This is a genomic window from Stenotrophomonas sp., from assembly GCF_059505245.1.
Genome location: NZ_JCACKF010000002.1, coordinates 70,013 through 173,278, shown reverse-complemented (window position 1 = coordinate 173,278; position 103,266 = coordinate 70,013). Strand labels below are relative to the sequence as shown.

Annotated in this window: 103 protein-coding genes, 2 tRNA genes and 1 pseudogene; 61 read left to right on the top strand and 45 right to left on the bottom strand. The window is 66.1% G+C overall.

Annotated features, from left to right (window positions below; all coding sequences use genetic code 11):
* Positions 1-307: 307 nt before the first annotated feature.
* The 4 genes from AC5JLE_RS01815 to AC5JLE_RS01800 are packed head-to-tail and all read right to left on the bottom strand — an operon-like array spanning position 308 to position 4,180.
* Positions 308-1,822, bottom strand: a complete 1,515-nt coding sequence (locus tag AC5JLE_RS01815) for an aminotransferase-like domain-containing protein (protein ID WP_496064960.1) — start codon at positions 1,820-1,822, stop codon at positions 308-310.
* Positions 1,823-1,831: 9 nt separating this feature from the next.
* Entirely contained in the window at positions 1,832-2,431 is a 600-nt protein-coding gene (locus tag AC5JLE_RS01810) for a DUF6436 domain-containing protein (protein WP_401729773.1), read from the bottom strand.
* Complete coding sequence (locus tag AC5JLE_RS01805) at positions 2,431-2,709, bottom strand: hypothetical protein (RefSeq protein ID WP_169411283.1); 279 nt, start codon at positions 2,707-2,709, stop codon at positions 2,431-2,433. The genes AC5JLE_RS01810 and AC5JLE_RS01805 overlap by 1 nt, the downstream gene beginning before the upstream one ends.
* A 55-nt stretch (positions 2,710-2,764) precedes the next feature.
* Positions 2,765-4,180, bottom strand: coding sequence for an aminotransferase-like domain-containing protein (locus tag AC5JLE_RS01800; RefSeq protein WP_241884477.1), 1,416 nt, complete (start codon positions 4,178-4,180; stop codon positions 2,765-2,767).
* A gap of 182 nt (positions 4,181-4,362) precedes the next feature.
* Here AC5JLE_RS01800 and cyoA point away from each other — a divergent pair, with 182 nt between their 5' ends.
* Genes cyoA through AC5JLE_RS01775 form a run of 5 tightly spaced genes read left to right on the top strand, consistent with a single transcriptional unit; the run spans position 4,363 to position 8,908 of the window.
* Entirely contained in the window at positions 4,363-5,268 is a 906-nt protein-coding gene (gene cyoA / locus AC5JLE_RS01795; RefSeq protein ID WP_014648731.1) for a ubiquinol oxidase subunit II, read from the top strand.
* A 5-nt stretch (positions 5,269-5,273) separates the two neighbouring features.
* On the top strand, positions 5,274-7,250 hold the full coding sequence (gene cyoB / locus AC5JLE_RS01790; RefSeq protein WP_032958781.1) for a cytochrome o ubiquinol oxidase subunit I: 1,977 nt from the start codon (positions 5,274-5,276) through the stop codon (positions 7,248-7,250).
* Positions 7,247-7,882, top strand: coding sequence for a cytochrome o ubiquinol oxidase subunit III (gene cyoC, locus AC5JLE_RS01785; protein WP_080281857.1), 636 nt, complete (start codon positions 7,247-7,249; stop codon positions 7,880-7,882). Before cyoB ends, cyoC begins: the two co-directional genes overlap by 4 nt.
* 1 nt (position 7,883) lies before the next feature.
* Positions 7,884-8,216 (top strand): cytochrome o ubiquinol oxidase subunit IV, encoded by a 333-nt coding sequence (gene cyoD, locus AC5JLE_RS01780; RefSeq protein WP_006399830.1) that lies wholly within the window; start codon positions 7,884-7,886, stop codon positions 8,214-8,216.
* An 11-nt stretch (positions 8,217-8,227) separates the two neighbouring features.
* Positions 8,228-8,908, top strand: a complete 681-nt coding sequence (locus AC5JLE_RS01775) for an SCO family protein (protein ID WP_496064959.1) — start codon at positions 8,228-8,230, stop codon at positions 8,906-8,908.
* Between the two features lie 259 nt (positions 8,909-9,167).
* Here AC5JLE_RS01775 and AC5JLE_RS01770 read toward each other — a convergent pair whose 3' ends face one another.
* Together AC5JLE_RS01770 and AC5JLE_RS01765 are read right to left on the bottom strand one after the other, a co-directional pair.
* The gene (locus AC5JLE_RS01770; RefSeq protein WP_329846290.1) at positions 9,168-9,746 is read right to left on the bottom strand and encodes a DNA breaking-rejoining protein; all 579 of its coding nucleotides are present in this window, start codon (positions 9,744-9,746) and stop codon (positions 9,168-9,170) included.
* Positions 9,746-11,512 carry a S8 family serine peptidase gene (locus AC5JLE_RS01765; RefSeq protein ID WP_053495290.1) on the bottom strand — a complete coding sequence of 589 codons (1,767 nt, stop codon included), beginning with the start codon at positions 11,510-11,512 and terminating at the stop codon, positions 9,746-9,748. The genes AC5JLE_RS01770 and AC5JLE_RS01765 overlap by 1 nt, the downstream gene beginning before the upstream one ends.
* Positions 11,513-11,761: 249 nt before the next feature.
* On the opposite strand from AC5JLE_RS01765, the gene AC5JLE_RS01760 reads away from it, so the two are divergent.
* From AC5JLE_RS01760 to AC5JLE_RS01750, 3 genes are all read left to right on the top strand, one after another.
* The gene (locus AC5JLE_RS01760; protein WP_224481904.1) at positions 11,762-12,172 is read left to right on the top strand and encodes a hypothetical protein; all 411 of its coding nucleotides are present in this window, start codon (positions 11,762-11,764) and stop codon (positions 12,170-12,172) included.
* Between the two features lie 108 nt (positions 12,173-12,280).
* Positions 12,281-12,721, top strand: a complete 441-nt coding sequence (locus AC5JLE_RS01755) for a DUF2231 domain-containing protein (protein ID WP_005411469.1) — start codon at positions 12,281-12,283, stop codon at positions 12,719-12,721.
* Positions 12,714-14,024, top strand: a complete 1,311-nt coding sequence (locus AC5JLE_RS01750; protein WP_496064958.1) for a PQQ-dependent sugar dehydrogenase — start codon at positions 12,714-12,716, stop codon at positions 14,022-14,024. Before AC5JLE_RS01755 ends, AC5JLE_RS01750 begins: the two co-directional genes overlap by 8 nt.
* Positions 14,025-14,193: 169 nt before the next feature.
* Here AC5JLE_RS01750 and AC5JLE_RS01745 read toward each other — a convergent pair whose 3' ends face one another.
* Positions 14,194-14,844, bottom strand: a complete 651-nt coding sequence (locus AC5JLE_RS01745; RefSeq protein ID WP_496064957.1) for an exopolysaccharide biosynthesis protein — start codon at positions 14,842-14,844, stop codon at positions 14,194-14,196.
* 149 nt (positions 14,845-14,993) lie between these two features.
* Here AC5JLE_RS01745 and yidA point away from each other — a divergent pair, with 149 nt between their 5' ends.
* The 4 genes from yidA to AC5JLE_RS01725 all read left to right on the top strand — a co-directional run bounded on the left by yidA (position 14,994) and on the right by AC5JLE_RS01725 (position 19,900).
* The gene (yidA, locus tag AC5JLE_RS01740; RefSeq protein WP_496064956.1) at positions 14,994-15,827 is read left to right on the top strand and encodes a sugar-phosphatase; all 834 of its coding nucleotides are present in this window, start codon (positions 14,994-14,996) and stop codon (positions 15,825-15,827) included.
* A 659-nt stretch (positions 15,828-16,486) separates the two neighbouring features.
* Complete coding sequence (locus AC5JLE_RS01735) at positions 16,487-18,805, top strand: TonB-dependent receptor (RefSeq protein WP_496064955.1); 2,319 nt, start codon at positions 16,487-16,489, stop codon at positions 18,803-18,805.
* Between the two features lie 177 nt (positions 18,806-18,982).
* Complete coding sequence (locus AC5JLE_RS01730) at positions 18,983-19,372, top strand: hypothetical protein (protein ID WP_049408008.1); 390 nt, start codon at positions 18,983-18,985, stop codon at positions 19,370-19,372.
* 93 nt (positions 19,373-19,465) lie between these two features.
* Positions 19,466-19,900, top strand: coding sequence for an NUDIX hydrolase (locus tag AC5JLE_RS01725; RefSeq protein WP_032958800.1), 435 nt, complete (start codon positions 19,466-19,468; stop codon positions 19,898-19,900).
* Between the two features lie 25 nt (positions 19,901-19,925).
* Here AC5JLE_RS01725 and AC5JLE_RS01720 read toward each other — a convergent pair whose 3' ends face one another.
* Entirely contained in the window at positions 19,926-21,431 is a 1,506-nt protein-coding gene (locus AC5JLE_RS01720) for a YifB family Mg chelatase-like AAA ATPase (protein ID WP_014648717.1), read from the bottom strand.
* Between the two features lie 754 nt (positions 21,432-22,185).
* Between AC5JLE_RS01720 and AC5JLE_RS01715 the strand changes: the two genes are divergently transcribed.
* The 5 genes from AC5JLE_RS01715 to AC5JLE_RS01695 all read left to right on the top strand — a co-directional run bounded on the left by AC5JLE_RS01715 (position 22,186) and on the right by AC5JLE_RS01695 (position 24,592).
* The gene (locus tag AC5JLE_RS01715) at positions 22,186-22,584 is read left to right on the top strand and encodes an Imm10 family immunity protein (RefSeq protein WP_496064954.1); all 399 of its coding nucleotides are present in this window, start codon (positions 22,186-22,188) and stop codon (positions 22,582-22,584) included.
* 110 nt (positions 22,585-22,694) lie between these two features.
* Positions 22,695-23,033, top strand: a complete 339-nt coding sequence (locus AC5JLE_RS01710) for a hypothetical protein (protein ID WP_496064953.1) — start codon at positions 22,695-22,697, stop codon at positions 23,031-23,033.
* A 42-nt stretch (positions 23,034-23,075) separates the two neighbouring features.
* Complete coding sequence (locus AC5JLE_RS01705; RefSeq protein ID WP_049441965.1) at positions 23,076-23,516, top strand: Imm44 family immunity protein; 441 nt, start codon at positions 23,076-23,078, stop codon at positions 23,514-23,516.
* Between the two features lie 26 nt (positions 23,517-23,542).
* Complete coding sequence (locus AC5JLE_RS01700; RefSeq protein WP_496064952.1) at positions 23,543-23,950, top strand: hypothetical protein; 408 nt, start codon at positions 23,543-23,545, stop codon at positions 23,948-23,950.
* Between the two features lie 69 nt (positions 23,951-24,019).
* Positions 24,020-24,592: a hypothetical protein gene (locus AC5JLE_RS01695; RefSeq protein ID WP_496064951.1), complete on the top strand. Its 573-nt coding sequence runs from the start codon at positions 24,020-24,022 to the stop codon at positions 24,590-24,592.
* A gap of 52 nt (positions 24,593-24,644) precedes the next feature.
* On the opposite strand, the gene AC5JLE_RS01690 is transcribed toward AC5JLE_RS01695, so the two are convergent.
* Together AC5JLE_RS01690 and AC5JLE_RS01685 are read right to left on the bottom strand one after the other, a co-directional pair.
* Entirely contained in the window at positions 24,645-25,175 is a 531-nt protein-coding gene (locus AC5JLE_RS01690) for a cold-shock protein (protein ID WP_496064950.1), read from the bottom strand.
* Positions 25,176-25,220: 45 nt separating this feature from the next.
* Positions 25,221-25,577 carry a hypothetical protein gene (locus tag AC5JLE_RS01685; protein WP_496064949.1) on the bottom strand — a complete coding sequence of 119 codons (357 nt, stop codon included), beginning with the start codon at positions 25,575-25,577 and terminating at the stop codon, positions 25,221-25,223.
* A gap of 868 nt (positions 25,578-26,445) precedes the next feature.
* Here AC5JLE_RS01685 and AC5JLE_RS01680 point away from each other — a divergent pair.
* The 3 genes from AC5JLE_RS01680 (at position 26,446) to AC5JLE_RS01670 (ending at position 30,915) form a co-directional block, all read left to right on the top strand.
* A complete protein-coding gene (locus tag AC5JLE_RS01680; RefSeq protein WP_496064948.1) occupies positions 26,446-27,069 on the top strand; it encodes a hypothetical protein in 624 nt (207 codons plus the stop codon).
* A gap of 220 nt (positions 27,070-27,289) precedes the next feature.
* Positions 27,290-29,155 carry an ATP-dependent nuclease gene (locus tag AC5JLE_RS01675; protein WP_496064947.1) on the top strand — a complete coding sequence of 622 codons (1,866 nt, stop codon included), beginning with the start codon at positions 27,290-27,292 and terminating at the stop codon, positions 29,153-29,155.
* Complete coding sequence (locus tag AC5JLE_RS01670) at positions 29,152-30,915, top strand: UvrD-helicase domain-containing protein (RefSeq protein WP_496064946.1); 1,764 nt, start codon at positions 29,152-29,154, stop codon at positions 30,913-30,915. The genes AC5JLE_RS01675 and AC5JLE_RS01670 overlap by 4 nt, the downstream gene beginning before the upstream one ends.
* A gap of 316 nt (positions 30,916-31,231) precedes the next feature.
* On the opposite strand, the gene arr is transcribed toward AC5JLE_RS01670, so the two are convergent.
* Both arr and ubiK read right to left on the bottom strand, forming a co-directional pair.
* Positions 31,232-31,666: an NAD(+)--rifampin ADP-ribosyltransferase gene (arr, locus tag AC5JLE_RS01665; protein WP_496064945.1), complete on the bottom strand. Its 435-nt coding sequence runs from the start codon at positions 31,664-31,666 to the stop codon at positions 31,232-31,234.
* A 126-nt stretch (positions 31,667-31,792) separates the two neighbouring features.
* Positions 31,793-32,044: a ubiquinone biosynthesis accessory factor UbiK gene (ubiK, locus tag AC5JLE_RS01660; RefSeq protein ID WP_005419983.1), complete on the bottom strand. Its 252-nt coding sequence runs from the start codon at positions 32,042-32,044 to the stop codon at positions 31,793-31,795.
* 155 nt (positions 32,045-32,199) lie between these two features.
* Here ubiK and AC5JLE_RS01655 point away from each other — a divergent pair, with 155 nt between their 5' ends.
* Complete coding sequence (locus AC5JLE_RS01655; RefSeq protein WP_005411374.1) at positions 32,200-32,538, top strand: P-II family nitrogen regulator; 339 nt, start codon at positions 32,200-32,202, stop codon at positions 32,536-32,538.
* 125 nt (positions 32,539-32,663) lie between these two features.
* Here AC5JLE_RS01655 and AC5JLE_RS01650 read toward each other — a convergent pair whose 3' ends face one another.
* Positions 32,664-33,323, bottom strand: a complete 660-nt coding sequence (locus tag AC5JLE_RS01650; protein WP_049406658.1) for an RIO1 family regulatory kinase/ATPase domain-containing protein — start codon at positions 33,321-33,323, stop codon at positions 32,664-32,666.
* Positions 33,324-33,759: 436 nt separating this feature from the next.
* On the opposite strand from AC5JLE_RS01650, the gene AC5JLE_RS01645 reads away from it, so the two are divergent.
* A complete protein-coding gene (locus AC5JLE_RS01645; RefSeq protein WP_032954620.1) occupies positions 33,760-34,665 on the top strand; it encodes an aspartyl/asparaginyl beta-hydroxylase domain-containing protein in 906 nt (301 codons plus the stop codon).
* Between the two features lie 124 nt (positions 34,666-34,789).
* Here the strand turns inward: AC5JLE_RS01645 and speE are convergent, their stop codons facing one another.
* Entirely contained in the window at positions 34,790-35,644 is an 855-nt protein-coding gene (speE, locus tag AC5JLE_RS01640) for a polyamine aminopropyltransferase (protein ID WP_008268330.1), read from the bottom strand.
* A 191-nt stretch (positions 35,645-35,835) separates the two neighbouring features.
* Here speE and speA point away from each other — a divergent pair, with 191 nt between their 5' ends.
* Complete coding sequence (gene speA / locus AC5JLE_RS01635) at positions 35,836-37,725, top strand: arginine decarboxylase (protein WP_169411305.1); 1,890 nt, start codon at positions 35,836-35,838, stop codon at positions 37,723-37,725.
* A 37-nt stretch (positions 37,726-37,762) separates the two neighbouring features.
* Positions 37,763-38,083 carry a DUF6122 family protein gene (locus tag AC5JLE_RS01630; protein ID WP_005411369.1) on the top strand — a complete coding sequence of 107 codons (321 nt, stop codon included), beginning with the start codon at positions 37,763-37,765 and terminating at the stop codon, positions 38,081-38,083.
* Positions 38,084-38,268: 185 nt separating this feature from the next.
* Here the strand turns inward: AC5JLE_RS01630 and AC5JLE_RS01625 are convergent, their stop codons facing one another.
* From AC5JLE_RS01625 to AC5JLE_RS01615, 3 genes are read right to left on the bottom strand one after another with little or no spacing between them, the layout of a single operon-like run.
* Complete coding sequence (locus AC5JLE_RS01625; RefSeq protein ID WP_496064944.1) at positions 38,269-39,588, bottom strand: sensor histidine kinase; 1,320 nt, start codon at positions 39,586-39,588, stop codon at positions 38,269-38,271.
* A complete protein-coding gene (locus AC5JLE_RS01620) occupies positions 39,585-40,244 on the bottom strand; it encodes a response regulator transcription factor (RefSeq protein WP_046432919.1) in 660 nt (219 codons plus the stop codon). The genes AC5JLE_RS01625 and AC5JLE_RS01620 overlap by 4 nt, the downstream gene beginning before the upstream one ends.
* A complete protein-coding gene (locus AC5JLE_RS01615; protein WP_049403791.1) occupies positions 40,244-40,534 on the bottom strand; it encodes a PepSY domain-containing protein in 291 nt (96 codons plus the stop codon). Before AC5JLE_RS01615 ends, AC5JLE_RS01620 begins: the two co-directional genes overlap by 1 nt.
* A gap of 145 nt (positions 40,535-40,679) precedes the next feature.
* On the opposite strand from AC5JLE_RS01615, the gene AC5JLE_RS01610 reads away from it, so the two are divergent.
* On the top strand, positions 40,680-41,114 hold the full coding sequence (locus AC5JLE_RS01610) for a PepSY domain-containing protein (RefSeq protein WP_065178854.1): 435 nt from the start codon (positions 40,680-40,682) through the stop codon (positions 41,112-41,114).
* 152 nt (positions 41,115-41,266) lie between these two features.
* Here AC5JLE_RS01610 and AC5JLE_RS01605 read toward each other — a convergent pair whose 3' ends face one another.
* The 3 genes from AC5JLE_RS01605 to AC5JLE_RS01595 form a co-directional block, all read right to left on the bottom strand.
* Positions 41,267-41,746, bottom strand: coding sequence for a hypothetical protein (locus AC5JLE_RS01605; protein ID WP_014038776.1), 480 nt, complete (start codon positions 41,744-41,746; stop codon positions 41,267-41,269).
* 126 nt (positions 41,747-41,872) lie between these two features.
* Entirely contained in the window at positions 41,873-43,081 is a 1,209-nt protein-coding gene (locus tag AC5JLE_RS01600) for an NAD(P)/FAD-dependent oxidoreductase (protein ID WP_049441947.1), read from the bottom strand.
* 13 nt (positions 43,082-43,094) lie between these two features.
* Positions 43,095-43,589, bottom strand: a complete 495-nt coding sequence (locus AC5JLE_RS01595; protein WP_032958822.1) for a lipocalin family protein — start codon at positions 43,587-43,589, stop codon at positions 43,095-43,097.
* A 182-nt stretch (positions 43,590-43,771) separates the two neighbouring features.
* Between AC5JLE_RS01595 and AC5JLE_RS01590 the strand changes: the two genes are divergently transcribed.
* Positions 43,772-44,020 (top strand): hypothetical protein, encoded by a 249-nt coding sequence (locus tag AC5JLE_RS01590; protein ID WP_014648700.1) that lies wholly within the window; start codon positions 43,772-43,774, stop codon positions 44,018-44,020.
* 95 nt (positions 44,021-44,115) lie between these two features.
* Positions 44,116-46,536 carry a DUF3772 domain-containing protein gene (locus AC5JLE_RS01585; protein ID WP_496064943.1) on the top strand — a complete coding sequence of 807 codons (2,421 nt, stop codon included), beginning with the start codon at positions 44,116-44,118 and terminating at the stop codon, positions 46,534-46,536.
* Positions 46,537-47,029: 493 nt separating this feature from the next.
* Here the strand turns inward: AC5JLE_RS01585 and AC5JLE_RS01580 are convergent, their stop codons facing one another.
* Both AC5JLE_RS01580 and AC5JLE_RS01575 read right to left on the bottom strand, forming a co-directional pair.
* Positions 47,030-49,135: a phosphoglycerol transferase I gene (locus AC5JLE_RS01580; protein ID WP_053496302.1), complete on the bottom strand. Its 2,106-nt coding sequence runs from the start codon at positions 49,133-49,135 to the stop codon at positions 47,030-47,032.
* A gap of 244 nt (positions 49,136-49,379) precedes the next feature.
* A pseudogene (locus AC5JLE_RS01575) lies at positions 49,380-51,026 on the bottom strand (ABC1 kinase family protein); the annotation flags it as partial.
* Positions 51,027-51,234: 208 nt separating this feature from the next.
* Between AC5JLE_RS01575 and AC5JLE_RS01570 the strand changes: the two are divergent.
* Positions 51,235-52,161 carry a DUF808 domain-containing protein gene (locus tag AC5JLE_RS01570; RefSeq protein ID WP_014648696.1) on the top strand — a complete coding sequence of 309 codons (927 nt, stop codon included), beginning with the start codon at positions 51,235-51,237 and terminating at the stop codon, positions 52,159-52,161.
* Between the two features lie 427 nt (positions 52,162-52,588).
* Here the strand turns inward: AC5JLE_RS01570 and AC5JLE_RS01565 are convergent, their stop codons facing one another.
* Positions 52,589-54,127 (bottom strand): GGDEF domain-containing protein, encoded by a 1,539-nt coding sequence (locus tag AC5JLE_RS01565; protein WP_496064942.1) that lies wholly within the window; start codon positions 54,125-54,127, stop codon positions 52,589-52,591.
* Positions 54,128-54,233: 106 nt separating this feature from the next.
* Between AC5JLE_RS01565 and AC5JLE_RS01560 the strand changes: the two genes are divergently transcribed.
* The 3 genes from AC5JLE_RS01560 (at position 54,234) to AC5JLE_RS01550 (ending at position 56,247) form a co-directional block, all read left to right on the top strand.
* Positions 54,234-54,869, top strand: coding sequence for a Rossmann-fold NAD(P)-binding domain-containing protein (locus AC5JLE_RS01560; RefSeq protein WP_496064941.1), 636 nt, complete (start codon positions 54,234-54,236; stop codon positions 54,867-54,869).
* The gene (locus AC5JLE_RS01555) at positions 54,869-55,576 is read left to right on the top strand and encodes a helix-turn-helix transcriptional regulator (RefSeq protein ID WP_014648693.1); all 708 of its coding nucleotides are present in this window, start codon (positions 54,869-54,871) and stop codon (positions 55,574-55,576) included. Before AC5JLE_RS01560 ends, AC5JLE_RS01555 begins: the two co-directional genes overlap by 1 nt.
* Positions 55,577-55,860: 284 nt before the next feature.
* On the top strand, positions 55,861-56,247 hold the full coding sequence (locus AC5JLE_RS01550; protein WP_032958827.1) for a VOC family protein: 387 nt from the start codon (positions 55,861-55,863) through the stop codon (positions 56,245-56,247).
* Positions 56,248-56,370: 123 nt separating this feature from the next.
* Here AC5JLE_RS01550 and AC5JLE_RS01545 read toward each other — a convergent pair whose 3' ends face one another.
* The 4 genes from AC5JLE_RS01545 to pdhA are packed head-to-tail and all read right to left on the bottom strand — an operon-like array spanning position 56,371 to position 60,253.
* Complete coding sequence (locus tag AC5JLE_RS01545; protein WP_134967261.1) at positions 56,371-57,759, bottom strand: dihydrolipoamide acetyltransferase family protein; 1,389 nt, start codon at positions 57,757-57,759, stop codon at positions 56,371-56,373.
* On the bottom strand, positions 57,756-58,109 hold the full coding sequence (locus tag AC5JLE_RS01540) for an SH3 domain-containing protein (RefSeq protein WP_012512332.1): 354 nt from the start codon (positions 58,107-58,109) through the stop codon (positions 57,756-57,758). The genes AC5JLE_RS01545 and AC5JLE_RS01540 overlap by 4 nt, the downstream gene beginning before the upstream one ends.
* A 1-nt stretch (position 58,110) precedes the next feature.
* Positions 58,111-59,178, bottom strand: a complete 1,068-nt coding sequence (locus AC5JLE_RS01535) for an alpha-ketoacid dehydrogenase subunit beta (protein ID WP_005414714.1) — start codon at positions 59,176-59,178, stop codon at positions 58,111-58,113.
* Entirely contained in the window at positions 59,171-60,253 is a 1,083-nt protein-coding gene (gene pdhA / locus AC5JLE_RS01530) for a pyruvate dehydrogenase (acetyl-transferring) E1 component subunit alpha (protein WP_496064940.1), read from the bottom strand. The genes AC5JLE_RS01535 and pdhA overlap by 8 nt, the downstream gene beginning before the upstream one ends.
* Positions 60,254-60,588: 335 nt before the next feature.
* Here pdhA and AC5JLE_RS01525 point away from each other — a divergent pair, with 335 nt between their 5' ends.
* From AC5JLE_RS01525 to AC5JLE_RS01510, 4 genes are all read left to right on the top strand, one after another.
* Positions 60,589-61,464 (top strand): tryptophan 2,3-dioxygenase, encoded by an 876-nt coding sequence (locus AC5JLE_RS01525; RefSeq protein WP_496064939.1) that lies wholly within the window; start codon positions 60,589-60,591, stop codon positions 61,462-61,464.
* Positions 61,465-61,645: 181 nt separating this feature from the next.
* On the top strand, positions 61,646-63,145 hold the full coding sequence (locus AC5JLE_RS01520; RefSeq protein WP_014648688.1) for a peptide MFS transporter: 1,500 nt from the start codon (positions 61,646-61,648) through the stop codon (positions 63,143-63,145).
* Between the two features lie 19 nt (positions 63,146-63,164).
* On the top strand, positions 63,165-63,770 hold the full coding sequence (locus AC5JLE_RS01515; RefSeq protein ID WP_014648687.1) for a thioredoxin family protein: 606 nt from the start codon (positions 63,165-63,167) through the stop codon (positions 63,768-63,770).
* 227 nt (positions 63,771-63,997) lie between these two features.
* Positions 63,998-65,137, top strand: a complete 1,140-nt coding sequence (locus AC5JLE_RS01510) for a hypothetical protein (RefSeq protein WP_014648686.1) — start codon at positions 63,998-64,000, stop codon at positions 65,135-65,137.
* Positions 65,138-65,217: 80 nt separating this feature from the next.
* Here the strand turns inward: AC5JLE_RS01510 and AC5JLE_RS01505 are convergent, their stop codons facing one another.
* The gene (locus tag AC5JLE_RS01505; protein ID WP_014648685.1) at positions 65,218-65,712 is read right to left on the bottom strand and encodes a MarR family winged helix-turn-helix transcriptional regulator; all 495 of its coding nucleotides are present in this window, start codon (positions 65,710-65,712) and stop codon (positions 65,218-65,220) included.
* Between the two features lie 129 nt (positions 65,713-65,841).
* On the opposite strand from AC5JLE_RS01505, the gene hppD reads away from it, so the two are divergent.
* Entirely contained in the window at positions 65,842-66,954 is a 1,113-nt protein-coding gene (gene hppD / locus AC5JLE_RS01500) for a 4-hydroxyphenylpyruvate dioxygenase (RefSeq protein WP_014648684.1), read from the top strand.
* Positions 66,955-67,039: 85 nt separating this feature from the next.
* Complete coding sequence (gene hmgA / locus AC5JLE_RS01495) at positions 67,040-68,338, top strand: homogentisate 1,2-dioxygenase (RefSeq protein WP_014648683.1); 1,299 nt, start codon at positions 67,040-67,042, stop codon at positions 68,336-68,338.
* Positions 68,339-68,422: 84 nt separating this feature from the next.
* On the opposite strand, the gene AC5JLE_RS01490 is transcribed toward hmgA, so the two are convergent.
* On the bottom strand, positions 68,423-68,971 hold the full coding sequence (locus AC5JLE_RS01490) for a hypothetical protein (RefSeq protein WP_496064938.1): 549 nt from the start codon (positions 68,969-68,971) through the stop codon (positions 68,423-68,425).
* 125 nt (positions 68,972-69,096) lie between these two features.
* Here AC5JLE_RS01490 and AC5JLE_RS01485 point away from each other — a divergent pair, with 125 nt between their 5' ends.
* Positions 69,097-69,753, top strand: a complete 657-nt coding sequence (locus AC5JLE_RS01485; protein WP_197621469.1) for a hypothetical protein — start codon at positions 69,097-69,099, stop codon at positions 69,751-69,753.
* A 72-nt stretch (positions 69,754-69,825) separates the two neighbouring features.
* Positions 69,826-70,785 carry a sodium:calcium antiporter gene (locus tag AC5JLE_RS01480; protein ID WP_478441913.1) on the top strand — a complete coding sequence of 320 codons (960 nt, stop codon included), beginning with the start codon at positions 69,826-69,828 and terminating at the stop codon, positions 70,783-70,785.
* 74 nt (positions 70,786-70,859) lie between these two features.
* On the opposite strand, the gene AC5JLE_RS01475 is transcribed toward AC5JLE_RS01480, so the two are convergent.
* The 8 genes from AC5JLE_RS01475 to AC5JLE_RS01440 all read right to left on the bottom strand — a co-directional run bounded on the left by AC5JLE_RS01475 (position 70,860) and on the right by AC5JLE_RS01440 (position 78,674).
* Positions 70,860-71,249, bottom strand: a complete 390-nt coding sequence (locus tag AC5JLE_RS01475; RefSeq protein ID WP_014648679.1) for a Na+/H+ antiporter subunit G — start codon at positions 71,247-71,249, stop codon at positions 70,860-70,862.
* On the bottom strand, positions 71,246-71,530 hold the full coding sequence (locus AC5JLE_RS01470; RefSeq protein ID WP_006399171.1) for a K+/H+ antiporter subunit F: 285 nt from the start codon (positions 71,528-71,530) through the stop codon (positions 71,246-71,248). The genes AC5JLE_RS01475 and AC5JLE_RS01470 overlap by 4 nt, the downstream gene beginning before the upstream one ends.
* Positions 71,527-72,033, bottom strand: a complete 507-nt coding sequence (locus AC5JLE_RS01465) for a Na+/H+ antiporter subunit E (RefSeq protein WP_032957141.1) — start codon at positions 72,031-72,033, stop codon at positions 71,527-71,529. The genes AC5JLE_RS01470 and AC5JLE_RS01465 overlap by 4 nt, the downstream gene beginning before the upstream one ends.
* Positions 72,030-73,565: a monovalent cation/H+ antiporter subunit D gene (locus AC5JLE_RS01460; protein ID WP_049404530.1), complete on the bottom strand. Its 1,536-nt coding sequence runs from the start codon at positions 73,563-73,565 to the stop codon at positions 72,030-72,032. Before AC5JLE_RS01460 ends, AC5JLE_RS01465 begins: the two co-directional genes overlap by 4 nt.
* Positions 73,562-73,954 (bottom strand): Na+/H+ antiporter subunit C, encoded by a 393-nt coding sequence (locus AC5JLE_RS01455; RefSeq protein ID WP_069117726.1) that lies wholly within the window; start codon positions 73,952-73,954, stop codon positions 73,562-73,564. The genes AC5JLE_RS01460 and AC5JLE_RS01455 overlap by 4 nt, the downstream gene beginning before the upstream one ends.
* Positions 73,954-76,782 (bottom strand): monovalent cation/H+ antiporter subunit A, encoded by a 2,829-nt coding sequence (locus AC5JLE_RS01450; protein ID WP_049440037.1) that lies wholly within the window; start codon positions 76,780-76,782, stop codon positions 73,954-73,956. The genes AC5JLE_RS01455 and AC5JLE_RS01450 overlap by 1 nt, the downstream gene beginning before the upstream one ends.
* A gap of 333 nt (positions 76,783-77,115) precedes the next feature.
* Positions 77,116-77,601 carry an Mpo1 family 2-hydroxy fatty acid dioxygenase gene (locus AC5JLE_RS01445; protein ID WP_014648674.1) on the bottom strand — a complete coding sequence of 162 codons (486 nt, stop codon included), beginning with the start codon at positions 77,599-77,601 and terminating at the stop codon, positions 77,116-77,118.
* Between the two features lie 146 nt (positions 77,602-77,747).
* Positions 77,748-78,674 (bottom strand): phosphoribosylaminoimidazolesuccinocarboxamide synthase, encoded by a 927-nt coding sequence (locus tag AC5JLE_RS01440; protein ID WP_014648673.1) that lies wholly within the window; start codon positions 78,672-78,674, stop codon positions 77,748-77,750.
* Between the two features lie 144 nt (positions 78,675-78,818).
* Between AC5JLE_RS01440 and AC5JLE_RS01435 the strand changes: the two genes are divergently transcribed.
* From AC5JLE_RS01435 to AC5JLE_RS01390, 10 genes are all read left to right on the top strand, one after another.
* Positions 78,819-79,148, top strand: a complete 330-nt coding sequence (locus AC5JLE_RS01435; protein ID WP_005411327.1) for a J domain-containing protein — start codon at positions 78,819-78,821, stop codon at positions 79,146-79,148.
* Positions 79,149-79,205: 57 nt separating this feature from the next.
* The gene (gene rpe / locus AC5JLE_RS01430) at positions 79,206-79,883 is read left to right on the top strand and encodes a ribulose-phosphate 3-epimerase (RefSeq protein WP_100450708.1); all 678 of its coding nucleotides are present in this window, start codon (positions 79,206-79,208) and stop codon (positions 79,881-79,883) included.
* A gap of 12 nt (positions 79,884-79,895) precedes the next feature.
* A complete protein-coding gene (locus AC5JLE_RS01425; RefSeq protein WP_065178874.1) occupies positions 79,896-80,378 on the top strand; it encodes a GNAT family N-acetyltransferase in 483 nt (160 codons plus the stop codon).
* Positions 80,379-80,602: 224 nt separating this feature from the next.
* The gene (gene yegS, locus AC5JLE_RS01420; protein ID WP_069117732.1) at positions 80,603-81,532 is read left to right on the top strand and encodes a lipid kinase YegS; all 930 of its coding nucleotides are present in this window, start codon (positions 80,603-80,605) and stop codon (positions 81,530-81,532) included.
* Positions 81,533-81,830: 298 nt separating this feature from the next.
* Positions 81,831-83,306: an anthranilate synthase component I gene (trpE, locus tag AC5JLE_RS01415; RefSeq protein ID WP_100450706.1), complete on the top strand. Its 1,476-nt coding sequence runs from the start codon at positions 81,831-81,833 to the stop codon at positions 83,304-83,306.
* Between the two features lie 67 nt (positions 83,307-83,373).
* Complete coding sequence (locus AC5JLE_RS01410) at positions 83,374-84,153, top strand: SIMPL domain-containing protein (RefSeq protein WP_014648669.1); 780 nt, start codon at positions 83,374-83,376, stop codon at positions 84,151-84,153.
* 2 nt (positions 84,154-84,155) lie between these two features.
* Positions 84,156-84,743, top strand: coding sequence for an anthranilate synthase component II (locus AC5JLE_RS01405; protein WP_014038739.1), 588 nt, complete (start codon positions 84,156-84,158; stop codon positions 84,741-84,743).
* Positions 84,744-84,759: 16 nt separating this feature from the next.
* Entirely contained in the window at positions 84,760-85,791 is a 1,032-nt protein-coding gene (trpD, locus tag AC5JLE_RS01400) for an anthranilate phosphoribosyltransferase (RefSeq protein WP_049440043.1), read from the top strand.
* Positions 85,792-85,865: 74 nt separating this feature from the next.
* A complete protein-coding gene (trpC, locus tag AC5JLE_RS01395) occupies positions 85,866-86,660 on the top strand; it encodes an indole-3-glycerol phosphate synthase TrpC (protein ID WP_032960709.1) in 795 nt (264 codons plus the stop codon).
* A complete protein-coding gene (locus AC5JLE_RS01390; RefSeq protein WP_005419826.1) occupies positions 86,657-87,373 on the top strand; it encodes a haloacid dehalogenase-like hydrolase in 717 nt (238 codons plus the stop codon). The genes trpC and AC5JLE_RS01390 overlap by 4 nt, the downstream gene beginning before the upstream one ends.
* A 112-nt stretch (positions 87,374-87,485) precedes the next feature.
* Here the strand turns inward: AC5JLE_RS01390 and AC5JLE_RS01385 are convergent, their stop codons facing one another.
* Positions 87,486-88,247 (bottom strand): sulfite exporter TauE/SafE family protein, encoded by a 762-nt coding sequence (locus AC5JLE_RS01385; protein ID WP_010482650.1) that lies wholly within the window; start codon positions 88,245-88,247, stop codon positions 87,486-87,488.
* A 62-nt stretch (positions 88,248-88,309) separates the two neighbouring features.
* Complete coding sequence (gene crp / locus AC5JLE_RS01380) at positions 88,310-88,999, bottom strand: cAMP-activated global transcriptional regulator CRP (protein WP_010482649.1); 690 nt, start codon at positions 88,997-88,999, stop codon at positions 88,310-88,312.
* A 149-nt stretch (positions 89,000-89,148) separates the two neighbouring features.
* On the opposite strand from crp, the gene speD reads away from it, so the two are divergent.
* Positions 89,149-89,943, top strand: coding sequence for an adenosylmethionine decarboxylase (speD, locus tag AC5JLE_RS01375; protein ID WP_014648662.1), 795 nt, complete (start codon positions 89,149-89,151; stop codon positions 89,941-89,943).
* Positions 89,944-90,110: 167 nt separating this feature from the next.
* Positions 90,111-90,431, top strand: a complete 321-nt coding sequence (locus AC5JLE_RS01370) for a DMT family transporter (RefSeq protein ID WP_005419816.1) — start codon at positions 90,111-90,113, stop codon at positions 90,429-90,431.
* 82 nt (positions 90,432-90,513) lie between these two features.
* On the opposite strand, the gene coq7 is transcribed toward AC5JLE_RS01370, so the two are convergent.
* On the bottom strand, positions 90,514-91,158 hold the full coding sequence (coq7, locus tag AC5JLE_RS01365; protein ID WP_014648661.1) for a 2-polyprenyl-3-methyl-6-methoxy-1,4-benzoquinone monooxygenase: 645 nt from the start codon (positions 91,156-91,158) through the stop codon (positions 90,514-90,516).
* 196 nt (positions 91,159-91,354) lie between these two features.
* On the opposite strand from coq7, the gene rplM reads away from it, so the two are divergent.
* Positions 91,355-91,783 carry a 50S ribosomal protein L13 gene (gene rplM / locus AC5JLE_RS01360; protein WP_005414692.1) on the top strand — a complete coding sequence of 143 codons (429 nt, stop codon included), beginning with the start codon at positions 91,355-91,357 and terminating at the stop codon, positions 91,781-91,783.
* 2 nt (positions 91,784-91,785) lie between these two features.
* Positions 91,786-92,178 carry a 30S ribosomal protein S9 gene (gene rpsI / locus AC5JLE_RS01355; protein ID WP_005411311.1) on the top strand — a complete coding sequence of 131 codons (393 nt, stop codon included), beginning with the start codon at positions 91,786-91,788 and terminating at the stop codon, positions 92,176-92,178.
* A gap of 323 nt (positions 92,179-92,501) precedes the next feature.
* Here rpsI and AC5JLE_RS01350 read toward each other — a convergent pair.
* Together AC5JLE_RS01350 and AC5JLE_RS01345 are read right to left on the bottom strand one after the other, a co-directional pair.
* Positions 92,502-92,576 (bottom strand) — tRNA-Gln (locus AC5JLE_RS01350).
* A gap of 55 nt (positions 92,577-92,631) precedes the next feature.
* Positions 92,632-92,708 (bottom strand) — tRNA-Met (locus tag AC5JLE_RS01345).
* 121 nt (positions 92,709-92,829) lie between these two features.
* On the opposite strand from AC5JLE_RS01345, the gene AC5JLE_RS01340 reads away from it, so the two are divergent.
* From AC5JLE_RS01340 to bfr, 3 genes are all read left to right on the top strand, one after another.
* Positions 92,830-93,450 (top strand): RNA pyrophosphohydrolase, encoded by a 621-nt coding sequence (locus AC5JLE_RS01340; protein WP_014648660.1) that lies wholly within the window; start codon positions 92,830-92,832, stop codon positions 93,448-93,450.
* 108 nt (positions 93,451-93,558) lie between these two features.
* On the top strand, positions 93,559-93,768 hold the full coding sequence (locus AC5JLE_RS01335; RefSeq protein WP_005411309.1) for a (2Fe-2S)-binding protein: 210 nt from the start codon (positions 93,559-93,561) through the stop codon (positions 93,766-93,768).
* A gap of 142 nt (positions 93,769-93,910) precedes the next feature.
* Positions 93,911-94,381, top strand: a complete 471-nt coding sequence (gene bfr / locus AC5JLE_RS01330; protein ID WP_005419804.1) for a bacterioferritin — start codon at positions 93,911-93,913, stop codon at positions 94,379-94,381.
* A gap of 1 nt (position 94,382) precedes the next feature.
* On the opposite strand, the gene AC5JLE_RS01325 is transcribed toward bfr, so the two are convergent.
* From AC5JLE_RS01325 to AC5JLE_RS01315, 3 genes are read right to left on the bottom strand one after another with little or no spacing between them, the layout of a single operon-like run.
* On the bottom strand, positions 94,383-96,623 hold the full coding sequence (locus AC5JLE_RS01325) for an ATP-binding protein (protein ID WP_495233482.1): 2,241 nt from the start codon (positions 96,621-96,623) through the stop codon (positions 94,383-94,385).
* Position 96,624: 1 nt separating this feature from the next.
* Positions 96,625-98,514, bottom strand: a complete 1,890-nt coding sequence (locus tag AC5JLE_RS01320) for an EAL domain-containing protein (protein ID WP_134967083.1) — start codon at positions 98,512-98,514, stop codon at positions 96,625-96,627.
* A 44-nt stretch (positions 98,515-98,558) separates the two neighbouring features.
* A complete protein-coding gene (locus tag AC5JLE_RS01315; RefSeq protein ID WP_049407839.1) occupies positions 98,559-99,176 on the bottom strand; it encodes a DUF4126 domain-containing protein in 618 nt (205 codons plus the stop codon).
* Between the two features lie 179 nt (positions 99,177-99,355).
* Between AC5JLE_RS01315 and AC5JLE_RS01310 the strand changes: the two genes are divergently transcribed.
* From AC5JLE_RS01310 to ampE, 5 genes are all read left to right on the top strand, one after another.
* Positions 99,356-100,099 carry a DUF6776 family protein gene (locus AC5JLE_RS01310; RefSeq protein WP_032956752.1) on the top strand — a complete coding sequence of 248 codons (744 nt, stop codon included), beginning with the start codon at positions 99,356-99,358 and terminating at the stop codon, positions 100,097-100,099.
* Positions 100,100-100,103: 4 nt separating this feature from the next.
* On the top strand, positions 100,104-100,568 hold the full coding sequence (locus tag AC5JLE_RS01305) for a bactofilin family protein (protein ID WP_032956754.1): 465 nt from the start codon (positions 100,104-100,106) through the stop codon (positions 100,566-100,568).
* Between the two features lie 31 nt (positions 100,569-100,599).
* The gene (gene erpA / locus AC5JLE_RS01300) at positions 100,600-100,992 is read left to right on the top strand and encodes an iron-sulfur cluster insertion protein ErpA (protein ID WP_046432858.1); all 393 of its coding nucleotides are present in this window, start codon (positions 100,600-100,602) and stop codon (positions 100,990-100,992) included.
* Between the two features lie 153 nt (positions 100,993-101,145).
* Positions 101,146-102,051 (top strand): NAD(+) diphosphatase, encoded by a 906-nt coding sequence (gene nudC, locus AC5JLE_RS01295; RefSeq protein WP_014648655.1) that lies wholly within the window; start codon positions 101,146-101,148, stop codon positions 102,049-102,051.
* Positions 102,052-102,185: 134 nt separating this feature from the next.
* A complete protein-coding gene (gene ampE / locus AC5JLE_RS01290) occupies positions 102,186-103,073 on the top strand; it encodes a regulatory signaling modulator protein AmpE (protein WP_014648654.1) in 888 nt (295 codons plus the stop codon).
* Positions 103,074-103,266 lie beyond the last annotated feature (193 nt).

Genomic DNA, 103,266 nt, shown 5'->3' with positions numbered 1-103,266 from the left:
ATTCCAACCGTGCCGGGGAATCTTCCGCCGGCCAGCGGCCGGCACTACCGGTCGGCTGGATGCCAACTGTTGGTCGGCACATCCCATTCCACGATCTACCTCCGATCTGGTGGGTGCCAACCTTGGTTGGCACATTCCAACCGTGCCGGGGAATCTTCCGCCGGCCAGCGGCCGGCACTACCGGTCGGGTGGGTGCCAACTGTTGGTTGGCACATTCCAACCGTGCTGAGGAATCTTCCGCCGGCCAGCGGCCGGCACTATCGGTCGGGTGGGTGCCGACCGTTGGTCGGCACATCCCATTCCAGGGCTACCGCTCGATCGCCGGCAACGCGTCCGACAACAACAACCGGTCAATCCGTCGCAGCGCACTTTCCAGCTGCCGGCGATCGGCCGCCAGCCCCAGCGACAGCCGCACGCCGTTCTGATGCTGCACCCCCGGCGGGCAGAACGCCGAAGATGGCGCAATCGCCAGCCCCTGCAGCTGTGCGGTACGCACCAGCGTGGCGTCGGTCCACGGCGCTGGTACCCGGCACCAGGCATGCAGGCCTTCCGCGCGCTGCAGCAGCGATGGCGCCAGCAGGTAGCGCGCCATGCGCATGCGCTCGTGCGCTTCGCTGCGCACCTGCGCCAGCAGCGACTGCGCCGAACCATCCAGCAGCAGCTGGCTGGCCAACGCCGAGACCAGCGGATGACCCATCAACCGCGTCGCCCGCAATGCAGCCGTCATCGACTCGGCGTGCGCAGCGCTTGGGCACTGCACGAACGCAGTGCGCAGGCCGGGGCTGATCACCTTCGACAGCGTCGCCACGTAGAACACATGGCGCGGTGCCAGCGCCGCCAGCGGTGTCGGTGCATCCTCGGCGAGGTGCCAGTAAGGATCGTCTTCGATCGCCAGCAGGCCTTCCCTCTCCAGAACACGCGCCAGCGCTTCGCGCCGCTGCAGCGGCAGGCTCAGCGCGGTCGGGTTCTGGCAGGTGGGGTTGAGATAGACCAACCGCGCGCCGCTTTCGCGTGCCAGCCGGGCCAGCGCATCGGGGCACATGCCGTGTTCGTCGCTGTCCACCGGCAGCAGCCGCCGGCCCAGTGCGGCGGCGGCCTGCAGCAGGCCCGGATAGACCAGCGCATCGCAGAGGATCGCATCATCGTCGCGGCCCTGGCTGACCAGGATCGCGGCAAGCGCCACCTGCGCGCCTTCGGTCAGCAACAGGCTGGCATCCTCCACCGCGCCCAGCATCGGTTGCAGCCAGCGCGCTGCCGCGTGGCGGTCGGTGGGATTGCCGCCGCCCAGGTGGTAGGTCATCAGGTTCGGCGCGTTGCTGCGCGCAAGCACGGCGGCGGCACCGCGGCGCAGGGTCTCGGCCAGCGCATCGGCATCGGGCACCGGCGGCACGTTCATGCTCAGGTCCACCACCTGGTCGAAGCCGGCCTTGGGTGGTGCGATGAAACTGCCTTGTGGCCCGCGTGCCTCGATCAGGCCGCGCTTGCGCGCTTCGTCGAACGCCCGCGTTACCGTGGTCAGGTCGACGCCGAGCTGCTGCGCCAACGCACGCTGCGAGGGCAGGCGTTGTCCTGGTGCAAGCCCACCGCGACGCACCGTGCGCTCCAGCGAATTGACGATGCGCAGGTAGATCGGCCCGTTGTGCGCGAGCACGTCCTGCACCCATTCGCGGGCTGCGACATCCGGTCGCGGCATGTACGGAGCATGTCGGGGCGTATCGTTGCTTCCAACGGCGGGAGCCTGTCCATAACCATCGGTCGGTTCGGACAGGTGACCGCCGTTGTTGCTTGTGGCGGCCACAGCGGCCAGCGTCAGTGGTGTCATTGCGCGTCCTCAGCGCTTGGCCTGCCAGGGGCAGTAGCAGCCCACGGCAAGCAGTCCTTTCGGGCGCACGGTTTCGCCGCGCACCAGTCTGTCCAGCAGTGGTTCGACGAAGCTGTTGGCCGAGTTGCAGACCATGCCGATGCTGTACGGGCCGGCATAGGCGAGGTGGCCCTGCCGGTCCCAGATCGCCACGGCAGGGCTGGCTGGAATGTGCTCGATGCCGTCGATGGTCGGCAGGTTGATCACCTTGTTGCGCAGCGGCTCGGGCAGTTCGCCGTGGGTACCGGGGCGGCGGATCGCATAGAAGTCGATGGCGGCGCGGCGGTACATGCTGATCAGGTAGCTCAGGTGTGCGCCGGTTTCGCGGTTGCAGACGGCACACGCCGGGTCCCAGAAGTGCACCACGCGGATGCGGCCGGTGTCACCGGCCAGATCGGACGGCAGGCGCAGCTGCGAGTCGTCGAAGACGATGGCCTGTTCGGTGAACGTCGACTGCGCGCTGTAGCCGAAGTACTGCCACAGCGCAGCCGCCACGCCGGCCATGAACAGGCAGGCGAGGGCGATCATCGTCGGCAGCAGCCAGCGGCGGCGCGGCGCGGCTGCGCCCATCAGGACGCGTCCCCGCCGAACTTGTGCACGTACTGCTTGCGCATCTCGCGGCAGGAGTCGGCCTGCGCGCGACGCTGGATCTCGCTACGCGACGGATCCTCGCTGCGCTGCACGCATTGCTCGATGGCGTGGCGCTCGGCGGCCTGCACATCCACGGTCTGCGGCTGCAGGCAGACCCAGGCCAGCGCAGCCAGCATCAACACCACAAAGCCACCACAGCCGGCCATTACCAGGTGGAACTTCAGTCTCTCGGCGCGCATCGACGCACGTCCCTTCATCCATACATTGCATACAAAATATCATCTTGTATGGATGCGGCGCCATGCGCCCGGTTCAGACGATGGCGTTGTGCCGGGCCCCGGGGGCCTCAGACAGGATCTCGTTCAGTTTGGCCAGCGCCCCGGCCAGCGCATCCTGGTCAACTGCGCCGCCCAGCGACAGGCGGATGGCGTTGCCCGGTGGCGGTTCCTCCACGCTGAAGGCGTCCGAACTGGCGATGCCCAGCCCCTGTTCCTGTGCGGCCTGGATCAGCCGGTACTGGTCCAGCCGCGGCGGTAGCGGCAGCCATACGTGCAGGCCGGCCGGGTGCGCCCGCGCGCGGGACGGCAGGTACTGCGCGGCAATCGCCTGGCGCTCGCGCAGCTCCTGCTGGAAGCGCTGCACCATGTCCTGGGCCTGGCCGCTGCGGATCCACTGCGACGCCACCGCCACCATTGACTGGGTCGGCATCAGCGCGATCGCACGCAGGGCGTCCAACACCGGTTCCATCGGTTCGCCGCCCGGCACCACCAGGTAGGCGGTGCGCAGGCCCGGTGCCAGGCACTTGGACAGGGTGGAGATGTAATACACCGGGCAGCCAGCGTCGCGGTGGGCGGCCAGCGGCGGTGCGGCGTCCCCGGCCAGCAACCAGTAGGGATCGTCTTCGATCACGGTCAGATCGTGGCGCTTGGCAACCGCCAGCAGGGCCTGCCGGCGTTGTGCCGACATCGTCGCCGTGGTCGGGTTCTGGATGGTCGGTACCAGGTACAGCAGGCGCGGGCGGCGTAGCTGGCAGGCCTCTTCCAGCGCGTCGGGCAGCATGCCTTCGGCGTCCATCGCCACTGGCACCACACCCCGCTGCAGCACGCGCGTGGCGGCCAGCAGGCCCGGGTAGGTCAGCTGCTCGGCGGCGATCAGCTCGCCCGGCTGGGTGCGGGCCAGGATCAGTGCGCACAGTGCGGTCTGCGCGCCGGGGCAGATCACCACCTGGTCGGCACCCACCGTGCCCAGCACCGGTGACAGCCACTGCACGGCGGCGGCGCGGTCCTCGCGGGTGCCGGCGCCGACGTGGTAGCTCATCAGTTCGCCCTGGCCCAGCTGCTGGCCCACGTGCTGGAAACCGGCCTCCATGCCCTGTGCGAACGGCGCGCTGCCCAGCAGCGGCGGGATGTTCATGCTGAGGTCCACCGAGGTGCTGCGGTTGCCGGCCGACAGCGCGATGAAGGTGCCGCCGGCGCCCTGCGCATCCAGCAGGCCAGCCTGGCGCAGCTCGGCAAAGGCCCGGGTGACCGTGGTCAGGTCCACGCCCACCTGCTGGGCCAGGTCGCGCTGCGGCGGCAGCCGGTCGCCCGGACGCAGCACGCCGTCATCCACTGCCTCGCGCACCTGCTGGGCGATCTGCAGGTACAGCGGGCCAGCGCCCTCGCGGAAGGGGCGAACCCAGGTGCGATTGGGGTGTTTCAGGCGGCGGCCGGCGGCAGGTGGCGTCATCGGTCAGTTTTTCCATACGTGCAGATGCACAAGTCCATACAATGATGTATCTTGTATGGGCTTGATTGGGGTGGATCGCTCTCTTGTAGGCGACCTCGTACCCACAGTGTAGCCGCTCCACGCCCGGGCGCTGCGCGCAGGCGAGCCGGTCAAGCGCGCTTCTTCAACAGGGTTGACCTCCAATGAATATCTGCTGGAACCGCATCCGCCTGGCGCTGGTCGCCCTGGCCTGCGTCGGCCTGTCGGGCTGTGACTGGGTGCTGCTGGATTCGAAGGGCATGGTCGGGCTCGCCCAGCGCGACCTGATCCTGATCTGCATCGGCCTGATGCTGATCGTGGTGATACCGGCCATCGTGCTGACCTTCGTATTCGCCTGGCGCTTCCGCGCCGGCAACACCAAGGCGAAATACACGCCGGACTGGTCGCATTCCACCAAGGTGGAGATCGTGGTCTGGGGCGTGCCGCTGCTGATCATTGCCGGCCTGGCCGTGATCGTGTGGAAGTCGACCCACGAACTGGACCCGTACAAGCCGCTGGACGTGGCCGGTGAGCCGCTGCACGTGGACGTGATCGCCACCGACTGGAAATGGGTGTTCGTATACCCGGACCTGGGCATCGCCACGGTCAACCAGCTCAACTTCCCGGCCAACCGCCCGCTGGCGTTCAACATCACCTCCAACTCGACGATGAATACCTTCTTCATCCCGCAGCTGGGTGGGCAGATCTACGCGATGGCCGGCATGCGCACGCAGCTGCACCTGATCGCCAACGAGCCCGGCCAGTTCCGTGGCATGTCCGGCAACTACAGCGGGCATGGCTTCTCGAACATGAAGTTCATTGCCACCGCCAGCAGCAACGAGGAGTTCGAGCGCTGGGTGGCCGAGGTACGCAGCGCACCACAGGCGCTGGACTTCAACCAGTTCAAGGCGCTGGCCGCACCGTCGAAGAACGCGCCGGTGCAGCACTTCTCCAGCGTCGAACCGCTGCTGTTCAAGAAGGTCATCGACCAGTTCATCGGCGTCGGTGAGAACACCGCTGCTGCGTCCCCGGCGGGTGCTGCCGGTGGTGCCCAGGTTTCCCAGGAGTAACGAACATGTTGGGTAAATTGACGTGGGAGGCCGTGCCGCTGCACGAGCCGATCGTCGTGGTCACGCTGGCGGCCATGGTGCTGGGTGGCCTCGCGCTGCTTGGCGCGGTGACGTACTTCAAGCTATGGGGCGTGCTCTGGCGCGACTGGTTCACCACCGTGGACCACAAGAAGATCGGCATCATGTACGTGGTAGTGGCGCTGGTCATGCTGGTGCGTGGCTTCGCCGACGCGCTGATGATGCGCGCGCAGTTGGCCGCGGCCGGGCCAGGCAGTGATGGCTTCCTGCCACCGGAGCACTACGACCAGATCTTCACCGCGCATGGCGTGATCATGATCTTCTTCGTGGCCACCCCGTTCGTGGTCGGCCTGATGAACATCATCGTGCCGCTGCAGATCGGCGCACGCGACATGGCGTTCCCGTTCCTCAACGCCTTCAGCTTCTGGATCTTCGTGGTTGGCGCTGCGCTGATGATGATCTCGCTGGGCGTTGGCGAGTTCGCCATGACCGGCTGGGTGGCCTATCCGCCGCTGTCGGGCATCGAGTTCAGTCCGGGCGTAGGCGTGGACTACTACATCTGGGCGTTGCAGGCCTCGGGCATCGGCACCTTGCTGACCGGCGTCAACCTGTTCATCACCATCCTGCGCATGCGTGCGCCGGGCATGACCCTGATGAAGATGCCGGTGTTCACCTGGACCGTGCTGGTCACCAGCGTGATCATCATCGCCGCCTTCCCGATCCTGACCGTGGCGCTGGGTGCGCTCACCCTGGACCGCTACCTGGACTTCAACTTCTACACCAACACGTTGGGTGGCAACCCGATGATGTACGTGAACCTGGTGTGGGCCTGGGGCCACCCGGAGGTGTACATCCTGGTGCTGCCGGCGTTCGGCATCTTCTCTGAAGTCACCGCCACGTTCGCGCGCAAGAAGCTGTTCGGCTACAAGTCGATGGTGGGCGCCACGCTGGCGATCGGCATCCTGTCGTTCATCGTCTGGCTGCACCACTTCTTCACCATGGGCTCGGGTGCCAGCGTCAATGCCTTCTTCGGCATCATGACGATGATCATCGCCATCCCCACCGGCGTGAAGATCTTTACCTGGCTGTTCACCATGTACGGCGGCCGCGTCGAGTTCAGCGTACCGATGCTGTGGACCATCGCCTTCCTGGTCACCTTCACCATCGGTGGCATGACCGGCGTGCTGCTGGCCATCCCGGGCGCGGACTTCCTGCTGCACAACAGCCTGTTCCTGGTCGCCCACTTCCATAACACCATCATCGGCGGCGCGCTGTTCGGCTACCTGGCCGGCTTCGCCTACTGGTTCCCGAAGGTGTTCGGCTTCACCCTCAACGAGCGCCTGGGCAAGTGGTCGTTCGCCTGCTGGGTGATCGGCTTCTACCTGGCCTTCATGCCGCTGTACATGCTGGGCTTCATGGGCATGACCCGCCGCATGAACCAGTACGACAACCCGGCGTGGACGCCGTACCTGATCGCCGCCTTCATCGGTGCACTGTTCGTGTTCGCGGGCATCATCCTGATGCTGGTGCAGATCTACGTGAGCGTGCGCGACCGCAAGCGCAACCTCGACCTGACCGGCGACCCGTGGAACGCACGCACGCTGGAATGGGCCACGCCGTCGCCGCCGCCGTTCTACAACTTCGCCGTGGTGCCCAAGGCCGATGAGCTGGATGCCTTCCACGAAGCGAAGAAGCGCGGCCTGCCGCCGCCGCCGAAGACGTACGCCCCGATCCACATGCCGAAGAACACCGGCGTGCCGCTGATCCTCAACATCTGGATCCTGGTGCTGTGCTTCGCCCTGGTCTGGCACATCTGGTGGATGGCCGCAGCCAGCTTCATCGCGATGATCGTGACCCTGATCGTGCGGTCCTACGATGAGGACGTGGATTACTACGTCAGTTCCGAAGAGGTGGCGCGCACCGAAGCGGCCAACCTTGCCAAGCTGAAGGAGGTACGCGCATGAACCTGTTGACCCGCCCGGAGCTGGCCAGCGACACGCAGGCGCACGAGGACCACCACGAGCACGACCATGGCCACGAACAGGGCGGCATGAAGGTGTTCGGCATGTGGGTGTACCTCATGTCCGACCTGGTGCTGTTCGGTTCCCTGTTCGCCTCGTACGCGGTGCTCAGCACCGCCTACGCCGGCGGCCCCACCGGCAAGGACCTGTTCTCGTTGCCGTTCGTGATGGCCGAGACCTTCCTGCTGCTGGTCTCCAGCATCACCTACGGCCAGGCCGTGCTGGCCATGCATCGCCACGACACCTCGGCGGTGTTGCGCTGGCTGGGCGTGACTTTCGTGCTCGGTGCCTCGTTCATCGGCATGGAGATCTACGAGTTCTCGCACCTGATCCACGAAGGCGCGGGCCCGAGCACCAGTGCCTACCTGTCGGCGTTCTTCGCGCTGGTCGCCACCCACGGCCTGCACGTGGCCAGCGGCCTGATCTGGATGGCGGTGGTCATGCACCAGGTCTACCGCCGTGGCCTGACCCCGACCAACATCACCCGCGTGTCGTGCCTGAGCCTGTTCTGGCACTTCCTGGACCTGGTGTGGATCTGCGTCTTCACCTTCGTCTACCTGATCGGAGCCTTCTGACATGGCCCACGTCGAAACCTCGCGCGCCGGCAATGCGCACGGCTCCACCAAGTCCTACCTGATCGGTTTCGTGCTGTGCGCGCTGCTGACCGTGGTGCCGTTCGCACTGGTGATGAATCCGGTGCTGTCGCGGCCGCTCACGCTGTTCCTGCTGGTCGGCTTCGCAGTGGCGCAGATCCTGGTGCAGCTGGTCTATTTCCTGCACATGGACCGCAAGTCCGAAGGTGGCTGGAACCTGGCCAGCTTCGTGTTCACCCTGGTGATCCTGTTCATCGTCGTCGCGTTGTCGGTCTGGATCATCTGGAGCATGCACTACCACATGATGATCAACTGAGCCTGCGAACCGTGAAAGGCATTGCGTTCCCCCATCGTGGCCTGCGCCTGGCCGCAGGCCTGCTGCTCGGCCTGCTGGCCGGCTGCAGCGCGCAGTCGCGCATGGACTTCTATGCGAAGGACATCGCCTGCGAAGAACTTGGCCAGCAGTGGTCGATGCCCGACAGCCACGGCACCGTGCGTGGCCCCAACGACCTGCAGGGGCAGGTGACCTATCTGTTCTTCGGCTTCACCAGCTGCCCGGACGTGTGCCCGACCACGATGGTCGAGCTGAGCCAGGTCAAGCACCTGATGGGCAAGGATGCCGATCAGCTGCAGGTGGTGTTCGTCAGCGTCGACCCGGCCCGCGACACGCCCGAGGTCGCGCGCACCTATGTGGAAGCGTTCGATCCCAAGGCAATCGCGCTGGTTGGCAACGATGCGCAGCTGGCCGCGATGGCCAGCGACTTCAAGGCGTTCTACCAGAAAGAGCCCGGCCAGGTACCGGATACCTACACCATGAGCCACATTGCCGGTGGCTACGTGTTCGACCGCCAGGGCCGCCTGCGCCTGTTCGCGCCGTACGGCATGCCGGTGGAAAAGCTGTTCTCGGACGTGCAGCGCCTGCTGCTCGAGCCCGGCCACCCGGCCGCCGGCAACGACGCGCTGGCCAGCTGCCACCTCAAGCACAGCGGCACACTGGCCGCGCGGTAACGCCGGTGGGTGCCAACCTTGGTTGGCACGTCCGAATCTGCTCCTGGTAGATGCCAGCCTTGGTTGGCACAGCTGTAGAGCCGAGCCCATGCTCGGCGCCGCGCGCACCGCGCCTGCGGCACCCCGTAGACAGCAGCCGAGCATCGGCTCGGCTCTACACGCGCACGGCCCCGGCAGGTGTCGACCGTTGGTCGGCACACCCCCACACCAATCCCCGGCCGGCCAGGAGAGCCAGCCGGCCGGGGCACCGCTCAACGCCTTACTTGGTCTCTTCCCACTGCACCACGTCCGGCTCGGTGGCGCGGATACCGGCGGTGGACAGCAGCCTGGTGGTCGCATCCAGTGCCGCGTTCACCGACGGGTACTCCACGATGGCCTGGCCCGAAGCCTTCGATACCTTCACCACGGTGCCACCGGTGGCCGTAGCCGCGCGCTGGGCCGATGCTGCATCGGTGAAGAACACCTTGACCCGCGAGGTCGCCACCACCGGCGCTCCGTCACGGGAGACCGCCGCCGCGAACTTGCCGGCACCGGCATCAGCAGGCGCCGCCGCGGCGCCATCCAGCGAACGCTTGGTACGCGAGCTGGTGGTCGCCGCCGCCTGCGGGGTGATCGTGAACTGGCCGCCGCTGGCCTGCTTTACCGTTGCCGAGGGCGACAGCTGGAAACGCGTGCCGCCCACATCGAACGAGCGGCCGGTAGCGGACGCCTTCAGTTCCTGCGCATCCACGGTCGACAGGGTCCTGGCCGGAGGGGTCTGTCCCGAGCTCTGTGCCCAGGCAGGGGAGGTCATCGCCGCGAAGGCGAGCGTGCTCAACAGAATGGTGGTCTTCATCATCAGTGCCCCAGAACGCGGATCTTGAAGAATTCGAGGTTGCCACGCGATGCAGCGGTCGCGGCCTGCCCCATGTCGGTCACTTCCAGCGTCCAGGTGCCCGTGGCGTTCTCATCCAGGAAGGCATTGCTGGACAGCAGGTCCCAGCTGGTGAAGTTGCTCTGCGCGCCACCCGTGCCCGAACCGATCGCGGTGAACGCCGGTTGCACCACGCTGCGGGTACCGCTGGGTGACACCAGCACGAACTGCAGCTGGCGCGTGTTGCGGTGGTTGACCCGGAAGCCCAGCTGCACGCTTTCGATGTTGCGCGCGCCGTTGGCCAACTGGAAGGTCAGGCGTGCAGCGGCGGCCGAGGTGTTGCCGATGGCCACGGTACGCGTGGTGTTGCGCCAGCCGCTGTCGACCAGCGCACCGAGCGACTGGAAGTTCTCGGCCACCTGCACCGCGCGTGCAGCGTTGACCACGCCGAAGCCATACCAGTTGCTGTAGGCACGGCCGGCAGCATTCACCGTCCAGCCCGGCACCAGCGTGCGCCCGTCGGCCAGCGTCACCGCCGGCTGGTTCGGGTGGTTGCGGGTGGCGGTGGTGGCCAGGATGTACTTCACATCGCGATAGGACAGGTTCGGATTGGCTTCCAGCACCAGTGCCGCCACGCCCGAGACCATCGGCGCTGACGCCGAGGTGCCGTTCATCTTGGCGGTGTAGTTGCAGGTGCTGTCGATGGCCGACAGGTTGCTGTCCAGCGTGTTCTGGCGGTTGGTGTTCTTGTTGCTGCCCTGCGCGCATCCGGTCACGTCGGTGGTGACGATGGCCGGGTCGTACGCGCGTGCCACCAGGCCGGGGGCGTACTGGGCCTGCAGGCCGTATTCGCCGCCGAAGGCCGACACCCACAGCGCCGAGCCGGTGGAGGAATACGACGAGCGCACGCCATCGGCACGCACCGCGCCTACCGTGATCACGTTGAACAGGTTGTTGCGCGGATCACGGCCAGCCGGCACGCAGCCGGTGTTGCGGTTCTTGGTGTCGGTGGTGCAGACATCCTGGGTCTGGCTGATCGAGGCATTGTTGAAGTTGTTGCCCGCCGACTTCACGTAGATGCCGCCGCGGCCACCGCGCGTACCCGACAGTGCCTGCTCATACGAACGAATCGTGTTTTCGCTGTACGCCAGCGGCAGGTTCGGATTGCCCGGGCCGGCGCCCCAGCTGTTGTTGAACACCTGCACGTCGGCCGACTCCGCGCCGTCCCACCAGGCGTACTCGATGTTGCTCTGCTGGTTGCCCAGGGCTGAGCGCGAAATCGGGTTGAAGCCCTTCAGCGTCGCCGCCGGCGCCACACCGCGTACGCCCAGGTTGTTGGCGCCCACCGCGCCAGCAATGCCGCCGACCATGGTGCCGTGGTTGTCGACATCCGGGTTGGTCGGGGTGGGGTTGTTCGAGCCGTTGGTGAAGTTCTTGCCGGCCACCGCCGCCACGTTGGCCGCCAGGTCCGGATGCGCGATCTGCAGGCCATCATCGACGATGGCGATGGTGACACCCTGGCCACGGATGCCGTTGCGGAACAGGCCATCCACGTTCAGGTCGTTGCCGGCCACCGGCAGGGTGTCGGCCGGGACGGTCTGCCCGGTGTTGAGCAGGTGCCACTGGATACCCGCCAGCGGATCGGCCTGTTGGGCCTGCGCGGTGGCGGCCAGGCTGCCCAGCATCAGGGCAGTGGCAAGGGCCAGGCGCGCAGAGCGCGGTGGCGCGGAGCGTTGCGTGTGTCGCTTCATACACGAATCCTTCTGTTGTGAATCGGCATGGCAGGACGGCGGGGCGGAACTGCCCCATCGCAACGAGCCAAACGCGACACAACGGAGAACCCCCTACCTCTTCACATCCGCAATGTGCGAATGTGCCAATTGCGTCACAAACGCTTAGTACGTCAGGTTATGACAGGGCATTCGAATGCCTTCACGCCATCTTCGCGCGTCTGCTTCGAGGGCCGGAAACGTGGTAATCACATGCAGATGAAGACACGCATGAAGAATGGACGCCAGCGTGCACGTGCGCGCGCAGACCAGACCCCGCTCTCGGTTGCCGCCATCCGCAAGGTGGTGCTGTCCGTGCATACGCGCAGCCACGACTATGGCGACGATGCCGATATCGCCGAGTTGCTGCCCGAGCTGGCCGCATTCGGCATCACCACGGTGAAACCGCTGCGGCTGTTGATGAAGAGGCACCGGCGCGCGCTGCTGCAGGAGGAACGGATCGTCATGCGCCGCGCAGAGACGCTGCATCTGCGCACCGAGTGGCGGCTCGGTGGCATAGACGTGCATGCCAACACCAGCCGCTACGCCATCGGCGGCCTGGTCCGCACCAGCATGGAACACGAATTCGGCTTCGAGACGATGCTGCCCTTCCACGAGGTGCGCGAGGACGAATCCGCGTAGCGGGGTGCCTGCGCGGTGGGTGTGGCAGCCCCGCCGGGTATCATCGCGCGCCCTCACATCGCGCTGTGCTACTACAGCCCGTGCACCCTTCCGCATCGGAGCACGATGATGGTCAACCCTCTGGCCCAGGCCCATCGCGGCCTCGGCACCACGCTGTTCAGCCTGTTGAACCCGATACCCTTCGGCTTCTTCGTCGGTGCACTGATCTTCGACGCTATCTACCTCAACAGCGCCGAGGTGATGTGGGGAAAGGCCGCCGCTTGGCTGATCACCTTCGGCCTGCTGATCGCCATCCTTCCGCGCCTGATCAACCTGTTCGCGGTCTGGCGCCGCAACGGCACGGCTACCCGTATCGACCGCATCGACTTCTTCCTCAACCTGGTCGCGGTGGTGCTGGCCATCTGGAACGCCTTCGTGCACAGCCGCGATGCGTATGCCGTTGCAGTGCCAGGCACGATCCTGTCGGCGCTGACCGTGGCCCTGATCGCCTTGGGCCTGATCCTGCTGTCACTGCAGCCGCCGGTGCTGCAGGGAGGTCGTCATGGCTAAGCACATCCTGCCCACCGTCGCCGCCTTGGCATTGGCCGCCGCCCTGTCGGCCTGCGCCGGCAAGGCCGAGTACCATCCGGCCGACCAGTCGGGCCCGCAGCCGCCGCTGCCCAAGCCGGCCAACTTCCTGATGCCGCCGATGCAGGTACCCAAGGGTGTGGGCTGGGCCGACGGCCAGGCCCCCACGGTGGCCGAAGGCCTGAAGATCGAGCGCATCGCCGCCAACCTGCAGCACCCGCGCCGGCTGCTGACCCTGCCCAACGGCGATGTACTGGTGGTGGAAGGCAATGGCCCCGGCGAAGAGCCGGTCACCACACCCAAGCAGTGGATCGCCGGCAAGGTGAAGGCGCGCTCGGGCAAGGCCGGCAAGGGCGGCAACCGCGTCACGCTGCTGCGCCGCTCGCCAGGCACGAACACCTGGACCCAGCACGTCTACATCGAAGGCCTGCACTCGCCGTTCGGCATCCAGCTGATCGGTGACACGCTGTATGTGGCCAACACCGGCAACATCATGCAGTACCACTACGTGCCCGGCGAAACCCGCATGTCCGACAAGGGCCGCGAGTTCACCGACCTGCCCAGCACCATCAACCACCACTGGACCAAGGAACTGCTGGCCAGCCGCGATGGCAGCAAGCTGTACGTGGGCGTCGGCTCCAACAGCAACATTACTGAAAATGGCCTGGCCGTCGAATACCGCCGCGCGGTCGTGCTGGAGGTGGACGTAGCTACCCGTGGCAGCCGCATCTTTGCGTCGGGCATCCGCAACCCGACCGGGCTGGACTGGGAGCCGAGCACTGGCCAGCTGTGGGCCGTGGCCAACGAGCGTGATGAGATCGGTGCCGACCTGGTGCCGGATTACCTCACCTCGGTGAAGGAAGATGGCTTCTACGGCTGGCCCTACAGCTACTACGGCCAGCACGTGGACGAGCGCGTGCAGCCGCAGCGGCCGGACCTGGTGGCCAAGGCGATCGTGCCGGACTATGCCATCGGCTCGCACGTGGCACCGCTGGGCCTGTTGTTCTACACCGGCCAGGCACTGCCGGCGCAGTACCACGGCGGCGCCTTCATCGGCGAGCACGGCAGCTGGGACCGCTCGCCACTGAGTGGCTACGAAGTGGTCTACGTACCGTTCAAGGACGGCAAGCCGACCGGGCGGCCGCAGACCGTGGTCAGCGGCTTCACTTCGAAGGACGAGAAGACCCTGATGGGCGCACCGGTCGGCATGGCCATGGATGCCGAGGGCGCGCTGCTGGTGGCCGACGACGTGGGCGACGTGGTGTGGCGGGTCTCAGCCAAGTAGCTGTGTAGCGTTGAGCCATGGCCGAAGGACATCCGGTAGAGTCGACTGTCAGTCGACTCGCGCGCGCAGCGCGTGCTTTTCCTGTGAGCAGCGAAGAGCAGTCGACTAACAGTCGACTAACAGTCGACTCTACCCTGTCGACTCCACCCCGTCGGCTCAACCACCGGGTTCAGCGTGCCCGGAACCCGCTGAACACCGACTCGGCGGCAAATCCCACGCCGCCCAGCAGCACGCCGAAATACACCACCGTGGCCACCACGAAGCCGTAGCCGGCTGCCACCGCCGCACCATCGCGCTGGATGAAGCCAATCGCAAACGACATCAGCGCCAACGCCGGCAGCGTGTTGCTGAAGGGAATCGGCCCAGCCGGCGCCATCAACAGCAGGGTCGCAAACACCAGCACCAGGTTGTTGAGGCGCATCATCTTCTTCGAGCGCACCATCACCGCCAGCCGCATCGGCCGCGACAGCCGCTCCATGCGGTGCACCCACTTCAGTGCACGGCCCAGGTTGGCCTTCAGCTTGTCGGTGGCGATCTCGCGGCGCGCCAGCTTCTGCGGCACCCACAGCGGGCGGTTGCGCACCCGGCTCAGGCCGATCAGCAGGATCGAGGCGCCAAACACCGTGCTCAGCCCGGGAATCGACACCGGAATGATGAAGATGGCCGAGAGCAGGATCACGACCAGCAGCAGGCCCTCATCGCCCAGCGCGCTGAGCAGGGTGCCGACGCTCACCTGGTCGCCGGGCAGCTCGTCGATCATCTGCTCGATCTGCTGGGCCAGGGGCGCGCTGTCGTTGGTTTCGGGGGCACGGTAGGTCATGCGTCGCAAGGTTCTCCAGGGAAGGGCGGTCAGCGGGCCGTCCTGCGGTGGGGGACGCACAGGCTCCTGCAGTATCCCGGCCAACGTGGGCAAAGAGGTGAACCGGGCATGAGGGGGTAAACTGGCGTGCCCCGCACGAGTTGAACGCAATGGACATGGGCCGCAGGCAATCGACCATCGAACTGGTCGCCATCGACATGGATGGCACGCTGCTGGACCCGTCGCACCAGCTCACCCCCCGCGCCAGGAAGGCCATCGCGCAGGCGCGCGCACTAGGCGTGCACATCGTGCTGACCAGTGGCCGCCCGGTTCCCGGCCTGGCGCCGTACCTGCACGATCTGGGCATCACCGGCAACGACGACTACTGCATCGCCTGCAATGGCGGCCTGGTGCAGCGCATCGGCACGCGCGAAACCGTGGTCGAGTATCCGCTCAGCTTCGACGACTTCCTGTTCTGCGAGCAGGTCGCCCGCGACCTGGGCGTGCACTTCCAGGCGCTGGACAGCCAGCGCATGTACACGCCCAACCAGGACATCAGCTACTACACCGTGGCCGACTCGCATCTTTCGCGGATGCCGCTGTCGTATCGCCGCGTGGAAGACATGGACCCATCGATGTCCTTCATCAAGCTGATGATGATCGACGAACCCGAGGTGCTGGACGCTGCCATCGCGCGCCTGCCCAGCGCGATGACCGAGCGCTTCGCGGTATTGAAGAGCGCGCCGTTCTTCCTGGAAGTGTTCGACCACCGCGCGGGCAAGGGGCCGAGCCTTCAGAAGCTGGCCGAGCACCTGGGCATTGAGCGGGCCAACGTGATGGCCATCGGCGACCAGGAGAACGACCTGACCATGCTGCAGTATGCCGGCACCAGCGTGGCCATGGGCAATGCCATCGACGCGGTGAAGGCGGTGGCGCGGTTTGAGACCAGCAGCAATGCCGATGAAGGCGTGGCGCGCGCGATCGAGCGTTTCGTCCTGCAGTAACCGCGCGTCCCTATGCTCTGGTAGCTGCCAACCTTGGTTGGCACACACAATCGGCAAGCGCCGACCAAGGTCGGCCTCTACCAGGCCCCATTCGCCCCGGCAGGTGCCAACCTTGGTTGGCACACGCAGGCGGCCAGCGCCGACCAGGCTCGGCCTCTACCAGGCCCCATTCGCCCCGGCAGGTGCCAACCTTGGTTGGCACACGCAGGCGGCCAGCGCCGACCAGGGTTGGCCTCTACCAAGCCCCATTCGCCCCGGTAGCTGCCAACCTTGGTTGGCACGCGCAGACGGCAAGCGCCGACCAAGGTCGGCCTCTACCAGGCCCCATTCGCCCCGGTAGGTGCCAACCTTGGTTGGCACACGCAGGCGGCCAGCGCCGACCTGGGTCTATACCCACGTATAGCCCACCCATCCCCACCGCCATCGGCGCTGTACCACCGCGCAATGGCGTATGCGGCAGCGCGATGCAAGAATTTCGCACGTCGAAATCACGCCATCGAATCCTGCGGCAGATGATCGTCTTCCTCTGCTGACCGGCGCGCACCGCGCCGTCGCTCTCTCAACCCAATCGCACCGCCAGCCAGGGCGCCGACACCGGCGCTGCAACGCGCTGGGCGTGCGCCTGCGCGGCTCTCTCCCTGCACCCTGGATCTACTGCCATGAACACCCCACCCACGACGCGCCTCGCCCTGGCCATCATCGCGGCCACCACTGCACCTGCCTACGCCGCAGACACGCACGACGCCGCGCTCGACACACCCACCACGCTCAACGCCCTGCAGGTCATCGCCACGCCGCGCGGCGCGGCCGTGGCACCGACCCAGGTGGTCGGTCCCAACCGCTACATCATCAAGGCCGAAGACCTCGACGCGATGGTCACCGGCAACAACGGCCTGGCCATGCTGAAGCAGGTGCCGGGCGCGAGCTATACCGCCACCGATGGGCTGGGCCTGGATATCTCCGCCACCAGCCTGTTCGTGCGCGGCTTCCGCATGAACGAAATGGGCATCACCTTCGAAGGCGTGCCGCTGAACGACAACGGCTTCCTTTCGCTCACCGGCACCAGCGTGGTGAACGTGGGCGTGCCCGATGGCATCGGCGCGATCACGGTCAGCCCCGGTGGCGCACCGGTCAGCGTGTTCTCCAGCAGCGTCAACGGCGGCAGCCTGGAATACCGCCTGCGCGACCTGCAGGACACGCCCAGCCTGCGCGTGAAGCAGGGCGTGGGCAGCAACAGCACGCTGGTCACCACCGTATCCGGGCAGACCGGCCAGCTCGGTGAGCATGGCCCGAAAGTGCTGGTCGACCTGCAGCGCGTGTCCGCCGACAAGTACCAGGGCGAGGGCACGCAGAACTTCCTGCGCGGCGACCTGAAGCTGCAGCAGGACGTCGCCTGGGGCGATGTCACCGTGTTCCTGTCCGACAGCAAGGCCAAGGTCTGGGGTTACAACAACATTTCCTTCGACATGATCAGCAAGCTGGGCTGGAAGGCCGACATCTTCTACCCGGACTACGCCTGGGCGTACTACGTGGCCTCGCCGGAGAACGCAGACAAATCCTGCGGCGCCTATACCTGTGGTGAACTGTCCGGGCTTATTCCCTACGACACCGGCCAGAGCACGCGTGACCGCGTGTCCTCGATCAACCACCGCTTCCAGATCAGTCCGGCGCTGAGCGGCAACGTGCAGCTGTACAACGCCAACAGCCACACCCAGGCCACGCTGACCGACCCGAACGTGCCGTCGCCCAACGGCGCGCCGTTCTCCGAACAGGTGCAGACCCCGCGCCTCAACCGGCTGGGCGGCATGCTCAATCTGCAGTTCGAGACCGGCGCGCACACCTTCACCGCCGGTTTCTGGCAGGAGAAGAGCAAGGCCGCGGCCAAGACCGAGTGGTACCAGCAGCCGCTGCTGGGCGAGGGCCCGCCGCTGAAGGCCACCGGTCCGTTCGATGTGTACGGCCCCGCGTTCAAGACCGACAACGCATCGAGTTGGGTGACCCGCTCGCGCCAGTTCTACCTGCAGGACGACATCGTGTTGAACGACACGCTGAAGCTGGGCGTTGGTTTCAAGGCCGTGGACTTCCGCACCAGCGGTGGCGGCCTCGGTGATGCCAAGGACCGGCCGGTGAACGGCACGCTGCGCGCGAAGAGCAACTTCCTGCCGCATGTCTCGCTGTTCTGGAGCCCGACCGAATCCACCGATGCCTTCATCGACCTGGCCAATACCATGAACGGCTACCGCGTGGCCCAGCGCGGCAACATCGGCTACACCGCCTCGGCGTGGACCATCACCGACCAGGAGGAGTTCGACCGCGTGGCCGGCACGCTGCGGCCGGAGAAGAACTGGAACCTCACCGTGGGCGCATCGCATCGCTTCGACCGGCTGACGATCACCGGCGATGTGTTCTACAACGACATCCGCAACCGCCTGCTGTCGGCCGCCATCGGTACCCAGTTCGCGCAGATCAACACCGTGCGGCTGATGCCGAAGATGCACATGATCGGCGCTGACCTTGGCATCACCGCCGACCTGAGCGACCACCTGCAGTTCTACCAGGGCGTGGCCGTGGCCCGTTCCTACTACGACAGTGACTTCGTGGTGGGCGACACGGTGTACCCGATCAAGGGCAACGCGCAGCCGGGCTACCCGCAGATCTCGCTGGTCAGCGACCTGTCGGCGCACTTCGGTGACTGGCGTTTGGGGGCCACCAGTACCTCGTACCTGCGCCAGCCCTTCACCTACGAGAACGACATCCGCGTGCCGACGTTCTGGCAGGTCAACACCTATGCCGCCTACCGCTTCGGTGCCGACAGCGCCGTGCCCGGCCTGGAGCTGCGGCTGGACGTGAGCAACCTGTTCAACCGCCACAACATCGGCACCGCCACTATCGCCGGCTCGTCGTTCTCGGGGGATTACCAGACCCTGCAGCGCAGCGCGCCACGGCAGCTGATGTTCAGTACCTCGATGGCGTTCTGAGACGATGAGGGTGGGGTCAGAGCCCTTTGCTGCGCAAAGGGATCCGACCCCGCAGCCACCCCGTGATCGGGGTCAGATCCCTTTGCGCAGCAAAGGGCTCTGACCCCCAAAACCCGCCCGGAAGCCCGCCTTGCGCAAACAACAGGGGTTTTCTGGCAGCGACGCAAGGTTCCCACAATGTTGCTGGGTCATCCTGTTGGCATGGCACAGCACAACCCGCGAACCCCGTTGTTCGGCATCCGGGGCCCAGGACGGCCCCGGCAGGCTCTGTCCGTGGCGCCGGCGATCGATCTGCAGGGCGAGTACCAGTTCTGGCAGGTCTACGAACGCGTGGTCCGCCCGCTGCCCGGCGGTGGGCTGCGCCGGGCCTGGCTGGTGTGCCAGAAGGTGTACCGGGACCGCCTGCGGTTCCCGCATGACACCCGTGAAGCCGCGCTGGCGCGTGTGCTTTTCGGCAGCAACAGCACGCCCGAGCGCGCAGCCGAACTGCAGGACCTCTTCGGCCTTGTCAGCCGCCGCATGGCGTCCGTTGCCGTCCGGCGACAGGCGCCCATCCCGGGAAAGTGAATCACTGGCCAGGAATCGACACGCGTTGATGGCTTTCTCTTGGTCCGCCTGCTTTTGGCCTATTCTGGGGTGGGCTGGTAAAGACGGGAAACGATGGAAATCAGACGATCTGCACGCCTTGTGATCGTTGCTGAGGATGCGGTGCTGCTGTTCCGATATCACGATGAACACCACGCTCCCTTCTGGGCTACACCGGGTGGGGAGCTTCTGCCCGGGGAGGGATATGCGGACGCCGCACGGCGTGAGCTCAGGGAGGAGACCGGATTGGATCTGCCGATAGGCGTGCGGCTGGAAAAGCGCGATGCCGTCTACGCGGTCGCCCGATCAACGCCCGCGCGATGGCTGGAAGAGTATTTTCTGGTCCGCAGCCCCAACCAGCCCGACATCCAGCGTGACGGGTGGACGGAGGAGGAAAATGCCACGATCAGGGCGTGGAAATGGTGGCGCGTAGAAGAGATGAGAGAACAGCCTGCTTCCCTGTTCAAGCCGGAATGGCTGCCGGATCTTTTTGAACGTGTGCCCGCATGACGCGGCCTGATTCTGCCCGCTGCGATTACGTGCTCGCCTTCCCCCGGTCCAGCTGCCGGTAGCCAATGGCCTCGGCCAGATGCGCCGTCTGGATCGTTTCGCAACCCGCCAGATCGGCAATCGTGCGCGCCACCCGCAGAATCCGGTGCATCGCCCGCGCCGACAGCTGCAGGCGCTCGATGGCCTGTTCCAGCATGTCCTGATCTGCCTCGCTCAGTCGGGTACAGGCCCGCAGTGCCGCCGGCGGCAGATGCGCGTTGAGCCCGCCACGCACCTGCTGCTTGGCATGGGCGGCTTCCACCCGTGCACGTACCGCCGCACTGGGCTCCCCCAGCGGCGTGCTCTCCCGCAACTCCACTGCGTCCATACGGGCCACACTGATATGCAGGTCGATACGGTCCAGCAACGGACCAGACACCCGCGCACGGTAACGGTTGATACGCTCGTCGCTGCACAGGCAGCGGTTGCTGCGGTCACCGGCCCAGCCGCAGGGGCAGGGATTCATCGCCGCCACCAGCTGGAACCGCGCCGGATATTGCACGCTGCGTGCCGCGCGGGCGATGCGGATGTGGCCGGATTCCAGCGGCTCGCGCAGGGTCTCCAGCGCGCTGCGGTTCCACTCTGGAAGCTCATCAAGGAAAAGGACACCGTGATGGGCCAGCGAGATCTCACCGGGGCAGGGTGGATTGCCGCCGCCTACCAATGCCGCCGCGCTCGCACTGTGGTGCGGTGCCCGGAAGGGCCGCTGCCGCCATCGTCTGGGGTCCAGCCCTTCGCCACTCACCGAGGCAATCGCGGCCAGCTGCAACGCCTCGGCTTCCTCGGTATCCGGCAACAGGCTGGGCAGGCGCGAAGCCAACAGCGTCTTGCCGCAGCCAGGGCTGCCGATCAGCAGAAGGTGATGACCCCCCGCTGCGGCAACCTCCAACGCGCGCCGTGCATGCGCCTGCCCCCGCACGTCGGCCAGATCCGGAAGCGGCAACGGCGTCGTGTCTACGCGCTCTACTGGCGGCAGCAGGCGTGGGTTCCCCAACCCAGCGCAGCACTCCAGCAACGTACGCGCTACCCGCACATCAGCATGCTCGGCCAACGCAGCCTCAGCGGCATTCCCCGGAGGCACCACCAGAATGCGCCCGGCGTCTGCCGCCGCAATCGCCGCCGGCAGCGCTCCGGCCACCGGCCGCAGCTCGCCAGTCAGCCCCAGCTCGCCCAGGAACTCGTATTGCAGCAGCGACTGCGGATCGACCTGGCCACTCGCGGCAAGAATGCCCAGCGCGATGGCCAGGTCGTAGCGCCCACCTTCCTTGGGCAGGTCGGCAGGCGCGAGGTTGAGCGTGATGCGCCGCTGCGGAAAGTCGAAGCGTGCACAGAGCAGGGCGGCACGCACGCGCTCGCGGGACTCGCGCACGCTGGTCTCGGCCAGGCCGACAATCTGGGTGGCGGGCAGGCCGCCAGAGAGGTGCACTTCCACCCGCACCAGCGGGGCATCGACCCCGGCGCGGGCACGGCTGTGGACCAGCGCCAGGCTCATGTGTGGATTCCTGCAGAAAGACGCCTGATGGTGCGGCAGGTAATCTGCGTGGGACTATCGGGGTTTGCCGGCAATGCGTCTCGGGGTATTTCTGCCTGCAAAGGGTGCAGCGTGCGCATCGAGGGCAAATGATCTGTGCAGCGCGGCTCTGCGATGGCGGTCTCGCAGGTCTTGCGTCAGACAAGGCGTACTACAGGGCAGTGAAGGAAAGGAGCGAGCTGAAATGCAGTGCATTCGAGTACTGATGGCCCTCTCGCTCGCCATGGGCCTGCCGGGGTGCCGGGATGAGGTGGAGAGTTCAACGTATCCCATTGGCCAGACGGGAGAGACGTGCACAGCCTACAAGGGCTTCGAGCGCCAGCCGCCTGAAGTAGTTGTGGCCGAGCTTGCCAAGCGAGGGTTGGATAGCAGCCGTTTGGTGCATAGGACAGTCTGCGGCCCGATCACAAGTTGGGACATTCTCCCCGCAGGGGCGTCGATCGATCGGATACCTCCGCCAGACGCATATGTAAGCGTCCACCTGCTGGAAGACGGCTCGGTTTCCGTCACTACAGACCGCCCCTGACGTTGGCGCCGCCCTTGATGATCGAGCGGCGGGCGAACAGACAAAAGTACGGATGGGCTCGCAGGCGGGGCGAGTGGCACCCAGGTGGGCTGGAAGGGTGACAACGATGCGACCCTGCGTGCTGAGAGCGGCACCAGGACAGCGGCGGAGTAGACATTGAGCTTTCCACATGTCAGGAGTACCCGGGAAATGTACAGATTCAAGGCCGAAGTCGTTTCCATGGAGGAAGATGACTACTGCATCGTAGTTGGCTTGGCCGACAGCTCGACGAATCCGTCTCGTTACGTGGTATTGCAGAACGCGAAGGCGTATGACGACCAGGACGAAGAGTTGGGCATGGCGCACGCCCATATCGAGGTCGGTGGAGGTCTTGAGCCTTGCTATGGCGGTCTGGTGCATATCTCTCTGCGGCGCATGGAGCTTGAGCTGTCTCTCTCCGAAAGTGCACAGAGGAAGCTTGGGATCACTGGTGGGATTGCAGTGACACTGAAAACGTTGGAAAACGGCAGCAAGCTGAAGGCCGCGTTGCGGAAAATCTGTGTTGCGGAGGGTATTCCGCTTGATCTGAACTCGTCTGGACGGGATTGAGTTCATGCTGTGCCGCACTGCCTGCGAGAGGCGGGCTGAGCGGGGACAAGAGGCAGCAGGTCCGGACAGGCGAATGTGTTCTGGCTCATTTTCAAAGCCGGGGGAGTGACATGAAAGCTGACGAATTTGTATCCGCTATCCAGCGCTATGTGCTTGAATCATCCGTGGGTAGTACGATCTCGAACCTGGCGTATCCACCGGGCCGTCGGGTGGCCCCAGACCTGTTGGCACGGTCCGAATGGTTCAGCAGCTTGTCCGCTGTAGAAGCCGACATGTTGCGAGCCGTTGCCGGTGAAGCTGCCCGTTCGGCGGTCTTCGGGTTTCTGGCGGTGCTTGATGGCACCCGTGTCATCGATTCAGAGAAAGGCACCTTCGAGCTTCACCATGTGGGTCGCGAGAAGCGCCTGGCGAATCCGTCTGGCATCGATCTACACGACCTGCTCGAATAGGTGCGGGATGCGCGCGCAGCACTGACATGGAGCGTGGGACTGATGAAACTGAACTTCGTGGCGGACTGCGACTGGGAGTCGCATGTTGGCAGGATAAAAAGTCATTACGTAGAGCGCTCCGCCACATTCGAGTCCAGGAGCTACGGGAACGAAGTGGCTTCTGTGGCATTGCTTTTCGTGTGTCGAGATCCCGAGCTGGATTTCAAGCGAAGAGTGCAGTTTCGGCGAAAGAAGGCGGAGTTCTATACCGATGTGATGCTTGACCTGCCGACCATCGTTCCGCTCTCGATGAAGGAGAAAATGCGGTATGTCTCCCGCGAATTGCTTGAGCAGTTGGCGGAGCAACTGGGCAGGGTGAAGTTCAAGGACTTCGACCATGCAAGGTTTCTGATGGATCTGAAGGTATGGCTGGAGGACATCGATAGCCGTTACAACGGCCAATCGTCGGGTGCATGGCACTATGCCTCGGGCGAGGCGTCCTAGTCGCTCCGGAAGTCACCGATGCTCACTTGCTGGTCAATTTTCTCAACGGAATGAGGGATCCATTGCAGCGCTATCTTTGTGATCTGGATGTAACAGGCAATCTTTCGGCGGGCCGCGATGTCGAGCAGCTGCTCCCCGATCGATATGAGTTGGATCAGCGTGTGATTCGCTTTGTCTCCATTGAGCAGGCCAATCTGAACGCCTGGAGGGTTCGTCTTTGCGAAGTATTTGACAATGGAGCGCCTGGCTTCATCGATGTGTACGAGTTCGAGGCGGTGGATCCGGATCATCCCTTCGGTACCGAGTGGACGTTTGATTCGGTTGACGGCGCCTTGAGGTTCGCGCGGGGCGTGCTGAGGACCAGTCAGGAGCGCTATGTGAACCAAGGACTGATTCAAGACGAGTACAAGGACCGCTATCATCCGGAGTGGTGATACGCCTCTGGAACGAGTGGGCTATCCGCACATGAGTCAAGAATGCTCTGTGATCATTCTTTCAGATGGATGGACGAAGTTGTCATGAAGACACGCAGATTCATTTTGATTGCGCTGGGTATGTTGCCTGCAGCTGCAGGCTTTCCCGCAGGAAGTCCACGTGTGGACTTTGTATCGAAAGCCTTCCGCGATGGAAGTTTCATCCCGCATGTCTACAGCGAGCGGGATTTCCTGCGCCGCTATGGTGATGGCGAGATGGTCGTGGACGCGGCAGGGCTGATACGGCGTAGATACCTGGATCCCACTACCCGATTGGAGGTGCTGATCACCTCCAACCCTGACGTGGCTCCGCAGTTCCGAACCATTGATGAGATCCGCGTTTCATCGATCAGCGCGGCGCAACCCACTGCAGGTAGAACCGAGAGCCTGCGCGGCATGAAGCTGAAAGGCGTTGCGATGGGTGATCCGGCGTCCGAGGCCATCGGCACAGCACGCAGATATGGCCAGGGGAAGACAGAGCAGGCAACGCTGGGGGACTTCGATGTCGAGCGCACCTGTGGGTTCTCGGAAGGTGGATCGAGCATTTGCTTCTACGTTCGGGATGGGAAAGTGGTTGCGATGGCGCTGGGGTTTGGCCCCTGACCAGTTGCTGTGCCGCATGCGGTGCAGGCACAGCGCAACCGTGAGCGTCAGCCTACGAGGGCACTTCAGCGCTGAGGTAGTTGGTGGAAGCGGCCTGGCGGTTGGCTGGCGCCCCAAGCAGACACCGCTGCTCATCCAGCACCAACCCATTGAAGCGCCCAAACCGTGCCTCAACCCACGAAGGCCCCGCGCTTTCCACCAGCAACCGCCCCGGGCTCTGGTGCAGATCCAGCCAACGCTCGAAGCTGATGCGCAGCCGTTCGATATCCGGCGCCCGCCACCGTGCATCGGCGGGCATGCGGATCAGCACGCGCGAGGGCGCGTTCTCCACCTCCATAACCAGCACGCCCTTGCAGCGGATCTCGAAGGACATTACCCCGGCATAGCGCGCGTGCAGTTCAAAACCCTCGTGGGCCTTCGCGGTCACGAAGCCGAGTGCATCACTGTGCAGCAGGCGGTAATCGGCCGGCCGTAGCTTCTGGTAGGCCCAGACCTGATCGCCCGCTGGCTCGGGCCACTCCACCCACATCGCGCCGATCACCGCGATGCACACCACCGCAGCGGCAAGGCCGTGCTTCTTCATTCGTCACCCCGTGCATAGGTAGAAAGCTCCACGCCATAAGCGCGCTCAGTCCTTGGGTCGCATCCGCTCGTGGATGAAGGCGGTCAGCGCCAGATCGGCCATCACCAGCCCCTCCATCACCCGGTCGCCCACGTACTGCTCAGGCTCGCCGTTCTGGCGCGTGCGCTCGGCCGCCAGCAGGATCTCCTGCACGATGCGCTGGCCGGCGAGTGCGCAGTCGGCGTCGGACAACGCCATCTGCCGGCTACGCAGGTGATGGCGCTCAGGCCACGGCTGGCCATCGGCCGCAGCGCCCGCGCCGATGGCGTGCAGGATGGCGATGAGGCTGTTGGGATCCAGGGCCGGGGCGGCCGAGGGCGCTTCCTGGATCGGGCGCGGGGGCGGGGAGTGCGGCGTGGTCATGACGGGCTCCGTGCATGCAGGCAGAAGCCGCCACCGATAAAGGTGGCGGACAGGGCGTGGCTCGAAAACCGGTTGCTAGACAAAGCCGGCGGGCACGAGGCCCCCACGCCCCGCCCGCCATAGCCGGCAGACGGATTGCCAGCCGGCACCACGCGCGGTGGTGCCGGCTGGCAAGCGCAAACTCACGTCTAGCAATCCGGGTTTTCGAGTCCCGACCACCGATGTACGGTGGCGCAGTAACGATTACCTGCTGTTGTGCGGAATGCCAAGGGGGTGGGGTCAATGCCGCCATATCCCGAGACGCTTTTGGCATTGTCGCATAGGCGGGCGTACTGCGAGAAACCTTGGGGGACAAGGGATCTAGTGCTTATGGGGTTTCGTCGACCGGTTCTTCCGGTGGAAAGCTCGGGACATGGCAAGTGCGACACCGTTCGTCTAGCGACATTGGCGGGACGCCCACAAGGTGAGCCAGAAGGTGCTGTCTACTTGCGAACATCAGATGCGGGCCGGTGCAACGTCAGCTTTTGGTGGCATACGTACAGTGGCATCACTTTGAAATGCTCGTCTGAGCTTCGTGCCTGCTAACGGCAAGATGCCATGAATGTTCCAAACTTTTTCAAGCCGTCACCAAAAATTAGTTTGCCCGAATCGGAACGGATTCGATGTTCCGTAGGCACGTGATGCCAAAGCGGTTGACACACGGTAGTGGGCTGGCCTGTAGTCCACTACCGCATCCCCAACCGAAGCACGCACCGTTCTCAGCCCCCTTACCCTTTGAACTGGTAGCCAAATTCTTGAACTGGTAGCCTAATTCCACCCGTACGTAGCTAGGGACGAAGCCCTAGATTTGTCCAAGAGGGGCGGCACAGTGGCATACGACTACCCAGCTAAGTCCAAGGAAATTCAGCTTCGTCTGATGTCTCTGGGGCTAATGCCGAATCATATGATGATGATCGGTGCATTTGTCACGGTCTACGGACTCTTTGAAACCACATTGGAGCGAGCGCTCTGGAGCTTGAGCGGTGAGAGCATTGAAGGCAAGCGTCCCTTTACAGAGAGGATGAATGCCAGCCAGCAGTTTGAGATGCTGGGCAACGGCAGTTCGATGATCAGTGAGCGTTGCAATGCCGTTCTGGCGGTTGCGGGGCATGCGGCCCGGGACCTCCATGAGTATCGAAACAGTCTGATCCATGGCTATCTGGTGAGCTATGGGCCTGGGACGCCCCCATCCTTCCTGAAGAACCCGCACTGGTATGGTGCCTCAGGCAGGAGTAAGCCTCACGGCGACGCGTCGATTGACGAGCCTTATCAAGAACTGGTTCTGGTAGCGGCTTGGAGTCTGTTTGCGTTGGTTCTAAGTCTCTCGAAGGGGTTACAGGAGCCGGACCTTGAGCAAACAATCTTGGATATGGAGGTTGACATCAAGCGAGCAAGAGACTTTGCCGGTGAGGTGCGTCACCGCGTGGCGTTGGCCAATCACGAGAAGTACTAGAGATAGCTCTTCTCTGCCGCATTGCGCAGGAATCAGTAAATCTCCAATTGGGATCGCGTCCTGCACCCAATCGTTAATGAGGACCTTTTGCTCACCTCTAGTTCGGTGTGGGATGTCGTGGAGGAATTTTGGTCAGATGGCGAGCAGCCCATAACCGGCCTATTATTCTCCCTCGACTATGGACTAGGGCGGCGGACCGCCGCCATCAGAACAAGGAGAGATGAGGGTGTACTTGGCAAAGCTGGCGATCTCAAACTTCCGCAAGATCAATAATGCGGAGCTTCACTTTCAAAGTGGGCTGAATGTTGTGGTGGGCGCGAATAACGCAGGTAAGACAGCCATTGTCGATGCCCTTAGATCGCTTCTTGCTGGCCATGATGAGCCATATCCAAGGCTGGACTGGGACGATATACACCGACCTAAGACGGGCACGCCTAGCGGCGAAATTGTGTTCAAGTACGTGTTCAGGGGCTTAAGCCCGGATGACGAGGCCGACTTCATGGCCGCTTTGCAGCCGATGAAGGATGGGACGCTGGAAGCCCACATTACCATCCGCTTCTCGGACCCAGACAAGGTTGGCCGGCTAAGGGTCAAGCGCTGGTGTGGTGAGAACGAGGATGTTGGCCTCACTGCGGACATGATGGAGAATCTGCGCGGGGTCTACCTGCAACCGCTGCGAGACGCTTCCCAGAGCCTTAGGCCGAGCCGCAACAGCCAGCTGTCTCGACTATTCCAGCTGCTGGTCGATGACGATGGAAAAAGCGATATCAACGAAGCACTGAAGAAGCTGGACGAAGAGCTGAGAAAGCAGGATCCCATCACCAAGACGCATAAGGCCATTTCCGGCCGTCATTTGGAAATGCTTGGCCCTCAGCTAGCTCAGGCTCTGGACATAGGAATTAGTGCTAGCGACTTCCAGCGTCTGGCCGCACGGCTTTCCCTGACCGTAGATTTGTTCGATATCGAGCAGAATGGCTTGGGATTCAATAATCTTATCTTCATGGCCGTCGTTCTCAGCGAACTGACGAAGAATCCTGAGGCCAGCTATCGCGGGTTAATCATTGAAGAGCCGGAGGCGCACTTGCATCCGCAGCTCCAAGCCGTTCTGCTCAGCTACTTTGAAACCATCAAGTCCGTCGGCGGTGAGAAGCCAGTTCAGCTATTTGTTACCAGCCACTCACCCAACTTTGCCAGTATTGCTCATCTAGACAGCCTGACCTGCCTAGTCGATACAGGCGTAAGCGTGGAGACCTTCTTCCCCCGAGACATCACGTTCGCGCCGGGAAAGCGGGAGAAGCTTGAGCGGTACCTTGACGTTACCAGAGCTGAACTCTTCTTCGCTCGCCGGGCAATTTTGGTTGAAGGTGCAGCGGAGCTTGTTCTCGTTAGCGTGCTCGCCGAGAAGTGTGATAGCAAGTTGCGTGAGCACGGAGTAAGCCTGATCAGTGTGGAGGGTCTGAACTTCGACTCGTTCCTCCCATTGTTCGGCGAGAAGGCCCTGAAGATTCCGGTTTCCGTTTTGACAGATGCGGACCCTGCCGGGCTGGTGGAGGAGGACGAGTGTGACACGGGCTCGTCAGAATCTGAGGAGGATGATGCAGCTGATGAGGACGGTGGAACCTCGGAACCTAGCGGAGGTGACCAACCTGCAAAAGCTACGAAGAAGAAAGCTACGCCCGTCTATCCAGCGCTTGGAGATGTGGTCACGTTATCAGCCAACACTAAGAAAATGCTTCTGTCGGAGGACTCCTATCTTCGGGTGTTCCATGGTCTGAAGACACTTGAGTACGACCTGGCGCTATACGAAAACAACCGCAAATGCATGCTCGTTGCGTTGAAGGAGTTGCACCCCAAGATCGCCAAGGACCTAGAGCAAAAGCTAGAAGTGTGCACGAGCGATTCAGACAAGGCGCGCGTACTGTTCAGGGGAATGTTTGAGCGAAAGAATGGCAACGTCCAGAAGGGCCGCTTCGCGCAGGCTCTAGCACAGATCATTGCCAAGGATGCGAGTTTCACAGTCCCTGACTACATCAAGTCCGCAGTTGCGCATGTATGCAAGCCGGTGCAGAGGGGCGCTTCCGAATGAGTGCCGGAAGTCCGTCCATTCAGCAGGCCAGCATCATTGATGCCCCGCTGTCCCCAATGTCCGTGATTGCATGCGCCGGCAGCGGAAAGACCTTCACAGCGGTTCGTAGGCTCGCGCAAATGCGCCGAACCTTAGGAGAGCATCGTGGACGGGTTGCCCTTTTGTCGTTCTCGAACATTGCCGTAGATACTTTTAGGCGCGAGTATGCGGCCATCGCCAATGGTCCGCTAAGGATTCCGGGCCACCAACGCGTTGAGATTGATACGCTCGATGGGTTTATCACAACCAATGTCTTGCGCCCTCATGCATATCGAACCATGGGATGCAACACGACGCCCTTCATCTTGTCAGGCCACGAAGCATTCCTTAGTTCGGCGAAGTATCAGTTCTGGGCTGAGCCAAAGGATGGGCGTAAGTATCCTGTTAGCGGAAGTGATCTCCACAACGTAGGCGTATATTTCGCCGGTGATGAATTGCAGTTCCGTCTAAGGTCTTCAGGCGGGCTGACGCACATCAGCGCTGGTGTGGAAGCATTTTTAAACCTTGGAAAGATTGGTGCATGTACGTATGAATTGGCACGTCTTTGGAGCTATTACACACTCGACGAACAGAGGGACGTTCTGAGGGTGTTGGCGAATCGATATCCACACATTTTGATCGATGAGGCTCAGGACATTGGCTTCCTTCACCAAAAGATCATTGAGCAGATGATCGAGGCAGGGTCTCAGGTCTCGCTCATCGGCGATCCCAATCAGGGTATATATGAGTTCATGGGGGCCACGGGCTCATTTTTGAGCGAATACCATCTCGCTTCGGGCGTTAAAGCTGCAGCGCTGACCCGTAACTATCGCTCTGTACCGGCTGTGCTGGATCTTGCCAACGCACTCTCTTTACGTACGGATGATCCGGACAGATCAGCCCCCAACTCGCTTCATGGTGCGTACTTCGTGCCATACAAAACAGCAAATAGAAGGGGGGTACTAACCGCCTTCCAGACGAGACTGGTATCGGCCGGGCTCGATCCTGCTCGTTCGGCGGTGCTGTGCCGCTCCCGAAAGTCTGTCAACGAGCTCGTAGGCAATGATGGTGCACCTGGTGCTGGAACAGTCAAGATATTTGCTCAAGCGGCGATCCTGAGGGATCTTCACTCCGACTTTGTCGGTGCCTTCAAAGAGGTGGTCAGGGCGGTAATCGGATTGACAGAAAATGCTGACAGACGCCTTGCAGCACAGCTTACCCAACCGACGAAGTATCCAGAACAGCGAACGCTGCGTCGTTTGCTATGGGCTTTCACTCGCAATCCTTCGGACGGCTTGCCTGGTGCATCGCTTCGGGCGGACAGCGAGTGGCAACCGGAGTTGGTGAAACGAGTGAGATTGCTGATGGAGCGCTTGAGAACAGAACACGGGCTAACCCACGACGCGCGCTCCCTTGGGGCAAGGCTCTCAAAGAGAGGCCTCACGAACGATGTCTTGATCGGCCCGCCAGATCTTGTAGATGATGAGCCTTTGCGCGTTAGGATCGACACCGTGCACCAGGTGAAGGGAGAGAGTTTGGATGCCGTGCTATACCTTGCCACCAAGGCGCACGTTACCGCGCTTCTTGACGGTGTCTCCACAGAGGATGGGCGAATCGGATACGTTGCCATTACTCGTGCTAAGGACTTGTTTTGGTTGGGGGTCCCAGACAGTGCTCTTAAGGTGCTTCGCGCCAAACTTCTGGAAATAGGCTTCAAAGACGCCACTTCCTCTGTGCCCTAAGTGGGTCGATACCGGCGAACAAGCAATTGGACACACGCATGCAGGTGATCGTGATCTCTTAGTACCTTTCGAGTGCCAACGTACTCCACCTGCTTCCCGTCATTCCCTGGGTGAGCGTGCGGCCTCCCAACTGAGAGGAATTCGGGCGTAAACCTAAGCCAAAAGTCGGTTGAGGTCATGGTGCTTCTTCGAACACCGGGCCTCTACACCGAGTGGGAGCTCAATTGATTACCTCCGTTCCTGGCCGAAAGCGGACATCGTTCGACGACCTGCTGCATTGATCTTCCGTCAGCCAAAGCACGAGTCTCTCTTTCCCTCAGTTGATAATCTCCCCACTCCCCGAAGCAACAAACGCCTTCAACTGCCGAACGAACTCCGCGTCGTGGAGCTCCCACTCCACAATCTCCCCAACCACCCGCAACGGCTGCGCACTCCGATACGACCGCGTCGGGTTCCCGGGAAACTTCTTGTTGGTCACATTCGGATCGTCTTCAAACGGCCCGGTCGGCTCCACCACATACACGCGCGGTCGCCCTTCACCGCGGGCCATCTCCGCAGCCAACCCGGCGCCCTTGGCAATCGTGGTGAAGTAGATGTGGTTCATCACCACGCTGTCGCGATAGTTGGAGCGGAAGCCCGCGCTCAGCAAGTCGCCCACGGCCAGGTCAGCGCGGGTGCCGTGATAGAACGGCCCAGCCACCTGGTCGCAGGTGTCATGCGAAACGGGTGTCCAGTCGGTGTCCTGTGCCATTGCTGCTGCCCCTCTCTGTGCTGCCGGATCGACAGGCCGGCGAGTCTAGGGCGCCCGGTGGGCCTTGCTGCAAGGCCCCATCCGGGAAATAATCTGTAAACGGGAGGCGCAGTGCGCCTCCTTTTTTCATTCTGCGGCGCCGCGCCCTTCCAGCTCGCGCACGGCGGTTTCCAGCGCGTCCAGCTTCTGGCGGGTCTTCAGCAGCACGGCGCGCTGCACTTCGAACTCCTCGCGGGTGACCAGGTCGAGCTTGGCCAGGCCGGCCTGCAGCGCGCTCTTGAAGGTGGCCTGCAGTTCCTCGCGCGATTCGCGCAGGCCCGGCGGCACCAGGTCGCTGAGGCGACGGGCGAGGTCATCGATTTGATTCAGGTCGATCATGTGGTGCTCCGTGGGGGTGGGCCCGTGCATCCGGCGCGGGCAGGCCGTTCGGGCACAAGGATACTGCCGGCACCCACTGCCCGGACAGGCGGCAGCGGCTTCGCACGGGCCGTGTTCAGGCGCTATCCTCCACGCCGGAAGACAGGAGATAGACGATGAAGATGGTCATGGCGGTGATCAAGCCGTTCAAGCTCGACGACGTGCGCGAAGCGCTGGCCGAGCGTGGGGTCACCGGGATCACGGTGACGGAAGTGAAGGGCTTTGGTCGCCAGAAGGGCCACACCGAGCTGTACCGTGGCGCGGAGTATGTGGTCGATTTCCTGCCGAAGGTGAAGCTGGAAGTGGCGGTGACCGATGACCAGGTGGAGGCGGTGGTTGAGGCCATCGTGAAGGCCGCCGGCACCGGCAAGATTGGTGACGGCAAGGTGTTCGTGTACGACCTGGGCAGCGTGGTGCGTATCCGTACCGGCGAGTTGGACGCGGACGCGTTGTAACCCGCTCGGCGGGATGTTGTAGAGCCGAGCCCATGCTCGGCTGCATTTCGCGCGATGCAGGAACAGCAGCCGAGCGCGGGCTCGGCTCTACAAAGAGCGGTAAAGCGGTCGAGCGAGCTCGACCCCTACCGGCGCTTGGCCCACTTGTAGAACCGCTTCCAGCCCTGACGCACCGCGGCGACCCAGCCCGGGTCGGCCACCAGCGCGGCCTGCGCGGCGCTCGGCGCCTGGCCGGTCACGCGCTGGCGGATCTTCAGCAGGTTCTTCATGTCGCTGCGGCGCATCTGCCGGCTCAGCGGGCCGCGGCGCAGCCAGCGGGGTACGCGCCAGGCGGAGGTGAAATCCAGTAGCACCGGCACGCCGCCACTGACCACCACGTTGGTGCCATGCAGGTCGTTGTGGGTGATGCCGGCGGCATGCAGGCGGCTGAGCGCGTGTTGCAGCTGCTCGAACACTTCATTGCCCACGGCCTGCGCGGTGCTCAGGGTCTGGCCCGGGATGAACTCCATACCCAGTGCCAGGCCACCGAGGGTGCCGAGCAGCGCGGGGGCATGCTTCCAGCCGCCGAGGCGCTGCAGCATGCGGGCCTCGCGGCGCACCATCAGTCGCGCGATCAGCGAAACGGGAGTGCCGCGGTAGCGGGAGTAGTCCTTGATGACCGCCTCGCGCCCGTCCAGGCAGGTGCGGTAGACATCGGGGGCCAGGAAGCGCTCGCCGCGCTTGAGCAGCAGCGGGGAGGCGGCATCATTGCCGCAGGAGGAGGGGGGAAGAGCAGGAAGATGCATGTCGGGGTCTCGGACGACCCGGTGGGTGGCGCAAAGCGTCAAGCGAACCGGTGTTACAGGGAGTTACTAAGTTTTCGTTAATTTTAGTACTCGCCAGTTCGCTATTCCACGATTTGTCGGAGAAATGTCGGGGTCGTGGCTGGAACAGTTCGTCACGCAGAATCGGACAATTCCGTCTCACTTATAAGGGTTGCCCTGCTGGATCAATGAGTTGGGCGCGCTTCCAGCCCATTCATCGGCGGCGCGCTGAACGCCACGCACGTCCGGCTTGACCCCGGCGCACGCCCTGCCGACCATAAGCTGTTAACCCGCGACATCGGCGGCCGCCCCCCTCCGGCACGTCCCCGTCCCCTGCCGCGTTCCGAACCGGTGCTGGCCGCCTGGCCGTGCATCGCCCCGTTTCCCGTTCCGGCCGCGGCTGGAGGAAAGTGCTTTGATCATCAAAATCGTCATTGCAGCGCTGTTCGTGGCCTGCGTGCTGTACATCCACTTCCGTGGCAAGGTCCGCGCGCGCTGGTCGCGCCAGCTGCTGGACCACTCCAGTTTCATGGCCCCGATCAACGTGGTCATGTACATGTTCTCGAAGGTGCCGACCACGCCGTTCCTGGACCCGGGCAAAGAGTTCCCGCAGCTGGAGCCGCTGCGCCAGAACTGGCAGATGATCCGCGACGAGGCGCTGGCGCTGCGCGACGCGCAGAAGATCGCTGCCTCCAGCACGTTCAACGATGCCGGCTTCAATTCGTTCTTCCGTCGTGGCTGGAAGCGCTTCTACCTGAAGTGGTACGGCCCGTCGCACCCGTCCGCGAAGACGCTGTGCCCGAAGACCACGGCGCTGATCGAGTCGATCCCGGACGTGCGTGCGGCGATGTTCGCGCAGCTGCCACCGGGCAGTGAGCTGCGCCCGCACCGCGACCCGTTCGCTGGCTCGCTGCGCCTGCACCTGGGCCTGAGCACGCCCAACGACGATGCCTGCTACATCGAAGTGGACGGCATCAAGAAGAGCTGGCGCGACGGCGAGTGGATGATGTTCGACGAGACCTACATCCACCATGCGCACAACGAGACGCAGCAGGACCGGGTGATCCTGTTCTGCGACATCGCCCGCCCGCTGCGCTTCGGCCTGCCGGGCCTGTTCAACCGCGCGGTGGCGGCCACGCTGCTGGCCGGTGGTGCATCGCCGAACCTGCCGGGTGACCCGACCGGTGGCGTCAACAAGGCGTTCGGCAGTGTCTACAAGGTGCGCCTGAAGGCCAAGGCACTGCGCGAGCGCAGCGTGGTGGCCTACCAGCTGATCAAGTGGGGCCTGGTGGTGGCGGTGATTGCGGGCATCTGGGCGCTTTGACTGTAGAGCCGAGCCCATGCTCGGCTGGGTTTACCGCAACCTGTCCGAAGAGCAGCCGAGCGTGGGCTCGGCTCTACAGAAAGCAGAAAACCCGCGCTGTCGCCAGCGCGGGTTTTTGTTTGGATCAACCCTTCAATGCCGCCTGTACGAACGGCGGGGTCACCAGTACGCCGGTGTGCAGCGCGGCGGTGTAGTACAGGGTGTTGAAGGTCTTGGCGGCCGAGTCGGCCTGGCGGAAGTCGAAGCTGCTGTCGCCCTTGCGCGCCATGGTCACGCTCCACCAGCCGGTGGGGTAGCACGGCTGCGGGAACGGCAGGGTCTTGAACGAACCGAAGCCGGCCTTGCCCATCTCGGTGCGCATTTCGTTGATCAGGTCCAGCTGCATCAGCGGCGATTCGGACTGCTGCACCAGGATGCCGTCGTCCTTCAGGGCCTTGAAGCAGCTCTCGTAGAAGGCCTTGTTGAACAGGCCTTCGCCGGGGCCGACCGGGTCGGTCGAATCGACGATCACCACGTCCACGCTGCCGGCCGGGCAGTTGGCCATGTAGGCCACGCCGTCGTCGAACAGCAGCTCGGCGCGGGCGTCGTCGTTGGAGTCGCACAGTTCCGGGAAGTGCTTGCGCGCCATCACGGTGACCTGCTCGTCGATGTCGCACTGGGTCACGCTCTCCACGCCCTTGTGCTTGAGCACTTCGCGCAGGGTGCCGCAGTCGCCGCCACCGATGATCACCACGCGCTTGGGTGCGGCATGGGTGAACAGCACCGGGTGGCTGATCATCTCGTGGTAGAAGAAGTTGTCCTTGCTGGTCAGCATGATGGCCCCGTCGATGGTCATCAGGTTGCCCCAGTCGGTGGTCTGGAAGATCTCGATCTTCTGGAACGGCGACTGCACCTCGTCCAGCTTGCCGGTGATGCGGTAGCCGATGGCCGAGCCGGTGCGCTCGAAGTGTTCGATGTACCAGTTGTTGCTGTCAGTCATTGGAAAACAGTCCTGTTCGGAGGGGTGGAGCCGGGCTGGCGGGCGGGGCCGCGTGGCACAGATGCCACATCCGGACGGATCGGCCCGTTCAGGTTGGAACCTGTCACGGGCGCGGGCGCGCATGATAACGAACCTGTGGGCATATAGGCGTTATCATGCCCCCCCTTTTATTGCCAACAAGGCCGACTGAAATGACCGATTGGTCCCTCGACCAAGCCCGCAAGACCTACTCGATCCCGCATTGGGCGGACGGTTACTTCGACGTGGATCAGGCCGGGCACATGGTGGTGAGACCGACCGGGGCGGACGGCCCGGTGGTATCGCTGCCCAAGGTGGTGGACGCTGCGCGCGCGGCCGGTGCCAAGCTGCCGCTGCTGGTGCGCTTCCCGGACATCCTCGGCCAGCGCCTGGGCAAGCTGCAGGCGGCCTTCGCCCAGGCCCAGCAGGACTGGGAGTACAGCGGCGGTTACACCGCCGTGTACCCGATCAAGGTCAACCAGACCCGCGGCGTGGCCGGCACCCTGGCCAGCCACCACGGCGAAGGCTTCGGCCTGGAAGCGGGCAGCAAGCCCGAGCTGATGGCCGTGCTGGCGCTGTCCCGCCCGGGTGGCCTGATCGTCTGCAACGGGTACAAGGACCGCGAGTACATCCGCCTGGCCCTGATCGGCCGCAAGCTGGGCCTGCAGACCTTCATCGTCATCGAGAAGCCGTCCGAGCTGAAGCTGGTGCTGGAAGAGTCCAAGGCGCTGGACGTGAAGCCGGGCCTGGGCGTGCGCATGCGCCTGGCCTCGCTGGGCGCCGGCAAGTGGCAGAACAGCGGTGGCGACAAGGCCAAGTTCGGCCTGTCGCCGCGCCAGCTGCTGGACCTGTGGAAGTCGCTGCGTGACACCGAGTACGCCGACTGCCTGAACCTGCTGCACTTCCACATGGGCTCGCAGATCTCCAACGTGCGCGACATCGCCAACGGCATGCGCGAAGCCACCCGCTACTTCGTGGAGCTGTCGCGCCTGGGCGCGAAGATCACCCACGTCGACGTGGGTGGTGGCCTGGGCGTGGATTACGAAGGCACCCGTTCGCGCAGCTTCTGCTCGATCAACTACGGCCTGCATTCCTACGCCAGCAACATCGTGCAGCCGCTGGCCAATGCCTGCGAAGAGTTCGGCCTCACCCCGCCGCGCATCGTCACCGAGTGCGGTCGCGCGATGACGGCACACCACGCGGTGCTGATCGCCAACGTCTCGGAAGTGGAAGAGGCGCAGGAAGGCCGCGTGCCGGACCAGCACGACGACGAGCCGGCGGCGATCCGCCACCTGCGCGAGATCCACGACGAACTGGACGTGCGCCCGGCGGTGGAACTGTTCCAGGAAGCGCAGCATTTCCATGCCGAAGGCCTGGCCAGCTACGCGCTGGGCCAGATCGACCTGCCGCAGCGTGCACGCATCGACGACCTGTTCTACGCCATCGCCCATGGCGTGCGTGCGCGCCTGAGCTACGACGAGAAGAGCCATCGCCCGGTGCTGGACGAACTGAACGAGCGCCTGGTCGACAAGTACTTCGTCAACTTCAGCGTGTTCGAATCGATCCCGGACGTGTGGGCGATCGACCAGGTGTTCCCGATCGTGCCGATCGAGCGCCTGGATGAAACCCCGGACCGCCGCGGCATCATCGCCGACATGACCTGCGACTCGGACGGCATGGTGGAAACCTATGTCGAGAACGAGAGCCTGGACAGCTCGCTGCCGCTGCACAAGATGAGGCCGGGCGAGAGCTATCGCATCGGCTTCTTCATGGTCGGCGCCTACCAGGAAATCCTGGGCGACATCCACAACCTGTTCGGCGATACCGACGCGGTGGAAGTGCTGGCCGATGCCGATGGCTACGCCATCACCCAGCAGCGCCGCGGCGATACCACCGACGTGATGCTGGACTACGTGGGTTACCGCCTGGACGAACTGCGTGCGACCTATGCGCAGCGCGTGGCCGAGGCGCAGCTGTCGCCGGAACGCGCGCAGGAGCTGTCGGACGCGCTGGAAGCCGGCCTGACCGGTTACACCTACCTGTCCGACGAACCGCTGGTGTGATGGACGGCGCCGGGTTTGCCCGGCGCCACCGTTGCCGATGAGCGCGCGCGCGATCTTCCACCTGTTCCTGCATGCCGCCGTGCCAGCCCTGCTGGCATGGCTGTTCTGGCGCAAGCGCTTTGCCTCGGCGTGGCTGCTGATGCTGCTGGGCTGGATCATCGACCTGGACCATCTGCTGGCCGACCCGATCTATGCACCGAACCGCTGCAGCATCGGGTTCCACCCGCTGCACACCGCACCGGCCATCGCGGTCTATGCGGGGCTGTGCGTGCCGAAGAAAACGCGGTTGTTCGGTATCGGTCTGATCATCCACATCGTGCTGGACGCGATTGATTGCTGGTGGATGCATCACCGTTGATGCTTGGTGCGTGTCGACCAAGGTCGACACCTACCGGGGCACGATGACGGACGGAACTGACGGACTGCTTTGGTGGATGCCGACCTTGGTCGGCGCTTTTGATGCGTGTCGACCAAGGTCGACACCTACCGGGGGGGCGGGTGAACCGGTAGCGCCGGGCGGCGCCCGGCGAGCGCAGCGGTGCTTCACGCCACCGGCAACCACAACGTCGCACGCAGGCCCGGCTGCGCATTTTCCAGCGCCACGCGCCCGCCATAGCTGGCAGCGATATCGCCCACGATCGCCAGGCCCAACCCGCTGCTGCCTTCGCGCTCGTCCAGCCGCACACCACGCTGGGTGACCCGTTCCAGCGCGTCTGCGGCCAGGCCGGGGCCATCGTCGCGCACTTCGATGCGTAGTTGCCCTTCGCTGGTTTCCGCTTCGACAGTGACCTGCTGTTGCGCCCAGCGCCCGGCGTTGTCCAGCAGGTTGCCCAGCATCTCCTCCAGATCCGCACTGGCGCCGGCGAACTGCAGCGCCGGATCGATGCCTGCCGCCGTGAACGCGATGCCACGTTCGCCATGCACGCGTGCCATCAGCCGGCACATCGCCTGTGCGACGGCCGCCACGTCGGTGCGCTGGCGATGGTCGGCAGCCAGTCCTGCAGCCAGGTAACGGTCAACACTGGCCTGCATGCGCGCACTCTGCTCGCGCACGGTGGCACGCCAATGCGTGCCGTCGCTGTCAGCTTCGGTGGCCAATACGCTCAGTGGAGTCTTCAGCGCGTGCGCCAGATCCTGTGCACTGGTGCGCGCACGCGCGACCATGCGTTGCTGGTGGTCCAGCAGCGCGTTGAGTTCTTCACCCAGCGGTGCGACCTCCGCGCCCAGTCCCTGTGTGTCGATGCGCTGCGCATCGCCGCGACGTACCCGTTCCAGCTGCGCACCGAGGCGATGCAGCGGGCGCAGGCCGAAGTGCACCTGGCTGGCCAGCACCGCCAGCCACGCCGCGACCAGCACGCCCAGTGCGATGGCGGTGCGCTTGCGGAACGCGGCAACATCGGCATCCAGCGCGCTGCGGTCGGTGGCGACCACGGCCACGAACGGTTCGCTGGCGCGTGGCAGGCGCACCTGCTGCACGCGTGCACGCAGGAATTGTTGCAGCGGCCCGGGCAGATTGCGCGTGGCCGGCCCGGCGGCCTTCGCCGGCAGGGTTTCATCCCACAGCGAGCGCGACTGCAGCAGCACGCGGCCATCGGCACCGGCGATCTGCCAATAGGCACCGGAAAACACGCGCTGGAAGCGCGCATCATTGGGTTCCTGGCGCAGGCGCAACTGCCCGTCCGGGTCCACTTCGGCCTGTGCCAGCAGGGTCAGCATGTCCTGCTGCAGTTCGTGGTCGAGGCGGTCGCGCGCGCTGCGCTTGAACAGCTCGCCCAGCAGCGCGCTGGCCAGCAGCGAGACCAGCAGCAGCCCGACGCCGCCGGCCAGCAGCAGGCGCCGCCGCAGCGACGGTTGCCGGTTCATGGCTCGGCCAGCCGCCAGCCCTGGCCGCGCACGGTCTGGATCAGGTCGATGCCGAGCTTGCGGCGCACGCGTCCGAGCAGCACGTCCAGTGCGTTGGAGTCCGGGTCGTGGCCGCCGTCGAACACCTGTTCGCCCAGCCGGTCGCGGCTGATCACCTGTCCGCTGTGGTGGATGAAGTAGCTGAGCAGGCGGAATTCCTGCGGACTCAGTGGCAGCGCCTGTCCATCCAGCTCGAAGCGGCCGGCATTGACGTCCAGCTGCAGCGGGCCGCAGTGCAGGCGCGGGCTGGCGTGGCCATGGCTGCGGCGGATCAGGGCGCGCAGGCGCAGCACCAGCTCATCGGCCTGGAACGGTTTGGTCAGGTAATCGTCGGCGCCGGCATCGAAGCCGGCCAGCTTGTCGTGCCAGCGCCCGCGCGCGGTCAGCACCAGCACCGGAAACCCCCGGCCGTTGCCGCGCCAGCGCTCGATCACGCTCAGTCCATCCAGCCCGGGCAGGCCGAGGTCGACGATGGCGGCCTGCAGGTCTTCGATCTGGCCGATTTCTTCGGCCTGGCGACCGTCGGCGACCACCGCCACCACATAGCCGGCCTGTTCCAGCAGGGGCACCAGGCGCTGTGCCAGTGCGGCATCGTCTTCGGCCAACAGGATGCGCATCAGTCGTCGAGCTCCGTCTTCAGCAGCTTTCCGCTGCGCGCATCATAGTCCAGCTCCACCACTACGCCGTCGCCGCGCAGGATCTCCACTTCGTAGACGCCGTCGTCCAGCTCCACTTCCAGCAGCTGGCCCGGGTAGCGTTTGAGCGCATCGCGCACCACGCTCTCCAGCGGCACGTAGCGGCCCTGCTGCACGGCGCGACGCGCGACCTGCTGCGCCGGGTCCTGCAGGGGCGCGGCGGCGGTCGGGGCGTTGGCCAGGGCCAGCAGCAGGGGCAGGGTGGCGAGCATGCGGGTAAGGAAAGAGAGAGGGGTACAGGCGCGAGTGTGGCGGGGATGACTAACAGCCGGCTAACAGCCACGGCTAAGGCGCTGTTAACCGGGCCATGCATCGTGGCGTTGCCGGGATGGTCCGGCCACGAACAGGAGAACCCCCATGTTGAAGTCGCTCACCCTCGCCACTGTTGCCCTGCTTGCCGTCGCGCCGGCCGTACAGGCCGCGCCGCTGGGCATGGCCCAGGTTGAACAGACCCTGCGCAAGGCCGGCTACACCCAGATCCACGAGATCGAACGCGATGATGGCCTGTGGGAGGCTGACGTGAGCCGCGCCGATGGCCGCTTCAGCGAGGTCTACGTGGACCCGAAGACCGGCGAGATCTTCGATGAGCACAGCGGCCGCGCGCTGCTGACTACCGAGCAGGTGCTGGCACGGGCGCAGTCGCATGGCCTGCGCGAGATCCATTCGCTGGAACGCGATGGTGCTACCTGGTCGCTGGAAGCCCGCAATGCCCGCAACCAGAAGGTAGAGGTGCGCCTGAGCGGCTATGACGGCCGCATCCTGCACAGCGAGCGCGATGGCTGGCTGGATTGATGCGTGTGCGGGTAGGTGCCGGCCGCTGGCCGGCACGGAATGCAGAGCGTGTCGACCAAGGTCGACACCCACCGGCACATGCAAGGTCGACACCTACCAAGTGTACGCAGCGGTAGTGGCCGACCTTGGTCGGCCCAGGCCTGGCGCGGGGCTTACCAGCCGTACGGCGGCGGGTAATCCCAGCCAGGCCCGCGGCCGTAGTAGCCGCCATACGGGCCGAAGAAGCCCGGGCCCTTGCCCTCACTCACGTGGATGTTGAGGTTGACCCCGTGGGTCTTGCCTTCATCGGTGGTGTAGTTCTTGCTCAGGTTCAGCGTGGCCGCGTTGTAGTGGCTGTTGCCGCCGTTCTTCGAATAGCCGATGCCGGTGGTGAAGCTGCCGGACACCTTGACCTTGTCGTCGGTCACGTCGGCGATCTTCGCATCGTCGTGCACGCGCGGGCCGCTCTTGTCACCGTAATAGGTGCCGGGCGGGTCCTGCTGCAGGGCCGGGTCGTTGAGGTAGCGCATCGGCGCCTGCGGCAGCGTCAAGTCCAGGCCGGCAGCCTGCGGCGCAGTGGCGCCAGCGGCGGACTGGGCCAGCACGGTTCCCGGCAGGGCCAGGCACAGCAGCAGGGTCAGGGGGCGGATCATGACGGCGCTCCAGCGGACAGGTGGCCACGCAACACGCGGCGGTACAGGCCGACGCTAGCAGGGGTTGCTTGAATGATGCCTGTCGGCGCCCGCTTGCGGTAGAGCCAGGTCATGCCTGGCTGCACGCTACAACCGTTCGAACCCGAACAGCGATTCCAGCGCATGCCTGCGCCGCTCGATCCGGGCCCGCAGCAGCTGGGCGCCGATCATCGAATAAGTGATGCCGTTGCCGCCGTAGGCCATGGCGAAATGGACCCGCGGTCCCCACTGCGCGTGCGGGCCGAAGAAGGGCAGGCCGTCGGCGGTTTCGGCGAAGGTGCCGGCCCAGGAAAAGGCGGGTATCGGATCCAGTCGCGGGAACCAGTGCCGCAGCTGCTTCATCAGCTTGCCGGCCTTGCCATCAACGCGCCGGTCGCGCCGGGCGGGGATATCGATGGCGTCGTCCAGCCCACCCACCAGCAGGCGGCGGTCGCCGGTGGCGCGCAGGTACAGGTACGGGCGGGCGCTTTCCCACACCATCGTGTTGCGCAGCCTGCCGAGCACGTCCGCTTCGATGGGATCGGTGATGAAGGCATAGCTGCTGCGGTTGCGCGCAACCCGCTGTTCCAGCCACGTCTGGTTGGCATAGCCCATGGCCAGGACCACGTGGCGGGCACGGACCGAGGCGCCGGCCTCGGTCATCGCGGTTACGCCCTGCGCGCCAGGCTTGAGCGTGTGTAGCACGGTGCGGTCGTGCACATGGCCGCCGCGGCGGCGCACTCGTTTGAGCAGGCCGTAGGTGAGACAGTAGGGATCGACCCGCGCCGCCTGGCGGGTCAGCAGGGCGCCGCCGGCATCCACGTCGAAACGCTCGCGAAGCGCTTCGCGGTCCAGCCAGCGGGCATCCAGGCCGATGCTGCGCCGCGCCTCACCTTCGGCCATCAGGCGCGGCACGTCGCGATGGCGGCTGGCCAGGTACAGGCTGTCCATGCGCTGGAAATCCACGTCCTTCAACCCGCGTGCCACTTCGCCCAGTGCCGGGATTGCCTCCGCGCAGGCCCGGTACGCCCGTGCTGCGGCGTCCTGCCCGTAGCGTTCGGCCAGTTCGAGCAGATGGGTATCGATCTCGTACTGCAGCAGCGCGGTGCTCGCGGCCGTGCTGCCCCAGCCGATATCGCGCTGCTCGATCACGGCCACGTCATGGCCATGGTGGGACAGCTCGTCGGCAATCAGCGCGCCGGTGATGCCGCCACCGACCACCAGCACATCGCAGCGCAGATCCTTCTCCAGCGGGGGGAACGCCTGGATCAGTCCGTTGCGTACGGCCCACCACGGGTAACCGCTTTTCAGGTCCATGCGTGCGTGGGGCTCAGGCTGTGGGTTTGCCGGTATGTGGCGTCTGGATCAGTTCGGACAGATCGAAGCCCTGCAGGCGGGCCGCCGCCAGATAATGGTCCTGCACGGTCGCGTCCAGGCGCGGCTCGCGCGCCAGCAGCCACAGGTACTTGCGATCCGGGCTGCCGACCAGCGACACGCTGTAGTCCGGGGCGATCTGGATCACCCAGTAGTCGCCCTTGGCGAACGGCAGCCAGCGCAGGCCCTTGGGCAGGAAGCTGACCTCCAGCCGCGCGCTGTCGTTGTCGACAGCGCAGGCCTCGCCGGTGGCCTCTTCGATCTCGCCGTCCATGCGGCAGCGGTTGGTGACGCCGACATTGCCGTTGTCGAGCAGGGTGTAGTGCGCCGATACGTCGGTGCAGCCTTCCGGCTCGTGGCGCATCGGCAGGCGTGCGATCTCGTACCAGGTGCCCAGGTAGCGCGGCAGCTTGAGGTCGGCGACGGTTTTCAGCGGCGGGTGCTCGGTCATCGGCGGTCGTGGCAGGGGTGGGCCTCCACGATGCCGATGGCCTTGCCATGGGCGGGTGAAGCCGGGGCGATGGCCGTGTCCAGAACGTTCCGTCGCCCCGGCGGAGCGCCCGTTGTCACCGGCCTGGGGGTATCCTGCCGCCAGCGCCGTGTTTTCCTGATCCAACCGAGGTGGAGGTGCCGATGTACCAGGTGATCCTGTTGAAGAGTGAATCCGCGTTCGCGCGCGAACAGTGGCCGCAGGTCGACGAACTGGTCGACTACGAAGGTGTGAGTTACAGCCTGCGCGCCGGCCCGCGCCAGCCGCTGCCGACCGACCACGACTGGCACCCGGTGGCGGTGTACGCGCCCGATGAGATCACCGAGGAAGAGTTCCAGGACTGGTATGCGCTACAGCAGCCGACGGTGGAAGAGCTTCGCCTGAAGTACTGATGCGCGACGCTGGCGGGGCCGCCCATCCGGCCTTGACCGGCTCTGCCGTATAGTCGCGCGCAGGCGCGGTGGTCCGCGCGAACCGGTGTGGCTGCGTGTCTTCTTTCCTGCGATCGATTCGTGCACGGGGGCCCTGGTGGTTCCTGCTGCTGTGCACCGCCTTCCTGCTGTCCGCGCCGGTGCTGGCGCAGGATGAGGACCCCACGCCGAAGCAGCAGCTGGCGGATATCGATTCCAGCCTGAAGGATGTGGAGCGCAAGCGTGGCGATGCAGAAGCCACCGAGACGCTGGCGATGCTGTCCGAGAATGCCTCGCAGGCACGGCGCGATGCCGAGGCGCTGGAAAAGGCGCTGCAGCCGCAGCTGGACCGACTCAACGAACAGCTGGCGCAGCTGGGAACGCCGGCAGAAGGGGCCGCTGAGCCGCCGGAGCTGGCGGCGCAACGGCGCACCCTCACCAAACAGCGTGACGGCCTGGCCGCTTCGGTGGTGCAGGCCAAGGCCAGTGCCGTGCGTGCGCAGCAGCTGGCGGCGGACATCGAGCAGCAGCGAGCCGCGCAACGCACGGAAGAACTGGGCCAGAAGGTGGCCTCGCCGTTGTCGCCCGCGCTGTGGAGCAAGGTGGCCGAGCGTCTGCCGATCGATATCGCGCGGGTTGTGCCATTGGCCGGGCAGGGCCGCGATGCGCTGGTCGCCGGTATCCGCGCCCATGGCTGGGGCACGCCGTTGCTGGGCCTGCTGGCCGCGCTGGTGATGATGTTCCCACTGCGGCTGTGGCTGCGCAGGCTGGGACGCCGCTTTGCTGCGTCCGAGCGTGCGCCCGATGGTCGCCTGCGCCGGTCCGGCCTGGCCATGTGGCTGCTGCTGGTGGGCACGCTGTTGCCCGGTTACGCCGTGGTGGTGCTGATGGCGGCGCTGGATGCCATCGATGCGATCGCGCCGCGCCTGCAGGTGGTGGCCGATGGCCTGGAGACCGCAACGTTCCGCGCGGCCTTCATCGCCGCACTCAGCGCCTGCCTGCTGGTGCCCAAGCGCCCGTCGTGGCGGCTGTTGAACCTGGACGACACCGCCGCGCTGAAGCTGCGCAAGTACGCCTGGGGCGCGGCGGCGCTGGCCTGGCTGAGCACGGTGCTGGTGGCCCTGGACCAGGCCACGCGCACCAGCGACGTCACCACGGTGGCGCTGGACGGACTGATTGCGCTGACTTACCTCGGCCTGATCATGGCCATGCTGGTGACCCTGGCGCGCCTGCATCGCCGGCAGACCGCCGAGGCCGAGGCCAAGCTGGAAGCGCAGGCCGATGGCGTGGGTGCAGCCACGCCGGTGCGCCGCAGCAGCTGGCTGGTACTGGCCCGGGTAGCGGGCAACATCGCGGTGGTGGCCGCCATCATTGCCACGTTGCTGGGCTACCTGAATTTCGCCAAGTTCGTGAACCAGCAATTGATCGGCGGCAGCATCGTGGTGTTGGCCGCGACGTTGCTGTTCAAGTTCGTCGATGACCTGAGCACGTGGATGCTCAACGCCGACAGCAAGGTCGGCCAGACCATCCTGCTCAGCACCGGCCTGAGCGTATCGCGGCTGGAACAGGCGGGCGTGCTGCTGTCGGCAGCGCTGCGTACCATCGTCGTACTGATCGCGCTGCTGGCGCTGGTGGCACCGTTCGGCAACATCGGCGCGGTGGTGGAGCGCTTCACTTCACTGTTCACGACCGGATTCGATATCGGTGGCACCAAGCTGGCACCGGCGGGGATCGTGTTGGCGGTACTGGCGCTGCTGGCCGGCCTGGCGATCACCCAGCTGGTGCAGCGCTGGCTGACCGACACCTACCTGCCCAAGACCGAGCTGGACCTGGGCGCGCGCAATTCTGTGAGCACCGTTGCCCGTTACGTGGGCATCATCATCGCGGTGATCTGGGCGCTGTCGGCGATGGGGCTGCAGCTGAGCAAGCTGGCCCTGCTGGTCAGCGCACTGTCGGTGGGTATTGGCTTCGGCCTGCAGGTGATCACCCAGAATTTCGTCTCCGGACTGATCCTGCTGGCCGAGCGCCCGGTGAAGATCGGCGACTGGGTGAAGCTGGGTGACCAGGAGGGCGACATCCGCCGCATCAGCCTGCGATCGACCGAGATCCAGGTGGGCGACAAGTCGACGCTGATCGTGCCCAACTCCGAGCTGGTCACCAAGACCGTGCGCAACATGACGATGGGCAACAACCAGGGCCGCATCCAGATCCAGTTCGCGGTGCCGCCCAGCACTGATGTCGGCAACCTGCGGCAGGCGCTGCTGGATGCGTACGCCGCGCACACCAACGTGCTGAAGCAGCCGGCGCCGACGGTCTACATCGACAGCATTGCCGGTGGCCAGATCACCATCAACAGTTTCGCGTACGTGGCCAGCCCGCGGCAGGTGTATGCAACCCGCAGCGATCTGTACTTCAGCCTGCTGCAGATCCTGGCCGAGCGTAACATTCCGCTGTCGACCCCGACCGACATCCACATCATCCGCGACCCGCAGGAGTAGGGGTTGTTTTGCAGGGCTGCGCCCTGCACCCGCGGTAGTGCCGGCCGCTGGCCGGCAACTTCAACAGCAACAGCTGATTTCCTGCGGGATGGCGGGGTGGGTCCGGTTGCGGGAGACGCCGTAAACCCCCAGGCCGGCCCAGCCGCTGGCGGCTGTGCGTTCGGGCGCTTGCGAAGCAGTGCTTCGCAAGCAAAGCGCCCTCACCCATGGGGGCTTGGCCGCGGCATCCATGCCGCGGACACTCCTGCGACCGGACCCACCCCGGCTTCGACAGTTTCCCGCGATCTGTCGGAAATGCTCTTGGGGTCAGATCCGTTTTCCGGAGGAAAACGGATCTGACCCCATCTTGATTTTCGATATCTGACAGAGTGTGTCGACCAAGGTCGACACCGCCCCGCCAAACCACGGATTGCACGCTGTTGCCGTTACTTCTGAGGTTGCCGGCCAGCGGCCGGCACTACCACGGGTGCAGGGCGCAGCCCTGCAAAGAACCCTATCCCCGTGGTCGGCTGCGCGAGGGCACCAGTGCGAACGTATCCACCGCCAGCTTCTCGGCATGGTTCAACCACGCGCGGATCTCCAGATCATCCACTTCGTGGTCCAGCCCGAACGACACGTTGATCTTGCCGTCGGCATCGGGCTGCACCCACTGCTGGGCCAGCACCACCTTGCGCTGCGAGGACACCGCCTCGATCCAGAAACCGCGATCCGGGCGCGTGCTCGCCACCAGCTGCAGCATGTACTGGCCGGCACGGGTGCGGCGGCCCTTCTGGGTGATCATGTGCGCCTGGCGCACGCTCGGGCGCGGGCCCTGGAATGCGTCCAGCGGTGCATCGACCGCGATGCCGCCGCGCAGGTCGTTGTCGCGGTACAGCTTGATGCCGTTGTCGCGGTTGACGAGCAGGGCACACCAGTCGCCGTCGGCCGAGCCGTCCTCGAATGCGGTGCAGCGATCAACATAGGCCAGCGTGTTGTCCGGATCCGCGTCATCGAACTGGCGCGAGGTGTTCTCCAGGTAGACCGACTTCAGCCCCCAGTCCTTGTCGTACTCCAGCAGCACCGGTGGCTGCACGTGCTGCAGGCCGACCACCACCTGGTCATCGCCATCGATCTTCAGTTCGCGGGTCGGTTCGCCCAGCCACAGTGAGCGGGCGAAGGCCAGGTACTGCGGGTAGTCGCGGCCACCATCGCGCCGGGCCGCCACGCTGGCGCTGGGTGCGCGTTGGCTGTCGATCAGCGAGCGGCCAAAGCCCATCGTCTTCAGGTTCGGGTCCAGCAGGCTGAGCAGGGTGGCACCCGAATCCAGGGTGGTGCCGGCGTCGGCGCTGAGCTGCTGCGGGGCAATGCCATCGCCCAGGAACAGCAGCAGGTTCTCGCGCTTCTGCCGGGTCAGGATGTGGGTCAGATCGTTGGGCATCGCCAGGTGGTCGGAGGCGATCACGATCAGCGTGTCCTTGCCGTACGGGCTGGCCTGGATGCGCTGCACAAGCTGCGAGATCAGCCGGTCGCTGCACTTGAGCGCGTTGAGCATGTTGATGTTGCCGTACTGGCTCTGGTAGCGCTCGCCCTTGCACGATACCGGCAGGTGGCCCGCCGGGTGGTGGGTGTCCATGGTCAGCGTGGTCAGCATGAACGGTGAACCGGCGCGCGAGAGCTGTTCGAAGCGCTGGTAGGCGGTATCCAGCAGCACGTCGTCGTGCACGCCCCAGGCCGAGTAGTGGATGCGGCCGATCTTCTTCTGCTGCTTGAACCACGCCAGGTCATGCACTTCGTCGAAGCCATGGCTGGCCAGGAACTGGCCCTTGCCGGCGAACTGGCCGTTGGCACCCCCCAGGTAGTGGTTGGTGTAGCCCTGCTGCTTCAGGTAGTCGCCCAGGCAGACCGCCTTGGGCAGGAAGCTGCCCATGCGGTCCATGCTGTTTTCATCGCCCTGCGAGGTGGTCAGCGGCACGCCGCACATCGACGACACCAGGCCGGCGATGGTCCAGCCGCTGCCCTCGGCCGAGGCCAGCCCACGCACGTCCAGCGACTCGGACGCCAGGCGGTTGAGGTTGGGCATCAGGCCGGGAAACACGGCCTCGTCCAGATAGGTGCGTTCCAGGCTTTCGCCGTAGATCCAGACGATGTTGCGCGGGCGCTGCAGCGGCTGCGTCGGCACCTGGTACTCAGGGGCGATGCGGGCGAAGTCGACCGGGCGCAGCTGCTGGTACAGGCGCTGGCCGTCACGGGCCAGCGGGCTGATCATGATCGTGGCCACCCACACGGCCGCGAAACCGGCGAACAACGCGCCACCGTGGCCGGGCCGGCGCCAGCGCTTCACCCGTGTGGCGAACAGTGGCAGCAGCGAGACCAGCGCCAACACGATGAAGCCGGCGATGTAGCCCTTGAAGTCGGAGACACCGGCACCTTCCATATCGGCGCCGAGGTGGTACAGGGTGGCGGCATTGAGCCCATCACCGGACAGCTTGTCGATCAGCCACCACGCGCTGAGCATGAGCAGCAGCAGCGAGAACGCGCCGGCCTTCCACCACACCCACTTGTCGGACGCGAGGAACAACCAGCACAACAGCAACAACGACAGCAGCAGTATCCAGAGCATAGGCAGCTTCGGCAGTGACGGGGTGGTGGTGATGGACGTCGTACCGACGCGTGTCCATCCGACCGGCGCTGCCGCAAGCACATGCATGTGACAGGCCGATGACCCGATAGTGCATGCACGAACCTGACTGAAATGTTTGTTGAAATAACGCGCGCGTAATCGCGCTCAGAAGGTAAAACGAGCGTGAAAGGGGTAGCTGGATTGCATTAAAAACTCCATGAATACGGGCGTTTTCGTCGATGCGCTAGCGATGCCCGCGTTCTTCGCGTGCCCGCGCACGACGGTCGAACAGCAATGCACTGGTTACGATGCCCAGGCCGAGCACCACGCCGATGAACAACAGGATCAGGGCGATGAGCGGGTAACCGAACAGGTGCCAGCCGGTGTCGATCCTCATCATCATCGCGGCGGCCATGATCAATGCGGCGCTGATGATGCCGGCCGCCACGCGGTTGGCGATCTTCTGCAGGTTCTCCATCAGCCGCGATTCTTCCAGGCCGGTGACCTTCATCTGCAGGCGGTTCTCGGCCAGCAGCGCCATGATGTCCGACAGCTTGCGCGGCCCATCACGCAGCAGCTGCTGCAGCTCCATCGCCTCGCTGGCGATGTTGGCTGCAGACAGCGACTTCTTCAGGCGCGCACGCATCACGTGCTGCAGCTGGCGCTCGACGATGCGGCGCGTGTCCAGCTCTGGCGCCAGCAGCCGGCACACGGTTTCCAGGTTGAGCAGGGCCTTGCCGAGCAGGCTCAGTTCCGGCGGCGTGCGCAGGCCGCAGGCGGTGGCGATGCGCACCATGTCCAGCACCACGCGGCCTTCGGAGAAACTGCCGCTGGCCGCATAGCGCGCGATCAGCTGACCGGTCTCGCGCAGGTAGCGCTCTTCATCGAAGGCCTCCAGCCGCGTGCTGATACTGATCAGGTCATCGGCCACTTCCTCGCCACGGCCGTCGACCGCAGCGAACAGGATCTTCAGCAGACGCTCGCGCAGGCGCGGCGGCATGTGCGCGACCATGCCCAGGTCGAAGATCGCCAGCCGGCCATCGGGCATCACCCGCAGGTTGCCCGGGTGCGGGTCTGCATGGATCTCGCCATGCACGAAGATCTGGTCCAGGTAGCCGCGGATCAGCGCCGCCGCCAACGGGTCCATGTCCTGCTCGGTGCGGCGTACGCCGGAGATCGCATCCACGCGCACGCCGGTGGCAAGCTCCATCGTCAGCACGCGCTGGCTGCTGTAGTCCCAGATCGGCTGCGGCACCCACAGCCGGCGGAACGGCCGCAGGTGCCGTCCGAAGCGCGCCAGGTTCTCGGCCTCGGCGTGGTAGTCCAGCTCCTGCATCAGGGTCTTGGCGAACTCGTTGAGCCAGTCGCGCAACCGCACGCGGCGACCGACCTGGGTCAGGTGGTCGGCGGCCAGCGCGAAGCTGCGCAGTGCCTCCAGGTCCGAGCGCAGCTGTGCGGCCACTTCGGGCTTCTGCACTTTCACCGCCACCTGGCGGCCATCGTGCAGCACCGCGCGATGTACCTGCGCGATCGAAGCACAGCCCAACGGCTCGGGATCGAACGAGGCAAACAGCTTGTTCACCCCTACGCCCAGTTCCTGCTCGATGATCGCGTGGATGCGCTCGACCGGGATCGGCGCCACCTTCTCCTGCATGCGCTCCAGCGCCGTGGCGAACTCCACCGGCACCATGTCCGGCCGCGTGGACAGCATCTGGCCCAGCTTGACGAAGGTCGGCCCCAACGCTTCCAGGTCGCTGACGAACTGTTCCGGATTGCCGTCGGCGGGCACGTCGGCCTGGTTGCTTGCCGCATCCAGGTTCATGCCCGAGAACACGCCCGAATGGCGGTAGCGCATCAGCAGGCGCAGGATCTGGCTGCGCCGGTTCATGCCTTTGACCAGCGGGGGATTGCCATTGGCGGCGGACGGATTGCTCAAGCGGGACTCCCATGCGACGAAGACAGGTAGCGCCGGCTGCGGGCCGGCAATGTCCGGATTCCGCAGTGTCGCCGGGGGGCGGTGGGCACGCGGTGAATCCGGTGTCTTCCGCAGTCCACATCGGATCGGTCAGAATCCGCCTATTCCCTTTCTTGGACGCCCCATGGCCGGTGCCAGCCTGTTCGCCCTGCTCGACGATATCGCCACCCTGCTCGACGATGTCTCGGTGCTGACCAAGGTCGCCGCGAAGAAGACCGCCGGCGTGCTCGGTGACGATCTGGCGCTGAACGCGCAGCAGGTCACCGGGGTCAACGCCAACCGCGAACTGCCGGTGGTGTGGGCGGTGGCCAAGGGCTCGCTGGTCAACAAGGTGATCCTGGTGCCGGCGGCCCTGGCGATCAGTGCGCTGGAAGCCTGGCTGCACAGCCGCGGCTGGAACGTGCCCCTGATCGTGCCGCTGATGATGATCGGTGGTGCCTTCCTGTGCTTCGAGGGCGTGGAGAAGCTGGCGCACCGCTTCCTGCATTCGGCCGACGACGATGCCGAGCGCCAGACCGAACGCCGCAAGGCGCTGGCCGACGCGCAGGTGGACATGGTCGCGTGGGAGAAGGACAAGGTGAAGGGTGCGATCCGCACCGACTTCATCCTTTCGGCCGAGATCATCGTACTGACCCTGGGCGTGGTCGCCACCGCATCGTTCACCAACCAGCTGGTCACGCTGGCCGTGGTTGCACTGGCGATGACGGTCTTCGTCTATGGGCTGGTGGCGGGCATCGTCAAGCTGGATGACGTGGGCCTGTACCTGTCGCGCAAGGGTGGGGCTGTTGCCGCCTTCGGTCGCGGCCTGGTCGCGTCGGCACCGTGGCTGATGAAGTTCCTGTCGGTGGCCGGCACCATTGCCATGTTCCTGGTCGGCGGCGGCATCCTGGTGCACAACGTGCCGGCGCTGCACCACGCAGTACAGGCGCTGGGCGGCGAGGGCCAGTGGGGCTGGCTGGTCAGCGCGGCGGGCAACATGGTGGTGGGCATCATCGCCGGCGCCATCGTGCTGGCGGCGGTGACCGGGTTCCAGAAGCTGCGCGGCAAGTAGTCGCCGGCAGGTTCCCCGGTAGAGGCCGACCTTGGTCGGCGCTTTGTTTCCCACGCGTGCCAACCAAGGTTGGCACCTACCAAAGCGGTTCAAGGTGGTCGGCATCGTCGCCGGCAGGTTCTCCGGTAGAGGCCGACCTTGGTCGGCGCTTTGTTTCCCACGCGTGCCAACCAAGGTTGGCACCTACCAAAGCGGTTCAAGGTGGTCGGCATCGTCGCCGGCGGGTTCCCCGGTAGAGGCCGACCTTGGTCGGCGCTTTGTTTCCTGCGTGTGCCAACCAAGGTTGGCACCTACCAAAGCAGTTCAGGGTGGTCGGGATCATCGCCGGCGGGTCGCCGGGTAAAGGCCGACCTTGGTCGGCGCTTTGTTTCTGCGTGTGCCAACCAAGGTTGGCACCTACCAACGTAGTTTGCTGCGGTCCGGACGGTCAGCCTGCCTGCACGCGGTTCTTGCCCTGTCGCTTGGCGGCATACAGCGCGTCGTCCGCGCGCCGCAGCAGGGTTTCGGTGTCGTCGCCGGGTTGCCATTGCGCCAGCCCGGCACTGAAATGCACCGGTACGCGCCGGTCCTGCACGGTCAGCACGCGATGCGCCAGTGAACGCTGAAGGCGCTGCACCGTGGCCATGCTGTCGGCGCCCTGGGTTTCCGGCAGCACCAGCACGAACTCGTCGCCGCCCAGCCGCGCGATGCCATCGGTGGCGCGCAGCAGCAGCTTGCAGACGGCCACCAGGTGCTGCAGCAGTGCATCGCCACCGGCATGACCATGTGCATCGTTGGTCTGGTGGAAATCATCCAGATCGATCACCGCCACGCCCAGCGGCGAGTTGTTGCGTGCGGCACGGGCCAGCTCGCGTTGCAGCAGTTCGTCCAGGCCGCGGCGGTTCAGCGCCTGGGTCAGTGGATCGATGCGTGCCAGGTCACCGGCCGCGCGCAGTTCCTGCTCCAGCTCGGCGATGCGCTGCTCGGCACGCTCCACTTCCTGCCGTGCGTTGGCCAGGTGATCGCGCGCCTGCGCGGCCTGCTGCTGCACCTTGCCGGTGTCGCGCATCACGTCCTGCAGCAGCTGGTTGAGGTCGGCGATGCTGCGCGCCTCGCGCAGCTGCAGTGCGTAGCTGCCGATGCGATCGTGGTACTCGCCGGTGCTGGTGGCCATGCCATCCATGCGCTCGATGAACTCGCCCATCAGCCCGCGCATCGCCGCCTTCGAATCGTCGATGCCCTGGCGCAGCAGGCCCTGCTTGTAGATCACTTCGCGCAGTTCGGCGCGGGTGCGCTCGACCGCGTCAGCTTCCAACGGCCCGTCCAGCAGCTGGCGTACCGCGGCGATCTGGCCCTGCAGCCAGCTGCGGTCATCCAGCAGCTCGCTCACGTTCTCCAGCAGCAGCGCGAACAGCTCCAGCAGCAGTGCCTGCTGCTCCTGCCAGCTCTCGGCACGCACGCCGACCTGGTGGCCAAGTTCGCGCACGCCCTGCTCGATCGGTTCCAGCGCCGTGCCTGGCTGCCACTGGCGCAGGTGCATGGCCAGTGCCTGCGCCTGTTCGCGCAGGTCCGGGTCGTGCTGCAGCAGCGCCACCACCGCGCCGCCCAGCAGCAGCCGCAGCTGCTCGGACAGGCGCAGGCTTTCGGGTTGCCCATCCGGCGAATGCTGTTCGATGGTGCGGATGTACTTGTCGATCAACTGCCGCATCGCGCGCCCGTAGCGCGGCCAATCGGCGCTGGCCTGCGCCGACTGCAGGCGGTCGCCCATATCGCCCAGCTCGCCGGGCAGGGTGGCCATGCCGTTGGCGAACGCGGCCAGCAGCGGTTCCGGCGCGTCGGCGCCTGCGAACAGCTGCTGCAGCGCCCCGCCACCGCCGCCCTGCAGCACCACGCGGTCGCCCAGCCCATCGTCCACCACCGCGCGCACGCGTGCCGGCGGCCCAAGGGCGGTACCGGGGGCAGGGCGGTGGTCGGGCTGGTCCGTCATGGAGCGAATCCTGGGGGCTGGCAGGGACTGGTTCCAGCATATCGGCGCGGCCGCCGACGGCTTGAACGGCTAGGATGGGCGACAGGATGCCGCAGTGGAGGTGGTGATGCGCGTGATGTTGCTGGGGGCGACCGGCCTGGTCGGTGGGCTGACCCTGCCCCGGCTGCTGGACGACTCGCGCTGCAGCGCCGTGATCGCCCCGACCCGTCGCCCGTTGGGCGCAGCCCACGGGAAGCTGGAGAACCCGGTACTGGCCTTCGATGCGCTGCCCGCCGCCGCCGGGTGGGCGGGCGTGGACGCGGTCATCTGCGCGCTCGGCAGCACCATTGCCCAGGCTGGCAGCCGCGAGGCCTTCCATCGCATCGACCATGATTACCCGCTGGCGTTCGCCCGTCTGGCGCAGGCGCAGGGTGCGCAGACCTATGTGCTGAATTCCGCAGCCGGTGCCGATCCGCGGTCGTCGATCTTCTACAGCCGGGTGAAGGGTGAATTGGAGCGCGATTTGCGCGCGCTGGGCTTCACCTCGTTGACCCTGGTCCGCCCAGGGTTGATCGGCGGCGAGCGCAACGAGGTGCGGCGCGGTGAGCGTCTCGCGCTGAAGGTGCTGGGCGTGCTGGGGCCGGTACTGCCGCGGGCGTGGCGGATCAACCCGGCGAGCGAGATCGCCAAGGCGCTGGTCGAGGCCGCGCTGGCCCCGCAACCGGGTGAGCACGTGGTGGCATCGAGCGCACTGGCCGGCTGATGTCGCGTGCGCTGCGCCTGACCCAGCTCCAACAGCTGCTGCGCCGCCATCGGCGGCCGGTGGCCGGCCAGGTGCTGGCCGACGCGCTGGGAGTCAGCCTGCGCACGCTGTACCGCGATATCGAAACCCTGCGCGAGCAGGGCGCCGACCTGCGCGGCGAGGCCGGCGTCGGCTACCAGCTGACGCCGAGCGATACCCTGCCGCCGATGACCCTGCCACCGGCCGAGATCGACGCGCTGGTGCTGGGCCTGCGCTGGGTTGCGGCCCGTACCGAACCCGCGTTGGCCGAAGCCGCACGCGATGCCCTGGCGCGTATCGCCCATGTGTTGCCCGCAGCGCGGCGCGAGGCCCTGCGTGACAGTGGCCTGCGGGTGGGCCCTTCGCGTGCGGCGGCCAAGGTTCCCCCAGCTCGTCTGCAGGCCGTGCGAGAGGCTGTCGGTTCACAGCAGCGCCTGAAGTTCGGCTACGAGGACGCGCACGGCCAGCGCAGCGAGCGCATCGTCTGGCCGTTCGCGCTGGGCTACTTCGATGAGGTGCCGATGCTGGCGGCGTGGTGTGAGCGCCGCGAGGATTTTCGCCATTTCCGCCTGGATCGCATCCGCCAGGTGCGCGTGCTGGAGGAGCACTACCTCGTACCACGCGCCACGCTGCTGCGGCGCTGGCAGAAGGCGCAGGGCATCGCGCCGGACTGGCTGGACCGTTCGTAGCGTCGGGTCCGCTCGACTGCTGCTGCGTTCTGCTTCCTGCCTCTGGGGGAGGGCGGCCTTCGCACTTTGCTCCTGGTAGGGGGCGAGCTTGCTCGACCGCCTTTGATCTTCGCGAACAGCAGTCGAGCAAGCTCGACCTCTACCAGGGCAGTGGCAACGGCAGTCGAGCAGGCTCGGCCTCTACCAGGGCAGGAGCGACAGCAGTAGAGCACGCTCGCCGCTACTGACAGAATCTGTCAGCAGGGCCGTACCACCATGATCGCTCCCAACAACGGAGCTTCCCCATGTTCACGCCCAGCACCCTGCTGCAGTACGTGCGCGACGTCGCCACCAGCGCCTCTTTCTACAGTGGCATCCTCGGCAAGCCACCGGTCGAGCAGTCACCCGGTTTTGCGCTGTTCCTGCTCGGCGATGGCGCCGCACTCGGCCTGTGGCAACGCGATGACGTGCAACCGCCGGTGTCTGCGCAGGCAGGCGCCGCCGAACTGGCGATGGTGGTCGCAAACCCCGAGGCCGTGCAGCAGATGCACGATGCGTGGCGTGGGCTCGGCGTGCAGATCCTGCAGTCGCCGGTGACGCTGGAGTTCGGCCACACCTTCGTCGGTGCCGACCCTGATGGCCACCGGCTGCGTGTGTACAGCCGCGCCGAAGGCATGGTCGCGCGCGATTGATCGCCCGCATTGTGTAGATCCACGCCATGCGTGGATGCCGGAAAAAAAACGCCGGGCAATGCCCGGCGTTCTCTCCAAGTCATGTGCCAACCAACGGTTGGCACCCACCGGTCAGGTGGCCGATCAGCTGGCCAGTGCCAGGTCGTCCATCATCGCGCGCAGGAAGCGGGCGGCTTCACCGCCCGTGGCTGCGCGGTGGTCGAAGGTGACCGACAGCGGGATCACCTTGTGCGCTTCCACGCCGCCCATCACCGGGGTCATCTGGTGGCGGGCTCGGCCGGCACCGACGATGGCCACGCACGGCGGCACCACGACCGGGGTCGCGTAGCGGCCGGCGAACATGCCGAAGTTGGACAGCGAGATGGTGTAGCCACTCAGTTCCGACGCCGCGATCGAACGCGATTCCACCTGCTCGCGCAGGCGGTTGACGCCTTCGCGGATGCCGCGTGCGTCGAGCATGTCGGCGTTGCGCAGGGCCGGCACGAACAGGCCGTCGTCGGTGTCCACGGCGATGCCGATGTCCACCTGCGCGTGCAGGGTACGGGTCAGCGCTTCACCGTCGAACCAGGCGTTCATCGCCGGCACCTTCTGCGCGGCGACCACGATCGAACGCACCAGGCGCGCGGTGACGTCGTTGCCGGGCAGCCAGGCATGGATGTCGGCGTCGTCGTTCAGCGTGGTCGGCACGACCTTGCTGTGCGCATCGGCCATCACGCGGGCCATGTTGCGGCGCACGCCCTTCAGCGGTTCCGGCTGGCCCTTGGCGACCACGCCGGGCGGCTGGGTGCGCATCGGCTTGCCGGCGGCAGACAGCGGGGTGCGGGCTTCGCTCTGCACCGGGGCGGACACCTGCGCCGGGGCCGGCGTGGCATTCGCGGCGGCAGCGACCGGTGCCGGTGCGGCGCCGAGTTTGGCGGTGCCGTTGGCGGCGGCCTGCTTGACGTCGGCCATGGTCACCGCGCCATCGGTGCCGGTAGCGGCCACGCGGCTCAGGTCCACGCCCAGCTTGCGCGCCATCGCACGCACGGCCGGCACGGCCTTGACGCCACCGACGGCCAGCGCCTGTTCGGCATGCACGGCATTGGAGCTCTGCATCGCGCCGACCACGGTACCGGCGTCATCGCGCTCGGCCGCGGCGGGCTTGGCCTCCTCGGCGGCTACCGGAGCGGCCGCAGCCGGCAGCGGCGGCGGGGTCGGTGCGGCCGCCGGTGCAGCGTGGCCATGGCTGTGGCCGGTGTCCTGGCCATCGGCACGCTGCGGCAGGTTCGGGTCCAGTTCGAAGCTGGCCAGCACCGAGCCGGTCGGGATGATGTCGCCGGCGCCGCCGGACAGCTTCAGCACCTTGCCGGAGAACGGCGAGGGCACTTCCACCACGGCCTTGGCGGTCTCCATCGACACCAGCGGCTCGTCCAGCTTGATCACATCGCCTTCCTTGACGAACCACTCGACGATGGTCGCGTCCGGCAGGCCTTCGCCCAGGTCGGGCAGGTTGAAGTTCTTGGTCTGGCTCATTTGCAGTTCTCTTCCAGCAGTTCCAGTTCGCGGGCCGGCAGCCAGCCCGTCGCGCCATTGGCGCGCTCGGACCACCACCACCCGCCGTGTTCGTGATGAAGCTTCACCATCTCGCCGCTTTCCACATCCAGCTCGCGGGCGTCGTAGTCGCACAGCGCTTCGGCGCGACCCTCGTCCAGCAGCTGCAACCAGGCGATGGGCGCCCATCCAGCGCGCCCATCGTTGGTGCGTACCCAGGCAAACGCCGGCCATTCCTCGTCACGGACACCTACTTCGACGATCTGGCCGGTGCGGAACCGGAGCGGGTTGGGATACTGGCTGCGGTAAGCCCCCAGAAGGCGGGCCCGCATGTCAGCCGGCCGCCACCGCGCGCTTGGCCGCAGCCACGATCCGCTCAACGCTCGGCAGGTACTTCATTTCCAGGCGGAACAGCGGAATGTGGGTGTCGTAGCCAGTGACGCGCTCGACCGGTGCCAGCAGGTCGTAGATCGATTCCTCGGCCAGGCGCGCGGCGATCTCGGCGCCGAAGCCCGCGGTTTTCGGGGCCTCCTGCACGATCACGCAGCGGCCGGTCTTGGCCACCGATTCGGCGATGGTGGCGAAGTCCAGCGGACGCAGCGTGGCCACGTCGATGACTTCGGCACTGATGCCTTCGCCGGCCAGCTTGTCCGCCGCTTCCAGCGCTTCCTTCACCTGCGCGCCCCAGGTCACCAAGGTCACGTCGGTGCCGTCGCGCAGCACGAAGCAGACGTCCAGCGGCAAGGCTTCGCCGTCGTTGACGACCACTTCCTTGTACTGGCGGTAGATGCGCTTGGGCTCCATGTAGATCACCGGATCCGGCTCGCGGATCGCGGCCAGCAGCAGGCCATAGGCACGCTGCGGCGACGACGGCAGCACCACGCGCAGGCCCGGCACGTTGGTGAAGATCGCCTCGTTGGCTTCGCTGTGGTGTTCCGGCGCGCGGATGCCACCGCCCCACGGCACGCGCAGCACCATCGGGCAGTGCAGGCGGCCACGCGTGCGGTAACGCAGGCGTGCCGCGTGGCAGACGATATGGTCGACCATCGGGTACATGAAGCCGTCGAACTGGGCTTCGGCCACCGGCTTCATGCCCTGTGCGGCCAGGCCGATGGTCAGGCCGGCGATGGTGGTTTCGTCCAGCGGGGTATCGAGGATGCGGTCCGAGCCGAAGCGCTGCTGCAGCCCGGCGGTGGCGCGGAACACGCCGCCGTTGACGCCCACGTCCTCGCCCAGCACCAGCACCGACGGGTCGTGTTCCAGCTCCCAGGCCAGCGCCTGGGTGATGGCTTCGATGAGGGTGATCGGGGTGGTGGTCATGCTCTCTTCTCCGCGCGCGACCGCAGCGCTGTCGGCGGCGTTGGTGTGCGCGCCGGGCGCGCCGTTCTTGATCTCATCCATGGCGCTTCTCCAGGGCGATCGCCTGGGCACGCTGGGCCAGCAGGTCCGGCGGCGGATCGGCATACAGGAAGTCGAACATCGCCTCGACCGGCTGCACCGGCGTGTTGAGGTACAGGTTCACTTCCTCGTCCACGCGCGCGCCGCACTCGGCGACCCAGGCGGTTTCCTCTTCCTCGCTCCACACACCGGCGTTGATCAGGTACTTGCGCAGGCGCAGCATCGGCTCGCGCTGCCAGGCATCCTTCACTTCAGCATCGTCGCGGTAGCGGCGCGCGTCATCGGCGGTGGTGTGGTCGGACAGGCGGTAAGTCATCAGTTCCAGCACGGTGCCACCGTCGCCGGCCAGCGCACGTTCGCGCGCCTGCTCCATGGCAGCCAGCACCGCGATCAGGTCGTTGCCGTCCACCTGCAGGCAGTGCAGGCCGCCAGCCAGGCCCTTCTGCGCCAGCGTTTCGGCACCGGTCTGGGCCGAACGCGGGACCGAGATGGCCCAGCCGTTGTTGACGATGCACAGGATCAGCGGGAGCTTGTAGGCGCCGGCCGAATTCAGTGCCGCGTAGAAGTCGGTCTTGGAGCTGCCGCCGTCGCCGCACACCGCCACGGCGATCTGCGGTTCCTTGTTGAGCTTGAACTTCAGCGCGGCGCCTGCGGCATGCAGGCACTGGGTGGAGATCGGCACGCAGAACGGGAAGTCCTTGGCCGCGTTGCCGCCGTAATCGTTGCCGCGTTCGTCGCCGCCCCAGTACATCAGCACGTCGTGCGGGCGCACGCCACGCATGAACATCGCGCCATACTCGCGGTACGAAGGCGCGAACACGTCGTCCTTCTGCATCGCCGCGCCGATACCCACGTGCGCGGCTTCGTGGCCCAGGCAGGCGGCATAGGTGCCCAGCTTGCCGGTGCGCTGCAGTGCGATGGATTTGCTGTCGAACGTACGTACGAACAGCATCTGCTTGAACAGCGGTACCAGGACCTGGGGGTCGCGCAGCGACGCGGGCAGGTCATCGCGGACGAGTTTGCCGTCCGTATCCAGGTACTGCAGGTATTCGATCTTGAATTCAGCGGCAACCGTCATTGCGTACTGCACCTTCGACAGAGAAGTTACAAATGATATGAATCGCCATGTTAAGGAACGCGTACGGAATAGCCTTCCTGCGCCGCAACACGGCAACGCCCTGTTTTACCCCTGCCGGCGGGTGGGGGGCCAATAACAACAACGTATTCAGTCGTTGCTGCAAAGCATCAGAATACGCCTCTGGCCGACTGCTGGCGCAACGACCCGATCGGTTCCACGCGCAGGCCCCGCATCGGCCAATGCTCCACGGGGCACCGCACGCCCCGGTATGGACCCGGCGGCTGCCAGCGCGGCGGCAACGCGCTACCCTTGCCGCCCCCGATCTGGTCCCGCCCATGTCCGTCGACAACAACCAACGCGATCTCGAAGCCGGCATCCACACCGACCTGCAGGGACGCCTGACCTATGGCGGCTACCTGCGGCTGGACCAGCTGCTCAGCGCGCAGCAGCCGCTGTCGAGCCCGCCGCACCACGACGAGATGCTCTTCATCATCCAGCACCAGACCTCGGAGCTGTGGCTGAAGCTGCTCGGCCACGAACTGCGTGCGGCGATCGGCTTCCTGCAGCGCGATGAAGTCTGGCAGTGCCGCAAGGTGCTGGCGCGCAGCAAGCAGGTGTTGCGCCAGCTGACCGAGCAGTGGTCGGTGCTGGAAACGTTGACCCCGTCCGAATACATGGGGTTCCGCGACGTGCTGGGCCCGTCTTCGGGCTTCCAGTCGCTGCAGTACCGCCACATCGAGTTCCTGCTGGGCAACAAGAACGCGCAGATGCTGCAGGTGTTCGAGCACGACCCGGCCGGGCAGGCGCAGCTGCGCACCGTGCTGGAGGCGCCGAGCCTGTACGAGGAATTCCTGAAGTACCTGGCCCGCTTCGGCCATGCCGTGCCGGCGGTCTACGAGGCCCATGACTGGACCCAGCCGCATGTGGCCGACGACGCGCTGCAGCCGGTCTTCGAACGCATCTACCAGGACACCGATCGCTACTGGCGCGAGTACGCGCTGTGCGAGGACCTGGTGGACCTGGAGACCGCCTTCCAGCTGTGGCGATTCCGACACATGCGCACGGTGATGCGCGTGATCGGCTTCAAGCGCGGCACCGGCGGCTCGTCCGGCGTGGGCTTCCTGGCCAAGGCGCTGGAGCTGACCTTCTTCCCCGAACTGTTCCAGGTGCGCACCAGCCTGCAGGCGGCGCCCCCGGCAGAACTGGGCTGACCCCCATTCAGCTTGGACCCCGGCCATTGGCTGGATCGTTTCAGATGCAAGTTCAGCGAGCAGGCTGGCACCTGCCTCAAACGGCGTGTATTTGACGTGAACGGCAGAAGTCGGTGATCCTCGCGCGTTGCTCCAACTGCACAGCGGACGTGCTCGTCATCCACCGAACCAGGAAATCCGCATGAGCGTAAACGCCACTGCGAACACCCCAGAGCCGGCGCTGCCGGACTTCAAGACCACGCTGGGCCACCCGCGCCCGTTGTGGATGCTGTTCATGACCGAGTTCTGGGAGCGCTTTGCGTTCTACGGCATCCGCTGGGCGTTGGTGCTGTACATCGTCGCCCAGTTCTACAACGGCAGCGCTGCCGGTGAAGGCGACGCCAGCCGCATCTATGGCGCCTACCTGGCCCTGGTATACGCCGCGGCGATCTTCGGTGGCTACGTGGCCGACCGGGTACTGGGCTACCAGCGCTCGATCCTGACCGGCGCGATCATCATGGCCGCAGGCCTGTTCATGATCTCGCTGCCGCAGGAGCACATCTTCAAGCTTGGCCTGGCCACGATCATCGTAGGCAACGGCCTGTTCAAGCCCAACATCTCGACCATGGTCGGCAAGCTGTACGGCCTGAAGGACGAGCGCCGCGACTCCGGCTTCACCATCTTCTACATGGGCATCAACATCGGCGCGATGATCGCCCCGGTGCTGACCGAGTACCTGGCCCGCAAGGTGTTCGGTACCGACGCGATGCCGTCCTACAAGGTCGTGTTCATCGCCTCGGGCGTGGGCATGCTGATCTCGCTGGTGTGGTTCTACATCGGTCGCGCCGGCCTGAAGGGCATCGGTGCACCGCCGGCCGGCGCTGAAGGCTTCGGCCGCATCATCATGGTGCTTGCCGGTGCCGTGGTCGCCATCCCGGTGGCGTACTTCCTGCTGGCTACCGGTGCCACCGCGCTGGCCTGGATCCTGGGCGCGATGTTCACCGCGCTGGCCATCCTGCTGCTGGTCGAGGGCGTCCGCGAAGGCAAGGTGCAGCGCGACCGCGTGATCGCCATGCTGATCATCTTCGCCTTCAACGTGATGTTCTGGATGTTCTTCGAACAGGCCGGCAGCTCGTTCACCTTCCTGGCCGAGAACATCGTCAACCGCCAGTTCGGTGACTGGACCTTCCCGACCGCGTGGTTCCAGTCGGTCAACTCGGTGGCCATCATCACCCTGGCGCCGGTCATCGCCTGGATCTGGGTGGCCATGGGCCGCGCCAATCCGTCCATCCCGCGCAAGTTCGGCCTGGGCCTGCTGTTCAACGGCGCCGCCTTCGCCCTGCTGATGTTCGCCCTGTCGCAGATGGTCGTTGACGGCAAGATCCCGTTCTGGACCCTGTTCATGGTCTACGTCATCCAGTCGGTGGGTGAGCTGTGCCTGTCGCCGATCGGCCTGTCGATGGTGACCAAGCTGGCCCCGGTGCGCCTGGTCGGCTTCGGCATGGGTGGCTGGTTCCTGTCCACCGGCATCGGCAACAACCTGTCGGGCATCTTCGCCGGCGTGGTCAGTGGTGAAGGCGGCATGACGGTCGAGTCGGCCCTGAAGGGGTATACCTTCGGGTTCTGGGCCCTGATCGGCTCCGGCGTGGTGCTGTTCCTGATCGCCCCGCTGATCAACAAGCTGATGCACGGCGTCAAGTAATGATGAGAGGGTAGAAGGCATGCGCAGCAAGCTCGGTGGTGCAATGGTGGTGGTCTGTGCGGCGCTGATCGGCGCCTGTTCGCAACCGCAACCGCCTGCCGCCGCCGAGCCCACGCAGCCCCTGGATACCCGACCCACCGAGCCACCGGTTGCTGACCCCAGCGAACCGGTGGCCTCGGGCAACACCCCGGTGGCGGCGGACATCGCCGCCATCGCCGGGCTCGGCGCGCAGTTCGACCCGGCCCGCAACCCCGCCGACGACCTGGCCACCGCCAAGGTGGAAGCCCAGCGTGGCAAGAAGCGGATCCTGCTGGAGGTCGGCAACGCCGCCTGTGAGCGCTGCCGGGCGCTGGACGACGTGGTGGAAGGCAACGGCGACCTGCGTCGCTTCCGCGATGCCCACTACGTGTGGGTGAAGGTCAACGCCAGCGACGAGCAGCCCAACACCGCCTTCTTCGCCCAGTACCCGGTGATGGCGCGCGACTACCCGTACCTGCTGGTGCTCGATGCAGATGGCGGCCTGCTGGTATCGCAGGCCACCGGCGAGCTGCGCAGGGGCGAGGCGTTCCAGCCTGCGCGGGTGAGTGCCTTCCTCAAGCAGTGGGCGCCTGACAAACCGGAATAGGGTAGTGCCGGCCGCTGGCCGGCATGCTCTGGTGGGTGCCGACCGCTGACCGCCCACCCCGGTGGGTGCCGACCGTTGGTCGGCACTGAGGCGCATCCACGCCTGGCGCGGATCTACTGCGCGCACCGTCACACTCTCTGAATCGGCGTCTCAACTTCACCGTGAGCACGCCGTTACCGGCAAGGACCTCAGTCGACATCCCGTCGATGCAACCTTCCGGAACGCCCATGCACAGCGACCACGCCGAACGATTGCCCGAACCCGCCAGCGACCTGGCCGAGGGTGGGGCAGGCGAGGGCGTGACCCTGCCGCCGCAGGAAGCGCTGCTGGATGACGCCGGTACCGGCGAGGACAGCGTCGACCTGGCGCCGCCACGCCATCGCCTGCCGCAGATCGCGCTGCCCGACAACGTGGTGCTGAAGGGGGCGGTGCAGAAGCTGGTCGAGCAGAAGTCCCGGCTTGATGCGCTGGCCGCCGAAGGCCAGCTGGCCGGGCTGCTGCCGCCCGAATGGCAGGGCCACGGCGCGCGCGCGATCGAGCTGTCCACCTTCATCCAGGGCGTGCTGCCCTTCCTGCAGACCGGCGAGCGTGGCGAGACCGCCCCCGCGCGACTGCCGGTGCGCCATGTGTTGGGTGACGACAGCCGCTGGGGCCTGGACGATGTGGCCGAACCGAAATCACTGGCGTGGTATCTGGCCAGTGACGAGCGCGCCACGGCCGGCAGCAAGGACGTCGCCGAGGCATATCTGGTGGGCGCACTGGGCCTGGCGTGGATGCAGGAAGGTCGCAGCCGCCCCGGCTTCCTGCGCGCGATGGGCCAGGACAGCCTGGCCGCGCGGGTGACCATGCTCGGCTATCCGCCGGCCAACGAACTGGCGCTGTACAGCGTCACTGCGCACGGCCAGCCGCAGATCTGGTGCGTGCACGGGCGCCGCCGCATGCGCCCGCTGGTGGCGCCGTGGTTGAGCGTGCCGCTGCTGACCGCCTACGGCGTGCCGGCGCCGGTTGCGTGGCCGTCCAGCTTCCCGCCGGTGGAAGCGGTGGCCGAGCTGCTGGCGACTGCCCGCCTGGGGCGCGCGCTGCCGGAAGTGGACCTGGCCAAGGCCGTGGCGAAGATCGCCGAGGACGCCGCCTCGGACGCCTGGCAGCCGGTCAGCCTGCTGCAGCTCAACACCTGGTCACCGCGCTGGCACTTCTTCCTGGGCACCTTCGTCGGCCTGCCGTCGTTGCTGCTGGTGGCGGCGGCGCTGGCGCTGCCGGGGGCGGTCGAAGCAGCGACGGTGGCCGCCTCGCTGGGCTTCGCCGGCGGCGCCATCGCAGCACTGGCCGTGCCGTGGATCCACGCACGCCGCAAGCACCTCAGCTGAAAAAAGGGGACGGAGGGGATTAAGCCGCAATCAGCACAGGTGTGCCTGATGCGACTTAATCCCCTCCGTCCCTTTTTCTTTCAGACGCCTTCGCCCATCCGCTCCAGGCCTTCGCCGGCCAGGCGAAGGATCAGCTTTTCCAGCACCTGCTCTTCCTCTTCGCTCAGCACCGACATCAGCTTGCGGGTGATCTCGATCACCATCGGCGCGATGGTCTCGTACACCTCGAAACCGGCAGCCGACAGCGCCAGCACCGAGCGGCGGCGATCGTCGCCGTGGGTCTCGCGCTTGATGAAGCCGCGCTCCAGCAGGCGGGCCACGGCGCGGCTGACCGCCACCTTGTCCATCGCCGTGCGGTCGGAGACCTCGCTGGCCGAGGAGCCCGGGTACAGCGCCAGGATGGTGATGACCCGCCACTCGGGGATCGCCAGACCGTAACGATCGCCGTACAGCTTGGCGATGTTGCCGCTGACCCGGTTGGACAGCACGCTCAGCCGGTACGGCAGGAACTGTTCCAGGTCGAGCAGGACGTGCGAGGCACGCAGGCGGGTCGAAACGGGATCGGCGGGGCTCATGTTGCGGTGCACCTTGCTGGTGGTTTCAAGTGTAACTATAAGGGGTGGGTCCAGACCCTGCATTCTCGCCGGGTCCCTACCTGCCCGCACCTGGTTTGTACCGATGCGGTACCGATTCGGAGCCACGCCATGAATACCGCAGTCCCGACCGCCTCGCATCCCAATCCCGGCATGCAGGTCACCACCTTCGAGAACCCGATGGGCATCGACGGCTTCGAGTTCGTCGAATTCGCCGCCCCGGCCGGCCGTGGCCAGGAGCTGCACGAGTACTTCCGGAAGATGGGCTTCAGCGCGGTGCTCAAGCACAAGCAGCGTCCGATTACCGTCTATCGCCAGGGCGACGTCAACTTCCTGGTCAACGAAGACCCCGATTCGTTCGCCGCCGACTTCGCCGAAAAGCATGGCCCCTGCGCCTGTGGCTTCGCCATCCGCTTCAAGAAGCCGGGCCAGGAGGTCTACCAGACCGCGCTGGGCAACGGCGCCGAAGCCATCGCCTTCAAGCCGGACAGCAAGGCGGTCAGCGCGCCGGTCATCAAGGGCATCGGCGACTGCATGCTGTACCTGGTCGACCGCTATGGCAGCGCCGGCAGCATCTACGACGGCGACTACGAGCCGATCGCAGGGGCCGACCTGCACCCGTTCGGCTTCGGCCTGACCTTCATCGACCACCTGACCCACAACCTGTACTTCGGCAACATGCAGCAGTGGTCGGACTACTACGAGCGCCTGTTCAACTTCCGCGAGATCCGCTACTTCGACATCAAGGGCCTGAAGACCGGCCTGGTGTCCAAGGCGATGACCGCGCCGGACGGCATCGTGCGCATCCCGCTGAACGAATCGTCCGACCCGAAGAGCCAGATCAACGAGTACCTGGACGCGTACAAGGGCGAGGGCATCCAGCACATCGCCTGCTTCACCGAGAACATCTACGAGACCGTCGAAGCGATGCGCGCGCAGGGCGTGGATTTCCTCGACACGCCGGAAACCTATTTCGACGTGATCGACCAGCGCGTGCCGAACCACGGTGAAGACGTGGCGCGCCTGGCCAGGAACAAGATCCTGATCGACGCCGATCCGGAAACCCACCAGCGCAAGCTGCTGCAGATCTTCACCCAGAACTGCATTGGCCCGATCTTCTTCGAGATCATCCAGCGCAAGGGCAACGAAGGTTTCGGCGAAGGCAACTTCACCGCGCTGTTTGAAAGCATCGAGCGCGACCAGATCCGCCGCGGCGTGCTGTAAGGTCCGCAGGCAATGTCGGCGTCCCGTCGGCATTGCCTGTCCGAATGGTAGTGCCGGCCGCTGGCCGGCAATCTCTGGAGTTCCCATGTCCCCCGCCATCACCGCCCGCGGCTACCAGTCCGGCTTCGGCAACGAATTCGCCACCGAGGCCGTCGCCGGCGCGCTGCCAGTCGGGCAGAACTCACCGCAGAAGGTGGCCCACGGCCTGTACGCCGAACAGCTGACCGGCACCGCCTTCACCGCGCCGCGCGGCAGCAATCGCCGCAGCTGGCTGTACCGGATCCGCCCCGCGGTGACCCATGGCGAGTTCACTCCGTTCGCGCAGTCGCAGCTGCAGTGTGATTTCGGCGCACAGCCGGCTTCACCGAACCAGCTGCGCTGGAGCCCGCTGCCGCTGCCGGAGCTGCCGACCGACTTTGTCGAAGGCCTGTACACGATGGGTGGCAACGGCTCGCCCGACGCGCATGCCGGCGTGGGCATCCACCTTTACGCTGCCAACCGCGACATGGTCGGCCGCTACTTCTACGACGCCGACGGTGAACTGCTGATCGTGCCGCAGCTGGGCGCACTGCGCCTGCTGACCGAGCTGGGCGTGATCGAGATCGAGCCGCAGCAGATCGCGGTGATCCCGCGCGGCGTGCGGTTCCGCGTGGAACTTCCCGATGGCCCGAGCCGCGGCTACATCTGCGAGAACTACGGCGCGCTGCTGAAGCTGCCCGACCTTGGCCCGATCGGTTCCAACGGCCTGGCCAACCCGCGTGACTTCGAGACCCCGCACGCGGCGTTCGAGGATGTCGATGGCGATTTCGAACTGATCGCCAAGTTCGAGGGCCGCCTGTGGCGCGCGCCGATCGACCATTCGCCGCTGGACGTGGTGGCCTGGCACGGCAATTACGCGCCATACCGCTACGACCTGCGTCGCTTCAACGCCATCGGTTCGATCAGCTACGACCATCCGGACCCGTCGATCTTCCTGGTGCTGCATTCGCCCAGCGACACACCCGGCACCAGCAACATGGACTTCGCGATCTTCCCGCCGCGCTGGCTGGTGGCGCAGAACACGTTCCGCCCGCCGTGGTTCCACCGCAACATCGCCAGCGAGTTCATGGGCCTGGTGCATGGTGCCTACGATGCCAAGGCCGAAGGCTTCGTGCCGGGTGGCGCATCGCTGCACAACTGCATGAGCGGTCACGGCCCGGATGCGCCGACCTTCGACAAGGCCTCCAATGCCGATCTGTCCAAGGCCGATGTGATCAAGGACACGATGGCCTTCATGTTCGAGACCCGCGCGGTGATCCGCCCGACCGCGCAGGCGCTGGCCGCCGGCCATCGCCAGGGCGATTACCAGCAGTGCTGGAACGGCCTGCGCAACAACTACCGCTGACCCGAAAAAGGGGACGGAGGGGATTAAGCCGCAATCAGCACACGTGTGCCTGAAACGACTTAATCCCCTCCGTCCCCTTTTTCTTCAGGCGGCCTCGGTGAACGCGTCGCAATGCTCCAGCGGCAGCGCTTCCAGCAGGCGTTGCCGCACACGCTGGCAATAACCCTCCGAGGTCAGCCCGGGCAGCATCTGCATCGCCGAGTGCAGCACCTGCAGTACTTCACTTTCGGCGCGCGCCTGCTGCAGGTCGCGGAACAGCGCCGCCGCCTGCGGGTGGCGCTGCATTTCCAGGATGCCCAGTACATAGATGCGCGCGGCCACCAGCGAGCGGCGGCGCTCGCTGCCGGTTGCGGGTGCAGCCGGTGCCGCCGCCGGCGTGGCGGGTGCCGGTGCTGCCGCGTCTGCGGGTGGTGGTGGTGGCGGTGCGGCTGTGGCGCCGGTACCGGTGCTCAGGTAGCCGGCCTGCACCAGCTGGATGACCATGGCGGGCGCGTCCTGGCCGAGCAGGCCGGTCAGGTCGGCGATGCTGCGCTGGCCGTCGCACAGGATCAGCAGCCGGCGCTGGCGCATGTCCAGCGGCGCGCGATGGGCCTGCAGCGCGGTTCGGGCGAGTTCGGTCTTGCGCGGTTGCATGGAAGGGACAGCCAAGTCGGTGCACGCCGAGCCTGAACGAAGGCGATGAAACCGCGATGACAATGCAGCGCCTGCACACGGGATGGGCTAGCGTGCAGCCATCTTCGTGCCAGGGAACCGCACCGATGAAGCACCTTCCGCTTGCTGGTCTGTTGCTCCTTTCGCTCACCGCCTGCAGTGCTGGCCCCGACAAGCAGGGGGCGGCCGGCAGTGGCAGCGACACCCCGGCCGAAACCGCCTCGGCGACCGGGCCCGCGCAGTCGGCGGATCCCGACCTGGCCGCCCGCCCGGCCAACGACCTCCGCAAGGACAGTCCAGCGCGCCTGGACGGCTTCGGCGGCGTCACGCTGGGCGCCGGCATCGCCGAGGTCCGCAGCGGCTTCGGCACGCCGCTGCAGGGACTGGGCACCGACGCCAATGGCAAGCCCCTGCCGGCCGACGACAGCAACGACGGCTGCTACTTCCTGCGTCCGCAGGGCGCTGAAGACCCTCGCCTGATGATCGAGGCACGCAAGCTGGTGCGCTATGACGTGCGCAGTGCGGCGATCATCGCTCCGGGCGGCGGCAAGGTCGGCATGACCCTGGGCGAGCTGCAGGTGCTGTACCCAGAGCGCGCGGACGTCGGCCCTGACAAGTACGACGAGAAGGCGCAGCACCTGCGCGTGCGCCCGGCGCAGGAAGGCGGGGCGGTCATCGACTTCGCGCTCGGCGCCGATGGTCGGGTCAGCGCCTGGCGCGTCGGCCAGACCCCGCAGGTCGATTACGCCGAAGGCTGTGGCTGATCCTTGATCCACCGCCCAGCCATGCGCTCGGGCCAAGCGTAGAATCGCGCCACCACTGCTGGGGAGTGCTCGATGATCGCCATTGCCATTGCCTGGTTCCTGCTCGGCCTGCTGTTGCTGGCGCTGGGCGGGGATTCCATCGTCAAGGCCGTGTCCGGCCTGGCCCAGCGCTTCGGGGCCAGCCCGTTCACTGCCGGGCTGCTGCTGCTCGGGGTGACCACCTCGTTGCCGGAACTGGCGGTCAATGCGCGCGCGCTGGCGGTCGGCCAACCGGAGCTGGCACTGGGCAATGCCGTGGGCAGCAGCATCGTCAACCTGGGCTTCACCCTGGCGGTGGCAGCCATCGCCGCGCCCCTGTTGCTGCGCGCGCGCCTGCAGACGGTGCTGTGGTGGTCGCTGCTGGTGGCCGGCGTGCTGCTGGTCCTGTTCGGGCTGGATGGTCGCCTGGCGCGCTGGGAAGGCGGCGTGCTGGTGGCAGGCTTCATCGTCATGCAGGTGCTGCTGCTGCGCCGCGGCCGCGTTGAGCGTGCCGAGGTGCAGGCGGCCATCGCCGAGTCCGCCCTGAGCCGCACCAGCCTGCCGTTGAACGTGCTGCGGGTGCTGATCGCAGCGCTGACGCTGTACTGGGGCGCGCGCCTGGTCGTGGGCGCCGCCGCTGACTTCGGTGCCGCGCTGGGCTGGACACCGCTGCTGGTCGGCCTGCTGCCGGTGGCGATCGGCACCGCACTGCCGGAGGTGGCAACCGCAATTGCTGCCGCGCGTCGCGGCCACGGCGACATGGTGCTTGGCCACGTGCTGGGCTCCAGCGTGGTCAACCTGCTGCTGGTGATCGGGGCGATGGCGGTATTGCAGCCGTTGGCGTTGCCGGCCTCGTTCGTGCGCCTGGAACTGCCGGCACTGCTGGCGTTCGCCCTGGTGCTGTACCCGATGCTGCGTGGCGATCTGAAGATCAGCCGCGGTGAAGGCGGAATCCTGCTGGTCGCGTTCGCCGGCTGGTTCGTGCTGGAGCTGCTGCTGGTCGGCGCGGCATGAGGTAGTGCCGGCCGCTGGCCGGCAACCTCACTGCCTCTGACGGAACCCTTGCCACTGCCGGCCAGCGGCCGGCACTACCGGTTCTGCGTGGCTTCCTCTTCCCGCGCCGGTTCCGGCGGCGGAAGCTGTTCCTCGGCAGCCGGCTCGTTGCCCGGCAGGCTGGGACGGGTTTCCATCAGCAGCGACAGCGCCGCCTTGGCCATCATGTGGGCGCTGATCGGCGCGGTGATGAACAGGAATACGGTGATCAGCAGCTCGCGCGGCTGCGGGTCCTGGCCCAGGAAGATGTGGTAGCAGACCGAGCACACCAGCACGCAGCCCACGCCCAGCGTGCTGGCCTTGGTCGGCGCGTGCAGGCGCTTGAAGAACGTGGACAGCTTCACCAGCCCCAGTGCGCCGACCAGGATGAAGAAGCAGCCGAACAGCAGCAGGATCGACAGGCCGATCTGGATCGCGGTGATCATTCGACGATGTCCCGGCGCAGCACGAACTTGCTCAGCACCACGGTGCTGCCGAAGCCGAGCATGGCGATGACCAGTGCGGCTTCGAAGTAGATCGCGGAGTTGAGGTACATGCCGAACAGCATCAGCTCGGCAATGGCGGTCACCGACAACGTGTCCAGTGCGAGGATGCGGTCGGGCACGGTCGGCCCGCGCAGCAGGCGCCAGGTGGCCAGCAGCATGGCCAGGCCGACCACGTGCATGCACACCACCAGCGTGGTCTGGATGATCTGGAATCCAGTCATGGGAAGATCTCCATCAACGGCGCCTCGTAGCGGCGCTTGATCGTATCGATCAGGTCCTGTGGGTCCTCCAGGTGCAGCACGTGCACCAGCAGGAACTTGCGGTCGTCGCTGAGCGCGGCCGAGACCGTGCCCGGGGTCAGCGTGATCATGCTGGTCAGCGCCGCGATGCCGTGGATGTTGGCGATGTCCAGCGGCAGCCAGATGAAACCGGGGTGAATCTTCTTCTCCGGGCCCAGCACCTGCAGGGCCACGCGGATGTTGGACATCAGGATGTCCCACAGGGTCACGCATACCAGCTTGGGCAGCGGCCGCAACGTGCCGATGCGCGCGAACTCGCGGTCCAGGCGTGCGGCGAACAGCGGCACCACCACGCCCAGCACCAGCCCCAGCACGATCTGGCCGAGGGTGAAGCTGTCGGACATCAGCAGCCAGAACGCCACCACCATGATGCTGAGCATTGGCGAGGGAATCAGGCGACGGAACAGGGAGCGCTGGGCGGTCATGGCTGGCGGATCTCCGGTGCGGTCGCGCGCAGCTGCTGCACGTACTCGCTCGGTTGCAGCAGCTGTGCGGCGGTGGCGTCGGTGTAGCGCATCAACGGTGCAGCGGCCAGGGTCATGGCGATACCGTAGGCCAGCAGGATGCACGCGGCGTACAGCTCCACCCGGCGCAGAGGAGCCTTGCGCGGCTTCGGTGCCTCCGGATCGACAGGCGGCACGCGCCAGAACAGGCGGATGCCGCCGCGGGTCAGGCCCATGATCACCAGCAGGCTGCTGACCAGCACCGCGGTCCAGACCGGAGCGGTGTACTGCGCCGGCATGCCGGCCAGCAGTGCGGCCTTGGCCAGGAAACCGGACAGCGGCGGCAGGCCGGCCACCGACACCGCGCCGATCAGGAACAGCACGGCGGGTGTCTCCTTGCCCGGCATCGGCGCGACCACTTCCTTGCGGTCGCTGGCACCGCCGCGACGACGGCGGATCAGGTCGGCGATCAGGAACAGCGCGGCGGCGACGAAGCTGCTGTGCGGCAGGTAGTACAGGCCGGCCGAGAGCACCTGCGGTGTGCCGACCGAGAAGGCGATGAACAGCGTGGCTGCCGACACGATCACCAGGTAGGAGATCAGCACGCGCAGGCGGGTCGCGGCGAGGGCGCCCAGGCCGCCCAGCACCAGCGTCGCCACACCGGCCCACAGCAGCCAGTCACGGCCGTAGCCGGCCATCGCGCCGGCATCGTCGCCGAACCACAGCATCTGGATGCGCAGCACCGAGTACAGGCCGACCTTGGTCATGATCGCGAACAGCGCAGCCACCGCCGCCGGTGCGCGTGAATAGGCTTCCGGCAGCCACAGGTACAGCGGCATCAGGGCGGCCTTGGCGCAGAACACCAGCAGCAACAGGCCCATCGTCGCCTTCACCAGGGTCAGCTGCGCCGGCGGTACCTCGGCGATGCGCTGCGACAGCTCGGCCATGTTCAGCGAACCCAGCGTGGCGTACAGCAGGCCCAGAGCGATCAGGAACAGGGTCGAGGCGGTGACGTTGAACACCACGTAGTGCAGGCCGATGCGCATGCGCAGGCCACGGCCACCACTGAGCAGCAGGCCGTAGGAAGCGATCAGCATCACCTCGAAGAACACGAACAGGTTGAAGATGTCGCCGGTCAGGAACGCACCGTTGAGGCCGACCAGCTGGAACTGGAACAGCGCATGGAAGTGCGGTGCGCGGCGGTCCCAGCCCGAGCAGGCGTGCAGCAGGCAGGGAATGGCCAGCAGCAGGGTGGTCAGCAGCATCCACGCCGAAAGCCGGTCGGCCACCAGCGCGATTCCCAGCCGCGACGGCCAGTCGCCCAGCAGGTAGACGTTGATATCACCGCCCGCGGTCGACGCGAACAGCAGGCCCACCGCCAGCGCCAGCGCCGACAGCGCGGTCCAGGCCACCGCGCGCTGCACCCTGGGGCCATAGCGGCGGTGTTCGACGAACAGCGACAGTGCCGCACCCAGCAGCGGAATCAGGATCGGCAGGATGACCAGGTGGTTCATGCGCGGTCCTCGCCCTGCCGTGGCGGCACGCGATCATCCTGCAGGTCGTCATCCGGCTCGTGCGCGTCCACATGGTCGCTGTGGTTGTCGCTGCGGCTGCGCATGGCCAGCACGATGCTCACCGCGGTCATCGCGAAGGCGATCACGATCGCGGTCAGCACCAGTGCCTGCGGCAGCGGGTCGGTGTAGTTGCCCAGGTGGCTGTCCACGCCCTCCTGCAGCACCGGCGCCTTGCCCAGCACCACGCGGCCACCGGCGAAGATCAGCAGGTTGGTCGCATAGGACAGGAAGGTCATGCCGAGGATCACATCGAAGCTGCGCGCACGCAGCAGCAGGTAGATGCCGATGGCGGTCAGCACGCCGATCGCGGTAGCCAGGGCCAGTTCCATCAGTGCATCTCCCCGGTGCGTGCCGAGCGGCGTTGCAGGTCGATCTCACCCTTGCGGGCGGTACGGGTACGCGATGGCTTGATCGTGCCCATCATCGACAGCATCAGCATGGCACCGCCGAACACCACCAGATAGACGCCGATGTCAAAACCAATCGCACTGGCCAGCGGCACGTCGCCGATCAGCGGCAGGTGCAGGTCGAGGTGGCCGCTGGTCAGGAACGGCACGCCGAACAGCATCGACGCGCTGCCGCTGAGCAGGGCGATCAGCAGGCCCATGCCGATGCAGCGGATGTAGTCGAAGCCGAAGCGCGACTCCACCGACGCAGTGCCCTGGATCACGTACTGGATCAGCAGCGGCACCGCCAGCACCAGGCCGGCGATGAAGCCGCCACCCGGCGCGTTGTGGCCGCGCAGGAACAGGAAGATCGACACGGTCAGGGTCAGCGGGAACATGATCTGGGCCAGGTCGGCCGGCACCGGCAGCTTGATCGGCGGGCCGGGCATGATCTGCTCCGGCGCCATCCGCGTGCGCCGCAGCAGGGCATGCACCACCAGCGCGGCGATGCCGAACACGGTGATCTCGCCGAAGGTATCGAAGCCGCGGAAGTCGACCAGGATCACGTTGACCACGTTCTGGCCATAGGCCTCGGGCAGGGCACGGGCGAGCAGCTCGCCGGCCATGGTGTTCGGCGGCAGGGTCATCGCGGAATAGGCCAAGGCGCCAAGTCCGGCACCGGCGATGATCGCGATCACCGCGTCACGGCGCTTGCGCCAGCGCGGCCGCTCCGGCCCGGACTGCGCAGGCAGGTAGTTCATGCCCAGCAGCATCAGCACCAGGGTCACCATCTCCACCAGCAGCTGGGTCAGGGCCAGGTCCGGCGCGGACAGGAACACGAAGGTCAGCGCCACCATCAGGCCGACGCCGCCGACCAGCAGCACCGCCAGCAGGCGCTGCTTGTAGATACGCAGGGTAGCCACCGCGCAGGCCATCATCACCAGCCACAGCGCCCAGCCCAGCAGCGGGATCGGCTGTGGCCTGGTCCAGTTCGGCGAGGCGGGGTTGGCCACGAACGGCGCGGCGGCGGCCACGATCGCCACCAGCACCAGGCCCAGCAGCATGCGCTGAAGGCTGCCGTTGGCGATGCCGTTGGTCAGGCGCATGGCCAGTGCGGAGATCGCGTCCAGCTGCGCATGGAACACATTGCGGCCAGTGCTGACGTTGGTCACGGCGTGCAGGTTGATCAGCTTGCGCAGGCCGAAGTACAGCGCCACGCCGCCGATCACGCCGATCGCGCTCATCGCCAGCGGCAGGTTGAAGCCGTGCCATACCGCCAGGCTGTACTCGGGCATGGCGTCGCCGAGGATCGAGGCCGCAGCGGCGTGCAGCACCGGCGCTACGGTCAGTGCCGGTGCCACGCCCACCGCCACGCAGATCACCACCAGCAGTTCCACCGGCACCTTCATCCAGCGCGGCGGTTCGTGGGGCACGCGGTCCAGGTCGTGCGGGCCGGGGCCGAAGAAGGTGTCGTGCACGAAGCGCAGGCTGTACGCCACCCCGAATACGCCCGCCAGCAACGCTGCGATCGACACCGCCGTGCGCATGATTCCCGGGCCGCCGGCCGTGATCGCTTCGGCGAACAGCATTTCCTTGGACAGGAAGCCATTGAGCAGGGGGATGCCAGCCATCGCCAGCGAGGCGATGATCGCCAGCGCGCTGGTAAACGGCATCAGCCTGCGCAGGCCTCCCAGCTTGCGCATGTCTCGGGTACCGGTCTCGTGGTCGATGATGCCGGCGGCCATGAACAGCGAGGCCTTGAAGGTGGCGTGGTTGAGGATGTGGAACACGCCGGCCACCACCGCCATCGGCGTGGACAGGCCGAACAGCAGGGTGATCAGGCCCAGGTGGGAAATGGTCGAGTACGCCAGCAGGCCCTTCAGGTCATGCTGGAAGATCGCATTCCAGGCGCCGATCAGCAGGGTCAGTGCGCCGATGCCGCTGACCGTGTAGAAGAACAGGTCGCTGCCGGCCAGTGCCGGATGCAGGCGCGCCAGCAGGAACACGCCGGCCTTTACCATGGTGGCCGAGTGCAGGTAGGCCGAGACCGGGGTCGGCGCCGCCATCGCGTGCGGCAGCCAGAAGTGGAACGGGAACTGCGCGCTCTTGGTGAAGATGCCGGCCAGTACCAGGAACAGGGCGTAGGGGTACAGCGCGCTGGCGCGGATCTGCTCGCCAGCAGCCAGCACCACGTCCAGGTCGAAGCTGCCGACGATGCGGCCGATCAGCAGCACGCCACCGAGCAGGGCCAGGCCACCGCCACCGGTAATCACCAGCGCCATGCGTGCGCCTTCGCGGGCGTCCTGGCGGTGCGACCAGAAGCCGATCAGCAGGAACGAACTGATGCTGGTCATTTCCCAGAAGATCATCAGCAACAGCAGGTTGCCCGACAGCACCATGCCCAGCATGGCGCCCATGAACAGCAGCAGGTAGCAGTAGAAGCGGTGCGCGTTGTCCTGCTGGCTCAGGTAGTAGCGCGCATACAGCACCACCAGCGCGCCGATGCCGAGCACCAGCCCGGCGAACATCCAGGCCAGCCCGTCCAGTCGCAGGGTGAAGTCCAGCCCGATCTGCGGCAGCCAGGGCACCAGGGTGCGGACCACCTGGCCATCGAGCACCGACGGGGTCAGCCAGCCGAGGATGGCCAGCCCGCCCAACGGCGCCAGCGCCGCCAGCCAGGCAGCAGTCGAGCGCGAACTACGGGGGAAGGCCGCAACAGCCGCTGCCATCAGGAACGGCAGGGCCAGCAGCAGGGGCAGGCTGGGGAGCATGCAGGGAATCCATGATTCACGAGCAGGTCAGGGAGGATAACAGGCTGCGAAATGTCGCCGAAACCCATCGAACAGCGATCAATTGCATGTAACGTTCGCTGATTCATTTTTTCTGCGATGCAACATCACATTCCTGCATCCCTTCCCTGGCTGCCCTCGGGGGACACCCTACGCCCACGCAGGGAGACCGCAGGCCCTGTCGCACAGGGGCTGCCGTCGACGGGCGGGCAATGGGGAGCGGATCACCGGCGCAGGCTGGCAGGGCTCCCGTGGACTACGGGTGACGGAATCCGCCCGTTCAGGAAACGACGGCCGCTGTCGGCCGCCGCCAGGTCAGTAGCGCCAGTCCAGCTTGCGGTAGAACTTGGCCATCACCCAGGCCGGGCCGATCAGCAGGTAGGTCAGGTCGGTCAGGAAGCTGGGCTTGCGGCCCTCGAATTTGTGGCCGATGAACTGCGCGATCCAGGCCACCACGAACACGCCCACCGCCAGCCAGCGCAGGGCCTGCAGGCCGATCTCGGCCTCCAGCAGCCGGCACAGGCAGCCGAACACGAAGAACTGGATGAGCATGCCGATGCCCAGCGGGCGCGACAGCTTGTTGTAGAAGCACCACGCGCTGAACATCGCCAACGCCGACCAGATGCCGTACTGGAACCAGGTGATCAGCGGCGGCAGGCACCACAGCAGGGCCACCACCGACCACAGGATCGCCGGGACCGCCACCACGTGGATGCGCTGGTTGATCACATTGCGGTGGTCGTCGGAGTAGCTGGCGAAATAGCGGTCGATCGGCCGCGCAAGCTGGGTGGATGTCTGCATGCTGCGTCGCTTCCTCGGGCAACGGTAGTGCCGGCCGCTGGCCGGCACTCCAGAGCATAGCCGAGTTCGCGAGGTTGCCGGCCAGCGGCCGGCACTACCGCGATCAGAGCGCCCCCCGCCTTTCCGGCCGGGGGGACGCGGGGGGATCAGTCGACGCTGATCCCGGCCAGGCGCTGCAGCGCCTCGGCGTACTTGGCGCGGGTGCGCTCGATGATCTCGGCCGGGATGCTCGGGCCCGGGGCGGTCTTGCCCCAGTCCAGCGTCTCCAGGTAATCGCGCACGAACTGCTTGTCGTAGCTCGGCGGGCTGGTGCCCACTTCGTATTCGTCGGCCGGCCAGTAACGGGAGGAATCCGGCGTCAGCATCTCGTCCATGATGTACAGGCGGCCATCGGCGTCGGTACCGAACTCGAACTTGGTATCGGCCAGGATGATGCCGCGCTCGCGGGCGTAATCGGCCGCGAACTTGTAGATGCGCAGGGTGGCGTCGCGCACGCGCTCGGCCAGTTCCGCACCGACCTGCTTCACCATCGCATCGAAATCGATGTTCTCGTCATGGTCGCCGACGGCGGCCTTGGTCGAGGGGGTGAAGATCGGCTCCGGCAACTGCTCGGCCTGGCGCAGGCCATCGGGCAGGTCAATGCCGCTGACCTTGCCGGTGCGCTGGTAGTCCTTCCAGCCGCTGCCGATCAGGTAGCCGCGGGCGATCGCTTCCACCGGCACCGGCTTCAGCTTGCGGGTGACCACCGCACGCTTGGCGTACAGGGCTGGGTCCACGCCTTCGGGCAGCACGCTGGCCACGTCGATGCCGGTCAGGTGGTTGGGCATCAGGTGCGCGGTCTTGGCGAACCAGAAGTTGGAGACCTGGCAGAGCATCTCGCCCTTGCCCGGAATCGGGTCAGGCAGGACCACGTCGAACGCCGACAGGCGATCGGTGGCGACCATCAGCAGGTACTCGCCCGGCGGGGTTCCGGCTGGCAGCCGCTCGCGCGGGATATCGAACACATCACGCACCTTGCCGCGATGGCGCAAGGGCAGGCCGGGGAGATCGGATTGCAACAGCGTGGTTGGCACGGGCACTCCTGGGGCGTTGTCGATACGGCTGCTGCCCAACGGACCCGGCGGGCCCGCTGACCAGCGGGCGGCCTAGTGTAAAGCGGTCCGGGCCCGCTGTGACGTAAAATGAGCGTCCATTTCGTCGGTCGACCCCGGAGCGCCATGCGCTGGTACGGAAAACTGCTCGGATTCATCGCCGGCGCCCTGCTGTTCCGGCCCAATCCGCTGTTCGGTGCGGTGGTCGGCCTGTTGATCGGCCACGCCTTCGATTCGGACTGGTTCCGCCTGAACAAGGAGAACCCGTACCGGGAGCTGGGGCTGACCTCCGAGGCCACCGATGCCGAGGTCGAGCGCGCCTACCGCAAGCTGATCTCGCAGTACCACCCCGACAAGCTGGGCGGTGCCGCCCCCGAGCTGCAGCAGCAGGCCGAGCAGAAGTCGCGGCGGATCAATGCCGCCTACGACCGCATCAAGACCCTGCGCAAGCGCTGATTCCAGAGTCCCGCCTGCGGGCGGGAGAACCTTTTCCCCGTTCCGAAGGCCCCGGCCATGTCCAACTGCCTCATCGCCCCCTCCATCCTGTCTGCCGACTTCGCCCGCCTCGGCGAGGAAGTCGACAACGTCCTCGCCGCTGGCGCGGACTGGGTCCACTTCGACGTGATGGACAACCACTACGTGCCGAACCTGACCATCGGGCCGATGGTCTGCCAGGCGCTGCGCAAGCATGGCGTCACCGCGCCGATCGACGTGCACCTGATGGTCGAGCCGGTGGATCGCATCATCCCGGACTTCGCCGAGGCCGGTGCCACCTACATCAGCTTCCACCCGGAGGCGAGCCGCCACGTGCACCGCACCATCCAGCTGATCCGCTCGCTGGGCTGCAAGCCGGGCATCGTGCTCAATCCGGCCACTCCGGTGGACATCCTCGACTGGGTGCTGGATGACCTGGACCTGGTGCTGCTGATGTCGGTCAACCCGGGCTTCGGCGGCCAGGCCTTCATCCCCTCGGCGCTGGACAAGCTGCGCGTGGTGCGCAAGATGATCGATGCCAGCGGCAAGGACATCCGCCTGGAGATCGACGGCGGCGTGAAGGCCGACAACATCGGCGAGATCGCCGCTGCCGGCGCCGACACCTTTGTCGCCGGTTCGGCCATCTTCAACGCCAGGACCAGCTACCAGGATGTGATCGCGCAGATGCGCGCCAACGTCGCTGCGGCACGGGGCTGAGCCATGAGTACGGTGGCCGTGTTGAACATCCGCCCGGCCACCGTAGCCGATGCGGGATTGATCCTGCATTTCATCCGCGAGCTGGCCATCTACGAGAAGGCCGAGCATTCGGTGCAGACCGATGAGATCGGCATCGCCGAGAGCCTGTTCGGCGCCGATGCCACGGCGCGCGCGTTGATCTGCGAAGCCGACGGCGAGGCCATCGGCTATGCGGTGTATTTCTACAACTATTCCACCTGGCTGGGCCGCAAGGGCATCTACCTGGAAGACCTCTACGTCAGCCAGGAAAAGCGCGGTGCGGGCGCCGGCAAGGCACTGCTGAAGTACATCGCGCGCCAGGCCGTGGCCGAGGGCTGCGGCCGTTTCGAATGGTCGGTGCTGGACTGGAACACCCCGGCCATCGAGTTCTACACCGCTGCCGGTGCCAAACCGCAGGACGAGTGGACCGTGTACCGGTTGCAGGGCCAGGCGCTGCACGATTTCGCCAACGGGTGAGATGACGTGCATCCACGCTTGGCGTGGATCTACTGCTGGGCAAAAAAAAAGCCACGCCAATCACTGGCGTGGCCTCGCTGCATGCGTGGGAGGCTGATCCTGCCTCCATCCATCGTCCCTGCTATGGCCTTCCATTCTCCAGCAACTGAATGACACCTGCGTGACATTCACCGCGGGCAAACAGCGCATTGCTAGCCTGTGCCACCCCCTCCTGGAAGTACCGCATGACCACCCCGCGCTGGCGCCTGATCCTCAATGGCAAATCCGCTGGCAACGAGGAGCTGCGCGATGCCGTCGGCCACTGGCGCGGACAGGGCGTGCAGCTGGACGTGCGGGTGACCTGGGAGGACGGTGACGCCGAACGCTACGTGGCCGAGGCCATCGATCATGGCGTGGACGTGATCGTTGCCGCCGGTGGCGATGGCACGCTCAGCGCGGTGGCCGAAACCCTGGCGCATCGTGAGGAAGCGGCGGATGCGCTGCCCTCGCTGGCGCTGATCCCGATGGGGACCGCCAACGATTTCGCCACGGCTGCGGGTATTCCGACCGAGCCTGAGGGCGCGTTTGCGTTGATCGGACAAACCACGCCGCGTGCCATCGATCTGCTGCGCGTGGACGCCGATGGCACGCCCTGGTGGTGCGCCAACCTCGCCAGTGGCGGCTTCGGCACGCAGGTGACGGTGGAGACCGATGCCGGCCTGAAGAAGATGCTGGGCGGGCTGGCCTATGTGATCACCGGCATCGCCAAGCTGGGCCGCATCGAGCCGATCACCGCGCGGCTGTCCGGCCCGGATTTCGCGTGGGAAGGCGACTTCATCGCCCTGGGCATCGGCAATGGCCGGCAGGCCGGCGGTGGCCAGCAGTTGTGCCCGCAGGCCGTGATCGACGATGGGCTGCTGGATGTCACCGTGCTTCCGGAACTGGAAGGTGAGGTCACCGCCACGCTCGGCCAGATGCTGAAGTCGGGCACCCAGGCGGCGCTCGAACAGCTGGCCACGCGCGCGCGGCTGCCGTGGCTGCAGGTGGAGTCCGAGCGCCCGTTGACCCTCAACCTGGACGGCGAACCAGTCCAGGCCCGCCAGTTCCGCATCGCGTGCGTGCCGGGCAGGGTGCGGATGCACCTGCCGACCGGATGCCCGTTGCTGGCCGGGTAGGGGGTAAAGTCGACTGTTGGTCGACTGCTTTTCGTTCCGACGGCGTAAAACCCCGCGCTACGCGCGCAAGTCGACTTACAGTCGACTCTACCGGTCCGCGTCGTCGGTTCCCGTGGCCGGCTCGGCCGTCCCGTGGTTCAGTTTCCCAGGGTTCCCCTCCCGCCCCGGCTGCGATACAGTCAGGGGGTGTCCAGCCTGACGACCCCGCATACCCTTTCTTCCGCACGCCGTTGGTGGCGATGGTGGCCCGTTGCCGTCGTCCGCTCCCATAACGCTGTGTCCCGGAAGGAAAGTCGTCTTGAACTCGCACGCTCAGTTTCAGCAGCAGGCCGCTGAAGGCCACACCCATATTCCCGTCGTCCGTGAAGTGCTGTCCGACCTGGACACGCCGCTTTCGGTCTATCTGAAGCTCGCCGACGGCCCCAATACCTACCTGTTTGAATCCGTCGAAGGCGGCGAGCGCTTTGGTCGTTACTCGATCATCGGCCTGCCGGCGCGTCGCGTGTACGCCTTCCATGGCCACACGCTGACCGTGCGCGAAGACGGCCAGGTGGTGGACACCCGCGAAGTGGCCGACCCGTTCGCCGAAGTCGAGGCGCTGCGCAGCGCCCACTCGGTGCCGAAGCTGGACGGCCTGCCGGGCTTCACCGGTGGCCTGGTCGGCTGGTTCGGTTTCGAGTGCATCGGCTACATCGAGCCGCGCCTGGCCCCGCCGGCCGGCCGCGATGAGCTGGGCACGCCGGACATCCTGCTGCTGGACTCCAACGAGCTGGCGGTGTTCGACAATCTCAAGGGCCGGCTGTACCTGATCGTGCACGCCGACCCGCGCGTCGACGGTGCCTTCGAGCAGGCCCAGGCGCGCCTGGATGCACTGACTGCCAAGCTGCGTGCACCGGGTGCCGGCTATCCGGCGCCGCTCAACAGCGACGTGCTGGACGAATCGGATTTTGTCTCCGGTTTCACCCGCGAAGGGTTCGTCGATGCGGTCCAGCGCAGCAAGGAATACATCCGCGCCGGCGACATCTTCCAGGTGGTGCTCAGCCAGCGCCTGAGCGTGCCGTTCAAGGCGCGCCCGGTGGATGTGTACCGCGCGCTGCGTGCACTGAACCCGTCGCCGTACATGTACTTCCTGGATGTCGGCGACCTGCAGGTGGTCGGTTCATCGCCGGAAATCCTGGTACGCCTTCAGGATGGCGAAGTCACCGTGCGCCCGATCGCCGGCACCCGCCCGCGTGGCGCCACGCCCGAGCTGGACCTGGCGCTGGAAGCCGAGCTGCTGGCCGATCCGAAGGAACGCGCCGAGCATCTGATGCTGATCGACCTGGGCCGCAACGATGCCGGCCGCGTCTCGAAGGCAGGTACCGTGGAGGTGGGCGAGCAGTTCGTGATCGAACGCTACAGCCACGTGATGCACATCGTCAGCGAAGTGACCGGGCAGCTGCAGCCGGGCCTGAGCTATGCCGACGTGCTGCGTGCCACCTTCCCGGCCGGCACGGTCAGCGGCGCGCCGAAGATCCGCGCGCTGGAAGTGATCCGCGAGCTGGAACCGATCAAGCGCAATGTCTACGCCGGCAGTATCGGCTACATCGGCTGGCACGGCGATGCCGATACCGCGATCGCGATCCGCACCGCGGTGATCAAGGATGGCCGCCTGTACGTGCAGGCCGGTGCCGGCATCGTCTACGACTCGGACCCGGACAAGGAATGGGACGAGACGATGAACAAGGGCCGCGCGCTGTTCCGCGCCGTCGCCCAGGCCGCCAAGGGCCTGTGATCCTCCCCGTGCCGTGGCCTGCGCCGCGGCACCTTCCGCTGTTCCCATTCAAGACAAGGAGTACCGCATGAAGCTGCTGAGCGCATTGCTGTGGTCGTCACTGCTGGCCACGATGGCCCCGTCTGCGTGGGCGCAGGCCAACACGATTCCCTCGCAGCCGCACCTGCTGGTGAAGGGGCAGGGCAGCCGCACGGTGATGCCGGATCGGTTCGGCCTGCAGTTGAACATCGAAGAGACCGACATGGACGCCGACGCCGCGCGCCGCCGCGTGCAGGACAACGTTGCCCGCGTGCTGGCACTGTTCAAGCAGCACAAGGCGGTGGAGGGCAGCGTGCGCGCGGACAACCTGCGGATCGGCCCGGCCACGCGCTATGAGCAGAACCGGCAGGTCTTCATCGGTACCCGCGTATCGCGCCAGCTGCGTGCCAGCTTCGCCAGCGTGAAGGCGATGCAGGATGTGCTGGGGGCGTTGAAGGCCAACGAGAACGTACAGGTGAGCAGCCTGGCGCCGACCTATTCGGGCGAAGTGGCGCTGCGCCGCGAACTCAAGGGCGAGGCAGCGGCCCAGACCCGCGAGTCCGCGCAGGGCCTGGCCAAGGCCTATGGAACAAGAGTGCGTGGCCTGTACAGCATCTCCGATGTGGCGCCGGACTTCGCCTACGGCATCCGGGCCGGGCAATGGCCGCAGCAGGGCGAGGACGGCGGGGACCTCGACAGGATCTCGGTGACCGGCAGCTACGCGCCCGCCTCCGCGCCCGCGCCCGCTGAGCCCGAATCCATTGAAGCCGGCCCCATCACCTACACCGAAAACGTGTACGCCATTTTCCTCATAAGCGACGGAACCTGACCATGTTGTGGATGATCGACAACTACGACAGCTTCACCTACAACCTCGTGCAGTACCTGCAGACGCTGGGCGCCGAGGTGAAGGTGGTGCGCAACGATGCGATGAGCGTGGACGAGATCGCCGCGCAGAAGCCCGAGCGCATCGTCATTTCGCCCGGCCCGTGCACGCCCAACGAAGCGGGCGTGTCGCTGGAGCTGATCCAGCGCCTGGGTCCGACCACGCCGATCCTCGGCGTCTGCCTGGGCCACCAGGGCATCGGCCAGGTCTACGGCGGCACGGTCATCCGTGCCGGCAACATCATGCACGGCAAGACCTCGCCGATCCGCCATGAAGGCAAGGGCGTGTTCGCCGGCCTGCCGGACCGCTACCAGGCCACCCGCTACCACTCGCTGGTGGTGGACAAGAACAGCCTGCCCGATGTGCTGGAAGTGACCGCCTGGACCGAGAACGACGACGGCTCGATCGAAGAAATCATGGGCCTGCGCCACCGCCAGTTCCCGGTGGAAGGCGTGCAGTTCCACCCCGAGTCCATCCTCACCGAACACGGCCACGCCCTGCTGCGCAATTTCCTGCAGCGTCCGGCGGCCTGATCCAAGGAGCATTCCCATGAGCTTCTCCCCCCAGGAAGCCCTGCATCGCACCATCGAACACCGCGAAATCTTTTTCGACGAAATGGTCGACCTGATGCGGCAGATCATGCGCGGCGACGTCTCGCCGATGATGACCGCGGCGATCCTCACCGGGCTGCGCGTGAAGAAGGAGACCGTGGACGAGATCGCCGCGGCGGCCACCGTGATGCGTGAATTCGCCCGGCCAGTGCCGGTGGCCGATACCTCCAACCTGGTTGATATCGTCGGTACCGGTGGCGATGGCTCGCACACCTTCAACATCTCCACCTGCTCGATGTTCGTGGCCGCTGCCGCCGGTGCGCGCGTGGCCAAGCATGGCAACCGCAGCGTGTCGTCCAAGTCCGGCAGTGCCGATGCGCTGGAAGCGCTGGGCGCGGTGATCGAACTGCAGCCGGATCAGGTGGCCGCGGCCATCGAGCAGACCGGCATCGGTTTCATGTTCGCGCCGATCCACCATCCTTCGATGAAGGTCGTTGCGCCGGTACGCCGCGAGATGGGCGTGCGCACCATCTTCAACATCCTCGGCCCGCTGACCAATCCGGCCAGCGCGCCGTCGGTGCTGATGGGCGTGTTCCATCCCGATCTGGTGGGCATCCAGGCCCGCGTGCTGCGCGAGCTGGGCACCGAGCGCGCCATGGTGGTCTGGGGCCGCGACAACATGGACGAGATCTCGCTGGGTGCCGGCACGCTGGTGGGCGAACTGCGCGACGGCAAGGTGCGCGAGTACGAGATCCACCCGGAGGACTTCGGCATCGCCATGTCGGCCAGCCGCAACCTGCGCGTGGACAGCCCGGAGCAGTCCATCCAGATGCTGCGCGCGGTACTGGACAATGAGCCCGGCCCGGCGCTGGACATCGTTGCGTTGAATGCCGGCGCCGCGCTGTACGTTGCCGGCGTGGCCAGCGACATCGGCGACGGCCTGGCCCGCGCCCGTGCCGCCATCGCCAACGGCAGTGCCCGCCAGCGCCTGCAGCAGTATGTTGAGACCACCCGCGCGCTGGTTGCCTGAGCGCGCGGTTCAGCCTGACCCCGTCGATGGCCGATAATGGCCGTCCTCACCGCCCCCGCACCGAACCGAAGACGATGAGCGACATCCTGCAGACGATCCTGGCCCGCAAGGCCGAAGAAGTGGCCCAGCGCCGCGCCCAGCGCCCGCTCGAGGCGCTGCAGGCCGCCGTGGCCGGCGCCCCGCCGGTACGTGGCTTCGTGCGCGCCTTGCAGGCCGCGGTGGCCAACGGCGATCCAGCGGTGATCGCCGAGGTGAAGAAGGCCAGCCCGTCCAAGGGCGTCATCCGCCCGGACTTCCGCCCGGCCGACATCGCCGTCAGCTACGAGTTCGGCGGCGCCAGCTGCCTGTCGGTGCTGACCGACGTGGACTTCTTCCAGGGCGCCGACGCCTACCTGCAGCAGGCGCGCGAGGCGTGCACGCTGCCGGTGCTGCGCAAGGACTTCGTCATCGACGCCTACCAGGTGTACGAGGCACGCGTGCTGGGCGCCGACTGCATCCTGCTGATCGTCGCCGCGCTGGACGACACCCAGCTGGCCACGCTGTCCGAACTGGCGCTGTCGCTGGGCATGGACGTGCTGGTGGAAGTGCACGACATCGACGAGCTGGAGCGTGCGCTGCAGGTGCCGGCGCCGATGATCGGCATCAACAACCGCAACCTGCGCACGTTCGAAGTGTCGCTGCAGACCACGCTGGACATGCAGAACGCGGTGCCGCGTGACCGCCTGCTGGTCACCGAGAGCGGCATCCTTGGCCCGCAGGACGTGGCGCTGATGCGTGACGCCGGCATCCATGCCTTCCTCGTCGGCGAAGCCTTCATGCGCGTGGAAGAGCCGGGCGAGGGCCTGCGTCAGCTATTCTTCGCGGCATGACAACGCACTATCCAACGCCGCGCGAGGATGCGCCGCTGGTGGTCTTCGACTTCGACCACACCCTGTACGACGGCGATTCGGGCACCCACCTGTTCGCCTCGCTGATCAAGCGCAACCCGCTGCGCATGCTGGCGGCGCTGCTGGTCACGCCGATCGCCGGGCCGATGGTGGCGATGCTGCCGACCCGTCGCGCGGGCATCTCGGTCTATGTGTGGATCGGCAGCTTCGGCCTGCACCGTGCGCGTGACTTCAACAAGGTGATCGACGCCTATGTGCTGCGCAACCAGGCGCAGATGCGCGCCAAGCTGCTGCCGCAGGCGCTGGAGGTGTTCGCCGCGCACCGCGCCAAGGGCGACCGCGTGGTGGTTGCCACAGGTGCGCCGCCGGAGCTGGCGCGCGCGATCCTGGCTTTCGTGGCCCACCAGGACGTACCGGTGATCGGCACCGAGGTCGGCCCACGGCTGGGCGGCGTCGGCCCGACCCGCCACTGCCACAATGAAGAGAAGATGCGCATGCTGCGTGAGCGCGGCTACGGCGACATCGATATCGCCTATTCCGACAGCACCGCCGACCTGCCGCTGCTGCTGGCAGCCAAGGCGCCGGTAGTGGTGAACCCGAAGCCGGGCCGGGTGGCGTTCTTCCGCCGCGTGCTGCCGGCGGGCACCCGCATCCTCAACTGGGGTTGCGTGGACCGCGGTGGCGACAAGGCCTGATCCCGCCGCACGGTGATGGATCTGCCGGCCAGCGGCCGGCACTACCCTTCTCCGTCGCGGTTGTGCCGGCGCTTCTCTGTCCCGGTAGTGCCGGCCGCTGGCCGGCAAACGCTCAGCGGTACAGGTGCCCGTACACCGCGTGGCCAATCTGGAACAGGCTGATCCCCAGCACCAGCACGCCGACGGCCACCAGCACCCAGCGCTCCTTCACCCGCTTGACCAGGATGGCGGCTACCGGCGCGGCCATCATGCCGCCGATCAGCAGGCCGGCGACGATCTGCAGGTGCTGCACCCCCATCGACAGCAGGAAGGTCGCCGACACCGTCAGCGTGACCACGAACTCCGCCGCATTGACCGTGCCGATCGTGGTGCGCGCCTGGCCACCCCGGGCGAGCAGGGTGGACGTGGCGATCGGCCCCCAGCCGCCGCCACCGCTGGCGTCGAGCAGGCCCGCGAAGAAGCCCAGCACCGGTACCCGGCGGATCTCGCCCTTGGGCATCCAGCGTCCGGCCGCGCGGGCGAGGATGATGATCGCCAGCACCAGCAGGTACAGGTAGATCAGTGGCCGGATGATCTCGCCCGGGATCTGCGTGAGCACGTACGCGCCCACGGCACCGCCCACCGCGCCAGGCAGGGCCAGGCGCAGGAACAGGCGCTTATCGACATTCCCGGCTGCGAGGTGCGACACACCCGAGGCGCCAGTGGTGAACACTTCAGCGGTGTGGATGCTGGCGCTGACCTGCGCCGGGGGCAGGCCCATGCTCAGCATCACCGACGAAGACACCAGGCCGAACGCCATGCCCAGCGCGCCGTCGACCAGCTGTGCGCCCAGGCCGATGAGGATGAACCACCAGAATTCGCTGCTCAGTTCCATGCCCCGAGCCTAGCGCGCGAAGGAGTGCGGACCAAGGTCCGCACCCACCGGGTGCTCAACGGTCAACGGGTGCCGTACAGCACCACGGTCTTGCCACGGGCATGCAGCAGGCCGTCGGTCTGCAGCTTCTTCAGCACGCGGCCGGCCATTTCCCGCGAGCAGCCGACCAGGCGTGCCAGCTCCTGGCGGGAGACGCGCAGCTGGCTGCCCTGCGGATGGCTCATCGCCTCCGGTTCCTGCGCCAGGTCGTGCAGGGTGCGCACGATCCGGTCGGTAACGTCCAGGAATGCCAGGCGGCTGGCCTTGCGGCTGGTGTCGAGCAGGCGCTTGGAGATCTGCTGGCCCAGCGCGTACAGCAGGCGCGGGGCGTCGGCCGACAGCGGGCCGAGGAACAGCTGATGCAGGCGCTCGTAGCTGATTTCAGCCAGCTCGCAGGCGGTACGGGTCCGCAGGATCACCTCGCGGCGGTCCGATTCGACGAACAGGCCCATCTCGCCGACGAACTCGCCGGCACCGAAGTAGCCCAGCACAAGCTCGCGATCGTCATCTTCCTCGGCCATGATCGAAACCGAGCCGCTGATGACGTAATACAGGGTTCCCGCCGGGTCACCGGGTCGGAAGACGTCGGTACGGGTGGGATATCGCCGCCTGTGGCTGTGCGCCAGGAAACGATCGATTGTGGCGATATCCAGGGCCAGTGGACTGCTAGCTAGGCGCACGGTTGACACGATAGGGGCGCTCCCTCTGCGCATGAACGGATTCACGGGGTCGATAGCGGAGCTTAACCAGCGCAATTGTTAAGGGCAAACAGTGTGCCAGAACTCTTGCGTCTTCACGTTCCCCCCGGGGGCAGTTTGCCCCATAATTCCCCCTTTCCCTTCTTACACAGGAATCGACCGCCGTGGTCAAGCCGTTGCCTCGCCTGAGGCTGCAGGGTTTCAACAACCTCACCAAGGCGCTGAGCTTCAACATCTATGACGTGTGTTACGCGCGCACCGAAGAGGAGCGTCAGCGTTACATTGAATACATCGATGAAGAGTACAACGCCGACAGGCTGACTCAAATCTTGACCGATGTCGCCGAGATCATCGGCGCCAACATCCTGAACGTGGCCCGCCAGGACTACGACCCGCAGGGTGCCTCGGTGACCATCCTGATCTCCGAAGAGCCGGTGATCGACAAGAAGCAGGCCGGCAAGGAACTGATTCCCGACGCCGTGGTCGCGCACATGGACAAGAGCCACATCACTGTCCATACCTACCCGGAAACCCATCCGCAGGAAGGCATCGCGACGTTCCGCGCGGACATCGACGTGGCCACCTGTGGCGTCATTTCGCCGCTGAAGGCCCTGAACTACCTGATCGAGAGCCTGGAATCGGACATCGTGATCATGGACTACCGTGTCCGTGGCTTCACCCGCGATGTGAAGGGCAAGAAGCATTACATCGATCACAAGATCAACTCGATCCAGAACTTCCTGGCCAAGAACATCAAGTCGCGTTACGAGATGTTCGACGTCAACGTCTACCAGGAAAACATCTTCCACACGAAGATGCACCTGAAGGACTTCGACCTGGACCAGTACCTGTTCGAGGAAAAGGCCAAGAACCTGTCGTTCAAGGAACGCATGAAGATCGAAGCGCTGCTCAAGCGCGAGATCGAAGAGCTGTTCCACGGCCGGAACCTGTCCGAGTAAGCCCCATGTGCGATGCCCGCAGGCATCGCCGCCCAGGCGGGACGACCCGCCCCGTGGAACCAGTGCCTCGCACGCGTTACAGTTCCACGGTGATGTACCGACCCACGGCCCGGTGTGAAAACACCGGGCCGTTTCGTTTTTCCCAAAAAGGTAAGGAGCCCCCACCCATGCCCTGGATCTATCTGCTGCTGGCCGGCCTGTTCGAGATCGGTTTCGCCCTCGGAATGAAGTACTCCGAAGGCTTCAGCAAACCCCTGCCCACCGTTGCCACGGTGGTGTCCGCCCTGATCAGCCTGTACCTGATGAGCCAGGCGATGAAGAGCATCCCCGTCGGCACCGCCTACGCGATCTGGACCGGCATCGGCGCCATGGGCGTGGCGGTGCTGGGCATCTACCTGTTCAACGACAGTGCGTCGCCGGCCCGCCTGGCCTGCGTGGGCCTGATCGTAGCCGGCGTGATCGGCCTGAAGCTGGTCTCGCCGAACTGATTGATGGCCCGACCAACGGTCGGGCCCCACCGTCGCCCCCCGCACCTCCTGGTAGGCCCGCACCGTTGGTGCGGGCGACCCTTCAAATGCGGTAGGCGATGGTCTTCATCACCCTGGAAGCCAGCGCCATCGCGCCCGGGATCGGGAACGGCAGGCGGCGTGCGCCGGCCTGTTCGGCGTGCTCCGCATGGCGGGCCTCGTCCTCCTTCATCACCTGGATGACCGCGCGGCTGCGCAGATCGCCGGCCGGCAGGTCGACCAGGTGCTCGTCCAGATGGGCTTCCACCTGGCGCTCGGTTTCAACCACGAAGCCCAGGTTCCAGCCGTCGCCGCGCAGACCCGCCAGGGTGCCGATGGTGTAGCTGCCGGCGTACCACAGCGGATTGAACAGGCTCGGGCGGCTGTCCAGTTCATCCAGCCGGGTCGCGCACCAGGCCAGGTGATCGGTCTCTTCCTGGGCCGCTTCCAGCAGGTGTTCACGGGTGGCCGGGTCGCGGGCCACGGCCGCCTGGCCGAAGTACAGGCCCTGTGCGCAGACCTCGCCGACATGGTTGATCCGCATCAGCCCCGCGGCGTGGCGGCGCTCGGCGCGGTCCATGCCCGGCTCGCCGGTGCCTGCGGCCGGGTAGGGGCGGGCCGCCGGAGGGTTGCCGAACACCGTGTCCAGGGCGCGCTGCGCCTCGGTCAGCAGGTGGTCCAGCGGGGTGGTCTGGCGGAGCACGGTCATGGCGGCACGCGGTGGGGCGGGAGACCCGCCGATTCTCGCCCGCCCCCGCTCCCCTGCCAACCCGGGGCAGGGCCAGCTTGCACCGAGGGCGTGACCTGCGTACAATCCCGCCTCTTGCGCTTCACCTTTCACAACGCGTGGCAGAGTTCCGGCGAGTCCTTCGCCGCAATGAGCCCGACCTAACCTAGAGTTCTTCATGAGCACTTTCACTGCCAAGAACGAGACCGTCCAGCGCGACTGGTACCTCGTCGACGCCGAGGGCAAGACCCTGGGCCGTCTCGCCACCGAGCTGGCCCGCCGTCTGCGCGGCAAGCACAAGCCGGTCTACACCCCCCACGTTGATACCGGCGACTACCTGGTCGTCATCAATGCAGAAAAGATTGCCGTCACCGGCAAGAAGCTGCAGGACAAGATGTATCACCGTTTCACCGGCTACATCGGCAACCTGAAGACCGAATCCCTGGCCCAGGCGCTGGAGCGCCACCCGGAGCGCGTGATCGAGATCGCCGTGAAGGGCATGCTGCCGAAGGGCCCGCTGGGTCGCCAGATGTACCGCAAGCTCAAGGTCTACGCCGGCACTGAGCATCCGCACGCCGCACAGCAGCCGCAGGTTCTGGATATCTAATCATGGCTATCACTCAAAACTACGGCACTGGCCGCCGCAAGTCCTCCACCGCTCGCGTGTTCCTGCGCAAGGGTTCGGGCAACATCACCGTCAATGGTCGTCCGCTGGACGAGTTCTTCGGTCGTGAGACCGCGCGCATGATCGTGCGCCAGCCGCTCGAGCTGACCAAGAACACCGAAAGCTTCGACATCCTGGTCACCGCCGCTGGCGGCGGCACCACCGGCCAGGCCGGTGCGATCCGCCTGGGCATCGCCCGTGCGCTGGTCGAGTACGACGAAACCCTGAAGTCCGAGCTGCGCAAGGCCGGCTTCATGACCCGTGACGCCCGTGAAGTCGAGCGTAAGAAGGTCGGTCTGCACAAGGCCCGCCGCGCCACCCAGTTCTCCAAGCGCTGATTTACCGCGCCTGGTTGGGCTCCTGTGGGTGCCCGCTGGTTGGAAAAGCAAAAGCCCGGCTTCGGCCGGGCTTTTGTCGTTCTGGGGTTGTGGATTTCCTGGTTGCCAGCCAGCGGCCGGCACTACCCGGGGTTTCGCATCTCGGAAGGGGTGGGGTCAGAGCCTTTTCCTTTGGAAAAGGATCCGACCCCGGGCCTCTCTCTGGAGAGGAGCCCCCTTGTTGTTCAAGGGGGTGCGCCGACAGGCGCGGGGATAAGGTGGAATGCGCGACCAAATTAAAAGCAAAAGGCCAGATCTTTCGATCTGGCCTTTTGCTTTTAATTTGGCTGCCCCGGATGGATTCGAACCACCGAATGCCTGAGTCAGAGTCAGGTGCCTTACCGCTTGGCGACGGGGCAAAACGTGCAACTATTTTCTCACTTTTCACACTGAAAAACAACTTGATTTTCAGTGTGGTGGCTATGGGTGGACTCGAACCACCGACCCCAGCATTATGAGTGCTGTGCTCTAACCGGCTGAGCTACATAGCCTTGGTGAGCCCGCTATTCTGCGGATGTGTATCGACCCTGTCAACACTTTTGTGTCGTGCTTGTGGGCCGACAGAGGGCATGGGATAGTCCCGACCAGTAGATTTTCTTAGGAGTCCGCATCGTGATCGATCCGGACGGCTATCGACCGAACGTCGGCATCGTGCTGATGCGGCAGGACGGCCAGGTGTTCTGGGCACGACGCGTGCGCCGGGATGGCTGGCAGTTCCCGCAGGGTGGCATGAACACCGACGAGACGCCTGTCGAGGCCATGTATCGTGAACTGCAGGAAGAGACCGGCCTGCTGCCTGAGCATGTGGAAGTGCTCGGGGCCACGCCCGGCTGGCTGCGCTACAAGCTGCCGGCGCGGGCCATCCGCCGCAACGAGCGGCAGGTCTGCATCGGCCAGAAACAGGTCTGGTTCCTGCTGCGCCTGACCGGCGACGAATCCCACGTGACGCTGGACCACACCGACTCGCCCGAGTTCGACCACTGGCGCTGGGTCGACTTCTGGTACCCGGTAGAGCACGTGGTGATGTTCAAACGCGGCGTCTATGCGCGTGCCCTGCGACACCTCGCGCCACTGGCGCGCGGCGTGGCCGGGCAGGGCGTCACCGCCATGCCCAAGAGCGCCGCGGAGGCCTGGATGCCGGGCCACACCGCCGGGCACGACCGCCCGCGCAAGCGCCCGCGGACCCGAGGGTACTGGCCGAAGAAGGTCACGGGCGACGGCCCGGCCAGCTGACCGGCTGAACGGTATCGAGAATGGTTCAGGTCTCTGATTGACAACCATTCTCGTTTCCATTGGAATAGCCACCAGGCCGCTTGTGGCCTGTCAGCCCGGTTCCCGCCTGTGTACGTCTGCATCTGCAACGGAGTCACCGACCACCAGATCCGCGAAGCCGCCAGCCATGGCGTCAGCACGGTGGCCGAACTGACCATGCGTACCGGTTGTGGTGCCACCTGCGGTTCCTGCCTGGACATGGCCGGCGACCTGCTGGCCAAGGCACGTGCGACCCACGATCTGCCGCTGCCGGTATTGGGCCTGGCGCAGGTCGCCTGATCGCCTTTTCGCGGCGCGTTGACGCCGCGCTTTCGCATCCTTCACTTTCGGCCGCGCAGGCCAATGCGCACGATTCGCGTTCCTTCACGAGCGCACGCGAGGCGTTAAAGTGCCTGCGTTTTCAGCGTGCAGGAGCACCCCCATGAAGGGCGACACCAAGGTCATCGAATTCCTCAACAAGGTCCTCTACAACGAGCTGACCGCGATCAACCAGTACTTCCTGCACGCCAAGATGCTGAAGAACTGGGGCATCAAGGAACTGGCCGAACACGAGTACAAGGAATCGATCGACGAGATGAAGCATGCCGACATGCTCGCCGACCGCATCCTGTTCCTTGAAGGCCTGCCGAATTTCCAGGCGTTGGGCAAGCTGCGCATCGGCGAGAACCCGACCGAGATCCTGCAGTGCGACCTGTCGCTGGAACGCGATGGCGTGGTCACCCTGCGCGAGGCCGTGGCCTATTCCGATTCGGTTGGCGACTACGTCAGCCGCCAGCTGTTCGTGAAGATCCTCGATTCGGAAGAGGAGCACATCGACTGGCTGGAAACCCAGCTGGACCTGATCGAGCGTATCGGCGAGCCGAAGTACCTGCTGAGCAAGCTGGAAGAGTGAGTCAGCCGCCCTGGCCGGCGCGGTGCTGTGCCAGGTAGCCCGTCAGTGCAACACGCGCCCGGGCGAATTCCGCAACCAGCAGCGCCACCGCCACCGCGGGGCGCTGCAGGCTGCCACTACGGGCTTCGTGCTCGATCCGCTGCGCGATCGCCGACAGCGACAATGCGCCGACGTTTGCACTCGATGACTTCAGGCTGTGCGCTGTGGCCTGCAAGCGCAGCTCATCGCCGTTCTGCGCGGCCAGCTGCAACTGCTGCACCATCACCGGCGCATCTTCAAGAAAGACCATGACGATCTGGGTGGCAGCGTCGCCGATCACGGTGTGCAGTTCATCCAGCACGTCGCGGTCGATCACCGGTTTCGGCGCGGCTTGGCTTGTCGTCTCCTGTAGAGCCGCGCCATGCTCGGCTGATGGAGTGGGAGTGCAACTGGCCGTCAGCCGAGCATGGCTCGGCTCTACGGACGGCTCCGCAGAAAGTTGTCCAGGTGATGCAGCTTTGCCGCCACCCCAACGCAGCAGCAGCGCATGCAGCGTGGCGCGCGCGATCGGCTTGGACAGGTAATCGTCCATGCCCGCCTGCAGGCAGCGCTCGCGGTCACCGGCCATGGCGTTGGCGGTCATGGCGATGATCGGCAGGCGCGCGCGCCCGGTCTCCACTTCTTCGGCGCGCCAGCGGCGCGTGGCGGCGTAGCCGTCCAGCACCGGCATCTGGCAATCCATCAACACGATGTCCACGCCGCCTTCGCGGAGGGCGGCCAGCGCCTGCTCGCCATCGGCGGCGTTGCGCACTTCGCACTGGAACACGCGCAGCAGTTGTTCGGCGACCATCCGGTTGACCGTATTGTCCTCCACCAGCAGCACACGCAGATGCAACGGCGGCAGCGTGGCAGCCGGTTGCTCGTTGTCCGCGCTGGCCAGCAGCGCAGCGGGGCGGGCGGGGGCGACCGGTGCAGCCAGCAGTGCATGCAGGGCCGCATCGTCGAAGTGCGGGGGCAGCTGGCGCTGGCGCTGGCGTTGTGGAAGTGCGCCCTCCTGCAGCCACAGCACCTGCAGCGCATCGTCGTCACCACGTTCACTCAGCGCCAGCTGCAGCGTGGCCTCACCGTTGCGGCGTGCGCGGGCATCGACCAGCAGCCATGCCGGTGCCGGTTGTCCGGGCCGCGCGGGAGCGCGCAGGCGCTCGACCACGGCATCCAGCTGTGCCAGCACCTGCACCTGCAGCCCATGGTGGGCGGCGATGCGCTCGATACGTGCCTGCAGCGTTGCATCGGCACTGAACAGCAGCAGCGGTGCCGGTGCGCGCGCCATCGCCGGCAGGTCGCCAGCGACCTTCAGCAGCGGGATCTCGAACCAGAAGGTTGCGCCCTGGCCCGGCGTGGAGTGCACGCCGATGTGCCCGTGCATCAGGTCGATGATGCGCTTGCAGATGGCCAGGCCCAGGCCGGTGCCGCCATAGATGCGGGTGGTGGATGCGTCGGCCTGGCTGAAGGACTGGAACAGGCGTGCCTGCAGCGCGTCGTCGATGCCGATGCCGGTATCGATGATCTCGAAGCGCAGCTGGTGCTGCGCGGCACTTTCACCCAGGCGCAGCACGCGCAGCTGCACCTGGCCGCGGGCGGTGAACTTGATGGCGTTGGCCAGCAGGTTGCTCAGCACCTGGCGCAGGCGCACCGGGTCGCCGCGCACCGGCAGGCGCACCGATGGATCCAGTTGCAGGCCCAGGGCCAGGCCCTTGGCGTCGGCGGCCCGCTGCATCAGCTGTACCACGCCATCGAGCAGGTCGCGCAGGTTGAAGCTGGTGATCTCCAGTTCCAGCGCCTGCGCTTCCAGCCGGGAGTAGTCGAGGATGTCGTCGACGATGCGCAGCAGCTGTTGCGAACTGGCCGAGGCGGTGGCCAGCATCTGCCGCTGGTCTTCGCCCAGCGGCCCGCGTGCGATCAGCTCCAGCATCGGCAGGATGCCGTTGAGCGGGGTGCGGATCTCGTGGCTCATCGTGGCCAGGAACTCGCCCTTGGCCAGCACGGCCGCCTCGGCGGCCTGCTTGGCCTGCAGCAGCTGTTGTTCCAGCTGGCCCTGGCGTTCGGTGGTATGGCGAAGCTGGTCGCGTTCGGCGGCCAGCGCACTGTGCGTGCGCTGCAGCTGGGCCAGCGCATGGTTGCGCGCGCGCAGGCGCAGGCCCAACAGCAGCAGCGCGATGGCGGCCGCAGCAAGGGCAACCAGCAGCACGCCCCACAGCGGCACGTCAGAGCACCGCGTTGTGGAAGTCGAAGTTCAGGTCGCTGCCGGCCGACTGCACCATGTTGCCCTGGATGTAGTCGACTCCGCCTACCCACATCGCCGCTGCAGCCTGCGGATCCTCGATCTGCTGGCCGATGATCTGCAGTCCGGCGGCATGGGCCTGTTCGATCGTCTTGCGCAGTTCCTCGCGCGTGGCCGGATTGGAGTGGCTGCTGGAGAAGCGCGCAGCCATGCGCACGAACGACAGCGGCAGCTGGGTCAGCAGTGCATCGGCCTCGCCGCTGGGTTCGAACTGGCTCAGGCAGAAGCGCACCCCCGCGCTGGCCATGCGCTGGCAGAACTGCTGCAGCGGCACGGTGTGGATCAGTGCGTCGGGCAGGCGCACGTCGATCACCAGCGCACTGCCGGGCAGGTCACGCTGCTGCAGTGATTCCAGCAGCCAGTCGGCGAAGGCATCGCGCTGCAGGGTGCGCAGCGACTGCGAGACGAACAGGCTCAGCGGCTGCGTTGCGTGCCGGTACAGATCCAGCAGGCCCAGTGCGTGGTCCATCACCTGCTGGTCGAGGTCGGCGATGCGCCCGGCGGCTTCCGCGGCGGGGATCACCTGGCCGGCCGCCAGCACCGTGCCATCGGCCTGGCGCAGGCGCAGCAGCAACTGGTATTGCGCGGTGTTGCCGCCTGCCACGGCGACGATCGGCTGGTAGGCCAGTTCCAGCTGGCCCTCCAGCAGCGCCAGGTGTTCCTGTTCGGTGACCGCCTGGCGATGCACATGGCCCGCCACGCCGGCGCTGAGCAGGCGCGCCTGCAGGGTGGTGCGCTCAACCGCTTCCAGCGCACTGCTGGCATCCTCGAAGCCCGGCGACAGCGGCGCATAGCCGACCACGCCGCGCAGATGCACGGATTCGTCGTCGCGGATCACGAAGGCGCGGGCCGACAGCTGCTCGCGCAGGCTCGCGGCGATGCCTTCGAGGGCGTCCTCGTCGGCGTTGCGGGCCAGCAGCAGGAAGCTGTTGTCGTTCAGCCGCGCCAGCAGGTGCGGATGGCCGGCTTCGGCCAGGCGCTGCCCGGCCTGCACCATCAGCCGTTCAAACGCGGCATAGCCATAGCGTTCGCGCAGGCCCAGCGCACTGGCCACTTCGATGAAGAACACGCCGCCCCGGTCGCGGTGGGCGAGTGCGGTGTTGAGCTGCTGCAGCACATGGTGGCGCGTCGGCAGGCCGGTTTCCGGATTGCTGGTGGCCGGTGCGCCGGTGGCGCCCGGCAGGGTCGCGGCCTGGGCACGCGCGCGGCGGATGCGGTTGGCCACCGCTGCGATCAAGTGGCGCGGCCGGATCGGCTTGCTCAGGTAGTCGTCGGCGCCGCTGTCGAGCACTTCGAACTGGCGCTCTGGATCCGGATCGCCGCTGAGGAACACGATCGGCAGCAGCTGCAGGCCGGGCTGCTGGCGGATCAGCGCGGTCAGGCGCATGCCGTCCAGCCCGGGCAGGTGCAGATCCATCAGGATCAGGTCGGGGCGGTGCTCCTTGATCGCCTGCAGCGCGGCATCGGCATCGCTGTGCACGATCGCCTGCATGCCGGCGCCGTGCAGCACGCTCTGCGCGAACAGCGCCTGGGCGCGATCGTCTTCAACGATCAGCACGCGGTAGGGCGAGTCCGAGGGCGGCGGGGCCAGATCGTTGTTGCCGGCTTCGGCCAGTGCGATCGGGCCGGGCAGCGGCGGCGGTGCGCTGTTGACCGGCGCCGGGGCATCGGTCGCGATGGGCGGCGGGGTCGCAACCGTCGGTGCGGCCACAGCGGGGCCTGCCGCCTCGGGCGCCCAGCGCTGCCAATGATCGGCCGGAGGGGTTTCAGCGCGTCCCGGGCGGGCGCCCGCGGGGGATTCGTTTGCGGCCATCGGTGCTCCTGGTGTTCGCGTCCATTATGCGACAAGCCCGGTGCTCAACCGGTACTGCTGTGCCCCGGCGGTGCTGCCGATGCACCGCGCGCCAGCCAGCGCACGCCCTTCCACAGCGCGCGCCAGACCAGCCACACCAGCAGCGCGCCGGCCAGGCTGCAGGCCAGCACCACGATCAGCGCGATCCACGGGTGTGCCAGGGCCAGCGCCAGGCCACCGACTACCACGGTGTCCTCGGCGGCGGAGGCGACCCAGTTGCTGGCCGGTTCCGGCGAGGTATTGAGCAGCGCGCGGGTACCGGCCTTCAGGCCGTGGCTGGCGAGGGCGACGCCGGCACCGGCGGCGAGTGCGCCGGCGCCGAGCTGACCGTCCGGCGACAGGGTAGCCGCTGCGAGGAACGCGCCGGCCGGCACGCGTGCGAGCGTCTGCACCAGGTCCCAGACCGAGTCCACGCCGGGAATCTTGTCGGCGAAGAACTCGGCGATGGCCAGCGCCGCCGACGTGCCCAGCACCCACCAGGATTCGGTGGCCTGCAGGGCGGGCGGCAGGTCGACCCAGCCGAGCAGGCCGGCAAGGCCGACGCCGAACACGGTGAGGTAGACGCGGATGCCGGCCAGCCAGGCCAGCAGGATGCCGATCACGAACAGGTGGGCTTCGGTCATGGCGATGCTCCGGCGACGGAACTGTGCAGGGGACCACACTATCGACGATGGCATGCCTGAACGCCACAGACCGTGGCCGGCCACGGCGCAGGAAACCCACCCGTCCTGTCATACACTAGCCCGTCGTTTGCCACAGGGGCCGTACCGGTGTCGCCCTCGCGATACCCCGGAAACCACCCATGACCAACCGTCCTCCCATGCGCGTGCAGGTACGCCTGCCCGGCGCGCCGCAACCGCCGGCCGACCGTCGCCGCCTACTGGTGATCGGCGGCATCTGGCTGCTCAGCCTGGTGCTGGCGGTGCTGGGTGGCTGCTGGATGGCCACGCCACGCGATGCCCAGGGCCAGCGCCTGCAGGCTGCCGAGAAGCGCGCCGAGACGCTGCAGGCGCAGCTGACCGAGCTGCGCCAGAAGCAGGCCACGCTGGAAGCCTCCGACCGCATCAGCCGCGCCGCCAATAACGAGGTGCAGTCCTCGCTGGCCGAGCGCGATGAGGAAATCGCCGGCCTGCGCGCCGACGTTGCCTTCTATGAGCGCCTGGTGGGTTCGACCAGCCAGCGCAAGGGCCTGAACACCCACTCGATCGAGTTCAGCCCGGAAGCGGCCGGCACCTGGCAGTACACCGCCGTGCTGACCCAGAACCTCAACCGCGGCGCCATCAGCCAGGGGCAGATGCGCTTCACCGTGGAAGGCGTGAAGAACGGCAAGCTGGCCACGATCAGCTGGGATGATCTGCACCAGCGCAGCAAGGTGCCGGGACAGGATTACTCGTTCCGGTACTTCCAGCAGCTCACCGGCAGCGTGATGCTGCCGGCTGACTTCACCCCGCAACGCGTGCGGGTGACATTGGGGAGTGGTACGGGGGGTACCACCCAGGTATTCGACTGGAAACAGGCCGGCGCGCCGGCCAGCAAAGGGGAGTAGGCAGATGTTCGGAAGCAGCAAATCCAACCGTGAAGGCCAGCTGGTGGTGGATGCCCTGATCGGCAACCAGGTGGTGATCCGCGGTGATGTGGAATTCAGTGGTGGCCTGTATGTGGAAGGTCGCATCCACGGCAAGGTGATCGCCACAGAAGGCGCCAGCGGCGCGACCCTGACGGTCGCCGAGCATGGCGTGATCGAGGGTGAGATCCGGGCCCAGGTGGTGGTCATCAGCGGCCGTCTGGACGGCGATGTACACGCCACCGAGAAGGTCGAGCTGACCCCCAGCGCACGGGTCAATGGCAACGTCCATTACCAGGTGGTGGAGATGAATGCGGGCGCCCAGCTGAACGGCCGCCTGATCCATGCCAGCGCCCCGATGGCGGCCCTGCCGGCGCCGGAAGGCGATGAGGCCAATGGCGGCAAGGGCGACACCGCCGCACGCCGCAAGCTGGCCGAGGCGATGGCTTGAAAGCCATCCCCGGCACCCCCATGCTGGCACCATGAGCACGCTAGTCTCCCTGCCCGGCGCCACCCCGCTTGCCGCGCCCGATTACCAATCGCTGGAGCGCCCGCTGAACTTCACCGAGTCGGCGGCCGCCAAGGTCAAATCCCTGATCCAGGAAGAGGGCAACCCCGACCTGGCCCTGCGTGTGTACATCGAGGGCGGCGGCTGTTCGGGCTTCCAGTACGGGTTCGAGTTCGACGAGAACCGTGCCGAGGATGACCTGGCGGTACAGACCAGCGGGGTGACCCTGCTGGTCGACCCGCTGAGCCTGCAGTACCTGATGGGCGCCGAGGTGGACTACACCGAGAGCCTGACCGGTGCCCAGTTCGTGATCCGCAACCCGAACGCAAAGACCACCTGCGGCTGCGGCAGCAGCTTCAGCATGTAAAAGGCCTGTGGCCGGAATGTGCCAACCAGGGTTGGCACCTGCCAGAGCGGGTAGATCCACGCCATGCGTGGATGATCCTTCCTGCATCCACAACGGCAGATTGCGCACAGCGCCGACCTTGCCACCCGCATCGATTGGCGGCACGCTTGCAGGATGCCCAATACTCCTTCGCCGCTTTCCGGTTTCGCCTTCGTGGGTGAACCGCTGGAGCGCGCCGATGCCCTGCGCGAAGATGCCGATGCACTGGCGCGCCTGTGGCCGGGCGCGCGCATTCTCGTGCTCGATCAGGACGGCAGCGCCTTCACCGGCGATGACGATCAGCCACTGGCGCTGACCGGCGCCGACATCGGCGGCGGCCCGGGTGCCGCGATCTTCCTCGGCCTGCGCGGAGAGCAGGCGTGGTTCTCGGTTGAAGCCACCAACGTCACCATCAGCGCACCACGCCGGCTTGATCTGCGCCAGGCCGCGCTGCTGTGGTCGATGGCCGATGCGACCGCCTTCAGCTATGCCCGCGGCATGTCGTACTGGCACTCGCGCACCCGCTTCTGCGGCGTGTGCGGCGGCGCCGTGGCGTTTGCCCGTGGTGGCTTCGTCGGCCGCTGCGGGCAGTGTTCCACCGAGCACTACCCGCGTGTCGACCCGGCGGTGATCGTCGCCGTGGAAAACCAGGGCCGGCTGCTGCTGGGCCGGCAGTCGAACTGGGCCCCGCGTCGCTACTCGGTGCTGGCCGGCTTCGTCGAACCCGGCGAGACCTTCGAGCAGACCGTGGTGCGCGAAGTCCATGAAGAGAGCAAGGTGCGGGTGACGGCCTGCCAGTACCTCGGTTCGCAGCCCTGGCCATTCCCGGGTGCGCTGATGGTTGGCTTCCGCGCACAGGCGCAGGATGACCTGCCGACCGTGGACGGTGAGCTGGAAGACGCGCGCTGGTTCAGTGCCGACGAGGTCGGCGCGGCACTGGCGCGCGACGTGGAGGACGATGGCCAGGGTATCCGCCTGTCGCCGCCGATCTCGATTTCGCGCGGCCTGATCGAGCATTGGTACCGGCAGCAGAAGGGCTGAGCCGGGCCGGCTGGGGCGATTGCATTGCCGCCACCTGAACACGGCCCGGGTTACAGTGCGGGTCATCGCGGAGGGCGCCGCTGCGACAGGTAAGGTAGCGGCGCCGAGCGTTTTGTTTCGTAGGGAGACCTGCCATGTTCACCACTCTGGCCGCCGTGCTGGTGGCACTGGCCCTGGGCCATGTTGCTCCGGCCGCTGCTGCCTCGCTGCGCCGTTTCGACGGTTTCCGGCGTTGGCTGGGCTGGCTGGATGCGCGTGGTGGCAAGGCCTGGCAGGGACCGGCCGGCGTTGCCTTGGCACTGCTGCCGCCGCTGTTGCTGATGGTGCTGCTGGCGTGGCTGTTGCGCGGGGTGCTGTTCGGCCTGCCGTCGCTGCTGCTGGGCGTGGCGGTGCTGGCCTGGTGCTGGGGCCCGCGTGACCTGGACCGCGATATCGAGGCCATTATCGATGCCGATGATGCGGCGACGCGGCAGGCTGCAGTGCGCAACCTGCAGTCGGCCGGCGGCAGCCTGCGCGAGGACATTCCGTCACTGGTCGAGGCGACGGTGCTCAACGCACTGCGGCGCTGGTTCGCGGTGCTGTTCTGGTTCCTGTTGCTGGGCCCGGCTGGCGCGCTCGGTTACCGGCTGCTGGCGCTGATGGCGGAGAGCCCGATGCGCGCACGCGTGCCGGTGGAGCCGCTGGCGCTGGCGCAGCGCCTGCTGGGCTGGATCGAGTGGCCGGTGGCGCAGCTGATGGCCTTCTCGATGGCGCTGGTGGGCAATTTCGATACGGCGTGGAAGGCCTGGCGCCAGGCCCATGGCGAACGCCTGGCCGGCAACATCGGGTTCCTTGGCGCGGTGGCGCGGGCCAGCGTCAACGCCGAGCTGCGTGAGGATGCGCACGATTACACCGAGGCAGGGTTGCTGCCGGTGTGGCAGCGGTTGCCGGACCTGCGTGATGCGATGAGCCTGGTGTGGCGGATGCTGCTGCTGTGGCTGGCGGTCCTCGCCCTGCTGGTGATTGCAGGCTGGGTGACGTAGTTGCTTTGCAGGGCTTGCAGCCCTGCACCTGCAGAGGCCAAAGCCAAAGCCAAAGCGGCTCTGGATTGCTGAGGGTTGGGCGGGGCGGGGTGGGGGGGGGGGCCCGCCCCGTAAACCCGCCCCGGGGGGGCGCATGCGCCCAACCAGGCGCCAACCGTCCAGGAGCCCCACCCCCCCCCCCCCCCCCCACATT

Coding starts and splice junctions, on each gene's coding strand:
- AC5JLE_RS01815 (WP_496064960.1), bottom strand. CDS start 1,822: ATGACACCACTGACGCTGGCCGCTGTGGCCGCCACAAGCAACAACGGC.
- AC5JLE_RS01810 (WP_401729773.1), bottom strand. CDS start 2,431: ATGGGCGCAGCCGCGCCGCGCCGCCGCTGGCTGCTGCCGACGATGATC.
- AC5JLE_RS01805 (WP_169411283.1), bottom strand. CDS start 2,709: ATGAAGGGACGTGCGTCGATGCGCGCCGAGAGACTGAAGTTCCACCTG.
- AC5JLE_RS01800 (WP_241884477.1), bottom strand. CDS start 4,180: ATGACGCCACCTGCCGCCGGCCGCCGCCTGAAACACCCCAATCGCACC.
- cyoA (WP_014648731.1), top strand. CDS start 4,363: ATGAATATCTGCTGGAACCGCATCCGCCTGGCGCTGGTCGCCCTGGCC.
- cyoB (WP_032958781.1), top strand. CDS start 5,274: ATGTTGGGTAAATTGACGTGGGAGGCCGTGCCGCTGCACGAGCCGATC.
- cyoC (WP_080281857.1), top strand. CDS start 7,247: ATGAACCTGTTGACCCGCCCGGAGCTGGCCAGCGACACGCAGGCGCAC.
- cyoD (WP_006399830.1), top strand. CDS start 7,884: ATGGCCCACGTCGAAACCTCGCGCGCCGGCAATGCGCACGGCTCCACC.
- AC5JLE_RS01770 (WP_329846290.1), bottom strand. CDS start 9,746: ATGATGAAGACCACCATTCTGTTGAGCACGCTCGCCTTCGCGGCGATG.
- AC5JLE_RS01765 (WP_053495290.1), bottom strand. CDS start 11,512: ATGAAGCGACACACGCAACGCTCCGCGCCACCGCGCTCTGCGCGCCTG.
- AC5JLE_RS01760 (WP_224481904.1), top strand. CDS start 11,762: ATGAAGAATGGACGCCAGCGTGCACGTGCGCGCGCAGACCAGACCCCG.
- AC5JLE_RS01755 (WP_005411469.1), top strand. CDS start 12,281: ATGGTCAACCCTCTGGCCCAGGCCCATCGCGGCCTCGGCACCACGCTG.
- AC5JLE_RS01750 (WP_496064958.1), top strand. CDS start 12,714: ATGGCTAAGCACATCCTGCCCACCGTCGCCGCCTTGGCATTGGCCGCC.
- AC5JLE_RS01745 (WP_496064957.1), bottom strand. CDS start 14,844: ATGACCTACCGTGCCCCCGAAACCAACGACAGCGCGCCCCTGGCCCAG.
- yidA (WP_496064956.1), top strand. CDS start 14,994: ATGGACATGGGCCGCAGGCAATCGACCATCGAACTGGTCGCCATCGAC.
- AC5JLE_RS01735 (WP_496064955.1), top strand. CDS start 16,487: ATGAACACCCCACCCACGACGCGCCTCGCCCTGGCCATCATCGCGGCC.
- AC5JLE_RS01730 (WP_049408008.1), top strand. CDS start 18,983: ATGTTGCTGGGTCATCCTGTTGGCATGGCACAGCACAACCCGCGAACC.
- AC5JLE_RS01725 (WP_032958800.1), top strand. CDS start 19,466: ATGGAAATCAGACGATCTGCACGCCTTGTGATCGTTGCTGAGGATGCG.
- AC5JLE_RS01720 (WP_014648717.1), bottom strand. CDS start 21,431: ATGAGCCTGGCGCTGGTCCACAGCCGTGCCCGCGCCGGGGTCGATGCC.
- AC5JLE_RS01715 (WP_496064954.1), top strand. CDS start 22,186: ATGTACAGATTCAAGGCCGAAGTCGTTTCCATGGAGGAAGATGACTAC.
- AC5JLE_RS01710 (WP_496064953.1), top strand. CDS start 22,695: ATGAAAGCTGACGAATTTGTATCCGCTATCCAGCGCTATGTGCTTGAA.
- AC5JLE_RS01705 (WP_049441965.1), top strand. CDS start 23,076: ATGAAACTGAACTTCGTGGCGGACTGCGACTGGGAGTCGCATGTTGGC.
- AC5JLE_RS01695 (WP_496064951.1), top strand. CDS start 24,020: ATGGACGAAGTTGTCATGAAGACACGCAGATTCATTTTGATTGCGCTG.
- AC5JLE_RS01690 (WP_496064950.1), bottom strand. CDS start 25,175: ATGAAGAAGCACGGCCTTGCCGCTGCGGTGGTGTGCATCGCGGTGATC.
- AC5JLE_RS01685 (WP_496064949.1), bottom strand. CDS start 25,577: ATGACCACGCCGCACTCCCCGCCCCCGCGCCCGATCCAGGAAGCGCCC.
- AC5JLE_RS01675 (WP_496064947.1), top strand. CDS start 27,290: ATGAGGGTGTACTTGGCAAAGCTGGCGATCTCAAACTTCCGCAAGATC.
- AC5JLE_RS01670 (WP_496064946.1), top strand. CDS start 29,152: ATGAGTGCCGGAAGTCCGTCCATTCAGCAGGCCAGCATCATTGATGCC.
- arr (WP_496064945.1), bottom strand. CDS start 31,666: ATGGCACAGGACACCGACTGGACACCCGTTTCGCATGACACCTGCGAC.
- ubiK (WP_005419983.1), bottom strand. CDS start 32,044: ATGATCGACCTGAATCAAATCGATGACCTCGCCCGTCGCCTCAGCGAC.
- AC5JLE_RS01655 (WP_005411374.1), top strand. CDS start 32,200: ATGAAGATGGTCATGGCGGTGATCAAGCCGTTCAAGCTCGACGACGTG.
- AC5JLE_RS01650 (WP_049406658.1), bottom strand. CDS start 33,323: ATGCATCTTCCTGCTCTTCCCCCCTCCTCCTGCGGCAATGATGCCGCC.
- speE (WP_008268330.1), bottom strand. CDS start 35,644: ATGACTGACAGCAACAACTGGTACATCGAACACTTCGAGCGCACCGGC.
- speA (WP_169411305.1), top strand. CDS start 35,836: ATGACCGATTGGTCCCTCGACCAAGCCCGCAAGACCTACTCGATCCCG.
- AC5JLE_RS01630 (WP_005411369.1), top strand. CDS start 37,763: ATGAGCGCGCGCGCGATCTTCCACCTGTTCCTGCATGCCGCCGTGCCA.
- AC5JLE_RS01625 (WP_496064944.1), bottom strand. CDS start 39,588: ATGAACCGGCAACCGTCGCTGCGGCGGCGCCTGCTGCTGGCCGGCGGC.
- AC5JLE_RS01620 (WP_046432919.1), bottom strand. CDS start 40,244: ATGCGCATCCTGTTGGCCGAAGACGATGCCGCACTGGCACAGCGCCTG.
- AC5JLE_RS01615 (WP_049403791.1), bottom strand. CDS start 40,534: ATGCTCGCCACCCTGCCCCTGCTGCTGGCCCTGGCCAACGCCCCGACC.
- AC5JLE_RS01610 (WP_065178854.1), top strand. CDS start 40,680: ATGTTGAAGTCGCTCACCCTCGCCACTGTTGCCCTGCTTGCCGTCGCG.
- AC5JLE_RS01605 (WP_014038776.1), bottom strand. CDS start 41,746: ATGATCCGCCCCCTGACCCTGCTGCTGTGCCTGGCCCTGCCGGGAACC.
- AC5JLE_RS01600 (WP_049441947.1), bottom strand. CDS start 43,081: ATGGACCTGAAAAGCGGTTACCCGTGGTGGGCCGTACGCAACGGACTG.
- AC5JLE_RS01595 (WP_032958822.1), bottom strand. CDS start 43,589: ATGACCGAGCACCCGCCGCTGAAAACCGTCGCCGACCTCAAGCTGCCG.
- AC5JLE_RS01590 (WP_014648700.1), top strand. CDS start 43,772: ATGTACCAGGTGATCCTGTTGAAGAGTGAATCCGCGTTCGCGCGCGAA.
- AC5JLE_RS01580 (WP_053496302.1), bottom strand. CDS start 49,135: ATGCTCTGGATACTGCTGCTGTCGTTGTTGCTGTTGTGCTGGTTGTTC.
- AC5JLE_RS01570 (WP_014648696.1), top strand. CDS start 51,235: ATGGCCGGTGCCAGCCTGTTCGCCCTGCTCGACGATATCGCCACCCTG.
- AC5JLE_RS01565 (WP_496064942.1), bottom strand. CDS start 54,127: ATGACGGACCAGCCCGACCACCGCCCTGCCCCCGGTACCGCCCTTGGG.
- AC5JLE_RS01560 (WP_496064941.1), top strand. CDS start 54,234: ATGCGCGTGATGTTGCTGGGGGCGACCGGCCTGGTCGGTGGGCTGACC.
- AC5JLE_RS01555 (WP_014648693.1), top strand. CDS start 54,869: ATGTCGCGTGCGCTGCGCCTGACCCAGCTCCAACAGCTGCTGCGCCGC.
- AC5JLE_RS01550 (WP_032958827.1), top strand. CDS start 55,861: ATGTTCACGCCCAGCACCCTGCTGCAGTACGTGCGCGACGTCGCCACC.
- AC5JLE_RS01545 (WP_134967261.1), bottom strand. CDS start 57,759: ATGAGCCAGACCAAGAACTTCAACCTGCCCGACCTGGGCGAAGGCCTG.
- AC5JLE_RS01540 (WP_012512332.1), bottom strand. CDS start 58,109: ATGCGGGCCCGCCTTCTGGGGGCTTACCGCAGCCAGTATCCCAACCCG.
- AC5JLE_RS01535 (WP_005414714.1), bottom strand. CDS start 59,178: ATGGATGAGATCAAGAACGGCGCGCCCGGCGCGCACACCAACGCCGCC.
- pdhA (WP_496064940.1), bottom strand. CDS start 60,253: ATGACGGTTGCCGCTGAATTCAAGATCGAATACCTGCAGTACCTGGAT.
- AC5JLE_RS01525 (WP_496064939.1), top strand. CDS start 60,589: ATGTCCGTCGACAACAACCAACGCGATCTCGAAGCCGGCATCCACACC.
- AC5JLE_RS01520 (WP_014648688.1), top strand. CDS start 61,646: ATGAGCGTAAACGCCACTGCGAACACCCCAGAGCCGGCGCTGCCGGAC.
- AC5JLE_RS01515 (WP_014648687.1), top strand. CDS start 63,165: ATGCGCAGCAAGCTCGGTGGTGCAATGGTGGTGGTCTGTGCGGCGCTG.
- AC5JLE_RS01510 (WP_014648686.1), top strand. CDS start 63,998: ATGCACAGCGACCACGCCGAACGATTGCCCGAACCCGCCAGCGACCTG.
- AC5JLE_RS01505 (WP_014648685.1), bottom strand. CDS start 65,712: ATGAGCCCCGCCGATCCCGTTTCGACCCGCCTGCGTGCCTCGCACGTC.
- hppD (WP_014648684.1), top strand. CDS start 65,842: ATGAATACCGCAGTCCCGACCGCCTCGCATCCCAATCCCGGCATGCAG.
- hmgA (WP_014648683.1), top strand. CDS start 67,040: ATGTCCCCCGCCATCACCGCCCGCGGCTACCAGTCCGGCTTCGGCAAC.
- AC5JLE_RS01490 (WP_496064938.1), bottom strand. CDS start 68,971: ATGCAACCGCGCAAGACCGAACTCGCCCGAACCGCGCTGCAGGCCCAT.
- AC5JLE_RS01485 (WP_197621469.1), top strand. CDS start 69,097: ATGAAGCACCTTCCGCTTGCTGGTCTGTTGCTCCTTTCGCTCACCGCC.
- AC5JLE_RS01480 (WP_478441913.1), top strand. CDS start 69,826: ATGATCGCCATTGCCATTGCCTGGTTCCTGCTCGGCCTGCTGTTGCTG.
- AC5JLE_RS01475 (WP_014648679.1), bottom strand. CDS start 71,249: ATGATCACCGCGATCCAGATCGGCCTGTCGATCCTGCTGCTGTTCGGC.
- AC5JLE_RS01470 (WP_006399171.1), bottom strand. CDS start 71,530: ATGACTGGATTCCAGATCATCCAGACCACGCTGGTGGTGTGCATGCAC.
- AC5JLE_RS01465 (WP_032957141.1), bottom strand. CDS start 72,033: ATGACCGCCCAGCGCTCCCTGTTCCGTCGCCTGATTCCCTCGCCAATG.
- AC5JLE_RS01460 (WP_049404530.1), bottom strand. CDS start 73,565: ATGAACCACCTGGTCATCCTGCCGATCCTGATTCCGCTGCTGGGTGCG.
- AC5JLE_RS01455 (WP_069117726.1), bottom strand. CDS start 73,954: ATGGAACTGGCCCTGGCTACCGCGATCGGCGTGCTGACCGCCATCGGC.
- AC5JLE_RS01450 (WP_049440037.1), bottom strand. CDS start 76,782: ATGCTCCCCAGCCTGCCCCTGCTGCTGGCCCTGCCGTTCCTGATGGCA.
- AC5JLE_RS01445 (WP_014648674.1), bottom strand. CDS start 77,601: ATGCAGACATCCACCCAGCTTGCGCGGCCGATCGACCGCTATTTCGCC.
- AC5JLE_RS01435 (WP_005411327.1), top strand. CDS start 78,819: ATGCGCTGGTACGGAAAACTGCTCGGATTCATCGCCGGCGCCCTGCTG.
- rpe (WP_100450708.1), top strand. CDS start 79,206: ATGTCCAACTGCCTCATCGCCCCCTCCATCCTGTCTGCCGACTTCGCC.
- yegS (WP_069117732.1), top strand. CDS start 80,603: ATGACCACCCCGCGCTGGCGCCTGATCCTCAATGGCAAATCCGCTGGC.
- AC5JLE_RS01410 (WP_014648669.1), top strand. CDS start 83,374: ATGAAGCTGCTGAGCGCATTGCTGTGGTCGTCACTGCTGGCCACGATG.
- AC5JLE_RS01405 (WP_014038739.1), top strand. CDS start 84,156: ATGTTGTGGATGATCGACAACTACGACAGCTTCACCTACAACCTCGTG.
- trpD (WP_049440043.1), top strand. CDS start 84,760: ATGAGCTTCTCCCCCCAGGAAGCCCTGCATCGCACCATCGAACACCGC.
- trpC (WP_032960709.1), top strand. CDS start 85,866: ATGAGCGACATCCTGCAGACGATCCTGGCCCGCAAGGCCGAAGAAGTG.
- AC5JLE_RS01390 (WP_005419826.1), top strand. CDS start 86,657: ATGACAACGCACTATCCAACGCCGCGCGAGGATGCGCCGCTGGTGGTC.
- AC5JLE_RS01385 (WP_010482650.1), bottom strand. CDS start 88,247: ATGGAACTGAGCAGCGAATTCTGGTGGTTCATCCTCATCGGCCTGGGC.
- crp (WP_010482649.1), bottom strand. CDS start 88,999: ATGCGCAGAGGGAGCGCCCCTATCGTGTCAACCGTGCGCCTAGCTAGC.
- AC5JLE_RS01370 (WP_005419816.1), top strand. CDS start 90,111: ATGCCCTGGATCTATCTGCTGCTGGCCGGCCTGTTCGAGATCGGTTTC.
- coq7 (WP_014648661.1), bottom strand. CDS start 91,158: ATGACCGTGCTCCGCCAGACCACCCCGCTGGACCACCTGCTGACCGAG.
- rplM (WP_005414692.1), top strand. CDS start 91,355: ATGAGCACTTTCACTGCCAAGAACGAGACCGTCCAGCGCGACTGGTAC.
- rpsI (WP_005411311.1), top strand. CDS start 91,786: ATGGCTATCACTCAAAACTACGGCACTGGCCGCCGCAAGTCCTCCACC.
- bfr (WP_005419804.1), top strand. CDS start 93,911: ATGAAGGGCGACACCAAGGTCATCGAATTCCTCAACAAGGTCCTCTAC.
- AC5JLE_RS01320 (WP_134967083.1), bottom strand. CDS start 98,514: ATGGCCGCAAACGAATCCCCCGCGGGCGCCCGCCCGGGACGCGCTGAA.
- AC5JLE_RS01315 (WP_049407839.1), bottom strand. CDS start 99,176: ATGACCGAAGCCCACCTGTTCGTGATCGGCATCCTGCTGGCCTGGCTG.
- AC5JLE_RS01310 (WP_032956752.1), top strand. CDS start 99,356: ATGACCAACCGTCCTCCCATGCGCGTGCAGGTACGCCTGCCCGGCGCG.
- AC5JLE_RS01305 (WP_032956754.1), top strand. CDS start 100,104: ATGTTCGGAAGCAGCAAATCCAACCGTGAAGGCCAGCTGGTGGTGGAT.
- erpA (WP_046432858.1), top strand. CDS start 100,600: ATGAGCACGCTAGTCTCCCTGCCCGGCGCCACCCCGCTTGCCGCGCCC.
- nudC (WP_014648655.1), top strand. CDS start 101,146: ATGCCCAATACTCCTTCGCCGCTTTCCGGTTTCGCCTTCGTGGGTGAA.
- ampE (WP_014648654.1), top strand. CDS start 102,186: ATGTTCACCACTCTGGCCGCCGTGCTGGTGGCACTGGCCCTGGGCCAT.